Raw genomic sequence first — 115,343 nt, forward strand, 5'->3', positions numbered from 1 at the left:
TATGCTAAAGCTCCTTGGGTCATATCTGTTGCGGCAGGAGAAAAAGATGGTACTTTAGCAGATTTCTCATCTCGCGGCACTAAAGGTGTAGGCGGCACATTTGAAGTTGATGGACAATCATGGACATGGAAGGATGAGCCTACGATCACTGCACCTGGTGTTGACATTATTTCTACACGAGTAATGGCACCTGTTTCTTCATTGGCGGCAGATAAGGATGCAGAGTTAATAGAACCAGCTTATTTGCCATACTATACAACCATGAGTGGAACGTCCATGGCGACTCCTCACGTAGCGGGGGTTGTGGCATTAATGCTAGAAGCAAATCCGGAGTTGTCTCCGTCAGAAGTAAAAAATTATCTGCAACAGACAGCAACAAATATGCCAGGTTATGAATCATGGGAAGTCGGTACAGGGTATGTAAATGCTTTTGCAGCGGTTGATTTTGCTTTCGATGAAACCAAAGAATATGGAAGTACTGTAAATATGAACCAAACATTTAATAGCAATGTGGAATCAACTACTACTCGAAAAGAATTTGAAGTAGACTATAATCCGGTAACTGCTGTTTCTGACAATCAATATTCTTTTGAAGTGGAAGAAGGAGTCGGAAGCTTAGTAGCACAAGTGAACGGTAAGGGTATAATGGAAGAAACAGGAAACCCAATTAATCTGGTCCTCATTGCACCAGACGGTACAGAGTATAGTTCAGGGATCAGTGTATTATTTACCTTATATTGGGATAGAACCGTATCTGTAAATGCTCCTATGTCTGGAACATGGAAGGCTGAGATTCGTGGACTACGTGGTGTTGAAGAGAATTCCTTTGGGACTGCTCTACCCGAAACTGTACAAGGAACGTTAGCCTTCACGGAGGTGAGCGGCTTTTCGGGATTAGATGATATTAATGGGCATCCCGCTGGAGCAGCTATTCAAATGGGGGTTAAAGAGAGGCTGATTGACGGGTATGTCAATGATAAGTTCAAGCCAGATAATGCTTTAACAAGAGGAGAGCTAGCACAATATTTAGTAATGGGTGCTGGAATCCGACAATCCAGTTCTGCAACAGATTTGTCTCCTTTTGTTTCTGCTGTTCTTCAAAAAGGAGCTACATTAAAAGATAAGCAACAGATACAGAATGGTGTAATGTTAGCTACTAACGGTGATTTTCGAGCAAAAAGTAGTGTAAATAGAGCTGACCTTGCTTACTCACTTGTGCAAAGTTTAGGTCTTCAAGAGAAGGCTGAGGAATTCTCGGGAGAAGTGACTGTGCAGTATAAGGATGAACGTGTTGCCGTTGAGGATTCGGAAGATATACCTGATAGATTAAAAGGTTATGTTCAATTGGCTCTGGATTTGAATATCATTAATGCGGAATTCTCAGTTGATCAAGGGCCATATGATATTGAACCAACTGTAACTGCCATTTTCTCACCAAACGAAGATGTATTAAGAGGTGACTTCGCAGTAGCGATGACTCGATATTACAATGCGTTTTTAAAATAATCGGAGATGTATTAAAGTTTTTACTATCTATCTATTATGATAAGTTACTAAGGCCAGCTTTCCTAGAGGAGGCTGGTTTCTTCATGTTAATAGTAACACCTACATGACATCAAATCATGTACACATGACTTTCGTATGATACAACGGATACTTTCCCAACTTATTTATGCCATTTGTATGATGTAAGAAATTCTCATCTGATAGATAATATAATTGAAAGAAAATTCTATTAAAATAGGAGTTGGAGCTTATGAAAAAGGTTATTTATTTAACGTTATTATCATTTTTTCTATTTTCACTACTGATTCTTGGACAGCCTAAAGCAAACGCTACAACGAATTCGGTTGCAATTGATCCTCTTCTGGAAGAGAAGATTGCAGAAGGTATAGGAAGTTTTCAAGTGATTGTTACCTTCGATGGTGATGAAGAACCAACCTTAGCCAATTTGAATCTACTAGAAAGAATAGGAATTACAGATGGGATTTCGCTTAAGTCCCTGCCAATGGTAGCCACGATTGCTACTGCAGATCAAATAGAGGACTTAAGAAATAAAGATGGTGTTCGTTCTGTTTATTTAAATCAAAAACTAGAATATTTGAATGCTGACGCTACAGAATTAACTGGTGTTGATCAAGTTCGTTCTGATGAACAAATGACAGAACAAAATAATGGAATACCTGTTACTGGTGAAGGAGTAGGTGTTGTCGTGAATGATAGTGGGGTTGATGGAACGCACCAGGATTTACTGTTTGGTGAGAATTTAGTACAAAACGTTATGGCGAGTTTAAATTTGAGCAATTTGGTACCAGGGTTATTGCCTGCTACTTATCTAGAAAATGTACCAAATACGGATAGTAACTCAGGCCATGGCACTCACGTAGCTGGAACTGTCGGCGGTACTGGGGAAATGTCTGATGGGAAGCATGAAGGTGTAGCACCAGGTGCCGATTTAATTGGCTATGGATCAGGTGCAGCACTATCTATCTTAGATGCTCTTGGTGGATTCGATTATGCCATGGAACACCAGGAAGAATATGGAGTTCGTGTAATCACAAATTCATGGGGATCAACTGGAGATTTCGATCCTAATGATCCAATTAATATTGCTAGTAAGGAAGCCTATGATAATGGCATAACGGTATTATTTGCAGCTGGAAATGAAGGGCCTGCTGAAGATACACATAATCCGTATGCAAAGGCACCATGGGTCATTTCTGTTGCAGCTGGAACAAAAAGCGGTGAACTCGCAGACTTTTCATCGCGTGGAACAACTGATGGTGGTGGAACTTTTGAGATTGATGGGGAAACATGGACATGGAAAGATCAACCATCAATTACAGCACCAGGAGTAGATATTATTTCCTCAAGAGTTATTGCGCCGGTATCATCATTAGCCTTGGATAAAGATCTGCAATACATTGAGACGCAATATCTTCCATATTATACAACAATGAGTGGAACATCGATGGCTACACCACACGTTGCAGGAATAGTTGCTTTAATGCTTGATGCTAATCCAGAATTGACACCTGAAGAGGTAAAAAATATCATCCAACAAACAGCAACCCCAATGTCAGATTATGAAGCTTGGGAAGTTGGGGCAGGTTATGTGAATGCTTATGATGCAGTTAATTTGGCGTTTAATGAAAACTAATTAGTTGAAAAATTTGTTAGACCAGTTTCTTATGAAGCTGGTCTTTCTTACTGCATAAATAGGTCATAAAGGATTGAATTCCAGAGTATAAGGCGCTTATAAATGTTATATAAGCATAGCTTTTCAAAAGTGATATGTAATTACTATTATTCATGTTGAGTAATAGCAGTTAATATGGAGAGAGGGGAGAGTGAGCATATGTCATTTAACTATGAAAAGATTGATCATGTCCAATTAGCAGCTCCTATTAAAGGAGAAAATCAGGCCCGTGAATTTTATAAGGATAAATTAGGCTTTGTAGAGGTCGAAAAACCAGTACTATTAAAGAAGAATGGTGGCGTTTGGTTTCAGGCTGGAAATATTCATATACATATTGGGGTGGAAGAGCCATTTGTTCCAGCTAAAAAAGCGCATCCAGCTTTCCAGGTGAAAAATATAGAAGCGATGAAGCAATATCTGGCTGAGAAAGATGTTGCATTTAAAGCGGATGACCGGCTTCCAGGAGCAAATCGTTTTTATGTGTCTGATCCATTTGGAAATAGGCTGGAGTTCTTGGAGTGGGAAGAATAGCAATCCAGACCTAAGAAGGCTTCGGGAAGGTATTCCCGAAGCCTATTGCTACGAACAATTACTATTCTTTTAAGTCAATTTTTATTGGGTCCATTTTGATATGGTTATCATTTGCGCTTAGCGTGCCAAATGGAACCATTATTGAGTAGTCTCTTATATTGAATTGACCAGGGTTCTCTATTGTATAAGTTGATTTAAAATGTAATCTTTCTTCGTCTTTTAATTTCGCCGTATTACTTCTAATCCTGTTTTCGAGCATTTTTTCCATCTCCAAATTACCATTTTCATCTCTATAGATATTATTGGACTTAATTAACATAATAAAATTAGCGAAGTTTTGAACAATATCCTTTCTAATGGTATCTGTGTCTACACTTTGAACATTGTAATCCAAGATAAGTTTATTTCCGCTTTGTTCTACTTTATTAACCCTAATGCTATAATCAAACCTTTCACTTTCCACCATAAATGGGGTAGTCAGATCAAGTGATGTCACGGTGTCTTCTTCGTGTTGGACAATTTCAGGTTTAATAGTTAGATATTCTGCTTTACCATTGATTTTGCTATTAAATAATTCTCGTGTCTCCTTCTCAACTAAATCACCATTCTGTTCGGTTTCTAGGACCGCTGCATGTCGTGGTGATAGTTTATTTCCCTCATTATCTATAACCGTTAATATTATATCGTCATTTTTAACAGCTATAGGGAATGTTGTATTATAATTCAGCATTGTTGTTGCTTTCCCTTTTTCAACTGACTCCATTTTAAGCGTATAGTCTTTATGTGTACCTTCAGCCTGAGTATAAATTGTTTCTGAAGGAATTTGCTGAACCGGTACATTAAATGTCCAATTTCCCTTTACTCCTGCTATGGAAGTGAATGTTAATGGCAGATTATAATCTTTAGGTAAATTAGCATCAGGATTTTCAAACTCCATCGCAGCAACGTAACCATCTTCAGTTTCTTCCAGTCCGGTCATAGATGAGGACCATTGTTCCCGTTCGTCGCCACCAAACAAGTGAAAACCATATCCAGTTTCAGGTCCTTTATCTCCACCAACATTATCAAAGGATAATCGATCACCTTGAGCTTTAAATGTAATACCTATAATATTCCCATCATAGTAAGCACTTGTTATCGTAATATCTACATTATTACTTGTTGCATTTTGGTTTAGTTGTGTAACTAAACCACTTTTTGATAATTGCGATCCAATTTGCATGCTGAAGTTCTCATATATAGAGCCTATTAAAGGTACAGATGCTAACACATTTGTGATTGGTGCAAAAACCAAACCGGATGCTAAGAATGTGCTGGCAGCAACTGATGCAATAGTTCCGAGAATTTTAGCCTTTGACATTCTGTTTGGCGTTTTTTCATTTCGTCCCTTTTCTATTCCCTTGTCAATTGCATCGAATATTTCACTCTTTTCAACATTTATTTCATTAATTTCTTTATTGAATTGCTCTTTGAACATTGTTATCCACTCCCCCAATTATCTTTTTTAATTCAATCTTTGCCCGTCGCAGATAAGTCTTAATTGTGTTTTCTGGTTTTTCCATTGTTTCCGAGATTTGATAAACAGTCAGATCATGATAATAAAATAGGATAATTACTGTTTGATATTCCTTATTTAATCTAGTTATTGCGTTTAATGTATCCAGTTTGTCCTCAATGTTTGTACTGGGTTCGTTCGGCATATTATTAATAATATTTTCATCTAGTACAACTTTTTTTCGCTTACTTATAATGTCGTATGCTGTACGAATTAATATTTTAGTTAGCCATGAATGAAAATACTGAGGCTGTTTCACTTGTTTTATAGATACAAAAGCTTTATAAATCGTCTCTTGCAGAACGTCTAATGCATCTTCTTTGTTTCGTACGTAAAGAAAAGCCGTTTTGTACAATTTCTCACTTTCATTTTTTACTAGGGTTTCAAATGCTTGTCCGTCCCCATTTATTGCTTTGTCAACAAGGTCCAAATTTTCCAAGTTGTAACCTCCTTTCACACGTTAGAGCAATTACCGTATAAAAAAGTTTCAAAAAATATATTATTCCTAAGTTACATAGCCCCTCAATTATGGAATTTTCCTACAATATAATTTATAATTTGTGTATCGAGGAGGGTCGCTATGAAAACAGAGAGTCGGTTTATGAATTTTATTGGTGGACGAGATCTCTTTTTTGGATTAATTCTATTGATTCTAATTGGTATCGCAATATTAATTTATACCAAAGTTTCATTCATTTTTAATCCAATACTTGTCGTTTTTTCAACTGTTTTACCGCCAGTTATATTGGCCTTTATAGCTTACTATTTGTTAAATCCAATTGTAAATATTCTGCAGCGTTTACATATTAAGCGAATTTGGGGAATTGTCATCATTATCCTTGGTATTAGTGGTTTGCTTACGGGTGTGATTTTACTTACGGCACCTGCTATTGAAGCCCAGGTTAAAGATTTGGCTACGAACTTTCCAAAATACTTACAGCAAATGGGAGAAGGCATTAAATTATCGATACAAAATTCATTTTTGGCACCTTATTATGATCAGGGATACAATTGGCTTGTATCAAATCTCAGTAATCTGACTAGCAGAATTGGTGAATATCTTGGTGGGGCTCTAGAAAGCGTCCAGAATGTTGCCAGTACGCTTACTAGTGTAATTGTTTCTATTATTACATTTCCATTCATCCTATTCTTTTTGTTGAAAGACGGGAATCGATTTAAGGAATTTTGTATAAAACTCTTGCCACCTAGATACAGAGGTGATGCGAATCAAATCCTTAAAAATATGGATGTTCAGGTCGGTTCGTATATCCAGGGGCAAATTATTGTGGCTTCATGTATAGGAATTCTTTTATTTATCGGTTACTTAATTATTGGTTTGGACTATGCTATAACGCTGGCGATTATCGCAGCTGTAACAAGTGTTGTCCCATATCTTGGACCAATGATTGCTATATCGCCGGCTATCATAATTGCGTTAGTCGCTTCGCCATTCATGTTTTTAAAATTAGCTATTGTTTGGGTTGCTGTCCAATTTCTGGAAGGAAATTTCATATCACCAAATGTTATGGGAAAAACAATGAGTGTTCATCCGCTCACAATTATTATCGTGTTATTAGTTGCGGGAAACCTATTTGGAATCGTTGGTGTGATCCTTGGTATTCCGGGTTATGCTATTTTAAAAGTCATAGTCCAGTATTCATATACTAAATTTAAGCAACGGTATAACCGATATTATGGTGAAGAATATGGTGCCTATGAGCATGAATAAATTACGGGGGAAGTACCTGAATTGACCAGGTACTTCTTTTTTATAGTATATTATGTAACCTTTTTATAAAACATTGCGTTTCACAGACTGAAAGATGGAATATTTGATTGATGCATGTAAATTATATGGCAAGAAAATTGATCACTATAGTTCAACAGTGCGGCCTCAACTCAAGCGAAAAATCGGGAAATCGAGCGACAGCGGCCACAACTCAAGCGAAAAATCGGGAAATCGAGCGACAGCGGCCACAACTCGAGCGACAAAATCTATATACCCACCTTAACCTCACCCCATCTCCTCGACCAATTTTTCTCCACAACTCGATGCTTATAAATTTTAAGAAGTTCAGCAGACTCCGTAAAATATGGTGTCGGGCGAACTACCATGTTGAGCACATCATCAACGCCATGGGGTGCTATTAAAATCAAATCACCATCCAAATTGAGTTTCACTCCCAGGGCGGTTGCTGTTTCTGGGAATTTCCTTATCGCGTCTTCTGTACTGCTGTAAGGGTCCATGTTATTACGCACGTGCATGCGCGCTTCATTCTTTACGGACCAAGGCACCTGAGGCATAATCTCGTGCAATACTTTTTCTAATCGTTTTTCCTCAGCCTCATCAATAGTGCCCTCATCAAAATATACTACATCAATATCAGGAATAACAGTCCGTTCATCGAAGCCATGCAGGACATCCCAAACTTTCGACCGTACAAATCCTGCGCATATCCACCAATCCGGCAGCTGTAATTGTTGCGCTGCTTTTAAGATATTCATCATCCATTCGTCAGCTTCGATAGACTGGATGATATCCTCAATACTATTCATCGAAATACTTCCTTTTAGTTTTTAACTTTCATTATACATCATTATTGACCTTACCTGTTATTTTCCATATAATTCAATAGTGTACAAAAACAGCAGCTGAAGGAGATGAGTTGTATGGGAAAGAATCAGCAGGAAAATGTCCAACAGTTAAATAAGTTTCCGATTGTTGCTGTACTGCTATCAGGTGCTTTTTTGGCGATTTTAAATCAGACGTTATTGGCTACGGCTATTCCGCCGATTATGGCCGACTTTAATTTAACGGAAAGCACTGCACAGTGGTTAACGACTATTTTTATGCTGGTGAATGGGATTATGATTCCTATCACAGCTTTTTTAATAGAGACATTTACGGCTAGAAAATTATTACTTACGGCAATGTCTACTTTCGCAGTTGGAACGCTGATTTGTGGTATTGCACCAACTTTCTTTATCTTAATGATTGGGAGAGTTGTTCAAGCAGCTGGGGCAGGGATAATGCTGCCATTAATGATGACTATATTTCTTCTGATTTTTCCAATTGAAAAACGTGGTTCTGCTATGGGGACTGTTGGATTGGTTATATCGTTTGCCCCGGCAATCGGACCAACGCTTTCCGGATGGGTAGTAGAGAACTACCCATGGCGTGTAATGTTTTTCATTATTTTACCACTGGCGATTATTGATATTATTGTTGCTTATTTTGTTATGAAAAATGTGACCACACAGACATATCCAAAAGTCGATATACTCTCCATCATTTTATCAACGCTTGGATTTGGTGGGTTGTTGTATGGATTCAGCAGTGCTGGAAATTACGGCTGGTCTGACCAGGTCGTGCTTGCATCCCTTGCTATTGGAGCGGTAACGCTGACAGCGTTCATTCTGCGGCAATTCAAACTTACTCAACCTATATTGGAATTCCGTGTGTTGAAATATCCAACATTCACCATTGCAACAGCGATTGGGATGATTGTGTTTATGGCGCTGATTGGTGCGGAAACAATACTTCCAATTTATATGCAAAACATGGCTGGATTTACTCCGCTTGAATCTGGAATGATGATTATGCCTGGAGCATTACTGATGGGTTTTATGTCACCGATTACTGGTAGGATTTTTGACAGAGTGGGTGCCAGGTGGCTGGTGATTATCGGACTATCTATTTTGACTATCACTACCTTCATGTTTACAAATTTATCGACTGAGACGTCATTAACTTATCTCACCGTCGTGTTTGCGATTCGCATGTTTGGTATTTCCATGGTGATGATGCCCGTTACTACTGCAGGTCTTAACCAATTACCAACCCGGTTAATACCTCACGGAACGGCGATGAATAATACGATGCGCCAGGTTGCAGCATCAATTGGTACCGCCATCCTAGTTACAGTGATGACTGCTGCTGCAGTGGATATGAGTGCGGATGCTGACCCAAGTGAAATGATACATGGTGTTAATGTGGCCTTCTACGTTGCGACAGGGTTGTCATTGGCAGGGCTGGTACTTGCATTCTTTATCAAACGGTCGACGCCAGCTGAAGATCGTGCTGCAATGGAACTTGCCGAAGAAAATGAAGAATAAGAAACTGCTATACTATGTGGTGTAGCAGTTAAGACAGTATTAATCCTTTCTTACTGCATAAGTGCAACTAAGGCACTCGCCATTAGGGCTGGCGAATGCCAAGTTTTCTAAATTTACGATCTCCCAATGCTGAAATGACACTATGCAAAATCATTCCGACAATAACAAGTGCCATACCGATAAATGATATAAAGCTTGGTAATGGCGCACTTAACAGGAACAGTTCACCAAATAAAGCGAAGACAACTTCACCTGATTGTGTTGCTTCCACTGCAGCTAACTTATGGTTGTCGTGATTGACCAGTTCAGTTGCATAGAAAAATAATACAGTAGCAATGATCCCGGATGAAACCGCAACAATAAATGTCTGCAGCACTTGGCTTGTGTTTGGTGTGTCATGCACTATAATTCCATAAATGGATAAAACAATCCAAAATGGCATCGATGCAATTGTCATCCCGAGGATTCGTTGGAATGTATTTAAATTTCCGTTTACAAGCTGCATCATTTTACGATTTCCAAGTGGGTACGCAAATGCAGATATGATCAAGGGGATGACACATAGCAAAACACTGGTTAACGAGACAGATGACGCATGTTCGAGTTGCATGACAAACACACCAGAAAGGATAATAAGCGAAATAATTACACTCTGAATAGGAATCCTCTGTTTTGCTTGTCTATTTAAGAATGGAACTAAAAGTGAACCCGCAATAATTGTTATCTGAAATGTTGCTGCGACAAGCCACCCAGGTCCATATATAGTAGCAAATGTAATCGGTGCATAGAATAAGCCAAATCCAATTGTGCTCCAAGCAACCCATGAGAGTGGTTGTTCACTTAAATGCTGGATAACTGGTCTGACGTTCTTTTTGTATCCAACTATGACTAACAGGATCGGGAGCATAAACATAAATCGGAGTGATGCACTCCAAACCCAGCTTCCACCCTCTAGCTCCATCGATCGATTTAAAATAAATGTTACCGAAAAAAATATAGCAGATAAAACTCCAATTAATATAGCTTTCATCATGACACCCCGTAAACAAATGTCTTTAGTTTTAATCATATCAGAAACAGACGAGGTTTAAGACTCTTTTTCTGATTTTAGAATTTAATCATGAATACTATGATACGATACATATATTAATATCGACTGTTATATTTGGAGAGGGGTTAGGTAATGGGAGATGAACTGATAAAGTCACTTGTTGCTTGTTTATCCGGTATTATTTCCTATTGCATTAGAAAACTTGGCTTATTGTCAAGCATTAGTTACAGTTATGCAGTAAGAAAGGATTTGTACTTTCTTAACTGCCAAAAATGGTTTGGAAAAACGTTTCCTTATGGGGGAGGCGTTTTTGATTTAAGAAATATAGTATAAACTGTAAAAATTAAGGGGAGTTGGTTAAAATGGATATACGTATATTGGAGCCAGAAGATGCTGAAGCCTATCGAAAGCTAAGATTGGAAGCGTTGCTTAATAGTCCAGAAGCCTTTATTTCGAGTTACGACGAAGTAAAAAATAATTCGGCGGATGTATATAAGGTTAGGTTTCAATCAGATAACGCATATAATTTTGGTGCGTTTGAGGATAATCAATTGATTGGAGTTGTAACGTTGGTCAGGGAAACGAAGGTTAAAATAGACCATCGTACAACTGTTTATGCCGTATATGTTACACCCTATAAACGAGGCAGGGGTGTCAGCAAACAGTTATTGCAGACAGCAATTAACCATGCAAACTCGATTGATGGGGTTGAGCAGGTGTGCATATCTGTCGTAACCAAGAACGACACAGCTAAAAGCCTTTATTATGCATTGGGATTTGTTCCGTTTGGCACACATAAACGCGCGGTAAAACTGGGAGACACTTACTATGATGAAGAACATATGGTGTTGTTTTTTCAGTAAGAAGTTATAGAATTATAAAGTAGAATTTATTTTTTGGAGGAATGGGATTTTGGATATTCAGGTAAGACATTCATTAATTCACAAAGATTCAATCCTACAAATTATCGATGAACATGATATAGAAGCTCTCCAATGTGATTTTTTAGCACGTGGACTGAATGACACATATCTAATTACGACTGAAAAAGAGACCTATATCTACAGACTTTATCGTACTGGCTGGCGGGATAGGGAAGCTATCTTGTTTGAGCTGGATGCTATTAATCATTTGCAAGGTGATAGGGTTTCTTTTCCGATTAAAAAGAAAGATGGCAACTATTTGACTGAGGTAAAAGCTCCCGAGGGAGTTCGGTATGGGGTGTTATTTTCCTATTCAAAAGGAGAGCGTCCGCAGATTAACGTTGAAAATTCAAAAATTATTGGTGAAACACTTGGTAGGCTACATAACAAATCGGACAAGCTTACTACTCAACATGAGCGAGGTTTTGAGTTGGATACTGAACATTTGCTAGATGAACAGGTAGCTGTCATCTCACCGATATTGAAAAAATGCCTTGGAAATGAGGCAGAGGAAACTCTGCATATAGTTGTTGAAAATATCAAAACTGATCTAACTGAACTTAATTTAGAGACAGGGTTTTGCCATGGTGATTTTCATAATCACAACATGCATATCCATGATGGTGTAATTGAGGTTTTTGACTTTGATTGTTGTGCCATGGGATATCGGGCATATGATGTTGCCGTTTCATGGTGGAATCTGAAAAATAATTATAAAAACATAGAAACTGAGTGCTGGGATGCATTTTTAAAGGGATATTTAGAAGAACGGAAGCTAGCTGACGATGATTTGAAAAGCTTGCCACTGTTCATTACTGCAAGAAGAATATGGCTGTTAGGTACGATGCTTCGAAACGATGATGTATGGGGTACGAACTGGATTAACTCCAGATCACTAGAGCTTTTTATCTGGCAATTGAAGACAGATAGACTTGGGGATGAGGATATATGACAGAAACAAAAATATATTGTGACAGGTGTACAAGACCTATTGAAATTAGAGATGATGTAATTACAGCCAAAATTCTACTAGATGTTAAAGCATATCATGAGGAATGTTATGCCAAAGATTTAAAAGGGATGAAGTCATTCTTCCTGGATAATACGCCAATCAATGGAACTGCCGGTAATATTACCACAGTTCTAACTGCTATACTTGGGATTATCTGGTTGTTTGTAACGGATGGCTCGATGAGGTTCATAGCATTGGCAGCTCTATTTCCAGTAGGTTACCGCCTGTATTCCTATTTGGCTATTGAGCGTTATCTAGCAAAGTGAACTCAAATTATACTTAGTCGTGATATTCTATGTATGTTGCTTATGTTCTGCTTGGTAGAAAACTTGGCACATTCTTATTTTGCTTTCTTAGAACAACAATGTTAATTGGATTTAAGTAAGTTTTTAATTTTCACTTACATATGTTCCACCTATTATATCGTGAATTGCTCTTTTATCTTCCCGAAATATGACCATAAAAATACTTACTACTAAGGATATTCCAAGCGTGACAATACCTATAAGGTGAAAACCTACAAACTCTCTCAAAATAGTATTTGAAAGTTTAACATTGTCACCATCTGTTCGTTTTAATTTGATATTACAGATTCGTTTACCGATAATATATCCAGCCCATAATACAGGGATGACAATTAAGTATAATGTGTAAAATAAATCCCAAATCAATCCTTTGTTCAAAGCAATACTGTATTCACCTGTAAAAATATAAAATAAACCACCAATTAAAATTGAAAAGATGGTAACATCTAAAAACCTTGCTATTAATCTTTTACCAAATCCAGCGTAACTTTCCAAAATAGTTTTCCCCTTTGTCGTATAGTATCTTTCGGTTTAACACAACTATCCTGCCAATTAGTTTAAGTTTTATCGTTCACAATATTTGTGTTTATTTTAACATAAATATTCAGAATACCTAGTAAAATCAAGCGAAAATTAAACAATCTCCAGGGCAAAATGTAGACTTACACTGGCTATTGTTACCCAATAAATTGGGGTGCAAAGTACACTGCAATTTTAATGAATATTAAGCCGAGAATACTATAATATCAACAATAAATGACCATCAATTTAGCATACAAATTGATGGTCATTTTATATTACATTTTTAATGTTTGCCATAGGTAACGGAACCCGTTAGTTTTTTATAACCTCTACTTAATTTTTATTACGATTTTTCCTTTTGCATGGTGTGTCTCACTTAGTTTATGGGCTTCGCGCATTTTTTCTTCGGAAAGTGGGAACGTTTGACCAATATGTGCTTTCATTTCTCCTTTTTCCATCAATTTACCGAGCTTGGCCAGCTGCTTGCCGTCAGGCTCTAGCCAATGAAAGATTGCTTTAACTCCTTTTGATTCAGCGAGCTTTTCGTCTGGAGGTTCTGCAATTGACACTAATTTCCCACCTTCTTTTAAGACGTCATAGCTTTTCTCTTGAATGCCTCCCCCCATCGCATCGAGCACAATGTCATAATCACCTAGCTCTTCTTCAAAATTCTCCAACTGATAATTAATGAATTGATCCACTCCTAATTCTTTGACGAATCCTTCATTTTTACCGCTGGCAGTTGATGCTACATATGCACCGAAGCTCTTTGCAATCTGGATGGCAAAGCTCCCGACACCTCCTGAGCCAGCATGTATTAAGACTTTGTCGTCTGGTTTTATTTCACAAATATCGACTAGACATTGCCATGCAGTAAGTCCTGTAAGTGGAACTGCAGCAGCCTCTTCAAACGATATATCCTCTGGTATTTTTGCTAACAGATCTTTATCAACAGCGGTATATTCAGCATATGTTCCATTTTTTGTTGTAGCGGGTCGTGCAAAAACTCGATCACCAACTGAAAAGTTTGATACACTATGACCAACTTCGCTAACAACTCCCGCAGCATCCCAACCTAAAATAATAGGGAAATCAAATGGGAATTTCTCTTTTAAATAACCCTCCCGCAGCTTCCAATCGATTGGATTTATTGATGTTGCATGAAGTTCCACTAATACTTGGTCTTCGTTTATAATAGGTTTTGGGATATCTTCCTCAACTAGTTGATTAGCGGCTCCATATTCATTTATTACAATTGCCTTCATCTTGATACCTTCTTTCTAAAAATATCTTCATAGGTTAATTGTTCCCCGTTTAGTTTAATCTAAATCATAAGATGATTAGAGTTGATTAAAAAAGGTAATATAAACTGTAAAGGAGAATCCGAATAGTGGCTGAAAAATTAACTTCATTCGCACCAGTGCTGGCAGCAAAACCAAAAGTTCTTATCCTCGGTTCAATGCCAGGAGGGATATCATTGGAAAAAGACGAGTATTACGGGAATCCTCGCAATCATTTTTGGGATATACTTTTTGAACTTTTTGGACAAGAGCCAACTTCAGATTACGAAAAAAAAATCGCATTTGTAAAACGTAACCAGCTTGCTTTATGGGATACGATAGGTCTCTGTTATCGGGAAGGGAGTCTTGATGCTAATATTGTGGATGAGGAGCCTAATAATATTATTGGGTTATTGAATGGATACCCTAGCATTCGCTTGATAGCATGTAATGGAGGAAGGTCATATGAAACATTCAGGAAAAATTTTAATGTAAATGGAGTGGATGTAATAAAATTACCTTCGACCAGCCCAATTCCAGGACGTTATACGAAGAACTTTAAAGGGAAGGTAGAAGAGTGGAAGAAAATTTTGGAATATTTGTAATGACCTACAAAATATAATATGATACTATTTAATTAAGACGAAAGTATGAGTTTGTTTTTGGAAGTTAAGAAAGTACAAATACTTTCCATAACAACTTTTATCCTAGCTGGAAATTTTTTTAGTGCTATTTTAGAAAAAGTGAATAATTTTAATTGGAATGCAATATTATTAAATTGGTTGTTTTTTCGGAGGATTTAGTGAGCCGCAAGCTGCAACTTGCGGCTCTGACAGTTATCCGCAAGGCACGGCGACTCCGTTTAGGGATGAAAAAAGTAATTATCCCAAGTTCACGTAGACGACAGGGTGATTACTTTTTTCCGTGGCTACTATTGACGATCAGTAATACGAGTGTGGCAAACATCAACATTAGCTCAAGAGCACTGTCAACTGGTATCACTCGCTCAACCCCTTTCATTAGGGGATTTGAAGTCGCCAAGTAATAAGAGAAAACTCTTCCACTACTTCATAATTGAAGCCACCCTGCATAACCTGTCCCAAATATTATACTACAATTGGGACCGGAAATGTGGTAATTTTTAGGAAATGGTACAATATTCTCATAACTCTGTAAATTAAAGAATTTAGTTAATTTGTATGTGTTTGCTGCGATCATGCTTGTATTTTCGATAAAAATTAACCATTGGTTCAACAGTGTCCTTTAAGTCAGGACATACAATTCCTGAACCTTTTAAATCCGTTACTGCAGTTGAACAGTCGAAAGATGCATTAATAGAGAAGTAATCTAGCGCTTCTAACTCGACTTGAAGCCACTTCCGGACTGGAGCAGATGACAAAGAGCTTCTCACCCAAGATAAAGGAACTTTACCTTTTGGCGTTTTCCCTAAGTAAGCCTTGGTTAGTATTTTCTGTAAGTCATGCATACTGTAAGGATTTGGATCAGTCAGATGATATGTTTTTCCTTTGCCGACAGGTGCGATTGCCAGATAACTTGTCGCACGTAATACATAATCAGATGGCACAAAGTTTCCTTCTGGTTTACCATCTCCCATATATGGTGTGATTGGAAGAAAACTTATGTGATCAAGTAAATTTAACATAAAATATATACCGTCAAACTTGATGGTCTCCCCAGTCTTTGAGTTACCTTTAACAATACCAGGTCTAATAATAGTTGTCGGAACTGACTGCTTGAGGTCCTCGACTAAAACTTCTGCATGATATTTCGTTTCCTTATAATGATTCTTAAATGTCTGGCCTGCAGCTAATTCATTTTCAAATATCTTTCCTTCACGCATCCCCGCTACGAACGCTGTGCTAAAATAAGTATAACGTTCGAGATTTCCTAACGTTTTTACCCAATTGTTCATATTCTTCGTTCCATCGACATTAACCTTAAATGCAATATTCTTGGGCACAGCCAGGTCGTAAATGGCTGCAAGGTGAAAAACGTGGGTAACTGATTCCTGTATCTCGCGGTTTATATCATGGTCAAGTGCCAGAGTCGGTTCTGTGATGTCACCGGTTACAATGGAAAATATGCCTGGATCATGTCCAGTTTTTTTTGCTAGGCTGTTAATCTCTTGAGTTGCTTTATCTTGGAGGGAAGGTAACACTAGTAAGTAGATTTGCTTGATGTCTTTTTGGTGATCATGGAGAAGTTGCTTAATTAAGCTTGATGCAAGGAAACCAGGGTAGCCTGTGAGAAAATACGTATGCTTCATATAATCGCTCCTTTTTTATAAATTACTATTATTATAGTATAAGATACACTATTAAAGAAGTTATTTCCAAATTAATAGAATTCTGATAGTCTTTTTTACGGGGCAGGTGATAATTGAGTGAGCATTTTTTGGGTACGGTTTGGAATATTTTGTGGACTTTGGACCTTGCTGATCTTTAGGCACAGTGAAAATCAATCTGTAAGTCTGTTGATTGCAGCACTTGCGTTAGGATTATTTTTCTTTCTATCTATTCGGAAAGAATTGCTTTTTCTTTACATTAGTCTGTCTGTAATCATCTTTATTCATGGAATTATGTTGATAGATGAAGTTACATACTCAATTTTATTATTATTTTTTCTAGCAATTATTGCCGTGTATCGCCATAAGCAAAAGCATTTGACAATCTATTTAATTTTTAATTTGGCATTATCCATAATGATGGTTTTTTATTTTAATAATAGTGTTGTTGAATTAATTATTCTATCCAGTTTCTTCTACTTTATGGTAACTGCTGTTAACCGATTGTATTTGGAAAAAAATGAGCAACATGAGCTGTATGAACAGATGTCAGGTGAGTATCGTAAATTAAAAAGGATGAACTTGGTGGCAGAAAGGGATGCCCGTCTTGAAGAGCGTACGAAAATTGCCCGGGATATTCATGATTCGGTAGGATATCGATTAACAGCTTTGATTATGAAACTGGAAATACTGTCTATTCAAAAAAATGCAGCGGAATATAGTGAATTAAAGGAAATGGCACAGGGTAGTCTTGATCAGACAAGGCAAGCTGTAAAAGCTTTGCAAAGTGAGGAACATGAAGGTCTGGCTACGGTTGTTCACTTGATTCGTAAACTTGAAGCAGAGAGTAACATTCAAGTTCAGTTCACCATTAAGCAAGGGGTGCTGTCAGTTCCGTTTAACAATAATAAAAGTGTTGTTTTATATCGGGTCATTCAGGAAGCATTAACCAATGCAATGCGCCATGCACAATCAAAGGAAGTACATATTAATTTGGGGAGGTCAGCGACAGGAGCCATTTCGTTGGAAGTTTTAAATCAGATTTATGATGCAGTCCCGTTCAAATTTGGATTCGGACTATCGAATATGAAAGACCGAGTGGAAGAAGTTAATGGAACACTATACGTTTATCAAACAGAAGAAAAATTTGTTGTGTTGGGGACGATGCCTGTGAATGAGGGGGAAGAGTAATGATTCGTGTGCTGCTAGTTGAAGATCAGGCGATTGTTAGGCAGGGGCTGAAGGTAATATTGGAACAAGACAAAAATATTACAGTAACCCATGAAGCGGATAATGGTCAGCGTGCTTTGGATATTCTGGAAAAACATATGGTCGATTTTATCATGATGGATGTGAGGATGCCTGTGGTCAATGGAGTTGAAGCGACAAGCAAGATAAAGAATCAATGGCCAGAGGTTAAAATTTTGATTTTGACTACGTTTAACGACGACGAATATGCTCTTCAAGCGTTAAAAGAAGGGGCAAATGGATTTTTATTAAAAACATCGGAATCGACTAAATTAATTGCTGCAGTCTACAGTTGTATGAGCGGGGGTTTAACAATTCATGAAGAAGTAGCGGCAAAAGTGATGCCACGTTTATTGGAACGTTCATCGAACAATGCCGCAATTAATGTTGATCTGACCTCAAGGGAATTAACAATAACACGTTTGATTGGCGAAGGAAAAACGAACAAAGAAATCTCAGAAGAGCTATATTTATCGATCGGTACCGTGAAAAACAATATCACACAAATCCTGCAAAAAACAGGTCAGCGCGACCGCACACAGCTGGCTATCTTTGCGGTAAAACATGATATAGGCTAGTAGACTTCCTGCGCAAGTGGGGAGTTTTTTTATGTGGGTGTAGAGGAGGGAAAGCATCAACAGAAGGGTGTGAATATCAATAGGATAGCGGAAACATCGACAGAAGAGCGTGGACATCAACAGAAGGAGGGCGAACATCAATAGAAAAACGATAAAAGTGACTCAGGTCATCCTCTTTTTATAACTATTAGTGACTTGAGGCAGTATGCGACGTTAACAAGACATCGTATAATAAATTAAGAGGAGGAAGAAGTTGATGCTTGAGTTAGTTGATTTATCCAAGAAATTTAAACAATTTTACGCTGTGAAAAATTTGAATATGTTTATCGAGAAAGGTGAAATTGTAGGTTTGCTGGGACCAAATGGTGCTGGGAAATCAACGGCGATTTCCATATTGTCGTCCTTAGTTGAACCGACAACAGGTGATGTGCGGTTTAAGAATTCCAGTATTATTAAAAGCCCCGGGCCAATTCGGAATGTGATTGGCATGGTACCACAGGAGATTGCATTATATGATGATTTGACTGCAGAAGAGAATTTGCAGTTCTTTGGCAGAATTTATCGGCTGTCAGGTGTGGAACTGAAGCAGAAAATTGGAGAGGTGCTAGAGCTGATTGGCTTAACAGATCGGCGCAAAGATGTTGTGAAAAAGTTTTCAGGCGGCATGAAGCGGCGTCTGAATATCGGTGTTGCGCTACTGCACAATCCACAGTTAATCATCATGGATGAACCAACAGTTGGGATTGATCCACAGTCGAGAAACTACATCCTGGAGACGGTGAAACGGCTTAACCGTGAAAAAGAGATGACTGTATTGTATACAAGTCACTATATGGAAGAAGTGGAATTCCTTTGTGACCGTATTTATATTATGGACCAGGGTAACCTTATTGCGTCTGGAACGAATGAAGAAATTAAGCGAATTCTTTCAGCTGAAAAAACGATTGAAATCAAGTCTGACCGGATAAATGAAGTTTTTGTCCAATTGCTTCGGAATGATGCAACGATAAATAGTGTCACAGAAGGTGAGAAAGTTGTGACGATAATTGTGCCAAAAGGAACAAAAGCGTTCGGTACACTTTTGAAGTATGCAGAGGAAGCTGAAATTGAATTGAATTCAGTTGATGTTCAGGAGGCAACATTGGAGGATGTGTTCCTGCATCTTACCGGAAGAGCGTTACGGGACTAGGGGAGGAGAGTATTTTATGATTTGGCAGATTGTGAAAAAAATAGGGTTAACATTGTTTCGCAATCCTCAGCAGCTGCTTCTGCTGCTCGGCCTCCCGATTATTCTAATTGCAATTTTAGGTGCAGCGCTTGGGAATGTTATGAATGGTGAAGAAGTTACGATCGATGCCAAGGTTGCTATTATTGAGCATGGAGATGAAACGGAACAGGTTAACCGATTTATAAATGATATCGAAAACAGTGGAGTGCCTCCTGAAAGAGTGGAAGCGATTCAAGCGGCTACAGGAGAGTTAGCTCCTATTAAACTATTAAAAGAATCCGTTTTTGGAAGTGAGGGTTTAAAGGAGTTAGTACAACTGGAAAGTGCTAAGCCTACTGAACGCGACAAAATTCTAAATGATGATTCGTATACTGCAGTTATTGAGGTTCCAGAAAATTTCACATATCACACACTTCAAAATTTCTTTGGCATGGAGAATGCCGAGACTTCATTAAACGTATCACGTAACGAAGGGAAACAGCTGGGGTCAACGATTATTCTGGAAGTATTACAGCAGTTTCAGGAACAATTAACGCTAACAAGTTTTGTTGGTGAGAAAGGCATTTCGGTGGACGCAATCCAGGTTGATTCAGAAGCGATTTCTGGTGAAATAACGACGATTGACCAAACGCAGCCTGTGACAGCTAAGAATTATTATGCAATTGGTATGGCTGTCATGAATGTTCTCTTTCTCGCATCAACAATAGGTTCCTATGCCTTTCTAGAAAAAAGACTTCACGTTTTTAACCGTATTATTTTGGCCAACGTGTCTAGGTGGATTTATTTTTCAGGTGTATTAATTGCTGGTACTGTATTTGGCTTTCTTCATTTATTAATTGTGTTTGGTGTGTCATGGATCCTCTTTGGGGTAGCGTGGCCGAATATTCTAGCGTTCTTAATTGTTACATTTGGTCTGGCAATAGCGGTTGGGGGTTTGTCCGTTTTGCTTACTGCTATTAGTTATCGGATTAATTCGGAATTAGTAACGAACTTTTTTCAATCAATTGTTATTACGATTATTGCCTTTTTAGGGGGCAGCTTCTTTCCGATAGGAGATTCCTTCAAAACGATTCAATTTATCGGTAATTTAACGCCTAATGGTGCGGGGATGACAGCTTATCTTAGTGTGCTTAGAGGCGAGCCTATTTCTTCAATTTGGGAGCATGTTATTTTCCTTTGCCTATTTTCAGTTACGATCGTTGTGATTGCGGCACTTAGTTTTCCAAAGAGGGGGCAAACGGCATGAAAGGTATTTTCTTAGCAAAAATAAAAATGTTTATGCGAAATCCATGGACATTTCTGATTATGATTGTCATGTCGGTTGGTTTTGCCCTTATTTTAGGAGGATCCGGAAACTTTACAACAATCAGTGTTCCGCTTTATGCAACTGATGAATCTGTCCGTGAGTCGATGGTAGGTGAAATGTTAGATGAATCTGATGCATATTCTTTTAAATGGCTTTCTGAAGAAGAGATGATGGGACAGATCTCAAGCGGAAAAGCTGAGGTTGGTGTAGAACTCCAGGAAAACGATTTTAATGTGATTGTTGGAGTGTCATCGCAAAATACCAAGATGGTTCAGCAAACAATAAAAGAAGCTTACACGAAAAAAGCACAATATAGCCAAATTTTTACCGAGGCGGATGCAACAACATCGAGTGAAAAAGAACAGGTTCAGGATGAATTGGAAGCGGCTTTAGATGAACCGGTATTTGGTATACAGTCAAACAATTTCCGGGGATCAAATGCGGTTATTATTGATAATACATTCCATACGTTATTCGGATTTACATTGTTTTTTGTAATCTATACGATTGCCTATAATGTATTCTATATATTGACTGAAAAGAAGGATGGCATTTGGGATAGAGTTATATTGTCACCAGTTCGGAAGTGGGAAATGTATACAGCAAATTTCGTTTATACGTTTATCACTGGATATTTGCAGGTGGCAATTGTATTTCTGGTATTTCGTTATTGGATTGGTGTTGATTTTCAAGGAAGGTTTATTGAGTCGCTGCTTGTGATTATTCCATATGTTTTTGCAATTGTAGCTCTATCCATTTTGATAACAGGCTTGGTTAAAACTGTGCAGCAATTTAATGCAGTGATTCCAATTGTGGCTGTGAGTATGGCAATGATTGGCGGGGCGTACTGGCCAATTGAAATTGTTCAATCCCAGTTTATGCTATTTTTATCAAAAATTGTTCCTATTACGTACGGAATGGAAGTGTTAAATGGTGTAGCCGTTTATGGTTATCCAGTGGAAGATTTATTATTTCCAATCAGTATATTATTGCTAATGGGTGTCATGATGACTGGAGTTGGCATTCATTTAATGGAAAAAAGGCATGTGTGACCGGCTATTACTTTCAAAAAATTATATCACTGATAGAATAAAAGTATGTGAGGAGTGATGGGATTGGAAATCAATAATCAGGCACGTGAAGAACTTTTAGCAGAAGTAAACGGTATTTCAGATGAGGATTTAAACAGAAAACCTTCAGAAGACAGATGGTCGATAAAACAGGTGCTTGAGCACTTGTATCTAATGGAGGGAGCAATCACAAATAACATCCGAAGTCAGCTGGTTTATGGTGAAGTAGTTAATATAGCTGATAAACCAATCGAGTTGTCTGTTGATCGGAGCAGAAAAGTGGATGCACCAAAATTTGTGGAGCCTAGTGAAGTTTTTGCTACGCTTGAAGAATTAAAACAGAAGCTAGAAGCGACACATAATGGGCTGTCGGAGTTAGCTGGCACATCGGATGAAAGACAACTGGCGGAAAAAGGATCTCCACACCCGGTATTCGGACAAATGAGTTTAAAACAGTGGATACCATTCGTTGGCTACCATGAAAAGCGGCACACGGAACAGATAAAAGAAGTGAAAGAAGAATTAGGGCTGTGAAGGATGAGGAGGCTGGGACATAACTAGCCAAAAATAACTTAAAAATGGTTCCAATCATCGATTTTTGATGATTGGAACCATTTTTCGTTGGGTTATTTTCATGATCTATTGGTTGATTTATCTTCATGGCGGTGTACTTCCTCAAGTTTACCGCCATGAATGCAAATCCTAATTCATTTTCTACTTTCTCTTCGCCTCTCACGGACATACGAGTGAAGCACAAATTAGCCTTTAAAAATCCGAAGACTGGCTCCACATCAATCTTACGATTGCCGTAGATCTCACCAGTTTCCTCTTCCGAAAGCAGTTGCCTAATATATTCTTTTTGGTGTTCCCATTTTTCGTTATAATAAATTTTTCGATTATGTCCTTCCTTCGCTTTGGTGCATTGAGAACGCAATGGGCAATCTGAACAGTCCTCACACTCATAGACTTTAAACGTTCGTGTCAGTCCATATTTGTCTGTTCGATTGGACACATAGCTGAACATCAATTGTTTTCCATTTGGACAGGTAAACGTATCGTCTTCCTCGTTATATTCCCAATTGGCTGTATGAAAAGCATTATTCTTGTGTTTCTTTTTCTTCTCTTTTCGATACTGGTTATATGTAATCAATGGGGTGCGTTTTCGATTCTCCATGACATCTTCGTAGTTTTGTTCACTTCCGTACCCTGCGTCAGCGACAATATGCTTCGGCAACTTAAAGAAATTATCCTCTATGTTATCCAGAAATGGAATGAAGGTGCGTGTGTCTGTCGGGTTCGGAAATACATCATAAGCGAGCACATATTGTCCTTCCGTCGCTGCCTGCACATTATAGCCTGCTTTGAGTTGACCGTTCTTCATGTAATCATCTTTCATTCGCATAAAAGTGGCATCATGGTCCGTCTTCGAGTAACTGTTGCGTTCTCCAAAGATTTCCATGTCGTTTTGGTATTTTTGTTTACGCGCTACAAAATCCTTAAATTGTTTGCAGTAATATTTGGGTGTTTTACGCTCCGATCGAATTTGTTTTCGCTCGCTGCCGACCTCACTAGCTTCTATCTTTTTGTCGTAGGTCTTTACCTCGTCGTCCAGTTGTTTCACTACTTTTGTGAGTTCATCCGTGGAAAGTTCGTCCGAACTTTCGCGTTCAATACCTGGAATAATTTCTTTTTCTAATAATTCATCATACATTTGGTTTGACTTTTCCACCAAATTTGCGCTGTGCCTTTCAGTCGATTTACGCCATACAAACGTAAACTTATTGGCATTTGCTTCAATCTTGGTTCCATCAATAAAGATTGCTTCTTCATCAATCTGTTTTTCTTCCACCAGCTGACAACGAAATTGCACGAAACACTGTCGCAGTATTTCTTTAACCTCTGGATGGACACGGAAACGATTGATGGTTCGATAAGTTGGTTCATATCCTTGCGCTAACCACATCATACGCACACTGTCTTTGAGTAACCCTTCGATTTTTCTTCCTGAGAAAACTGACTGCGTGTAGGCACACAAGATTATTTTCATCATCATTTTGGGGTGGTAGGCTGGACACCCGGTTTCACGGGAAAAGGTAGCGAACGCTTCATCCGGAACCTGTGTTACAACATCATTTACCGCATAGGCAATATCATTTTTATCCAATTTTATTTCTAAATCTAGCGGCAAAACAACTTGATTTATGTTATAATCTTTAAACATAAGAATCCCTCCGATAGTTATTGTGTAGTGACTTTATTCTATCAAAAGGGGTTCTTTTTGTTTAGTAAAAATAAATGATTATATAAAAAAGCGTGGTACGTCACCTACACGGGTGAGTGCCACGCTTATTTTAATTTACTGAGTTTTGTCCCAGCCTCTGTACGGCGTCATTCACGGCATGCGTACGGTATTTAAATAATTGAAATAATATTAAAAAATATCAGAAAAATTATTCTGGTTATTTTTGTTATGGGTTATAATTCCTACATAACGCTAAATTAGGAGGTAGGATTTATGAAGAAATTGATTTACAAGGTACCTGCATTATTATCCTTAGCCGTCGTTTGTTGTCTCGCCTTTGTCAATCCAAATTTATCACCAACTGTAGAAGCATTTACTACAAAGGGATGGGAATTCCCAGGTAACATGTCTTTCAAAACAACATCTAGTTACCCTTATATTAACTCATCATGGGGGTCAGCTGTAAGTGTGTGGAATAATGAACAAGATTACTGGAGGTTATATCGCGCTCCTGGTTCAATGAATGATTTAACAGATGAATATACAACCAGTAGTTCTAGGTATGGAGTTATGACCACCTATTACGATTCTGACAATGATGTAACAAGATTTAAGGGACGACTGAATCGTTCTATGTATGCCATACGAAGCAACTCAAGAGTAAGGCAGAGTTCGGCTGTTCACGAAATTGGACACGCTGCTGGTCTTAGTCATACATCCAACTATGCAATCATGAACACCTCAAGAGATAGAACAGAACTTATAGAACCAACCTTCGATGATCGTAATGGTATTGATGCGATTTATTGATAATAAATATCAAATGGGGTGAAATAATGATAAAAAAATTTTATTTAGTATTTATACTGATAGCTTTATTCACGTTGATAGGATGTAGTCAAGATGAACCTAACGCTACGGTAACTATTGGTGGAGATTACCAAATTGGAGAATCATTAGAAAGTTTGGCTGAAAATAGTGATTTAATTGTATTGGGTGAATATCAGAACCTCGAAGACAAATGGAATATGGCAAGAAATAGACAGGATCCAGAAAAAGAATCAACTGAACGTTATTTGTCATTTGTATAATTTTAAAGTGGAAGAAACAATAGTCGGTGAAAGCGAGAATGATATTCTAGTAAATATCGCTTACCAAGAACAGCATAAATATACTAATGAAGATAATCAACAAACGCTGTTTGATATAAAAGACCCTTATTACGTAAAACCCGAGACAGGAAGTAAATATGTCCTATTTCTTAAAAAAGATGAATTGTTTGGAAATTATTACGGTGCGATCGAGCCATTCCAAATCAAAATTTCTAGTGACAATCAAGTTAAATTAGTGACAAATCAAATAGTTAGTAATGATTTACCAGAAGCCGCAGTGGTTCATGACGATGATATACACTTTAAAACTGTAGGACAAGCTAAAGGTGAAACTGTTGAATTTGTTACAGAGTTATCCATTATAAAGAATTTCCTTGAAGGTTATAACTTAAATCAATTAAAAAATGAAATTACTAATCTAGCAAAGTAAGTAATTGGGGTCGATGTTTATGGGGTAACTATGCAAATCGTTACCCCTAATTATCTAACACATGGTGACTTCGCCTTTTAGTATCTCTCCGTTTTGGTCATCGACATGATCCACACCGCTCTCACAGTTTTCTTCATTTTCCCATTCAATGATATACTTTCCATTTTTGTGGTTGATAGATTTTATTATTACCTTTCCTGTTTCTCCGGAGTGCTTTTCAATTACAATAGATTCAGCACTATCTTGTGAGATTTTAGGTTCTGGATTACCACATGACATCAGCATTATCATCAACAATACAAGAGACAAGTAAAAGATTTTTTTCATTTTAAATTCCTCCCTTTTGTAGCTTGTATTTCTTTTATCATACTATTATTTAAATGAATTAAGAAGCATTAATATTTATATATTAAATTAAACCTTAGCATTAAGCCCCTAATTGGCTTGAGGTGACGAGGCTGGGAAATAGCTAAAAGTCTCTATTTTAAAGACGAGTAATAGCAGGATAGGTTATTTAGAACGTTCATTACCAATGGTTGAATCTAATACGTAATTAAAATAAACTGCGAAGTAATTTAAAAAAAGTTTGAGTGCTATGATGCCGCTCCGGAAATACACTTCGCGCACCTAGGGCGGCTGATGAGCCTCCTTGCTCCCACGTCGCTGCGTAGTCTCATCTAGGCCTCAGTTTCCACAGGAGTCTACGTGAATTCCTCTGGGCTTTGCTTACTAGCACTTAAAAAAACAAGATTTTATACCACTAAACTAGCAGTTGGAATATGCGAGACTCCTGTGGGACAGCGAGCCTAAGAGACCCCACAGGGAGCGTTTTTTGAGAGCGAGGAGGCTCGTGGTGAGCCCACGGAAAGCGAGTATATTCCAACTGCGTGGTTAGGGAGCCTCACGAAATGCTTCCAATAGGACTCCCTTAGTTACTTCGCATTTTATATCTAATCAGCAACATTAGAAAACTAGGCATTCACCAAGCCTTTTGGTGAATGCCATAGTTGCACTTATGCAGTAAGAATGTAGCTATACATTCTTAACTGCAAAAAATCCGAACTGATTCAAGAATTTTGAATCATAGTTCGGATTTTACTTTAACTAAATACTTTTGTCCCAGCCACTTTTCCATTGTAAAGAAGTACCAGACTGTATAGGGCGAAATTGTTATTAATTTTTAGTATAATAGAGTTAGAGTATTATAGAAAGGAGAGCTGTTGTGAAAAAGAAAAAATGGCTAAAAATTTCTGTAGGAATCTTAAGTATTCTACTTATTATAGATATTATTGCAAGCTTTTATTTTTATAATTTAGCAATCGACCGTAATGAAAAGGATTTTTTACAAGGAAATGAAGATTTGGAAGTTTCCGCTGAAGCAATGGATGTATTCCTTGAAGGTGACTGGCGCAAATGGGTTGGTGATCAGGACTTTGATGAATGGACAATGACTTCCTATGACGGATTGAAGCTGCGAGGATATTTTTTAGAGGCAAAACAACCTACGAATAAAATTGTCGTTATGGCACATGGTTACCTGGGCAATGCGATGGACATGGGATTGTACGGTCAATATTATTATGAAAAGCTTGGCTATAACATTTTCATGGCAGACGCCAGAGGCCATGGTGCAAGTGAAGGTGAGTACATTGGATTTGGCTGGCATGATCGAAAAGACTATATTGATTGGGTCAATCGGATTGTAAAAGAATATGGACAAGATACGGAAATTGTCCTTCATGGTGTTTCGATGGGGGCTGCAACAATGTTAATGGCAAGCGGGGAAGAGCTTCCTGATAACGTCAAGGCAATTGTGGCTGATAGTCCCTATACAAGTGTAGAGGATATGTTTTCCTATCAGATGAATCGAATGTATAACATTCCGGCATTCCCTGTATTGCCAAGTACAAGTCTAGTATCTAAAGCGAAAGCGGGTTATTCCTTTACCGAAGCATCTTCATTAGAACAAGTGAAGAAAGCTAACGTGCCAATCCTGTATATCCATGGTAATGCCGACTCGTTTGTTCCAACTAAAATGGCATATAAATTATATGAAAATACGAAAAGTGAAGCGGAGATTATGACGATAGATGATGCAGGTCATGGAGAAGCTTTTGCTACAAAAAAAGAGAAATATATTAATAAATTGAATTCATTTCTGCAACAATATATTGGCGAATGATAGTAAAAAGGTTTTCCTCCTTATTTGGGGGAAAACCTTTTTACTGGGGTTTTATCTACCTGAAATGCAAATGTGGTATATTAATCGAGAACATCACAAATATTTTTCAAACCAGCCTGCTATGTGGTCTAACCTGGCAATTCGCATTTCCGGTTTTCCGCTTCTGCTTAATTCGTGGTTGGCTCCTGGAAAACGGACAAATTCAACTTCTTTACGTAAATGCTTCAATGTTGTGTACATTTGTTCACTTTGCTCGATTGGGCAACGCAAGTCCTGCTCACCATGAACGATAAGCAGTGGTGTTTCCACATTTTCAGCATACTTCAATGGTGAGAAATTCCATAGTTTAGTAGGATCATCCATTAAATTTTTACCGAGTTCCCACTTTGTAAAGAAATAGCCAATATCGCTTACTCCGTAAAAACTTAGCCAATTACTAATGCAGCGCTGGGTAACTGCAGCTTTAAACCGATTTGTATGGCCGACGATCCAGTTTGTCATAAAGCCGCCATAGCTGCCACCAGTTACACCAAGCCGCTGTTCATCGATAAAGTTATATTCTTTTAATGCATAGTCAACTGCATTCATCAGATCGGTGTAGTCTTTTCCACCATAATCTTCTCTGCAGGCATCAACGAACGACTGCCCATACCCGTGACTGCCACGCGGATTAGTATACAAAACGACATAGCCTTTTGCTGCCAGTAATTGTAACTCATGGAAATATGTCTGGCCGTACATTGCGTGTGGACCACCATGAATTTCTAGTACGAATGGGTATTTTTTGCCCACTTCAAAGTCATATGGACGTAATAGCCAGCCTTGTATTTCCCAACCATCTTCGGTGTTGAAAGTTAGTGTTTCTGGTTCGCTTAATGATACGTCGCTCAGAAATACCTGATTCGCGTTGGTTAATCGTGTTAGCTTCCCGTCGTTATTCAATTGATAGAAATTGCACGGGTTTGTTGGAGTGCTAATACCAAGGATGAATGTGCCAGCCTTGTATGAAAAGCCAAAAACATGGTTGTCGTCTTTATACAGCACTTTTAGGTCACCATTCAGGTTCACTTGATATAGTCCAGTTGCGCCAAAATCAGTTCCCAGGAAAAATAATTGCTTTTCTTCTTCGTCCCAAATTGGGCCTGTTGTTGACTGACCAAGTCTGGTATCACCAATCAATGCATCACCCAATTGGATATCCCACTCTTTGCTTAGACATGTCCTTTCACCTGTATCTGTATCAAACACATACAGGTCATTTAGTGTTGCACCCTGGTACGCATATTCATGGCCAAAGCTGGCAATTTTTGCACCACTTGGTGAAAATTGTGCACTGCTGTATACACCATGGCCATTCGTTAATTTTCTTGTTTCTTTTGTTGAAAGATTAAGAAGGTAGAGGTCGTTTGTCAGTTCATAATCTGCATCATTATTCAAGTTGGCAGTGAACAAAACCTGTCTTCCATCAGGTGATATATCCTCAAAGTTATGATTCGCATCTGCTATTGTCAATTGCTCGAATGTTTCGTTTTCGATGTCGAACAAAACAAGCTGTGTTCGCTTATTATCATAAAATCCTTGCGCGTCTGATTTGTAATCCAAGCGGTTGATTACGATTGGTGTCTGGTTTTTTTCTTCCTTTAACTTTTGACGTTCGTCTTTTGATTGCTCACTTTGGACTGTAACGTCATCATCTTTTTCTAGTGATGCACTGAAAATAATATACTTGCCATCCTTAGACCAGGCAGGGTTAGTAGCACCGTTCTTAAATGTTGTAATCTGCCTTGCTTCACCTCCATCTGTATGTATCATCCATAACTGTGGAAGACTACTCCTAGTTGATTGAAAAATGATTTTCTTTCCATCAGGTGAGAAGGCAGGGTTGTTATTTTTTGCTTTGTCAAAGGTCCACTGGATAGGTTTAGTCTCAGTTAATTTTTGAAAAAACAACTGTGATGTATATTCATTGTCGTTGTTGGCTATTGTGGAAACAAATGTATAGGCGTCTCCCATTGGTGTGAACTGGGGGTCACTGTACACATCAATATTAAGTAGATCTTCAGCTGTTAGTGGACGTTTCGTTGTATTCATGAATTGACCTCCTTGTAGATATCTACTATTAAAAAGAAAAGCCTTTTGATTAACAAAAGACTAGACTTTATGTTTGATTAGGTTGGCATCCAGCTCGTACGCTTCCTGAAGTCTTGTTGTAATCTTTCCCGGACGGCCATTGCCTATCGTATCGTTATCTACTTTAACAATCGGCAAGACTTCTGAAGTACTACTGGATAAGAATAATTCATCAGCTGCTGATATATCACTGATAGAAAAAGCCTCTTCTATTAGTGGTATATTATAATCGCGCGTGAACTTTTCTATACGCATGCGTACACAGCCATGTAGAATATTATTTGTGGTTGGGTGAGTATAAACTTTTCCATCTTTTACTAAATAAACATTGGAGGAACTGCATTCAGTTATAACTCCATCTTTATGAAGGATAGCTTCATAGCTGCCATTCTCTTTTGCCTCTTGTTTTGCGATAACATTAGGCAATAGATTTAAACTCTTAATATAACAATTTTCCCAACGAACATCACGCTGCGTAATCGTAGAAACCCCATCGGATAAATTTTTAAGATTACGAGGAAAGTCCTCCATATATGCATAAACGTTTGCTGGAACATCGGCTGGAAAAGTGTGTTCACGTGGTGCAGAACCGCGTGATGCCTGTAAGTATAGCTTTCCATCTGTTGTCATAGAATTTTTTTCTAATAATTTCTGCAGCAAGTTTGTTATTTCCTTTCTGGTGAAAGGTAACTCAATTTTAATTGCTTCCGCAGATCGAAACAGCCTGTTTACATGCTCATTAAGCAGATAATACTTGCCATTATAGATGCGGATTACTTCATATACACCATCACCAAATTGTAATCCACGCTCTTCATATGGATATGTAAGGTCATCACGGTGTACAAAATTTGTTTGTGACATGATCACTGGATAGACAGACATACTATTCCCCTCCTTGAAACTTATGACTATTTTATATCTTCTTTCACTTTATGTAAATGTTTTGTTGAATAGTGACAAGTATCACGGAATTTGTTTTGTTTTCCTTTTATAATGGGTATAGTAAGTTAGTGAAAGGAGGCACGACCATAATTGGAACCAATGTTGGAACGACTCACTAAACATGAATACGGTGTTCTAATGGAAAATTCAAAACAAATAAACGTTAAGAAAGGTGAATTTATTTTTGAAGAGGGAAGTCCTGCTAATCATTTGTATTTTATACAACAGGGTGAGATAAGAATCTTTAAAAACCTTGGTTCAAATAAAGATATTACTATTTTCACACGCAGCAAAAATGATGGATTCGGTGAAATAGGCATTTTTAGTGGAGATAATTATTCCAATTCAGCACAAGCTGTTCAGGATAGTAAGCTGTATTCGATTACACGTCATGAAATTGAAGAGATCTTAGCACAGAATGGAAGAATAGGTCTTCACTTTACGCGCTGGGTAGCTGAAAATCTGGAAGCTAGTAAAGCAAAAATGCGTGATTACATCGCATTTGGCTCAGAAGGTGCTGTTGCATCTGTGTTTGTCCGGTATTCTAACATATGTGGTGTCGATACTCCGGAAGGGATACAGCTAACTAATCCAATTATGATTCAGGATATTAGCAAACATATTGCTGTATCAAGAGAAACAGTCAGCCGTATTGTGAATAAATGGAAAGAACAAGGGATTATAGACAATCAAAATAAACACTTTATACTTAAAGATATGAGCTATTTTAGGAGATTGCTTGTTTGTGACCAATGTGGTGTACAGAATTGTGCAATATAATTTAATCTGTTATTTCTTATAATTACAATCGAACGTGGATGAAGAAAAGTGGCATTATTTATAAAAATGTTCATTCATGTTCGATTGTCGATAAGCTAAGTTTAAAAAATAAAAAAAACTATTGATTCGATTTGATAGAGTTGGTATAATGTGTAGTGTTCCTTAGAAAACTTGGCTTGTCGCCAAGCCCTAATGGCGAAAGCCTTAGTTGCACTTATGCAGTAAGAAAGGATTTATACTTTCTTAACTGCCCGAAAAGGGAGCATCCATCGTACATAATATACGGGTGAAATGCGGGTGTAGTTTAGTGGTAAAACTTCAGCCTTCCAAGCTGATATCGTGGGTTCGATTCCCATCACCCGCTCCATACATAAGTCATAACGCAGTGTTTCGTAACATATCCTACGAAGCATTGCGTTTTTTCATTGTAGAACTTGAACTTATATCAATTTACGTTGTATTCTTAAGATAAATACGATAATTTGAGGGATTTTTATATGAAAAAATTAATGCAAAACTTGAAACATATTGATGGTAAGGGCTATAAAGCATATAAAAGTGTTCAGGGTCACTACACATTTGATGATTTTGATTTATATATAGATTATGTGCAGGGAGATCCATTCGCTACACCATCCAAAATACGTGTTGTCATTCCAGCTCAAAAGCGGCAGGCCAAAAGGGAGTGGCTCGAATCTCAGGCACGCAAAATTGCTGCAGAGGATGTGTTTGCTCGCAAAGTTGGTACAGCCGTGGCAAAGGGTGGACAGTTTATCAAGGGGTCTGGAAAGAGTGGACAGATTCTTTTTGATAAGCCTGGACAGGAAGTTCTAGAGCGGAGCGCTGTTCAAATTGATTCAGCATCAATAACGGTATGTATATCTATTGGCTTACCGGCGAATGGACGAAAAATTAATGGAAGAGAGGCGGAGAAGTTATTTTCAAATGCCATTCCGACGATAATTAAAGATTCCATTCTTACCATAACTGATGAAGAAATTAATAAGGTTATCGAGCTTGCCGATCAGCAGGAAGCTATTCGCAGCGAAATGCATAATAATGATTGGATTTCATTTATTGCAAATGGCTCGATTTTGCCAAGGGAAAGCGGTATTAGTAACCGACCACTAAAAGATGCAGTTCCTTTTAAAAGTCCTGCTGCAGATGAAGTAGAAATTCAGTTGCCGCACCAATCCCAACCAGTTAAAGGAATGGCAATCAAAAAAGGTATCTCACTCATTGTTGGTGGTGGTTATCATGGTAAAAGCACGATTTTACAGGCGATAGAGCGAGGTGTATATTCACATACAAAAGGTGATGGACGTGAGTACGTACTTACTGATTCTGATGCTGTGAAAATTCGTGCAGAAGATGGGCGGCAAGTTACTGGTGTTAACATTTCACCATTTATCAATAATTTACCACACAAACAGGATACACAATTCTTCTCGACTGAAAATGCCAGCGGAAGTACCTCGCAGGCAGCGAATGTAATGGAAGCATTAGAAGCAGGAGCTACTACATTGCTAATCGATGAGGATACCAGCGCAACGAACTTTATGATCCGTGATCATCGAATGCAGCAGCTTGTGAAAAAGGATAAAGAGCCAATCACACCGTTTATTGACAAAATAAAACAATTGCGTGATCAGCTTGATGTATCAACAATTCTCGTTATGGGAGGTTCCGGTGATTACTTTGCTGTAGCGGATTCGATTATTATGATGGAAGCATATGTCCCTTATAATGTAACGAATGATGCAAAGGAAATAATGGAAAAATACCCATTAGACCGCGATACCTTATCGGACGAAGCTTTTGGTGATGTAGCTAAGCGTTACTTTCAGCAGGGTTCCTTGCAGACCAAAAAAGGAAGTCGTCCGAAAACACAGGCAAAAGGCTTAACTAAAATTATTATGGGTCGGACGGATATTTCATTTGATGATACCGAGCAACTAGTGGATTCTTCACAAACACGCATGATTACAGAAGTTATTCAATTCTTGGATCGAACCAACGGGCTTGGTGCTAAATCGTTAAATAAACTACTGGATGATCTGGAAGAACAGATGGATAAAAGCGGATTAGCATCATTTACGACATTTAAAAATCAGCATCCAGGTGATATCGCACGACCACGCCGGTATGAAATCGCTGCTGTGTTGAATAGAATTCGTACAGCAAAAGTTACGCAAAAATAGAAGGGAGGTTTACCGTTGAATACAGACCATTTGAAGCAGGAGATTATTGACTACAGCAAGGATATAGGCATCGATAAAATAGGGTTTGCATCTGCTGATGTGTTTGGTGAATTGAAAGAACGATTACGGCGTCAGCAGTCGCTTGGCTATCAATCAGGCTTCGAAAAAGGGTCTGTAGACGAGAGAACGGAACCAGAGCGGTTATTACCAGAGTCGAAGTCGATTCTTTCAATTGCAATCGCCTACCCTTCACGAATTAAGGATTCACCAAAAAGCACGAAAGATGAACGTCGCGGGATATTTTGCCGTGCCTCATGGGGTGTTGACTACCATGTTGTTTTACGGGAAAAGCTTGAGAAGCTTTCTGCCTTCATTGAGGAAAAATTCCCTGATGCAGTAAATAAGGTGATGGTCGACACAGGTGAATTATCAGATCGTGCGGTGGCAGAACGTGCTGGTATTGGATTCAGCGGGAAAAACACTTCTATTATTACACCTGAATTCGGATCATATGTTTATCTTGGTGAACTGATTACGAATATACCTTTTGTCCCTGATAAGCCGCTTGCAGATGGGTGCGGTTCCTGTACAAAATGCCTGGATGCTTGTCCAACCGGAGCTCTCGTTCAAGGCGGACAGTTAAATGCACAGCGCTGCCTTGCTTTCTTAACTCAGACAAAAGACTTTATGCCAGATGAATTCCGTTCACAAATTGGTAATTTCATTTATGGGTTTGACACGTGTCAGGTTGTTTGTCCGTATAACCAAAAGGTAGACTTTCATAATCATCCAGAGCTTGAACCGGAGCCAGATGTTGCAAAACCAAAATTAAAGCCAATGCTACGGATATCCAACCGAGAATTTAAGGAAACGTTTGGTCATATAGCGGGTTCCTGGCGAGGGAAGAAACCGTTACAGCGAAATGCTCTCATTGCCCTTGGCCACTATAAGGACGTGACGGCTGTTGAGGAAATGATTGCAGTTATGAAAAATGATGTTCGTCCGGTGATACGCGGTACCGCTGCATGGTCACTTGGTAAAATCGGCACCAATGAAGCATTTGAAGCAATTACTGAAGCAATGGAAAAAGAAACAGATGAACAGGTTTTATTTGAAATGAAAAAAGGATTGAACTTTCAACAGGAATTTTCCACTACGTAATACGCTTTGCTGTTCTCTAAAAGGTGTTGCTTATTTTAAGGAATGAATTTTCACAAGTAGTTGATATAAACTTAGATATAGATTAAGGGGTAACCGTTTCGTAGTATTTAGTGGGGCTCACCAGTCGCCCGCGAAAAACGAGGTGTATTTCCGGAGCGGTTTCATAGCACTCAAGTATTTTCCACATTATGTCACTGATAAATAGCAGCAAACTTCCATTAAACTTACTAAAAAATATAAGGAAAGAGGATTTGGATATGGAACTATACTATGATGAAATGGAATCACCAGTTGGTCCGTTGACAATTATTAGTGATGGTGAACACATTGTTCGAATAGAATATGGATCGTTTAATCAAATGGAAGCGAAAATGGGAAAGTGGAGCGAACGTTATTTTGACAATCCGATATTTATCCATAAACCAGGGAAAGTTGATTATGTCAAAATTGAACTTCAAGACTACTTTAACGGAAAACGCAGTGTTTTCTCATTTGACTTTTCTTTCCATGGCACACCTTTTCAGCATAAAGTTTGGCAAGCTTTGTACGACACTATTTCGTATGGTGAAACGAAAACATATAAAGATATTGCGGCTGCAATTGGTAATCCTAAAGCGGTTCGTGCAGTTGGTGGTGCAGTAAATAAGAATCCATTTTCTATTGTTGTCCCATGCCATCGTGTTATTGGCGCAAATGGTAAAATGGTTGGTTATAATGGTGGGCTTGATAAAAAAGAATATTTACTTGCCCATGAAGCTAGATAAAAGCTCTTATAATTGCATTTAATCATATGTCCTCTCCATATACTCAAAGTGGAGGGGATTTTTTATGGAGAAAATTAAGGATATATGGCTAAATTTTTTTCAAGGAAAAGAGGTTGATGAGGGTTGGTGGGAACGAAAGAAAATGGTATGTAATGATAGGGATGCAGAAATTATTCGAATTAGTGGGAAGGGGCAATTTTTTGAAGAACTTCGCTACTCCAATAAAGTAAGCTATCAATATTTATTGCATTTATCTTTTTTAATGAAACAAGAAGATCAATTCATCAGGGAAGAACAGGTTATTCCGTTTCAGTTTCGGATAGAAGAAGGGGAGATTAAAGATCATAAAGTAGTAGAACCAAAAGTTTTAACAATCGATACACCATCAATGGAAACAGATGAAATTCGCAATCTAGCTGATGAACGCTTTACTTATGATCGGCGTGCTGCAGTACAATATGCCGAACACTGGTGGAATAGTTATAATCCCGCTTACCGTAAGTTCGATGTAGATTGCACGAATTATATATCACAATGTTTACGTGCTGGAGGCGCTCCAATGCGTGGCTTTCCTAACCGTGGAAGTGGTTGGTGGTATCAAGCGGATAACTGGAGTTTCAGTTGGGCGGTAGCACACTCCATGCGCTGGTATTTAAGTGGGTCAACAGCAGGGTTAAAAGGAAAAGAAATGGAATCAGCACGGGACCTAATACTTGGTGATGTGATCTGCTATGATTTCCAAGGAAATGGTAAGTGGGATCATAATACAATTGTTGTGGCAAAAGACGCAAACGGGATGCCACTGGTAAACGCGCATACTGATAATAGTCGGAACCGTTATTGGTCGTATGAGGATTCAACAGCATGGACTTCAAATATTCAATATAAGTTTTTTCGAATTGGTGAGTAGTGTATAATGGTGTAGGTATTAATCGAATTAGGAGAATGAACAGTGAGTATAAATATTGTATTATATCAGCCAGAAATACCTGCAAATACGGGAAATATTGCAAGAACATGTTTAGCAACAGATGCAACGCTGCATTTGATCCATCCACTTGGGTTTTCTACCGATGATAAAATGGTGAAGCGCGCTGGGCTTGATTATTGGGAAAACGTCGATATTCGCGAATATGATTCAATCCAAGACTTATATGCTACATATCCAGAAGGAACGTTTTATTATATTGAAAACTTTGGTACAAAGTATTATACGGAATATGATTACAGTAATAGTGATGAAGACCTGTTCTTTGTATTTGGCCGCGAGACGGACGGAATTCCGAAAAGCCTTTTAGAGGGAAAAGAAGACAGGTGCTTGCGAATTCATATGAGTGATAAAGTACGGTCGTTAAATTTGTCCAACACTTCAGCGATTATTATCTATGAAGCATTAAGACAGCGGGACTTTTCAGGGCTGGAATAGATTGGTATTTTAGAAGACTCAGCTTATCTCCGAGCCATTGCACTTATGCAATGAGAAAATACTGCTAAAAAAGCCGTCATGTGTGAACATGGCGGCTTTTATTATTACTGTTCCTTTTTAGGAACTCCTGGTTTTGCATCGTAACCTGAAGTGAAGCAAGATGTTACAAATGTTACAATAACGCCCATTAATAGTGCTAATTTCATGACGTTTCCTCCTTCTATTCTATATGTAAAGTACGCATTAACATATTTATGCCCTTATTATACCGAATAATTAACCTTATGTGAACCAGGAGATATGTCATGTTCATGAAAATATTTGAAATGACTTGATTGTATGTTGTTTCTATTTGCAAAATAGGGTATATTAGTTGATGAAATCATAGTAGAGTTCTATAATGAAACTTGAGTGTAAAAGACCGTTTTGCAACGGGGTAAAGTTAACTTCTAATGGGGGTATAAGACGTGGCACAGAATGAAGAATCTAACGAAAGATTCTGGGGTACTTTTCATGGTCCAAATATGGGGTATATTGAAGAGCAATATGATTTATACAAAGAAAATCATGAAGCTGTTGACCCATCACTGAGAGAAATCTTTGATGAGCATGGGGCTCCTGAATGGCTGAACCAATCAAAAGGTACCATACAAGCAACATCTGAATCAGCGCCGTCTATAGATAATGTTAAAAAGCTAACCTCAGCAATGAAACTTGTTGAGGCTATTCGTCGTTTTGGGCATTTGGAAGCGGACATCTATCCAGTAGGACGTAAAAAGCGTGATACAGAATTAGTTAATCCAAAAACCTATGGATTATCAGAACAAGATTTAAGAAATATGCCTGCATCTTGGTTATGGGAGCAATCTCCTAGCGGTGTAGAAGATGGATTCGACGTCATACAAAACTTAAAAAAGCTCTATTCTGGAACTATTACATTTGAATATGATCATGTCAATAATGATGATGAACGAACATGGCTTTTGGAACGTATTGAGTCTGGAGAGTTTCATTTAAAACTTTCCAATGAGGAACAAAGGCAATTACTTGAACGTCTTGCTCATGTAGAAGGTTTTGAAGGTTTTTTGCAGAAAACTTTTGTGGGGCAGAAGCGCTTCTCGATTGAAGGCTTGGAAGCGATGGTCCCAATGCTTGATCGTATTGTTAAGTATGCGACAGAAGACAAAGTTGAACATATAATGATGGGAATGGCCCATCGTGGACGTTTAAGCGTTTTAGCGCATGTATTAGGAAAACCTTACGATAGAATATTTTCTGAATTTCACCATTCACCAGATAAAGAGTTAATACCCTCAGAAGGATCTACAGGTATTAATTATGGATGGACTGGAGATGTGAAGTATCACTTTGGTGCAACAAAAGAAGTGAAGGATGGCGATGAAATCGAAACGCGAATCACGCTTGCACATAATCCATCACATCTAGAATTTGTAAACCCGGTTGTTGAAGGATTTGCCCGTGCTGCTCAAGATAATCGATCAGAAAGTGGCTATCCAGAACAGGATATTAATAAAGCTGTAGGTGTATTAATCCATGGAGACGCAGCGTTTATTGGTGAAGGTGTTGTTGCAGAAACATTGAACTTAAGTGGATTGCCTGGCTACAAGACAGGTGGAACACTCCATATTATCGCAAATAACCTTGTTGGTTACACAACAAATCAAGAAGATGGACGATCAACTCGTTATGCTAGTGATTTGGCAAAAGGGTTTGAAATACCAATTATTCATGTCAATGCTGATGATCCAATTGCATGCGTTTCTGCAATCAAAATTGCCTATGAATATCGTCAAAAATTTCATAAAGATTTTCTGATTGACCTGGTAGGCTATCGTCGCTATGGACATAATGAAATGGACGAACCGCGTACAACTCAGCCATATTTATATCAGGATATTGATGAGCACTCAACAGCGGCAAAAGTTTTTGCCGATAGGCTGAAGGTTGACGGTGTTGTAGATACGGATGAATTTGAAAAAATTAAAGATCAAGTAGAATCTAGTCTGCGTGGTATTTATGACGGTATGAAAGAAAATAAGACAGGCGAGGCCGAAGCTAAAAATATGCCAAAAGCATTAGCAAATGGTTTGGATCGCTTTGAAACAGCAGTTGCGCTTGAGGATTTGAAAGCTCTTAATGCTGGTATATTGAAACGTCCTGAAGGATTTACCGGGTTTAAGAAACTCGAAAAAATTCTGAAGCGTCGCGAGAATGTTCTAGAAGAAGGAAACAAAGCAGACTGGGGAGCAGGAGAAGCTTTAACATACGCATCTATATTAAATGATGGTATTCCGATCCGACTAACAGGTCAGGATACGGAACGTGGAACATTTGCACATAGACATATGGTGTTACACGATGTTAAAACTGCTGAAACCTATTGTCCAATGCATGGCTTAGATCAAGCTAAAGCATCTTTTGATATTCGTAATAGTCCGCTTTCTGAAGCAGGTGTATTAGGATTTGAATACGGGTACAGTGTACAATCCAAAAACACTCTAGTGATCTGGGAAGCTCAATTCGGTGATTTTGCGAATGCTGGTCAGGTTATCTTTGATCAGTTCATCGCAGCAAGTCGTGCGAAATGGGGCGAAAAGTCCAACATGGTTATGCTGTTGCCACATGGCTATGAAGGTCAGGGTCCAGAACATTCCAGTGCACGTTTAGAGCGGTATTTGCAGATGGCCGCAGAGAAAAACTGGATAGTAGCAAATGTGACATCAGCAGCGCAATTTTTCCATTTAATTCGTCGTCAGGCAGCACTACGTGATAAAGAGGAAGCACGACCATTAGTGTTAATGACTCCAAAAAGCTTATTGCGTAATCAGCGCGTTGCATCCACTGCGGAAGAGTTTACAGAAGGAAAATTTGAACCTTTGAGACAACAACCTAACTTGAAGGTAAGTAAGAAAAATGCAAAGCGTTTATTAATTGGTAGCGGTAAAGTAATGGTGGATGTTGAAGATGCAATTGATAATTCAGAAGAGAATTTTGATTGGCTTCGTGCATTTCGATTAGAACAAATTTATCCGTTTCCGAAAAAAGAACTAGAAAAAGCATTAAAAGAACTTCCTAACCTAGAGGAGATTGTCTGGGTACAAGAAGAACCGAAAAACATGGGCAGCTGGGATTTCGTGGATGATTACTTAAGAGAATTGTTGAACGAGGGTCAATCGCTACGTTATATAGGCCGTCCAGACCGTTCCTCTCCAGCAGTTGGTGAGCCGAACATACACAAAACAGAACAGAACCAAATAGTACGAGAAGCGATTAATCCGTCAAAAGGAGGAGATTCCAGTGAACGAAATTAAAATTCCAGAGCTTGCAGAGTCCATTACAGAAGGTACAATTGCCGAGTGGCTAGTGAAAAAAGGCGACAAGATAGAAAAAGGTGATCCAGTTGTAGAACTGGAAACAGACAAAGTTAATGTCGAAGTTAACTCCGATTTTGCCGGCGTAATTACTGAAATTGTCAGTGAAGAAGGCGAAGACGTTGAAGTTGGAGACGTAATTGCTAAAATAGATGAAAATGGTGAAGCTGGCGGGGATGCTTCAGCTGAAGAGCCAAAAGAAGAAAAGAAAGAGGAAGCACCTAAAAAAGAGGAACCAAAAGAACCAGCGAAAGAAGATGCTTCTAATAATAAGCAAGATGTAATTGCATCACCTGCTGCTCGTAAACGTGCTCGCGAACTGGGAATCGATTTAAGTAGTGTTCAAGCACGTGATCCATTAGGTCGTATCCGTCCTGAAGATGTTGATTCTGCAGCAAAGGGCGGCAGTGATAAGAAAGAATCCAAGCCAGCTAAAAAAGAAGAACCTAAGAAATCCGAGAAAACAGAGTTCGATAAACCTGTTGAACGCGTGAAAATGAGCCGTCGCCGCCAAACGATTGCAAATCGGCTTGTTGAAGTTCAGCAAGAAGCAGCGATGCTGACAACTTTTAACGAAGTGGACATGACAAACGTTATGAAGCTTCGCAGTGAGCGCAAAGAAAACTTTATTAAGAAACACGATGTTAAACTTGGCTTTATGTCATTCTTTACCAAAGCAGTAATCGGTGCATTGAAAGAGTTCCCACTGTTGAATGCAGAAATACAGGGCAACGAGATTGTAATGAAGAAATTCTATGACATCGGAATTGCTGTATCTACTGAGGAAGGTCTTGTAGTACCAGTTGTTCGCGACGCAGATCGTCTTGACTTTGCTGGTGTTGAACGTGAAATTGGTAACTTAGGCAAGAAAGCTATTAATAAAGAATTAGGATTGAACGACTTACAAGGTGGAACATTCACCATCACAAATGGTGGTACTTTTGGATCCATGATGTCAACTCCTATTTTAAACGCACCACAAGTAGGTATTCTTGGTATGCATAACATTCAAAAACGTCCAATGGTAATGCCAGACGATTCCATTGAAGTACGTCCAATGATGTATCTTGCAGTGTCTTATGATCACCGTATTGTTGACGGGAAAGATGCGGTGCAATTCTTAGTTAGAATTAAAGAATTGCTTGAAGACCCATATGATCTATTGTTAGAAGGATAATTAATTAATTAATTAAAAGCTGTATATGAACCTCGCTTTGATGTATGTCGAAGCGGGGTTTTTTGTATGTTGTGATGTCTTCGGTGGGTGCGAATGGGCAGGATGGCTGTGAATCAGCAGAGGAGAGGTTGTGGAGGGTTGCGAATGAGGAGAAGAGGGGTGTGAATCAGCAGAAGGAGGAGCTGAATCAACAGAAGGAGGAGCTGAATCAGCAGAAGGAGGAGCTGAATCGACAGAAGGAGGAGCTGAATCGACAGAAGGAGGAGCTGAATCGACAGAAGAGGGTGCTGAATCGACAGAAGGAGGAGCTGAATCAACAGAAGAGGGTGCTGAATCAGCAGAAGAGGGTGCTGAACTAACAGAACGGGTATCTGGATAAGCTGCACATCCTGTTACATAATCCAAATGACGATTAAGCTCAAAATTTGCGATAGAAATCTTTTTCAGGTATTGCATTCTATCCTAAAAACGAATATTATGTTACTTGTGATTATAATTATTCGGAAGTAAGGTGAAGTCATTGGAAAATCTATTTAAACTAAAACAAAACAATACAACAATCCAAACAGAGTTTGTTGCAGGCATAACTACATTCTTAACAATGGTCTATATTGTTGTGGTAAATCCGGCAATCCTCTCTTCGGCAGGGGTACCATTTGATCAAGTATTTATGGCTACGGTCATTGCTGCAGTTGTTGGAACGGTATTCATGGCATTAGGTGCCAATTATCCAATTGCGATTGCGCCAGGTATGGGACTGAATGCTTATTTTGCCAGTGTTGTTGCATCTCAGGGGTTATCCTATCAGGTAGTATTTGGAACGGTATTTTTGGCAGGTATTCTCTTTGTTTTATTGAGTTTCACAAAGTTACGTGAAACGTTAATATGGGCAATACCACCTTCACTAAAATTTGGCATTACATCTGGAATAGGTTTATTCATAGCCTTTCTGGGTCTTAAGATGTCAGGTATTGTCGTACCAAATGAGGCAAACATGGTTGGTTTTGGTGATCTGCACCAGCCCATGACTCTATTAACTTTAGCTGGATTATTTATAACACTAATTCTAATGGCTCGAAATATTAAAGGCGCATTATTTCTAGGTATGCTGGCTACGGGTATCATCGCTTATTTTACCGGTCAGCTGGAATTCACAGAAGGTTTTACATCGCTTCCACCAATGCCAGTTTTCTTTGATATCGATATCGGTGGAGTGTTTGCCAACGGACTTTATACAGTTGTTTTCGCATTTTTACTGGTAACGATTTTTGATACAACTGGAACTATGATTGGGGTGGCAGAACAAGCAGGATTTATTAAAGATGGAAAAATGCCACGAGCAAAATCAGCACTATTAGCTGATGCTACGGCAACAACAGTAGGTTCAATGTTTGGGACAAGTCCTGCTTCAGCATATGTCGAATCTTCTTCTGGTGTTGCGGCGGGTGGTCGTACAGGCTTAACGGCATTGGTCATCGCTGGATTATTTACAATTTCCATTTTCTTCACACCGGTAGTAGGTGCGATAGCTGGACTACCTGCAATTACAGCTCCTGTATTAATTATTGTGGGATGTTTTATGATGGAAGGGCTGGCACGAATTGACTGGAAAACATTCGATGAAGCATTTCCAGCGTTTGCAATTATTTTAACAATGCCACTGACTTCCAGCATTGCAACAGGGATATCGATTGGATTTATAACGTATCCATTATTAAAATTAGTTACCGGGAAAGGAAAAGATGTCCACTGGATTTTATATTTCTTTGGAATAGTGTTCGTCTTGCAAATGATCTTTTTCCCTGCACATTAATTAAATAAATTTACATGGGGCTCTAGCGAATCATAGCTAGGGTCCTTTTAACTTTTGATGGATCTTGGCATCCGCTTGGGGAGTCAGCAGAAGTACAGGATGGGAATATGCTGCTTATATTTTTCTTATAAGTGTGCCGTGAGCAGTCAAATTAAAGTAGTTAAAAAGTTTCAATGTAGGGTACTACTAAAACAGTGCACAAATTGGAAAAAATTTAACTTGCATGACGTCTGACAACCTGCTAGAATCATTTATGGAAAACGTTATTGTAAGCAGTTACAACAACAGTTAATTAACTATAAGGGAGGCTGCATCCGTGGATATACTTCTCGGGTTTCTAGCAATCATCATCGTCCTCGGACTAGCATTTTTGATGTCCAACGATAAGAAAAACATTAATTATAAAGGCATCATCGTTATGTTAGGGTCGCAATTTTTAATAACGTGGTTTATGTTCGCTACAGAAATTGGACAGACAATTATAAACGGTATTTCGGCTGGATTTAATAAATTAATTGAATTTGGCATGGAAGGTATTAACTTTATACTTGGTGGGGTTGCACGTACAGAAGGTGGAAGCATTTTCTTCTTTGATGTCCTACTTCTAATTATCTTTTTCTCAACCATTCTGTCAGTGCTAACGTATTTAAGAATCTTGCCGCCGATTATTAAATATTTTGGCGGGTTCTTATCAAAAATCACCGGGTTGCCAAAGGTGGAATCGTTTAATGCTGTGAACAGTATTTTCTTTGGACAATCTGAAGCATTACTAGCGATTAAATCTCAGTTTCATCACTTGGACAAGAATCGTTTATATATTGTAAGTGCGTCGGCAATGGGTTCAGTTTCAGCATCGATTGTTGGAGCATATATTCAGATTCTTCCTCCAGAATATGTACTCGTTGCATTACCGCTTAACATGTTTAGTGCATTGATGATTTCATCCGTTATTTCGCCTGTTAATGTGGCAGCGGAAGATGATCATGTTGATGTGAAAGATGTATCAAATGATAAAAGTATTTTTGAAGCAATGGGTAATGGTGCGCTTGATGGTGGTAAAATTGCTTTAATCGTTGCAGCAATGCTTGTTGCGTTTATCGCTTCACTAGAATTAGTAAATTGGATCATTCAATCAGTGTTTGCTGGAGTTACCTTACAGCAAATTCTAGGATATATTATAGCTCCGATCGGTATTTTAATGGGTATTGCGCCTGGTGAGGTTATAGAAGCTGGTGGAATAATGGGTACTAAGATTGTTACGAACGAATTTGTGGCTATGCTAGAGTTCGAAAAAATGCTAGGTAGCATGTCCGAGAAAACAATCGGAATCGTATCCGTATTTCTAACAAGCTTTGCCAACTTCTCATCCATTGGTATTATTGCGGGAACAGTACAGGCTATTGACAGCGAAAAAGCAGTCAAGGTTTCTGGCTTTGGAATGAAGCTATTAGTTGGTGCAACACTTGCGTCAATCTTATCTGCTACCGTAGCAGGAATATTCTTATAGGAATTATTTAGAAAAGCCACCAAGTTTGGGTGGCTTTCTTCTTTTATGGAGGCACTTTTCGTAAGTTTTATTGCTTTTTAATCATCCAGTTGAAAAAAGAAACCTACCAGTAAACTAGCAGGTTTCACCACTTCGTACATATTTTTTTTGTAAATAAAGCAGGCGCCATAGTAATGTAATCGCCCCAACACTTAATCCAATAATAATACCAACCCAATAACCAAACGGTTCTAATGCTGTATAATTCGCCAAAAGCCAGCCACTAGGTAATCCAATGACCCAATATGATACGAATGCCATAATGAGTGTCATATTAACATCTTTATAGCCACGTAATGCGCCTTGAATTGGCGCGCCGAATGCGTCTGCCAGCTGGAAGAAGATTGCATAATAGATAAATTGCTTCGTTAATTTAATTACTTCAGGGTTCGAGTTATAAAGTGCTGCAACCATGTCGTTGAATACATATAACACAAGTCCTGCAAATGCGGCGATAAAAATACCGCCACTAATTCCTATATAGCCATATGTTCGGGCATGGTCATAACGTTTGGCTCCGACTTCAAAACCAATCGCGATGGTCAGGGCAATGCCAACACTTAGTGGAATCATATATAGCATCGTGGCGAAGTTAATTGCAGCCTGATGAGCGGCAATTGTATATGTGCTGTAGAAACTCATCAAAAGTGTGACAGCTGAAAAGATACTTGTCTCAAAAAAGATCGCAAAACCAATTGGGATTCCGATTGTAAGCTGCTCCCACCACGCTTTCAGGGATGGAGAAACCCAATTTAATAAAATCCTGTAGCTGCGAAAAGGCTGAATTTTATGGATGATTCCTATTGCAATAACACAAACTAACCAATAAGTAATCGCGGTTGCAATACCAGAACCGATGCCACCAAAGGCAGGCACTCCAAGCTTGCCGAAAATAAAAATATAATTAAAGAATATATTTAATGGTAGTGAAATCAAAATGATAATCATGGAGACTCGAGTTTGACCAAGAGCATCAATAAAACAGCGTAATGTGTTGAAAATAAATAAGGGGACAATACCTGTACTTAAGGCAATAAGATAATATTTAGCTGTGTGTCGCACTTGAGATTCCAGGTCCATTGAATTCAGGATAGGGTTAAGTACAAATGCGCCCAGGACCACAATGATAAGTGCCAATGCAATAGACAAGTAAATACCCTGTTGAATTTTTTTGGATATTTCGCCCTCCGACTTTGCTCCGGTTAATTGCGCTATAATAGGAGTAATTGCGAGCAGGATTCCATTCACACCGGTGAAAATAGGTACCCAAAGACTGGATCCAATAGCAACACCAGCTAAATCAGCAGCACCAGCTTGCCCGGACATCACCGTATCAAAAAAATTCATTAAATACATACTTATTTGGGTAATAAGGATGGGTATTAATATGATATTAAATAGTTTTAATTTTTCTTTTAGTGTCGCTGTCTCATACATAATACTCTTCCTTTTTATATGTTTTTCGATTAGGATAGAGAAAGTGATTTTTATAATTATAAAAGCAATTATACAAGTTAAGTTAGCTTTATGAAAGAAAGGAGTTAATTCTGTGAGTACGAATCGAATTCTTTTTACAGGTGGAGGCTCAGCTGGTCATGTGATCGTTAATCTTGCACTCATACCCATATTCCAAAAAGAAGGCTGGGAAATTGATTATATCGGTTCCAAAAGAGGAATTGAACGAAATCTGATTGAACAGCTTAAGGGTGTTACATATTATCCGATTTCAACAGGAAAATTACGTCGTTATATGTCTAAGGAAAATTTTAAAGATCCATTTAAAGTAATGAAAGGTACGATGCAGGCCTGGCGGATTATTGGTAAGCGAAACCCGTCCATTATTTTCTCGAAAGGCGGTTTTGTTTCTGTGCCAGTAATTATGGCAGCAAAGATGCGTGGCGTACCAGCTGTTATTCATGAATCAGACTTCACACCAGGACTCGCAAACAAGCTCGCTATTCCTTTTGCTAACAAAGTCTTGGCAACATTTCCTGAAACAATGAAATATCTTCCAGAGAAGAAGGCTGAATATGTGGGTGCCATTATTCGGGATGAGTTATTTCAGGGAAATAAGGATAAGGGCTTGGAGTTGTGCGGATTCTCTAAAGCAAAACCAGTTTTACTCATCATGGGTGGCAGTGGTGGCTCTGAAAAAATCAACAATACAGTACAAGCTAGCCTTGATGAGCTATTACCAGTATTTCAAATAGCACATATATGCGGGCAAGGTAAAACAGACACATCGATAAATCGTGATGGATATAAGCAATTTGAATATGTGAATGAAGTATTGAAGGATCTTTTTGCTGCAACTGATTTTGTCCTTTCACGAGCAGGGTCAAATGCTATTTTTGAGTTTTTGGCATTGCGAAAACCAATGCTGCTTATCCCGTTATCAAAAGAAGCGAGCAGAGGAGACCAAATCATAAATGCGAAATCGTTTGTTGAAAAAAGATATGCTCGTGTAATGGAAGAAGAAGAACTAACAGAAGATTCGCTGGTGCATGAACTCTCTCAATTAAAAGAGCATGCCCCAATTATGATGGATAACATGAAAAATTATCAGAGCGAGAAAGCGCGAGACCGAGTGATTGAAATTATTAAAAACTCAGGTAAAAAGTGAACTATCCCAATAAGCAATGAGAAAATGTCCCCAAGCGCATCAGCTTTTCGGGGACATTTCACATTTAATTCATTAAACGGAAACCAGTTATAACGTGTTAGAAATTTAAATGTTATCGAATACTGTAGTATTTTCGACAATTAAGCAAATATATATAGCTAGAAGCCACTGACTTCCAATAATCATTGTTAATTGGGGATAAACGCTTTAAATACAGTTTGATAAAAAAAATGCAATTCCCTATCATAAAGAGTGTTGTCATTAACTTTCATCTTCACATCTCTTCTATATATGTATCCTTCAGCTGTTACATCATATACACATATTTTAATCACGTCCGTGTGACGTACTTTTACTTATTTTCGACAATACAAAAATAAAGGGGTAATTATTTTGAAGAAACTATTATTATTGTTTTCTGCTATTATTTTAGTAGGGATTCTCTCTGCTTGCGGAGGTTCCGATTCTAGTTCGGATTCAGAAGAAAAAATTGATAAGCTCGTGTTTGCAGATGCTGGCTGGAACAGTATCAAAGTGCATAATAGTATCGCACAAAAGATCATCGAGGAAGGCTATGGTATTGATACAGAAGTTACTGCTGGATCGACTGCAGCGACTTTGCAAGGCTTCATTGAAGGTGACATTGATGTTTATATGGAGATTTGGACAGATAATACTAAAGAAGTATATGAAGAGGCGATTGAAGCTGGTGATATCGTAAAAACTTCTGTAAACTTTGACGATAATGTTCAAGGGTTATATGTACCAACATACGTAATAGAGGGTGATGAAGAACGCGGTATTGAACCAATGGCACCAGAGTTAAAAACCGTTGAAGATTTGAAAAATTATCCTGAATTATTTGCAGACCCAGCAGAACCTGATAAAGGTCGTTTGATAAATGCTCCAAGTGGTTGGGCTGTTGAAAAAACGATCACTCAAAAAATGGAAACATATGGATTGAACGATACATTTGTAAACTTCAAGCCAGGCTCTGACGCAGCTATAGTAGCATCTTTAACTGACGCATATAATGCTGGAGAGCCTTGGGTAGGATATTATTGGTCACCAACTGCTGTGACTGCTAAATATGATTTAACATTATTGCAAGAACCAGAATTTGATCAGGAAACATGGGATGAAACAAAAGGTACAGAGTTTCCTCCAAATGATGTTGTAACTGCAGTTCACAAAGATGTTCCTGGTCCGGCACCTGAGGTTGTAGAATTTCTTAAAAATTATGAAACTAGCAGTCCGTTAACTGAAGAAGCTTTAAGTTATATGGAATCTAAAGAAGATATTTCACCTGAAGCAGCAGCAATATGGTGGATGAACGAAAATGAAGATATTTGGACAAGTTGGGTCCCTGAAGACGTGGCCAAGAAAGTCAAAGATTCAATGGAGTAAAAATCTCAAGCAGCTGGCGCCGGATTAAGGTCGGCTGCTTTTTCTAATTTAAAAGAAAGAGGTGGTACCTATGGGTGCTTTTCCTGGTATAACTACTAATCTTGGAGATTATGTTGCAGACTTAGTTAGATTTCTAGATGAATCATTAGAAGGCTTTTTCGATTTTATCTATCTATTTTCATCACAGATTATCAATGCAATTGAAGGCTTTTTACTGTGGATGCCTTGGTGGGTGTTTATTCTATTAATAGTAATACTTGGCTGGTATTTCAAGTCAATGGTATCTGGGGTTCTCTATGGTGCATTTGTATTCTTGATTGGTACATTCGGTTTATGGGAAGATTTGATGACTACTATAGCGATTGTTATGACAGCTGTTATCATTTCCTTGGCTGTAGGTATCCCATCAGGGGTATGGATGGCATTTAGTAAAGGATTTTCGACCGTAATGCGTCCTATTTTAGATGCGATGCAGACGATGCCGAGTTTCGTGTATTTAATCCCAGCAATATTTTTCTTTGGACTAGGGAATATATCGGCAATCTTTGCTACCTTAATTTATGCAGTTCCACCAGTAATCAGGCTTACAGAACTAGCAATTAGAAGTGTCGACAGAGAAGTTATTGAATCAGCACAATCTTTCGGATCTTCAAATTGGCAAATGCTTTTCAAAATTCAACTTCCACAAGCTCTGCCAACAATTATGGCTGGGGTAAACCAGACCACAATGATGGCATTGGCAATGGTTGTAATAGCATCAATGGTTGGTGCACAAGGTCTTGGTGAGCAAGTTCTAGTATCTATTAACCAAATCGATATTGCATTAGGTTTTGAAGCGGGTATTAGCATTGTATTTTTAGCGATTATAATTGACCGTATTACTGGTGGGGTAGCTGACAAGCTCCAGAAGCATAGGAGGGTAAGTTAATGTCTACTAAAATTAAACTTGAGCATGTATCAAAGATCTTTGGTTCGAAACCAAAGTCAATAATCCCTAAAATAAAAGCAGGTATGGAAAAAGATCAAATTCTTGCTGAAACGGGTCATACTGTAGGTGTTTACGACGCATCTATGGATATAAAAGAAGGCGAAATTTTTGTTATCATGGGGCTTTCAGGTAGTGGTAAATCAACATTAATTCGCTGCTTTAATTTATTAAATAAACCAACAGACGGATCAATCTTTATCGATGGGGAAGATATCGTTAAATTCAATGGTTCACAACTGAAGCATATTCGTCAGGAAAAGGTTGCAATGGTTTTCCAGCATTTTGGTCTTTTCAACCATCGGACCATTATGGCAAATGTTGAATACGGTCTGGAGATACGTAATATTTCTAAAGAGGAACGGCGAGAAATTGCACAGAAAAATATTGATATTGTCGGATTGAAAGGATATGAAGAAAAATATCCTGATGAGCTATCTGGTGGTATGCAACAGCGTGTAGGTTTGGCTCGAGCGCTTGCAAATGATCCTGATATTCTATTAATGGATGAACCATTCAGTGCACTTGACCCATTAATTCGCCGTGAAATGCAACTTGAATTGCTTGATATCCAAGACCGTTTGCAAAAGACAATCATTTTTATTACACATGACGTTAATGAGGCATTTAAATTGGGTGATCGTGTGGCGGTCATGAAAGATGGTAAGGTCAATCAAATAGGTACACCAGAGGAAATAATTGAAAAGCCTGCAAATGACTATATATCTGATTTTATAAAGGATATTGACCGTTCAAAAGTTTTCCAGGCTGAACATGTCATGATTAAACCGAATGCGCTAGTTTCCATGAAAGATGGCTTAAATGTTGCCAGAAAAGAAATGGAAGAGAACGGTATCTCCAGTGTATTTGTTGTGGATCGCAAACGTCATTTGAAAGGAATTGTGACAATTGATGATGCGATTTCAGGTTTAAAGGAGAAGAAATCGCTTGAAGATGTTCTGCGTCACGATGTTGCGGTAGTACCAAAAGATGAATATGTAAATGATATTATTCCAAAAGCATTGGAATCAAGTTTTCCACTTGCAGTTATAAATGAGGAAGAAAAGCTCGTCGGATTTATTTTACGTGTACACGTGTTGTCCGGCTTAGTATCTAATGATGTGAAAGAGAGTGAAGAATATCATGGATGATTTGAAACCGACCCTTTTTGTGAGGTCGGTTTCTTTTTAAAATCTACTATGGAGTTGTACCATGTCCTTTAAGGGTAAAGTCTATTTTAAAATCTACATTTATATCGGGAAACTTTTCACGCCATTCCTTATCTGTAAGTTTACCACCGTGTTTATTGATCCGATAGATAGTACCATACCCAAAAGGATCTGAATTTAACTCCTGTGAATTCTTGAAAAGCTGTTCATACTGTTTCTTAAAAATCTTTTTCACTTCTTCTTCAAAAATTTCTTTAGCCTTAGGTTTTTTCAGGTCTATTTCTTCTGATAACTCCAACATCGTTACATTAAAAGTAATTTCTGTCTGAAATTGCATATTCTGTTGATTTGTTATCTTTGATTTACTGTTACCTCTTAATACCTTCATTAGTGCATGTGCTGTATCTTCATCATTTTCATCCAACCTTTCACTTTTTAAATATTTTTTGAATGGCTGCATTGGAAGTTGTACTTCTAGAGTAGCATTTTCGATTGATTTGTTGAAAACATTGATTAATAAAGCATCACTTAATGGAACTTGTCCAACATATTTATCATCTTGAAATAAGGCAATAGCTGATAATGTGGGTGATTTTGTCGCAGTTGACAAAACAGGCAAGTATGGGTCATGCCCATTGTCGTAATAGGTTTGCAGAAAATCATGCAAGGTAACGCGCGGAATAATATTATCTTTTACATTTTGTTCGATTAATTCATATAAATATTTCCCCACGTGAACAGATGATCCTTCTTGCGTCTGTATAATTACATCTTTTGCGGTTGTCTCACTTAGTGCCAAATACATGGTATCCGACACCCTGGCATCACGTATTTGTGTATCTATATAACTTAATAGTCCCTTTTTAGCAGTTTCTTTTCCAAACATTTCAAGCCGTATTTGTCCGGGTGTTAATTTGAAGCTTGTTTTGTAATTTGCATTCTTACGGGCACCTTTAATGGTTCTACCCTCCCCAGAAACAATTGATGAAAGTTCTTGGTTTTGGGAGTCAAATTTATAAATTACTAAAGTCGTTTCTATTTTGTTATCTTCTATTATGTCGACACCACGGGTATTAATAATTGCAAGGTCTTCAATAGATTTGGTTTGCACACAGCCAGTAAGAGAAGTAATTAATAACAATGACAAAACAACTAATTTTAAAATATTCCTCATCCAGATTCACTTTCCTTTTTCCTCTGCCATCGTTTTTTCAGTAATACAATTGGTAAGAGTATAAATGGATAGACATAAACAATCCAGAATCCAATTTTGGAAACCAACTCGGTTAGCTTAATGACTATATTATGACTGGACATTAAGGCAATAAGAATTAAGTAAATAAATGATGTTATAATTAATGTCTTTTTTTGTGGAACCTTGTACATACGTTTAATTCCATAAGTTATAGCCCACATTAGTAAAATCATATTTGGCAAAGCAACCATCATCCATTCGGCAACAACGATATAATCAAAACGCTCAACAAAAGGAAGAGAAACTATCTTAAATAAGGATAATACAGCCCATTCCAGCTCTTTCAATTGTTTCGCACTAAAGTAACCAATTGAAATGACGGTACCAATGAGTAGGAGTCCAAAAGACCAAAACGCACCAAAATAGGTAGGGAATTTAGCTCTTTCTTTGTTCTGAATAAATGGATAAATCAGTAACAGAATTTCAAAACCTGCAAAACTGTATGATGTAGCCCTTGCTCCTTTTAATAAATCGGGAAAAGATGCTTGGAAAAATGGCTGAAAGTGATCCAGTTCCATTCTTATAGCTGGCTCGTATAAAAGAAATAGAAGCCAGTGTGCAGAAAAAAAGAAAATAAACACGACACCAACAATTACTCGCAATCCCCCATAAATACAGTAAATTATTAGGGAAATAAGTAAAACACCGATGATAAGTGAACTTATTTCCGGAAAAATGAAGACTTGAACAACATCGATATACGTCAGAATTACGGATAACAATGCAGCAGCGAAATAAATTATATAAAATGTCCCCAATATTTTTCCCAGCCAATTACCAAAGATATCCACTTGTATTCCAAGAATATCTGCATTTTCATATTGATCTAATATGCGAAACATAACGAATAGTACAAGTAATAAATAACCGAACGCGATAATAATGGATATCCATGAATCCTGTTGTGCTTCAGTAAAAATATACATTGGAGCTCCCATTATCCCGACGCCTATTTGGATGGATGTGATAATGAAAAACAAGTAGAATGCTTGGATACGAAGGTTCTCTTTAATTTTAACGTTTATTTCCATAGAACTACCTACTCATCTATATCATGTTTTTTTATCGCCTCAGACTTTTTAAAACGAAATAAATCCTTTGGTCTCAATGACAGAAATCGTTTATATTGATAAGCATATGGTGGTCTAAACAACACTTTATTTAAGTCATCCCAACGGAATGGGTAAATGGGAGACAGGTATGGTTCGCCTAATGATTTAAGTTTTAATACATGTATTACTAAAAAACAGAGTCCGTACATAATGCCGATTAGACCGAACATTCCTGCAAGTATAATCATTGGGAAACGAATAACTCTTACTGTAGTTCCCATTTCATAACTTGGAGCAGTGAAAGATGCAAGTGCACTGAAGGCAATCACGATAATAAGAATGCTGCTGGTTAATCCTGCTTGTACCACAGCTTGCCCAATTATTACACCGCCCACAATACCAATTGTCTGACCGACTTTAGATGGCAGTCTCGCTCCTGCTTCCCGTAATAGTTCGATTAAAAATTCTAAAAATAATGCCTCAATTATCGGTGGAAATGGTACGATGGCTCTTGATTGCCCAATAGTTATAAGCTCCCGAGGTGGAATAAGTTCATAGTGATAGGTTACTGCTGCAACGTAAAGTGGTGTTAGAATAATTGAGATAAACATAGCAATGAAACGCAGAATTCGTAGAAAGGATCCGGCGTTCCAGCGCATATACATATCCTCTGTTGATTCCAAAAAACTAAATATAGTAGAGGGTGCCAAAATTGCTTGTGGATTATTATCAACTAACACACCTATTCGACCTTGTGAAACAGTGTAACTAAATCGATCTACAAGCTCGGTTAAGTAGTATTGTGGAAAAATAGTGGAGGAAGAGTCCTCAATAAGTTGAGCAAGTACATGGGTGTCATCAACTTTATCAAGGTCTAGATCCTGTAATCTTTGGCGCATTGTATTTATATGTTTATCGTTTACTATGGATTTCATATAAATTATTCGAACTTCTGTTTTAGCTCTCTTACCTATCATCAACTTTTCCAGTACAAGATCTGTAGACCTAATACTCCAGCGAATAACATTTAAATTTGTAATCAGTGATTCGCTGAAAGCTATCTGGGGGCCTAATACAACAGATTCATTTTCAGCCTTTGAAAGATCCCTTGATTCCTTTCTAACTAATAAATAGAAAACAGCTTTATCTTCGCCTTCTACATATACAAAAACGTTACCTATCAATAAATCCTCAAGTATTTCTTCAAGTGTATCTGTTGTAGATCCACCGCCTATAGGGATTTCGTTGAGTACGTTTGGGGTGTTCAACTCGCTAATATTCAATAATGGTTTTAATAAAAAGTTATCAAGTCTATCTGTTTTAACTTGATAGGATAAATAAAATACGCAAACTTTTTTCCCACCAATATCAAAAGTAGAAAAAATCAAATCTGGATTATTCTCAAATTTATCTTTTAGAAGCTTCTCAAATTTATCAATTTTTATAGGGAATATAGATTTAGTTTGTGTGTTTCGATGACGGCGACTTTTTCTCATATGTACCTCCTGATGAATCAATTGCTGAATGTTAGTATGTGAAAAAACCGAATAGAATATTATAGCCATTGAAATATTTGAAAAGAGATGTGGCTGATTGTTGTCTTATCAATAGTAATTAACTTATGCCTCTTAATGTATACAGGACTTTTAGCAGGCAATAAGACTATAGTCTTATTTTTTAAAAAATTCAAAAATTTTATTGTTTGATCGTGTCGATTAGTGTAGAATGACCTTATTAGTCATAAGGGGTGAGTAAATGGGAGAATTTATTCGAAACTGCCGATTATGTAGAAAGCAAATGGAATCAGGCCCGTTTATGATGTGTACGACATGTTTGGTCGAAAGTGATCGAATAAGAAGTTTTATAACAAAAAATCCATATGTTTCAGTCGAAGAGATTTCGTTGGCCACAAATGTTTCAGTGGAAAAGGTAGAACGAATGGTCGACCTTGGCGTTAATAAAAATAATTATAAAAGAAAAAGTAAACTTTATAACTTGTAGTAATTAGAAATTAAATTTTGAGAACTTTCCACTTTAAAGACGATTAATAACAGGATAGGATGTTTAGAACGTTTATTTTCAATGGTTGGATCTAATACGTAGTTGATATAAACTGCGACACAGTGAAAATTTTCTTTTGCACCACTCCGGTACCAATGCAACATCTGCTCAAGCTAGCACTTTCGCAGTCTTACTAGCCATGGGCTCTCTCATCATGGTTATGAGAACCCGGACGCTATTCAAATAGCGTGAAACGTATCTTTATCGGGGTTATGAGAACGCGAACACTGTTAAAATAGTGAGAAACGGTCACTTATATCGAAGTTATGATTCCCGGTTGAGTATTTTTCCATGTTACTTAACAGTTTATATCTAATCAGCAACATTAGAAAACTAGACATTCACCAATCCTTTTGGTGAATGTCTAGTTGCACTTATGCAGTAAGAAAGTAGTTATACTTTCTTAACTGCAAAATAAATCCGAACTTATTCGAATTCTATTTAAGAATTTTGAATCATAGTTCGGATTTTACTTTGACTAAACACTTTTGTCCCGGCTTTTTTTGAGTTTACGAGGTTGAAGCTTCTTTTATTCCTTCAACCCCAGATGCTAGTCGCTCATCAACAACTTTTGCATCTTCAACATGCTGAGTAATAACTTGTTTAATCGTATCAAACGAATCGTTTGTTTCCTCAATGTACCTTACCATTTTTTCTGTAAGTTCATTTTGATTATTTATATTTTGCAATACATCCTGTGTGTTTGATTTAACGGTCTTCACGATTGACGCCATTTGTTCTAGCATGTCGACTGTTTTGTTACTAATCTCTGTTGATGACCGCAATGTTTTCTGATTCTCATATGTGTCCTGTTCTGCTTCTTGGATTTTACGCTGAATCGTCGTTGTCACCTCATCAATGTGATGGGTGCTTTCTGCTGTGTTTTCTGCAAGTTTTCTAACCTCTGAGGCCACAACTGCAAAACCCTTACCATGTTCACCGGCACGTGCAGCTTCAATAGATGCATTTAAGGCTAAAAGGTTTGTCTGATTTGCTATTTCACTTATTACTTGAACGACCTCCTTAATCGTATTAGAATGTTCTCCTAACTCTTGCATACTTCCGGCAGTCTTTGTCATCTGTGACTCTAAACGTGCCATAAGTTTTTGGTTTTGTTCCATAATTTCTTGATACTCCTCTGATTGCTTAGAGAGAGTGTCAGAGGATTCGACAAGTCCATTTCCCTTTTCAACTAAACGTTTGGAGTGTTCACTTGATTGTTGCCCACGTGTTTGAACTTCATCAAAGCGCTGTTTTATTCGAACTACTAAATCTTCCAAGTCATGGTGCTGGCCATTCACATGTTCGTGTTGGTTGATTGTATGTATTAAATCTTCTTCAAATTGGTTTAAAAAAAGTGAGCTATCCTTCTTAATTTGTGCTTTTTCCTGCTCCAATTTTTGTATCTTTTGATTTGCTGTGTTCAATTGTTCTTCGAGATTATTGCGCTTTTTTGTTTTACCTAACAAAGCTATTCCCCCTGCTGTTTATATTGGCTGTTTTCTAAAAGATTGTTGCTTTTTCCAATTAATGATCACCTTAATTAGAATAAACTGCGACGTAATGTGGTGAAATATAGTATAGTCCTATGACATCGCTACGGAAATACAGGGCGGCTGGAAAGCCTCCTCGTGCTGCACTGCGGGGTCTCGCCGATGCCTTTTCTCCCACAGGAGTCTCCGTGTATTTCCTGCGCTGGATTTTGCTCACTATATCCTAATAGTTAACAAAATATATATTATGACAGATAAACACAAGATTTTAACCATTTAACCAGCAGTTGGAATATGCGAGACTTTTCTGTGGGAAAGAAATCCTAGAGACCACACAGAGAGTGTTCTTTGCGAGCGAGGCAGACTAAGTACGCCACGTCTGCACTAGCACGTCCTATGCGTCGAAGGCACGTGGTGAACCCACGGCCAACAAGACAATGTGAAAGTTTCAGCTTGAGCGGTGAAAGCGAGTATATTCCAGCTGTGTGGTTAGAGAGCCATACTAAATACTAAGAATTGTTATGAAATTCCAACAACCTTTTAGAAAACAGCCTATGTTTTTATATCGACGTCTCGATGTTTTGTCTGAAGAAAAAATAAAAAATATTTAAAAAAGTAATTGACTTTAAATTTTCTTAATACTATAATTATTGAGTATCTTAAAAAGAGAGGAGGTCATATCAATGGAAAATACAATGGATCTTTTAAAACAAAATTTTATATTTGGTGTGACCTTCTGGGCGGTAAAAAATAACTAGCTATAATATTTTTTTATAGTTATGAGGTCACGCATGTCTGTGGCCTTTTTGTATTATATGAGGGGTATGATTTATACCTTGAAAGCACATGCCACAGGCGTGTGTTTTTTTATTTGCTCAGAAGGCTGCTGTTAGAGAGAGAAGTAGGTGATTAATATGTTTCAGGTTTTTAAGAAGTTGGATTGGTTTTTCAAACATTATTGGAGAAGGTATACGTTTGCAATTATTGCTTTAGTTATTTCGAGTGCAATCGGATTGATTCCGCCGAAGCTGATTGGGTACGTTATCGATAGAATACAATTTGAAACGTTAACCATGCAATTATTAGTAATGATTGTTGCAGGCTATTTAATTTTAACAATCGTTCATTACGGAATTTCATTTTTATGGGATTATACGTTGTTTGGTGGAGCAGTCATTTTGGAGAGATGGACGCGTAGTAAGATGATGGATCATTTCCTGAAAATGACTCCAACGTTTTATGGGAAATACCGCACGGGTGACCTGATGGCACGTAGCACAAATGATCTTAAGACGATTAACCTTACGGCAGGATTTGGTGTTCTGACACTTGTAGATTCGAGCATATTTATGTTGATGATAGTTGGAATGATGGGGTTTACGATCAGTTGGAATTTAACCCTTGCTGCTCTGATTCCATTACCGATCATGGCGATTGTTATGAATAAATATGGTGCTGCCATCCATGCCCGTTTCACGAAGGCACAGGAAGCATTTAGCGAAATGAATAATGAAGTGCTTGAATCAATTCGTGGTGTTCGGGTGATTCGTGCATTTGTACAGGAAGAACAGGATGAGAAGCGGTTCTACTCCAGGACAAATGACGTTTATGAAAAGAACATAGAGGTAGCAAAAATTGATGCTTTATTTGAGCCGACAATGAAAATTCTCGTTGGCTTATCCTATACGATTGGGTTAGGATATGGAGCATTACTCGTATTTGAAAACAGGATTACGTTAGGTGATTTGGTAACGTTTAATGTTTATCTTGGTATGTTAATTTGGCCAATGTTTGCTGTGGGAGAACTAATAAACATATTACAGCGAGGAAATGCGTCGCTGGACAGAGTTAACAATACGTTGGATTATCAGGCCGATATTACAAATCCAGATTACCCTCAAACTGTTCGGGAAGTAAATACGATTGATTTTGATGCTGTATCTTTTTCCTACCCATCAACCAATAGTAATCAGTTAACCGATATTTCATTAAATGTGAAAAAAGGGCAGACGATTGGAGTTGTTGGTAAAACTGGAGCAGGTAAAACAACCCTATTTAAACTAATGCTCAGACAGTATCCAGGTTTAGTTGGGGCTATAAAAATGTCAGGAATTGATATAGATTCAATAGAGTTGGATGAGATTCGGTCATGGATTGGTTATGTACCACAAGATCAGATGATGTTTTCTAAGTCCATTCGTGAAAACATCCAATTTGGTAAAGAAGATGCAACAGATAAGGAAATATACCGTGTGATGGAGCTTGCGCATTTTCTGGAAGATATCAAGCAGCTTCCAAATGGGTTAAATACGCAAGTCGGTGAAAGCGGAGTCACTTTATCAGGTGGTCAAAAGCAAAGAGTTGCATTAGCACGTGCTTTTATTAAAGACCCGGAAATTTTAATATTGGATGACTCAATGTCTGCTGTTGATGGAAAAACAGAGGCAAAAATAATCGAGCATTTACGTGATGAACGTAAAAATAAAACAACATTTATTGCAGCACATCGTATGTCAGCTGTAACACATGCAGATCATATTATTGTGCTCGAGGATGGAAAAATTGCAGAAGAGGGAACACATGAGGAATTGATGAAGTTGAATGGCTGGTACAAGGAACAATACCAGCAGCAACAATTAGCAGACGACGGGGAGGTGCGTTCCTAATGAAATCAAAATCATCAACTGAAAAGCGACTATTTCAATATGCATTACATTTTAAGAAGGGTATTTTGATCGGTTTAGCTTGTCTGATCGTTGCTGTCGCACTTGAACTTGCTGGCCCTTTAATTGCAAAAACAGTAATTGATGAACATATCCTAGGGGTAGAAGGTAAATGGCAGAAGGTAGAAAACAATGATGATAAATATACGGTTGCTTATAATGATGAATTGTACAAACGAGCAGACCGGGTAGATAATACAGATCAGCAGATAGGAAGCGCTACCGTCTTTCAAGTGGGCCACGATTACTATTTTATAAATGAAGCTGTTTCATTACAAGGTAAACGTAGTGTAGAGAATGAAACAATTACTATTACTACTGCTGATGATACCATGACATATAAAGGTGAAAAACTTTCATTGTCTGAAATTTATCCATTTTTCAAGCCCGAACAAAGGCCAATTATATTTCTGTTGGTTTTATATATGGTATTGCTTGTTATTGCGGGGTTCTTTCAGTTTTACCAGACATTCTTATTGCAGAAATCATCCAATCAAATTGTACAAAAAATGCGTAATGATATATTTGCGCATACACAACGAATTCCAATTAACTACTATGTGGAGCAATCTGCTGGGAAGATTGTGGCACGGGTTACGAATGATACGGAAGCAATACGTGATTTGTACGAAAGAGTCTTATCAATTGTTGTAACAAGTATTATATACATGACAGGAATATTCGTCGCGTTATTTATTCTTGATGTAAAGTTAGCTGCAATGTGTTTAGTGCTTGTTCCCTTAATTATTGGATGGATGAAACTATATAAACACTATGGCACGAAATATAACAGGGTTGTTCGTGCGACGATTAGTGAGATTAATGGGAACATCAATGAGGCAATTCAGGGAATGCCAATTATTCAAGCGTTCAGCAGGGAGAAAAAAACGAAGGACGATTTCGACGTATTGAATGAACGGCACTTTACTTATCAACGTAAACTGGTTAAGTTAAGTGCATTAACGTCATATAATCTTGTAACAGTTTTTCGTAACTTGGCATTTGTCGGCTTTATTTGGTATTTCGGTTCCTTTTCATTAGAACCAGGAAGTATTATTTCAATCGGGGTGCTTTATGCATTTGTTGATTATTTAACTAGGTTGTTTGAGCCGATGGAGGATATTGTCAATCAGCTTCCATTAATTGAACAGGCACGTGTTGCTGGAAACAGGGTATTTGAATTACTGGACCATGACGGTGAGAAGGTTATCAATGATAGTCTAGATCGATATCAAGGTAATATTTATTTTGATCACGTGTCGTTTGCATATAATGATGTTGATTATGTTTTAAACGATATTTCTTTTGAAATTAAATCAGGGGAAACAGCAGCATTTGTAGGACATACGGGATCTGGGAAGAGTTCGATTATGAATTTGCTTTTCCGTTTTTATGACCCGCAAAAAGGAACAATTAAAATTGATGGGCATTGTACACAGGAATGGTCCCGACAACAAGTTAGAGGGCACATGGGTATTGTGCTCCAAGATCCATTTTTGTTTTCCGGAACAATCCTTTCAAATGTCACAATGAATGATCCTGGAATTACTCGAGCAAGCGCAATTGGGGCTTTAAAAGCCGTTGGAGCAGACCGTTTCATAGAAAAGCTACCAGATGGATATGATGAGAAGGTGACTGAAGGAGGTACGACTTATTCACTTGGTGAGCGTCAATTAATTTCCTTCGCTCGAGCACTCGCTTTCGATCCGGCGATTCTTATTTTGGATGAAGCAACAGCTAATATAGATACCGAGACAGAGACAATTATCCAAAATGCTTTGGAAGTTTTAAAACAGGGGAGAACTACACTTGTTATTGCACACCGTTTATCGACAATTCAGCAAGCAGATTCTATTTTTGTACTAGAAAATGGTACAATAAAAGAACAAGGTAATCATCATCAGCTTATTGGTGAAAGGGGCTTATATTATCATATGTACCGAATGCAACAAGGAAAGTCGAAACGAGCAGTCTAGTTATTCAGCTGTGTGAGGTGTGTTATGACAAAAGAAAGAAATGATCATGATGTGATTGATGAAGATCTATATGAAGAGTTTGACGAAGAAGAATTAAAGGAACTTGTGGAAATCGAGCGCCAAAAAGCATTAACAAAAGCACAGCAGGAAAAAGACCCAAAACCAAAGCGTCCATTTCCAAAGTGGGCGTTTTGGTTAATTGCACTTGTAATGCTATTTAATGTGGTGGCACTCCTTCCTAAAACGTTTTCGGTTCCTGCTGTTAAATTTTTAATAACATCAGCTAAATTGTCGACTCAGGATAATATCCAAACTTATAAAGAAGCAGTTGTTACGATCGAGACAGGTGATAGTAAAGGGACTGGTTTTGCAATCACAGCTGACGGGACAATCTTAACCAATCACCATGTAGTTGAAGGGAAAGATTCTGTTACGGTTGCTTTTCCCGAAGCTGGATTATTTTCAGCCGTTATTGTAGATACATTTCCATCAGTCGATTTAGCAGTTCTGGATATAGCTGGCGAGAACCTGCCACATTTAAAATTAGCTGACAAGACAAATTTCCAGCCGAATGATCCGATTTATTTTATAGGTAATCCACTGAGTTTTAATGGAATAGCTAATAAAGGAACAATAATAGATTATACGTCATTAGGTAGTTGGGAAGAGCCGGTTTTAATGATAGATGCCCCAGTATACCGTGGGAATAGCGGAAGTCCGGTTATTAACCAGGATGGCGAAGTTATTGGAGTTGTTTTTGCAACATTGTTTCATGATACGCATGGGCGTGTAGGGCTTTTTGTGCCTATTGATTATTATTATGAACAAAACGATCAATGATTTTCGTTTAAATTACAAAAATTGGTGCCTTACAGAGGCATCATTTTTTATTTAGCAGTCATTTACTACAAGATTATGCTAATAAGCCGTTATAATAGATAAGTAATGAATACTTAAACAAACTGTAATTATTTTGAGATAGCAACAGAGTAGCTAGTACGATAAGCTTAATCTAGGTAATTTTTATGCAAAAATATATAAAACAAAGATGGTGATTTCATCATGATAAATAATATATTGACTAAAAATGAAATGATATATAATAAATCCTTATTAACTACACCCAAAAAGCGCAATAATAAAACGAAATCTGTAATGACTGGGGGTGCTTCAGTCTAATGATGAGTCAGCCTGTAGAAGAAATGCCCCTTGATGAAATGATTGCCTCAGTCCAGCGAGGGGATCAAACGTTACAGAACTATCTTTTAAAGTCATATCAGCCGTTTATTGCCAAATGTGTTTCAGAAGTTTGCAAACGTTATATTGACCCACAAAAAGATGATGAATTCAGTATTGGTCTAGCTGCATTTAATGAAGCAATTTTATCCTATTCTCCTGATAAAGGCAGTTCTTTCCTCTCCTTTTCAAAGCTAGTTGTGAAGAGAAAAGTGATTGATTATATCCGGTATGTTCAAAGGACACCTGCTGCGATATCACTAGACGAAAGCTTTGATGAAGAGCAGATGGAAAATCCTACCGAGATTGTTGCTGTGAAAGAAATTTATCAGCAGGAACAAGAAGCGTGGCATCGCAGGGAAGAAATTATGGATTTTAAAGAGAAGCTGCGTGTCTATAAATTGTCATTGGTTGAGCTGACAGAGGCTTCACCAAAGCATAAGGATGCACGTGAGTCAGCTGTTGCAGTAGCCAGAAAGCTTTATAATGATACTGACCTTCGGGAGTATGTGTACCAAAAGAAGAAACTGCCGATTAAGGATCTAGTAAAAATAGTGGATGTAAGTAAGAAAACGTTAGAAAGAAACAGGAAATTTATTTTGGCTATCTTTGTTGTTTTAGATGAAGATTATATGTATCTTAAGGAGTATCTTAAGGGGGTGGGTTAGTGAAAAAAGGAATCGTAATGGAAAAGCATCGCCACTATACAATTGTTATGCAAAAAGATGGTGCATTCCAGAAAGCTCTGCCAATTAAAGATGCTGATATTGGTGCTGAAGTTTTTTTTCAGCCAAAGGAAACAAAAATGAGTTCATTATTTTATCTATTTTCGAGCAAAAACAAAATAGTTCCTGTTCGCTTAATTGCAATGACTTGTATGTTATTTGTACTAATAATGCCTTTCTACTTTATCATGAATTCAAATGAAACATATGCATATGTTAACATTGATATCAATCCGAGTGTTGAACTAGAAGTTAATGAACAGCTAAAAGTACAATCAATTAATCCATTGAATGGTGACGCTGAAATTCTCATTAATAAGCTTTCCGAATATAAAGGTAAAGAATTAGAACATGTCATCGATAACATAATGAATACAAGTGAAAAGGCGGGCTTATTAAAAAATGGCAAAAATATGCTTGTCGGGGTCAGCTACATATTGGATTCACATAAAATATCGGTTGTTGATACAGTTGACAAGTACTTCTCAGACCATAATACGGACTGGAAAATAGCTACATTTAAAGTACCTAAAGAAATACGTATGCAGGCTAAGGAAAATAAACAGACAATGAATGAACTAATGGCGACATCACTTACTGAATCAAGTGAAACTCATGATGTTTCCAAGAAAGATAATATGGATCAAACAGAACCTGTGAATGATGAGGAAGAAGCAATGATTAATTCTTTTTATAATAAAAATCAAAATCATTCAGAATCCATTAAATCAAATAAGAGCAATAGTGATGAAACACAATCGTTAAATAAGAATGATCATGAAAAAAAAGGTAATAAACATCCAAGCGAGTTAAAAGAAAAAAATGGCGAAATTAATGCAAATAAGAAAAATGAAGGAAAAAATGCCCAAAAAGGTAAACTGAAAAAGGATACTGCTAAAGATAACAATCGTAAGGCTCGCGGGTATCAAAAAGATAAACATAAGAATCATGGCAATGGAAACCATTGGAGTAATGGTAATGATAAAGATAAAGGCAATAATAGACATAAAGGAAATAACGGCAATAATAGGAATAATAATGGAAGTAATGGAAATAAAGCAAATAATCATTAATTATAAGAATTAAATTGAAAATGCACCAGTATCTGGTGCATTTTCTTTATACTTCCATTACTGCTGCGGGAGTGTACTTCATAGCGTGGTCAATATAATATAGAAGGGTATCGTGTGATTCGACTACTTTTGTTTGATCAAGTGAGTAATGATAAGCGTGCAGGAAGATTTGGATTTTTTTGGATAACATGTCATCATTTGTGCGGACCATTAATACAAGCAGATCATCCCATTGTCCCCACAATGTATAATACAAGGCTTTATCATAATCAGGTATTTCCATTGTTGCCCTCCTTTGATTGTAAAGGGTTATTTGTAGTTTCCCCGAATTACTTTTTTATTGTCTGCAACAAAAATGGTGTGCTTGCCAATTTGTGTTAAGAGAATAAATTCACCTTACTGTTACATACTAAGAGCAAAATAGTTAAGGAGGAAAAATAAAATGAAATGGAAACTTTTTAGCCTTTTAGTAGTAATATCGATAGCACTTGTAGCATGTCAGGGGAACAATGGAAATGAAGAAGGACAGAATGGCGATGGAAATAATGTGGAACAAACTCGTTATAATTCCACAGATAATATGAACAATGATCAAAATAAAGGAAATAACAACGGTAATGCTCAACAAAATGGTAATGATGAGTATGAGCTAGCAGAAAAAGCTGCAGATAAAATTTCCGATCAAGTTGAGGGAATTGACAACGCTTATGTACTAAAAACAGAGAATAACGCATATGTTGCTGCAGAATTAGATAATGGTAACGCTAATGGAAATAACACTGGCAATACTAATGAAATGAACAACGGTAATGGAGATAACATTAATAACACAAATGGCGAAAATAACGGACTCACGAATAATGGGAGTGCTAGAGAAAATGGAAACAACAATGGAGATCAGCTAACTGACGAGGTGAAGCAAGAAATCTCAAAAATAGTTAAGTCAGTCGATAATGATATTGACAATGTGTATGTTTCGACAAATCCTGATTTCTTTGATTTAGCCAATAACTATGCAGATGATGCAGGTAATGGTGATCCTGTTGAAGGTATATTTGATCAAATGGGTAATATGATTGAACGTATTTTCCCGCAAAACCAGGATTAACAATTTATAACTAACTTTTATATGACGAGTGCACACATATAGGTGTGCACTCGTCTTTATTTAGTCAACATGTGCTATGAATTGATATATATTCAATTGGAATAAATGGTTGGTCTCATATGATAAAAGTGTAGCAAGTGTGACTCACAATATAAGGCAGTATTTGCAAACTATGATATAATTTTGAATGTAGTAAGTAAATGTTTTTATGGTAATGTTCTGGTACTTGGAGTTGGGACAGGTGAGTTATCAGCAATTCGCAGTGCTTCTACCTTCAAAGGGGAAAATTGTTTTGCGGATACGATGTTTAATTTAAAAGAGTACAAGGAAATTATTGATAAAGAAGGCCTATGAACAGGGCTTTACAATCTTGGCGAAGATCTGCAACAATAAGCCAAAATTAAAAAGGGAGCGATTTATTATGGCACAAAAAATGAATGTAGAAAGCTTCAACCTTGATCATACAAAAGTAAAAGCACCATATGTACGTTTGGTTGGTGTTACATCAGGTTCAAGTGGTGACAAGGTATATAAATATGATATCCGGTTTAAACAACCGAATAAAGAACACATGGATATGCCAGGACTGCATTCTATTGAGCATTTAATGGCTGAGAATATTCGAAATCATATGGACAATGTTCTAGATATTGGACCGATGGGATGTCAAACTGGTTTTTATCTTGCAATTTTAAATAATGATAATTATGACGAGATACTTGATACATTAGAAAAAACACTGCAAGATGTCTTGGCAGCAGAGGAAGTTACTGCTTGTAATGAGGTACAATGTGGCTGGGCGGCTAATCATAGCCTGGAAGGCGCAAAAGATATTGCCAAAGATATGTTAGCGGAAAAAAATGAATGGCACCAGGTTTTTGCAGAGTAAGAGGTAACTATTGCAATGCGAATTAAATAGGAACTTTGTAAAGGACAGTCCAAGAGGCTGTCTTTTGTTCGCAGTAAGAAAGCAAATTACGCTTACATAAGAACCTATGGCAAGTTATCTAATGTGGCTATTCGCTGGCCAGAAAGTGTGTGAGTGGACTGAGAGATTGAGGCTGGAATTAGAAAGAATAAGGAGAGCAAATATGAGCAGAATACATCCATATCTTCTTAAAACTGCTTGAAGAGTTAAAATTGATGAGTTTCTAGACAGTTAAATCGTTTTACAATTAAATCGTATGTTAAAATAAGTTAAAAGAACTGGAGGAATCTTACTATGTGCGAGCAAGCATTGAAGTATTTAACAGAAAATCGCGATAACACATTAAAAAAATTAAATGACTTTCTATCAATTCCAAGCGTGAGCACTGATAGTGTACATAAAAAAGACATTAATGAAGCGGCAAACTTTCTGGAAACATATCTAAATGATATTGGATTTGACAAAGTAGAACAGCAGGATACTGGTGGACATCCACTCGTTTATGCTGAATACAATCAAGCTGGACCTGATGCTCCAACGGTTTTATTTTATGGTCATTACGATGTTCAGCCTGTTGACCCTATCGATCAATGGAAAAGTGACCCGTTTAAGCCGGAAGTGCGTGATGGACGATTATATGCACGTGGATCAAGTGATGATAAAGGGCAAGTTTTTATGCATCTTGCTGTTTTTGAAGCATATATGAAAACAGAAGGGAAATTACCTTTAAATGTGAAAGTTTGTATTGAAGGGGAGGAAGAGATTGGCAGTGAGAATCTTTACCGTATCCTTCATGACAAACAGGATCAGTTTAACGCGGATTTTGCCGTTATTTCAGATTCAGGAATGATTGCTGAAAATCAGCCTACCATCTTATATGGCTTAAAAGGGTTTACTGGGATTGAAATAAACGTAACAGGACCTGATCATGACATGCATTCAGGAATGTATGGCGGGGCAATTCGAAACCCAATTATGGCGCTGAACCATATACTAACATCGATGAAAAATGAGGATGAAGTTGTTACAGTCGATGGATTTTATGATGGAGTTGAACCATTAACCGATAAGGAACGAGAATTAATTAAACAAGTCCAGGGTGAAGATTATCGTTCAACAGCTGGGGTTAATGAAACAGCTTCAGAAAAAGGGTACACTGCAAAAGAACATACAATGGCTCGTCCAACTTTCGAAATTAATGGGATGTATGGTGGCTATCAGGGAGAAGGAACCAAGACAATAATTCCCTCATCAGCTACAGCAAAAATTACCTGCCGTCTGGTTCCCGGGCAAGATCCTGATCAAGTTCAGCAATTGCTGGAGAAACATGTCTATGATGTTGCTCCATCCGGTGTAGAAGTAGAAGTTGTAAAGGAAAAGCTTTCTGCAAAAGCATATAAAGTAGAGCCAAACAATCCGCTTATTGAAAAGGCAGCAAAGAGTTATACAAAAGCATTTGGTAAAGAGACGGTATTTGTCCGCATGGGAGGATCTATCCCGGTTGTTGAATGGATCGAGGATATTTATAAAATGCCAATCGTTCTATTAGGATTCGGGACGCCAGGTGATCGTTTACATTCACCGAATGAAAGTTTCCCTCTCGATAGCTTGGATAAAGGAATGGAAACATTAGTTCATTATTGGTCAGAAATAAATACAAAATAAAAATTTTAAAAGGAGGGTTATTGATGAGGTTTGCAGTAGTTACCGGAGTATCAAAAGGGTTAGGCGAATCAATTGCTAAAATAATGATGGAATCTGGAGTAAATGTTGTTGGTATCTCCCGAAGTAAAAATGATTCACTGCAAACGTATGCATCCCAGAACAATGTAACCTATCAGCACTTTGTCTGTGATTTAGGAAATCTGGATAGTATAGAGCATACATTTGATCAAATGAGTAAGGAAATATTTGAGCCAGAACCGGCAATTGTTTACTTAATAAATAATGCAGGAGTTCTTGAACCAATTGATAAATCCATGAATATAGAAAGTTCTGATTTAGCATATCATGTACAGGTAAATACAGTCGCTCCAATGGTGTTAATGAATTTATTTTTGAAAAAAGCCACTGATATGGAAGTACAGTTTATTGGTACTACAATATCTTCGGGTGCAGCTGAAAGACCAGTATATGGATGGAGTGCGTATTGTAGTACAAAGGCAAGCATTAACATGTATACAAAAACAGTTGCATTAGAGCAAGATGAACTAAAAACTCAAAATAAAGTTATTGCGTTTAGTCCTGGAGTAATGGATACTCAAATGCAAGCGAAAATTCGAGAAAGTAATAAAGATGAGTTTATTGAAGTTGATACCTTTAGAAGTTATAAGAATAATAACTTGTTAAGAGAAACCGATGCAGTTGGTGGAGTACTCGTTAATATTTTAACTGATGAATCAAGTGTTGAGAATGGAAAAATATATAGTGTAAAAGATTATCTCTAGAGTGACTAATACAAGCAGTCGCCCTTCCCAAACCTATTTCAAGTGCATAAATTATAGTAATCTTGAAAATGAGGAGGGAATTTAATGAGTAGAGGTGGCTACGGCTCAGGCTTTGCGCTATTAGTCGTTTTGTTTATATTGTTAATCATTATCGGTACTGCTTATGTAGATGGTGGCGGTTACGGATATGGTGGCGGCTTTGGCGGCTATTAACTAAGGTAAAGTGCAGAGGGCTAATTTGCTCCTCTGCATTTTCTGCGTTATAGTCAATTTGGAGCGCTTATTCTCATAAAATGCTATTTATATGATACAATTTGTGGTGGTAGAAATAACCGTTATGTTTAAAAATGCTACATCATATATATTTTATTACTAACGTCGAAGGGAAGAAGAAATATGATTACACGAAAAAGCAAACGGGAAATCGAAAAAATGCAGCAAGCAGGTGATTTGCTCGTTAAATGTCATAAAGAAGTTGCTAAAATGATAAGACCAGGTATTACAACTTTAGAAATTGATACATTTGTTGAAAAATTTCTAGCTAAGCACGGTGCGACTCCGGAACAAAAAGGATATAGTGGCTATCCATATGCGATTTGTGCCTCAGTTAACGATGAAATCTGTCATGGGTTCCCACGGGAGCAAAAGCTTGTTGATGGTGATATTGTAACGGTTGATATGGTTGTTAACCTAAATGGTGGGCTTGCTGATTCCGCATGGACATACCCAGTTGGAAATATCGACGAAGCAGGTCAAAAGCTATTAAACGTATCAAAGACTTCTTTATACAAAGGTATCGAACAGGCACAAGTTGGAAGTCGAATTGGTGATATTGGTCATGCAATTCAAACCTATGCAGAAGGAGAAGGGTTTTCAGTTGTAAGAGATTTTACTGGTCATGGGATTGGGCCAACAATACACGAAGAACCTCATATTCCGCATTTTGGCCTGCCAAACAAAGGTTTACGTTTAAAAGAAGGAATGGTAATTACAATTGAACCAATGATAAATGAAGGCAGCTGGCACAGTAAAATGGACTCAAATAATTGGACAGCCCGTACAATTGACGAAGGTCGGTCTGCTCAATACGAACATACCGTTGTAGTCACAAAGGATGGACCATTACTTACTACTGATCAGGACAGATAATGTTATCAGTTAAATAAGGGGGAGATGATGATTCGAGTCGTATCCATTTGTCCGAGTAATACGGAAATCGTAGAATACCTTGGAAAAATTGATGAATTAGTTGGTATTGATAATTTTTCTGACTGGCCAGCTGAAGTGCTTGATTTACCTAAAGTTGGTCCAGACCTTTCTATTGATATGGATAAAGTAGAAGCATTAAATCCTGATATAGTCCTTGCCTCATTAAGTGTTCCGGGAATGGAAAAAAATATAGAAGCACTTGATGAGAAGGGTTTGTTATATATTATTTTAAATCCTAATTCATTAGATGAGATTGCAGATGATATTGAAAAAGTCGGCAAAGCACTAGGTGAGGATCAGCTTGGTTTAGATAAAGCGAAAGAGTTCCGTGATGAAATAGCTGCTTACCGTAGACAAGCAGCATACAGAGCAAATAAGCCCACATTATACTGGGAGTGGTGGCCAAAACCAGTATTCACCCCTGGAAGTGTAAATTGGCTTACAGAGATCAGCAACTTAGCTGGAGCAAGAAATATTTTTGATACAGAAGATGTAGCCAGTGTTCAGACAGATTGGAAGGACGTTTATCAACGTGACCCAGACCATATCTGCATGGTTTGGGTAGGTGTGAAAGAATCAAAGATGAAGCCTGAACTTGTTATGAAACGCCCCAAATGGGATGGAATGAAAGCAATTCAACAAGGTAAGATTCATGTGTTAGAAGAATCACTTTATTGCAGACCTTCGCCGAGACTGCTTGAGGGCTTACGTAAATTGGTATCTATACTAGAAAACTCCCCTTAATTTGGGGAGTTATTTTTAGCAGATATAACTACAAATGGATCCTCATTCCGCTAAATGTCAAAAAAGCTATCTCTTGGGAGCTTAAGTGGATCCTGGTTCCGTTAAATGCCCAAAAACAGTGAATTGTAAGGCTGAAAAGGACAAATAGTGGAACCAGGAACCGAAACCAAGCGCAAACTGAGGAGTTTGGAACGATTAGCGGAATGAGGATTCATATTAATCAGAATCGCATACTCATTCCGTTAAATCGCAGAAAAGCTATCCACCATTTTGCTAAGGATCCCACCATTGCTTTTTTACCTCAATGCTTTCCCGCCAAAGAGAATTGTTATAACTGGACTTATTAAGCAGAAGAACGCAAATGGTAAGTAGGTTAGAACTGGAACACCAAGAACGTCAGCAATAAAGACACCACAGACACTCCATGGTACAAGCGGGTTAATGACAGTACCAGCATCTTCAAGTGTCCTGGAAAGGGCCTTATTTGATAAATCAGCGTCTTGATAAACACCTTTATATGTCTCACCAGTGAGCATTATGGAAAGGTATTGTTCCCCAATCAGCACGTTTACGCCAATTGCTGTAGCTGCAGTTGAAATTATGATTGTTCTTACCTTTTTTAATTTTTTCTGAAACGATTGAAGTATTGATGGAACAATGCCCGTGACAAACAATAATCCACCAAATCCAAGTGCCAGAATAACAAGTGATATGGTGAACAGCATACTGTTAATACCACCCTTGGTTAATAAACTATTAACAGGTTCAAAATCAGTATTCGCTGTATAGCCATTAAACCAGATTGACCATATATCCGACCAAACAAGTCCACTTGTCATACTTGCGAGTATTGTTGCTACTACACTGCTTACACCAATGGAAATAAATGCTGGCATTTTAAAAATAGTAGCCAAAACCAGTACGGCCAAAGGAATCCATGATGTCCAGTGAATTAATCCAGTTGCATCAAGACTTGATTTGTAGGCTTCGAGATTTTCTACGGTTATAGCTTCATTGGGTGATAAAAACACAAATAAAATAAATGAAATTATAAATGCTGGTATTGTTGTTAAACTCATGTGTCTTATATGTTCAAATAAATCCACTTGAACGATTGTTGAAGCTAAGTTGGTCGTATCTGACAATGGTGACATTTTATCACCGAAAAATGCCCCGGAAACAATTGCTCCTGCTGTTATTGCCATTGAAGCATCCATCGCACTTCCCATTCCTATAAACGCTACACCGATTGTGGCAGTGGTTGTTAAAGAACTTCCAAGTGAAACACCAACAATTGCTGTAATTGCAAATACAATAGCATAAAACCACGTTCCGCCAATTAGTGAAAAACCGGTACTTATCAAGACTGGGATAGTACCACTTATCATCCAACTGCTAATTAAAATGCCAATCAATAAAAACAGGAAAATTGCTCCCATACCGGACTTAGCGCCAGCAGTCATGCCTTCTTCTAAATCTTTAAACGCAATATGTTTTAATAACCCATATAAAACCAGTATAAAGATAGCAATCATGATAGGGATATGTGGTTTTGTTCCAAGACCAATAAGAAAATAACTGATTAGACCGATTGTAAAGATAAAAAATAAAATTGACTCGCCAAGTGAGGGGTTGTGCTTTGGGTTTATTGGAAACATAGTAATCCTCCTTTTTTATTAGAAAAAAACTTGGCTTATCGTCAAGCCTTAATATAGATAAGCCCTAGTTTCACTTATGCAGTAAGAAAGGACTTATCTGCTAAAATAAAAAAAGCCTCATCCCTTAATAGGGACGAAGCTTTTATCTCCGCGTTACCACCCTGATTGATGAGTGCAATTATATGCAATCTCATCCTCTCATGAAAAATCCGCTAAACCGAATGTGTAATTCGAATTATTTCCTGCCAGAGCTTTCACCTGATGCCCTGTCTCTTGTTGCTGCCTGGAAAATTCTACTTCGCATTCCCGGATAAGTTATTCAGCTTAAAATATTAATCTGACTATACATGCTTAAATCATTAATTGTCAACACTTTATATTCCGATTTAAATTCTTTGTAAAATTAAGAATATGAGTTATAATAGTTTCAATTTTCAAGTTGAGGGTGGAAGTGCTATGACTACTAAAGCTATACATAAAAGTAACACATCATCGGCGGCACATATGATCAAAAGAGGTATATCAGTGGGGTTTCCAATCATGCTGGGATACTTGCCAATTGCATTAACATATGGCGTATTAGCGAGGCAGGCTGGAATGTCACTGACAGAATTAACATTAATGAGTGTCATGGTTTTCGCGGGTGCAAGCCAGTTTATGGGTGCCAATATGATTGCTGTTGGTGCGGGGGCTGTTGAGATTATTGTGGCTACATTTGTCCTCAATTTCCGTCATTTCGTCATGAGTTTATCATTTATGAATCGATTGCGAGGAATTGGACGGAATTGGAAAGTTCCTTTATCATTGGGTTTGACGGATGAAACGTTTGCAGTGTCATCCCTACATACGAAAGAAGCTAAAATGGAAAAAGGTGTTCTTTTCTATACAGCACTCATTTTAACTGCATACTTTTCATGGGTATTGGGGTCGCTTTTAGGAGGAGTCCTTGGTGAAGTTATTCCAGAGCAACTAAGCCAAAGTATGGGGATTGCATTATATGCCATGTTCATAGGTCTTTTGATTCCATCGGTTAAAAAGGAAATACGAATTGGGATTATAGCTATTATTGCGATGCTTATAAATACAATTTTCAACCAGTTCATGAGTGAAGGCTGGGCAATTGTGTTTGGTACGGTTCTTGGTGGATTAAGTGGCGTATTTTTGCTGAAGGAGGACCAATCATGATATTTGCTGTTATAATTGGCATGGCACTCGTAACAATGATTCCAAGAGCTATACCCGCATTTATTGTGGATAAATTGCAGTTTAAAGAATGGGTGAATCGCTGGCTTAATGCAATACCTTTTGCAGCATTAGGGGCTCTTATTTTTCCAGGTATATTAAACGTTAAACCAGATCAGCCACACATTGGATTAGTTGGCGGGGCAGTAGCTGTTGTACTGGCTTATTTAGGCCTGAATGTCATTGTAGCAGTATTAGGAGCTATTGTGACGGTCTTTCTATTAACCATGTAAAAACAGATAAATTAGGAAGAATGTTTTTGACGATAACAGGGGGTTATCACATGTTTACAATTCGTAAGGCTGTTTACGACGATGCTGCAGCGATTGCAGATATTCATGTAAGCAGCTGGAAAAGTACGTATGACGATTTACTTGATGAGCAGGATATATCCAATATTACATATGAAAATCGTAAAGCATTATGGGAAACTATTTTACGTATCCAAAAAGAAGAGCAATGCACACTTGTCATTTACAACGACGACAAGATTGTTGGTTTTGTTTCTGGCGGACCGGAGCGAACAAAGCGGTTTGACTATGATAGTGAAATCTACACGATTTATCTATTGGATGAATTTCAACGAAAGGGTTTGGGTGGCAAACTTCTAAAGGCTTTCAGCGAAGAAATGCAGGCAATGGGGCATAAATCTCTCCTCGTCTGGATTCTTAAACAGAACCCTTCCAGTCGCTTTTATGAACGATTCCTAGCTGAACCTGTCGGGGAAGAAGAAACAACCATTGGTGAAGGAACCTATCAGGAAACAGCATATGGCTGGGAAGATATTGACAAACTGCTGAACAGACTGTCTGAAACTAATCTCTAATGAAGACTCGTTCGTAAGTTTTGTTGCATTTTAATCTTTGCAGTTGATATAAACTATTAAACAGACTAAAAGTAACCGGAAACGTAGTATGTAGTGAGATTCTCTAACCACGCAGCTGGAATATACTCGCACACCTAGGGCTCACCACGAGCCTTCGACGCATAGGATGTGCTAGTACGGACGTTGCCACAGGACGTGGCGTACTTAGTCTGCCTCGCTCGCGAAAAACGCTCACTGTGGGGTCTCTTTGGCTCGCTGTCCCACAGGAGTCTCGCATATTCCAGCTGCTGGGTAAAATGATTTCACCGCAATATACATTACATTGTTTATTTCCGGAGTGGTGTCATAGCACTCATCTTATAAAGGATGGAAGGAATTAACTATAAAGTTGTATCGCATAAATCTCTTTTCCTTATAACTAAAACCTTTAAGAAAACCGTCTTAATGGAATACTTCTATCAATAAAAAAAGTGCCTATCCGCTCAAATTATGAGCAGATAGGCACTTTATTATTGATATGGCTCTATATGAATGTGAGCGTATGGGATATTATGCTCTTGATCCAGTAGTGTTTCGATTTCCTCTGTAATAGCATGGCTTTCTTTTACATTTAATTGAGGATCTACAAGGATGGTAATATCTATAAAAGATTGATTGCCATGTACTCTTCCTTTAATATCTATTACCTCTTTTACTTCAGGAACTTCTGCAATGCTGGATTTTATTTTCATAATCTGCTTTTCATCAAATCCATCCGTTAACGTATGTGTCGAATCTTTAAAAATATCCCAAGCAGTTTTACATATGATAATACCAACAACTAATCCGGCTAACGGATCAAGCCAAAAAAGTCCGAGTTGTGCACCGATAATTCCCACAAAAGCTCCAACACTTACAAAGGCATCTGAACGGTTGTCCTGTGCAGCGGCATACAGTGAACTGCTTTCTACCTTTTTGGATAAGGAAAGATTATATCGGTAAACCATGAACATAATGATAGCAGCGCTTAATGCTGTCCAAGCTGTTAGCATATTAGGCTGAGTTGTTTCGCTCGTAAATAATTTACTAAATGTATCGATTATTACTTGTATCCCAACAGTCATCATAATAAAAGCCGCGAACAGGGAAGCAATAGTTTCTGCACGATAATGCCCATAATGATGGTCTTCGTCAGGGGGCTTCCTTGATATTTTCAATCCAATTAATACTGCAATCGAGGCTATTACATCAGTGGTGTTGTTAAATCCATCTGCACGCAATGCCTCTGAACTGCCGATATAGGCGATTATTAACTTAGAGATAGAAAGTATGATGTAAGCAATAATGCTTATCCATGCACCCTTTTCACCTTTTTTTAGATTATCTGCATGCCCCATGAAATGGCCTCCATTTTATTCACTGCATAAGCACAACTAAGGCTCTAGCCATTAAGTATGGCACCTCAAAGTATAAACGGTTCCTAGAAGCAAATTACGCTTTCATAAGAATTACTTTAACGAATGCCAAGTTTTCTAACATTTTATTCTAACGATTGTGTCAGCTATAACAGTCTATCAAAGCATTGTGCGATAAGTCTAGAGAAAAAGTAAAGGATACGGTTATATGTTTTGTGAGTTATAAAATAAGTTTCGTTTGGTGAAAAATGACAAGCACCTAAACGAGAATAATTATCTTGCTTAGGTGAATAGTAATTTTAGTGATTATTTTACAAAAGAAGGACTGTGAATGTAATATGGCGAAACAGAATGACGCTCATGATAAGCGCTGGGCAGTTATATCATTAGCGTCTATTCCACTAATTATGACTTTGGGAAATTCCATGCTTATTCCAATATTACCTTTAATGGAAAAAGAACTTGATATTTCCAAACTGCAATCAAGTTATATTATTACGATGTATTCAATTGTAGCTATTTTTTTCATCCCATTAGCAGGCTTCTTATCAGACCGGTATGGCAGGAAGAAGGTAATTATTCCTTCATTAATTATTACTGGATTGGGGGGATTAATTGCGGGATGGGCTTCCAATAGTATGAGTGATCCGTATCTCATGATTATAGTTGGTAGAATTCTACAGGGAATAGGCGCATCAGGTGCTGCCCCGATTGTACTTCCGCTTGTAGGCGATATGTTTCGAGATGATAAAGAAGCGAGCACAACGCTTGGCATTATAGAAACATCCAACACAATTGGCAAGGTGTTAAGTCCGATATTAGGTGCTGTCCTGGCAGCATTTATTTGGTTTTTACCGTTTTATTCAATTCCAGTATTTTGTGCTGTATCCGTTTTGATGGTGGGATTTCTTGTGAAAAACAAAGGGGGAGAGGAAGAGCATACAAGTTTTAAGAAATACTGGGGATTGGCTAAAGAAACGTTGAAGGAACATGGAAAGTGGCTAATTGCCGTATTTCTTATTGGAGCTATATTAATGTTTATTTTGTTTGGATTCTTGTTTTATCTTTCAAGTATTTTAGAAGATAAGTATGATTATAAAGGTATTTGGAAAGGGGTACTTCTTGCCATTCCTTTACTGGCCTTATCGATTGCCTCATTTATAGCCGGAAGGAAAATAAATGATAACTTAAAAGTAATGAAATGGATAACCTTTATTGGCATTATACTCACTGGGGCATCAGTTGCGGTGATCCCGTTCATGGATCATCCAGTATACCTTTTATCTATTTTCCTTATATGTGGAAGCGGAATAGGGATGTCACTGCCTTGTATGGATGCATTAATCACTGAGAGCTTGGAAAAGGATGTGCGAGGTGTAATTACATCCATTTACAGTGCCATGCGTTTTATTGGGGTTGCAGCAGGACCGCCAGTAATTGCAATTATGATGAAGGGAAATATTATCTGGATGGTTAGCCTTTTAACGATTTTTGCGCTAGGAGCAGGTTTACTTGCATATCGAAACATTAACCCGTGAAAAAATATTGCAGCACATTAATATTATTGTTGCAATTATTCGCAAATTTTAGGATAATAGAAAAAAGGAACAAAGGGGCGTGTTCCATGAAAAAGCAGAAATTAGTTTATCGATATGTAAGATATGATGGAAAAGCACTTGACGCCAAAAGGGAAGTTTCATATGAATTAAAGCTTTCATCACGGATGTTACTGGATGAGTTATGCTTTAATTGGAATAAGGAGAGACTGGAAACTGCGATAAACAGCTCTATTGACACGGGAAATAAAAAGAAGTTCTTTCAGTTAAGTAAGGAATACAGACATTATATTTGGGAGTAATCCCAATTTGCATCAAGATTGCCTTACCTTTGTTTGGTGAGGCTTTTTTGATGGGATATAAATAGTTCTTTTTACATAGAAGCTAGTCATATTGGGGGAGAATGAATGGAAGATAATAATCACTCTATTGTACATAAACAAAACCGTATACTTTTTTATATTTTGTTATTTTCGTTGTTTTTGGGTGTAGGAGCAGAGCTTGTTGTCGGAGCACCAACAGAAAATCTTATTGCACTTGGTATTGGTGGAGGATTTAGTGTAGCAATAATTGGTATATTTCATTATAAACAGATATTTACCAAGACAGTTCCTTATTTAGCAATTATAAGTTTATCTGGAGTCGCGTTCATTATTATTTTAAGTTCTGATTATGTAACGAATATGCTATTTACCTTTTATGTTCTGGCTGTAGCAGCGATATCTCTTTCGTTAACAGTTTTAGTTACAGGAGGTTTCTTTGGGCTGTCATTACTAACCTTTTTTGTTATCTCAAAAGGAGAAATAATCGGATTCGACGCGAGGGCTACTGCTATTACAATTGTATTTTTTGCCCTGGTATTTGCTGTTTTAGTAATTCAGGTGAGGGTAGCAAGGAAACTGCTTACAGATGCCAAGAGTGCTTTAACTGACAGCGAAAACCATTCCGAAAATCAAAGGAAACAGGCTGAAGTCGTAGAAGCAAGTGCAACAAATGTTAGGTCACAAATGACTATTATTGAGCAGGATAGCAACTTAAACTCACAATCAATGCAGGAGATGCGCCTGGCATTTCAGGAAATCACAAAAGCCAGTCAGACACAGGCAGAATCTGCAACTACCATTTCAACTACAATCGAACAAACGGGGGAAAAATTGTCCAAAATGATCCATTCTTTCTCTCAGAGTACTGCAGATGGAGAAGAATTAAAAGAATTATCGATGGAAGGCCAACAATCCATGGAAAACCTCTCCGCCACAATGGAAGGGTTTCAGCAATCCTTTGAACAGCTCGGTACAAACATGAATAATCTTGTTCATAAAATGCAAGAAAATAATACGTTTACAGAAAAAATCCAGGACATAGCAGCACAGACTAACTTGTTAGCGTTGAATGCAAGTATTGAGGCAGCCAGAGCTGGAGAGTCAGGAAAAGGTTTTGCTGTTGTAGCCGGAGAAGTTCGTAAGTTGGCTGAAGTTTCCCAACACACTGCACAGCAAATTAGTCAGAACCTGCAAATTATTGAAGACCATGCAAGACAAGCCCAGCAGGAAGTAGACAATAACAAGGAGCAATTGCAGAAGAGTGCCATAAGTGTACAAGAAACAAAAGTCAATTTTGAAAAAATCACTGGTCAGCTTATCAACTTTATTAAGTATTTAGGTTATTTAGCAAAACAGGCTAATGATATACAAGCATCATCTGAAACAATAGATGGGTCAGTTGATCAATTGGCTTCCTTAATTGAAGAAACTACGGCAACCATCCAGGAATTGGAGGCAATGCTTGAAGAGCAGGTTGACCGCATGACTAATTTGGCTTCTGCTATTGAAGAAACAAATGAAGTAGCAGCAACGTTGGAAAAAGCAAAATAATCCAGAATTTATTATACGAGGAAGTGCATATTTTATATGACATTTCCTCGTTATTTATTTATTATTTTTTCTAATATTTAAATTTATTTGATATGCTTAAGACATAAGGGGGGAATGTACATGAAGAAAAAGACTGTCTTTAGTTGGATGTTATATGATTTTGGTAATTCGGCATTTGCAACTACCATAATGGCAGCAGTTCTTCCTGTTTTCTACTATGATGTAGCAGCAGTTGGTGTAGACCAATCGCTTGCTGATAGTTACTGGGGATATTCACAGTCAATTGCTGCATTAATTGTCGCTGTGATGGCACCCTTTTTGGGGGCAATCAGTGATTTTTCAGCAGCTAAAAAGAAATTTTTACGGTTTTTCGCTTTTATGGGGATTGTTGCAAGTATTTTACTAGCCTTTGTTGGTGAAGGAGATTACATATTTGCTTCTCTTTTATTAATAATTGGAACAGTGGGTTTTTCAAGCGCCAATATTTTTTATGATGCCTTTTTACCTGAAATAGCTGATGAGGACGATATAGATAAAATTTCATCCTACGGCTTTGCATTCGGTTATATTGGTGGTGGTGTTTTATTAGCCATAAATATTTTAATGATACTTAAGTACTCTTGGTTCGGTATGCCCAATGCAGCAGTTGCAAGCCAAGTATCATTCGTTACGGTAGGTATATGGTGGTTTATATTCTCACTGCCGTTGCTAAAAAATATTAAGGAAGAAAAGAAAGTAAAAACAAAGCGTGACCGGTCTTATGTAGCGATAGGATTTTCAAGAGTAACCAATACATTTAAGGAAATTAAGCAGTACAAGCACTTATTAATATTTTTACTAGCTTTCTGGATGTACAATGACGGAATATCAACCATTATAAAGATGGCAACTATCTATGGACGTGATATTGGTATAGATTCCAATTCATTAATTGCTGCTTTGCTAATCACACAATTTGTCGGCATTCCATGTACTTTTTTCTTTGGTTGGCTGGCTAGTAAAATTACTGCCAAAAAGGCACTGTATATAACGTTATACGCTTACCTTGGTATCGTGATTTTAGGGTATTTTATGTCTTCCGCACTACATTTTTATTTACTGGCATTCTGTGTTGGCTTAGTACAGGGTGGGGCACAATCGCTCAGCAGATCTATATATGGAAGGATGGTACCGGCTAATAAACATGCAGAGTTCTTTGGATTTTATGGAATTTCGGCAAAATTTGCAGCCATCTTTGGACCATTCTTATTTGCGATAGTTGGACAGCTAACAGGCTCAAGCAGACTTGGTATCATTTCGCTTGTCATTTTCTTTATAGTCGGAATTGTTTTATTGAGATTTGTTAATATTGACCAAGGAGTAATGGAAGCTAAACGGCAAACGAATCAATCTGAGAAAATTGATATAAAACCACAATAAGAGGTGAAAAACTATGCGCATCAACAATATACGCAAAGCATTATATGGAATTGCTAAAATTTTAGGTGATGTAAATGCTGTTAAAAAAGGTAAAGTAGGTAAAAGGGTTGGGCGAAGAGTAGCAGGAAAAGGAACCGGAAAATTATTAGGTAAGTTGTTTAAATAAAAGATTTTTTTAGTAAGATTTGTTGCTTTTATTCTTTTATTCTTCGCGGTATACTTAAGCAACACCACAGATTAAAGGTCCGATTTGTGTGGCTCTTTGCATGCAGCCGCGACTTTTAAGACATAACGGATAGACTACTCGTAGCAGAATGAATACAGCAGTTATGTCACATTTTTTATCTGATACGACTTTGATTATGTAATATAAAGCGCTCAGGCTTGGCGATAAGCTAATTTTTCTAATTAACAGGCAAACTTTAAGAGAACAGCCCAATAAAAAACAGGAACACGAATCTCCACTCGTGTTCCTGTTTTTTTACACAATTGGTTCACTATATTTATTTTCCAGGTTTAGCTCAAGTGGCTTCCCGGTATCATATGATATGTTGCCAATTAATCCCCTCAGTTTATCCCAGGCAGAATTATCCCGTGATTGCCAATAGGAAAGCACTTCTGTCATAATTTCAATACCTTCCGTGCGTCCCTGTTCATATAGATCAATAAAGCTTTTAGAAGAAGGGGCATTTGTTGCTGGGTGGTACCATGTTGTATGTTGCAAATTCAAATAATCCACGTTACTTTTAATTGGCTGATGGGAATAAGATGAAATCAATGGTCTTAGTAGTACAATTTTCCATCCATGTGGATCAGCTAACAATTTTAGTGCCAATTTCATATCCCGGTAAGCTTTTTGGATGTAAGAAGTGGAATTACGATTGACCTCTGGATAATGGTTTTTAATAGTTGTATGCAGTAAATTAGTTATATTTTCATTAAATGAGTACCCAATATCGATTTCTTTATAAACTGGTGCTTTCCACGTTTTTAAATTATGATATTTTTCCATCATCAATGTATCAATGAGTACTTCGAGCTTTTGATGATCACTTCCATCATAGCCAGCACGGTAATGAATATATGGATGTGCATTACGGTCAAGGACATGATGTGTGACAAATCCAAATACATACGCTTGAACACGTCCGTCCATATCCTTTGCCTGATCAATTAAATCAATTAAAAATGCTCCGCAATTTTCCTTATGCAATATCATTCCGATGTCATGAACAGGTTCCTCTTTTATCCAAGGCCAGAAATTATAATAGAAAAAGGGATCTGGCCCTTGAGCACCTAATTTCATATATGACTCATATTGTGAAAATGGGTATGGATTTTTGATTGTATCCACAACATCTTCACAAAATAGCATATGTGTCCAAATATTTGGCATAGTGAAATCCTCCTTACATTAAGACGCATATAGAAGACTTCTGCTTATTAATGTATAGTAATTGCCGATTCTATAGAGTCTTTCAACATTAGAAAACTTGGCTTATCGCCTAGCCTTAGTTGCGCTTATGCAGTAAGAAAGGATTTATACTTTCTTAACTGCTAAATTAGTCTTTTATAGTATTATAAATGAAAACCAGCTGAATTTGTTAGTAAAATACGTACTATTTTGTGACTTCTACTTATTGTTAAGCTAACAATATTTCCATTAATTTTGTTACAATGGTAAAAGATATGATTATGATTACAAGGAGGCAACAGACATGGAATACCGTGTAGAAAAAGATACGCTAGGAGAAATAAATGTACCTGCTGAAAAGTATTGGGGTGCTCAAACACAACGAAGCAAACAAAACTTTCCAATAGGTGATGAAAAAATGCCTGCTGAAGTTATCAAAGCATTTGCTATTTTAAAGAAAAGTGCAGCGAAAGCTAATAGTGATTTAGGTCTGATGGACAAGAAGAAATCAGATGCTATTAGCTATGCAGCCGATCAAGTTATCGAAGGTAAGTTAGATGACCATTTCCCATTGGTTGTTTGGCAAACTGGAAGCGGTACACAATCAAATATGAATGTGAACGAAGTAATTGCTTATGCAGGTAATAAATGGCTTGAGGATGAGGGAAGCGATCTAAGACTTCACCCGAATGATGATGTGAATAAATCGCAAAGTTCTAATGATACATATCCGACAGCAATGCATATTGCCTCTGTTTTGAAGCTAGAGGATAAGGTTATTCCTGCACTGCAAACTTTAAAGGATACATTTAAAGTTAAAATGGATGCTTTTCAGGATATTGTGAAAATAGGTCGTACACATTTGCAGGATGCTACACCACTAACTTTAGGTCAGGAAATAAGTGGCTGGCACCGCATGCTGGAAAAGTCGGAAGTTATGATTTCTGAAAGCGTTCATCATGTAAAGGAACTAGCTATTGGTGGTACTGCTGTTGGGACAGGTCTAAATGCACATCCGGATTTCTCTGAGGCTGTTTGTGAAGCAATTAATGAAGTTACAGGAAAGGACTTTATTTCCGCACCTAATAAATTCCATGCTCTAACAAGTCATGATGAAACAGTGCATGCACATGGCGCGTTAAAAGGTTTAGCAGCTGATCTAATGAAGATTGCAAATGATGTACGCTGGTTAGCAAGCGGCCCACGTTGTGGAATAGGTGAAATTACCATTCCAGCAAATGAGCCAGGAAGTTCGATTATGCCTGGAAAAGTTAATCCAACCCAAAGTGAGGCAGTAACGATGGTCGCAGCCCAAGTAATGGGGAATGATGCCACGATAGGATTTGCAGCAAGTCAAGGGAATTTTGAGTTAAATGTATTTAAGCCTGTAATTGCTTATAATTTTCTTCAGTCCTGCGAAATTCTTTCAGATAGCATATTATCATTTGATGAACGCTGTGCCAAAGGTATCGAACCGAATCATGAACAAATTGAAAAATATTTAAATGATTCTTTAATGCTTGTTACCGCACTAAATCCACATATCGGCTATGAAAATGCAGCGAAAATTGCTAAAAAAGCCTTTGAGAATAATTCAACTTTAAAGGAAACTGCAGTAGAATCAGGGTTGCTGACTGAAGAAGAGTTTGAACAATATGTAAATCCAAAAGAGATGACATATCCAAAATAATTATTATTAAAAGAGCTTATTACTATGTAATAAGCTCTTTTAATTGTCCAGCGAAAAAGCTCGACCACACTTAATTGGGAGTTTAAGCAACAATTACCAACTGTATTCCGTCATAAGTTTTATAAATTTGCTAAAACTATGCTTACAGGAGGTGATAACATGGCTAATAACAACTCAAACAATTTAGTAGTACCTGGCGTACAACAAGCACTTGATCAGATGAAGTATGAAATCGCACAAGAGTTTGGTGTTCAATTAGGTCCAGATTCTACTTCACGTTCAAATGGCTCTGTTGGTGGTGAAATTACTAAACGCTTAGTGCAATCAGCACAACAGCAGTTTAGTGGACAACAACCTAAATAACCTATGGCTTAAAAGGGATAATCCCTTTAAAGAAATGATAGTTAAGAGGGAAGTCATAATGACTTCCCTCTTAAATTTAGCCTTAGTTGGTATTATTTTCAATATCATTTTAAATATACATCTAAATAAATTTAACGAACTCGCTGCTCTGTTTCAGTATCAAAGAAGTGTACTTTATTCATATCGAATGCTAGGTCGACTTCTTCACCGCCGTTAATGTCAGATCGAGAGTCAACACGTGCAACAAAGTCCTGCTCATTTACTTTTGAATATAGGTAAGACTCTGCACCCATTAATTCAGCTACTTCAATTGATGCTTTTATTTTAGTATCTGGGGTCGAATCAATGAATAGCGGCTCATCATGAATATCTTCAGGACGAATACCGAGTGTAACGTCTTTATCCAAATAACCTTGTTCACGTAAAACTTTCATTTTACCTTCTGGGACTTTTACTTTTGTATCCTCCATTACGAAATAGCCATCTTCCAATTTTCCGCTTAAGAAGTTCATGGAAGGAGATCCGATAAATCCTCCGACAAAGATATTTTCTGGTTTGTCATAGACATCTTTTGGTGCTCCTACTTGTTGGATATACCCGTCTTTCATAACAACTAGGCGTGTAGCCATCGTCATTGCTTCAGTTTGGTCGTGCGTTACATAAATAGTTGTTGTCTGAAGACGTTGATGCAATTTTTGAATTTCTGCACGCATTTGTACCCGTAATTTTGCATCAAGGTTTGATAAGGGTTCATCCATTAAAAATACCTTCGCATCCCGCACGATTGCACGTCCTAATGCTACACGCTGTCGTTGTCCGCCAGACAATGCTTTTGGTTTACGATCTAGGTATGCTTCCAATCCTAAAATATTGGCAGCATTATTAACACGTTGTTCTATTTCATCTTTTTTAAATTTACGCAGTTTTAACCCGAAAGCCATGTTGTCATATACATTCATATGGGGGTATAATGCGTAGTTTTGGAATACCATTGCTATATCACGGTCTTTGGGTGCTACATCATTCATTTTCTTATCATTAATATAAAGTTCCCCATCAGTAATCTCTTCTAGGCCAGCGATCATTCTTAGTGTTGTTGATTTCCCGCAACCAGAAGGTCCGACGAATACAATAAATTCTTTATCTTTAATTTCTAAGTCAAAGTCATCTACCGCGATAGCTTTTTTGTCATATGACTTCTTAATGTGTTGTAGTCGTAATTCAGCCATTATTACTCCTCCAATTATGTAAACGTTTTTATAATATAATTGTAGCTAATACTTGGCCCACCCGTAAATGGAAAAAGTGCACAAAGATTTTGAATTCTTTTGTGCACTTTTTTAAATATAAACTGCGCCACTGGAGCATGTTTATTTCCACTTCAGGCAGTTGTACTCCGCGGGCACGGCTTGAAAACCGCAGTTGCGCAGAGAAACATATTCGAAAAATGGCTTATTTATTGAGCTGCTTATTTATAGATATTGCAAGTAGTACAGTCATTGCCTGGTGAAATTGCCTAATATCGATACCGGTTTTTTCGGTAAATTTATCAAGCCGGTATTGTAAACTATTTCGGTGCATGTACAATTCTTTTGCTGTAACTGACACATTTAAGTTACAAGCAATAAACGTTTCAACTGTTTTTAACAGGTCCTGGTCGTGTATCGTTTCACCTAATACCGAATCAATTATATCAGCACGAGTATCACTTGCTATTTGATCAATAAGTATAAATGGAACAGCGTCAATGTATGTGGATACGGTCTTATCAGAATAAGAGAAAATTTTATTAGCCCCGTTAACTAATATCTGATGATTCCTGTTAGCTTTTGATAATGTATAAAGATAAGGTCCAACTACGAATTTAATTTTTACGTACAAGTCACTCATTAGTACATCGATTATTTGCTCATACGATATGTCTTCACTTGGATTTGTTTCTACAATGATTCCTTCATGATCGTTTTCAAAAAGTATTGGAACTTGTCTTGCATAAAATTCATTTATTGCCTCTTTAAAAGATTCAGGTTCAATTTGGAATGGCTGATACGAAAAATAGATAAAACGATATGTTAATGATCTAGTGTTATCTGAGATTTCGGTACTTATATATGTTTTCCATTGTTTTTCTTCTGCTGTCATTTCAGGAATGGAAATATTATATGGATATAAGAACATATGCAAAAGAGTTGAATCTTTTTCAGTAAGCTCTTTTCTATCAATGCCGATAACCTGTCCACCGTCTGTCATAAACCATTTAAATTTATCTCTAGTCTTATCGGATATTTCATTAAATAATACTAATGACGAAAAAATTTTGCGAAGTTGTTTTATCATTAAAATGCCTCTTCCTATAGGGCTTTTTTCCATTATAGCAGTATAAACGGATTTGAAAAAACAATTTTGCATTTTTAGCTATATTTCAAAATGGTATACATGCGTCAAAACGTTTGTTATAGTTATTTTAGTTAGAAAATGAAGGAGGATATAACGTGCCTAATATTTATGATAGTGCGTACGATTTAGAAAAATCAATTCGTGAAAGTGATGAATTCCAAAGTTTAAAAGAAGCATATGATGCAGTAATGAGTGACGAATCTGCCAAGCAAATGTTTGATAATTTCAGAAATACTCAAATGGAATTACAAGAAAAGCAAATGCAAGGTCAGGAAATCTCAGAAGAGGAAGTTGAACAAGCACGTAAAGTTGTAGAAACAGTTCAACAGCATGAAGATATTTCAAAATTGATGGAGCAGGAGCAGCGCTTAAATCTTGTGATCAATGAAGTGAGCCAAATCATTACGAAGCCATTAGAAGAACTTTATGGTACTTCTGAAGAGGAATCAAACGAATAATTAAGTAAAAGTCCGCACCTTAAATGTTGCGGGCTTTTGTTATTTTTATAAGGCTTTTCAGGAATTTTGTTGCTCTTTAACCCATGCAATTTATACCTGTTGTATCAATAACAACGATCTTTAAAAAAACAGTATTTAATAAAGGATTTTGTCTATGGATGGCGAATATTATATTATGATAGAAATTTTTAAATAAAGGGGATACCGTGATGAGTACTGTTTTATTCGAGAGCAAGAATAATATATCTTATATTACGTTAAATCGGACTGATCGATACAATGCTTTGAATAAAGATATGCTTATGGAATTACATGATGTGCTGGAGCAGATTGAAAAAAATGACGATAAAATTGTTATTCTGAGTGGAAAAGGAAAAGCATTTTGTGCAGGTGGAGACATTGGTATGATGACTGAATTTGCTGACAAGAACTATTATGAACATATAATGAAGACCATTGAAGCAATTGCTCTAAAGCTGTACATGATGCCTAAGATTGTTATATCGGCTGTTCAGGGATCAGCTGTTGGCTTAGGGTTGAGCCTTGCACTAACCGCAGATTATGTTGTGGCTCAAAATGAATCCAAGCTTGGGATGCTATTTATAGGAATTGGATTAGCACCTGATGGAGGTGGACACTTCCTGTTACGCGAACGTATAGGTACACATAAGGCAAAACAATTTATATGGGAGAAGCAGCAATTAACAGGAACAGATGCAAAGGAAATTGGTCTTGTAGATGTGCTTGCGGATAAGCAAGCTATCGATCACGCAACTGAGATGGCCAATCAGATGTTAGTTGCACCAATTGTGGCAATGCTGAAAACAAAAATAATGTATCATCAAAGTAATGAGAAAGAATTAACCTACTATATGGAAGCTGAGCGAAAGTCACAATGGGAACTTCGAAATACGGAAGATCACCAGGAAGGTGTAAGCTCGTTTTTAAACAAACGTAAACCCTCATTCAAAGGACAATAACCTATTCTTATTATTAAAATCGTTTCTGAATGCAAAAAGGTGGCACTGAAAAAATAAAATTTTTTAATGCCACCTTTTTACGCTGAGATTCGATTGTAGGAGAGAAGATCGGTTTATCTATGAAACAATACTAACTTTGCATCAGGAGATACACAACGGTGTGTATGTTCACTGTAACCTTCTTCATCTAATCTTGCCGCACCAATTTTTTTGGCTTCATCATTACTGGGAGCTTCGAAAGATTCATCAAGTAGCTTTTCCCCTGATTTGTCAAAAACAGTTAACACGTAAGTTCGCATTTCTTGTTCCTCCTTGAAGTATATATATCTACCTTATAATTTCTTCAGCCGTTGGGATTTTCCTGCTAAAATGAAAAAATTATGAAACCATCTGCTAATGTAAACGTACCATAAAACAGGGAAGGAGAGAAGAAATTTGACATTAAAAATTAAAGAAGTAACGAAACGATTTGGAAGTACCACTGCAGTTGATCATCTTTCCATTGAAATTCCTGAAAAAGAAATGTTCGGTTTCTTAGGTGGAAATGGTGCGGGTAAAACAACAACTTTTCGAATGATTCTTGGATTATTGGATATTACGGATGGTGATATTTCATGGAATGGCGAATCCATCGGCTATGATAAAAGTCATTTAATTGGGTATTTACCTGAAGAACGAGGGCTATATCCCAAGCTGAAGGTTCGTGACCAGTTAATTTACCTTGGAAAACTTCGTGGTATGAGTAAAAGCGAGGTGGTTACAGAGCTTGAAGGCTGGCTTGATCGCTTTAAAGTACCAGAATACATAGATAAAAAAGTAGAAGAACTATCAAAAGGTAATCAGCAAAAGATCCAGTTTATCTCTGCTGTTATCCATAAACCAAAACTGCTTATTCTTGATGAGCCATTTTCTGGCCTGGACCCAATCAATGTTGAAATGTTAAAAGAAGCTGTTGTAAACCTTAAGGAACAAGGGACATCCATTGTCTTTTCATCACATCAGATGGATCATGTAGAGGAACTTTGTGAACATTTATGTATCTTACATAAAGGAAAACCGGTTGTTCAAGGGTCACTCAGGGAAATTAAAAAGTCGTTTGGGAAAAAGAATTTAATTGTCCATGCAGATTTCCCAGTAGACTTTTTGAAGGATTTTGCTGGAGTTCTGCACTATAAATCTGTGACAGAAGGCTGTGAGCTTCAGATTGAGAGCGAGACAGTCGCACAGAGACTATTTGAAGCACTTCATGGAAAAGGCTTCGTGCGCAAGTTTGAACTTGAGGAGCCAACTTTAAGTGATATATTCATTGAGAAGGTAGGTGCTTCCTATGAATAAGTTTTGGATTATTTTATCCCATACATATATGACGAAATTTAAAACAAAATCATTTTTAATCAGTACGATTATTTCGTTAGTGTTTATTTTTGCCATCGCAAACATCCAGACTATAACGGAAACATTTTCGGGAGACACAGACAAAATTGCTGTAATCGATGAATCGGGAGAGTTATTTACACCGCTGGAAGAAAGTGTTGAAGGGTCAACAGATGAGATGGACCTGATAGCGTTTGAAGGGGCAGAAGAGGATGGCAAAAACGCTGTACAGGATGAAGAATATGCCGCGTTGATTACATTATCGTTAAACGCTGAAGGATTGCCAGAAGCAACCTACTTTGCCAATAATATTGCTGAAGCAGGGGAACAGTCAGTTATTCAGCAGCAACTGCAACAATTAAAGGTTGCAGCGGCGACACAACAAGCTGGTGTTGACCAGGAAACTATCACCGAAATATATTCACCTGTGACCTTTAGTAAGATTGCTTTAGATGATAGTGCAAAAACCGCAGAAGAATTGAATCAGGCAAGAGGAATTGTTTATGTTATGCTCTTCCTGTTGTATATATCCGTGATCACATATGGAACGATGATCGCCAATGATGTTGCTACCGAGAAGTCCTCACGGGTTATGGAAATTTTAATTTCAAGTGCATCACCGGTTACACATATGTTTGCGAAGATCGTCGGTATTGCTTTATTGGGCCTTACGCAGGTTGGAATTATTATCGGTGTAGGTTACTCCCTTATTATGTCTAAACAGGAGGAACTGACTGGAGGCGTTTTTGATTACTTCGGAATTCAGAATACATCTGCTTCCGTGTATATATATGCAATTGTATTTTTCCTGCTTGGATACTTACTGTACGCAACACTAGCTGCAATGTTAGGTTCGCTTGTAAGCAGAACAGAAGATGTCCAGCAAATGATAATGCCAATGATATTACTGGTTATGATTGCATTTTTTATTGCTATGTTTGGACTTGAAGCGCCGGATTCATCATTTGTGAAGATAACTTCCTATATTCCATTTTTCGCACCGATGCTCATGTTCCTACGTGTTGGGATGCTTGATATTCCATTTTGGGAAGTCGCATTATCAATTGGGATCCTAATTGCAACTATATTACTCTTTGCCGCAATTGGCGCACGGGTTTATAAAGGTGGAGTCTTAATGTATGGCCGTTCAAGCTCACTAAAAGATGTAAAAAAGGCAATAGCCTTATCCAAAAAAGAATAGTATAAAAAGGTCACTTTCACGTGACCTTTTTAAATGACTTTATACGAACGTGCATTCGTACATGGTTTTTGGTAAAATGGAAATATATATTCTATTTAAAAAGAGGGTGATCATATCGCAGAACAAATTTCATTTATTCATGCAGCGGACTTGCACCTGGATAGCCCGTTCAAGGGGCTTGCACATATTACCGAGCATATTTTTAAGAAAGTAAGAAACAGTACATTTAGTGCATTAGATCGTTTAGTTAAAACAGCAATTGATAATAAAGTTGATTTTGTGCTGATTGTTGGTGACTTATTTGATAATGAAAAACAGAGTCTAAAAGCACAGGTCCATTTACGAAAGGCATTTGAACAATTGCAGCACCATGATATAAATGTTTATTTATCCTATGGCAATCATGATTTTATTAATGGGAATATCCATCCTGTTACATATCCGGATAATGTTTTTATATTCCCTAATGAAAAAGTGACTCATTTTACGTTTAAAAAAGATAATGAAATCTGTGCGGCTATTTACGGATTCAGTTATGAAAATCGATCCGTGTTGTCAAAAAAGGCACAAGAATATCAACTACTTCCAGGGAAAATTCCATTCCATATCGGGATGCTTCATGGAAGCCTGCACAGTAATACCGATCACGATGTATATGCACCATTTTATTTATCGGATTTAACTGAAAAGAACTTTGATTATTGGGCGCTTGGCCATATTCATCAGCGAGAAGTATTAAAAGAGCATCCCTCTATTGTTTACCCTGGGAACATTCAAGGGCGGAACCGCAAAGAGACTGGGGATAAGGGGTGCTACCATGTAGTATTATCGAAAACAGATACAGCAATGACATTTATACCACTGCAGTCCCTTCAATATAATTCTTTAACTATAGATGTTTCTGATTGTGATGAACTTCATCAGTTAGAAACTAAAATACAGAGTGAAGTTAGCGAATATACAAAGGATTCAGGGCCACAGTTACTTCAGCTATTGTTTAAAAGCAATCAAGATAATCTGCAAAAGTGGAACGATGAACAAATGTTGGATGAAGTAATTGAGCTCGTTAATGAAACTATTCTCCATCAGGCAAATTGGAAATATATTTTTCGTTATCAGGTTGAACGTCTGTATTCTATAGACAATGAACTGGCACAGGGAGAGCACTTTGTAGGGGAATTAATTCGCCACTTTGACGAGGTATCCATCCAATCATATTTAAAGGAATTATATCAGCATAAACAGGCGAGGAAATACATGGAGCCGATCACTGGTGAAGATGAACTGCGTATTAAACACCAAGCAAAGCATATGCTGGTCCATGAGCTTTTAAAGAATGGAGGTGATTAACTTGCAAATAAGGCATGCAGCCATTTATGGTTTTGGGAAATGGGTTGATGACACAATTGACTTTTCAACTAGGCCATTTGTATGTGTGTATGGAGAGAATGAATCGGGAAAATCTACTTTACAGCATTATATATTATTTATGCTATTTGGATTACCTCCAAAAAAACGGGCATATTTTCAACCCAAAACAAGCGGGAAAATGGGTGGAAGACTAACGATATTCGACACTGATTATGGTGAATTTACGATTGAACGGATTGATGGAACACAGAACGGGTCAGCTACTTGTTACACGGCAGATGGTCAATCCCATGGAGAGGATTGGCTGCAGGAACGGTTGAACGGTATGACACAAGCAACATACCAATCCATTTTTTCCTTTTCTGCTGCTGATTTAATGAATATAAGAAATATGAAGGAAGATGAACTTGGGGAAGTATTGCTTGGAGTAGGGTTGACTGGCTCTAAAAATATTTATGCAATCGAAAAGCAACTGGACAATAGAATCGGTGAACTGTTTAAACCTTTCGGAAAGAAACCTGAAATTAATCAGCAGTTGGAAACGTTGGATGACTTGTTCACCTCATTACAAAGTTACCAAGAGACAGAATCAACTTATCGGGATAAAAAATCAAGCGTATTATCTATTACTGACGCTATCGAAAGAAATCAAGATCAACTGGAAAAGGCGAAAAAGGATCTCATTCGTACTGAAAAGAAACAGCAGGCCCTTCCAATTATTAAAGCGTACCAACGTGAGAAGGAACAACTCGCTGCTTTTCCTGCTGATATGATATTCCCTGAAAATGGAGTTGAACGATTTAATACACTAAAGGAAAAATTACTGCCTTTAAAAAGTGAATTATCCGTACTGCAGGATAATCAGGCTAAATATACAGAAAAAAAGGATACGCTCCATTCTAGCTTGCATGATGAAGCCGTATATAAAAATGCAGAAGCAATTATCCAGCAAAAACAGCATTACTTAGAGAATAAAAGGGAACAAGACAAGCAAGATAAGTCAATAAAGAAAATAGATATACAAATTGAGACAGAATTAGACCATTTAAATATTGGGATTACACGTGAGGATTTAACTGGAATTATCCTCCCATTTCATATTGAAAAATCGTGGAATCAGCTTAAGAATGATTTGGATCAGCTAATGCTAACAGAGGAACATATACAACAGGAGTACAGGCAATTAAAGAAAAATCGTGATTATATAATCAGCCAGCAGTCTGAGCTCACTGACTCACTTCTCCAGGAAAACTATGTTAGTAAGTTATCGAAACGAATCAATGATTATCAACATCAGGAATATCTAAAGAAAGCTAGAGAGGAAAATATTGAACAACAAAAAAACTGGAAGAAAGTAAAGGAGAAAAAAGAACGTCACACAAAACTATGGTTGATTGGAAGTGCTGTTGCTGCATTCCTCTTAAGTATTTTTGCGTTAATTCAGGGTCAGCCAGCATTATTTGGTGCGTCAGCTTTAATTCTTGCTGGTGGGATTATACAACAGGTAGTCAGAAGGAAATCCATGCTTGATATGGAAAGTATGTTGCAGAATAAGAAAGTAATCTCCGATCAGGTAACTGCTGAAGAAAGTTCTGAGGCAGAACAACTACTTGAAGCAAATGAACAAAAGAAAAACGAACTAGCTTCCATAAAGGATCGGTTGCGGTCAATTGATATTGAGTTGTTACAGTGGGAAGAAAAGAATAATGCCCTACAACAAAAGAAAGATCGTTTAAATAAGATGGTAATCTCTCAGCATGAGCAATATCCGTTTCTTAAGCAAATTGAGACAATGTATTGGCCTGAGTTTTTTCATACATTGAAACAGTTAATCAACTTTGATCGTGAAAGAAATCAATTAAAAAGGCAATTTGACACACTAGAGAAAGAAATGAATGATTTTCATGAGCAGCTTACTGCGTTTTACCAGGAAAGGAATTGGGAAACGAATAACACAGTTGAAGAAAAACTAGAAAAAATAGAGGAGCTATTGACTGAATATCAAAACGTAATTGGATTACTAGAACAATATGAAACGTGGATTACTGATAATGTCGATCAACAACGAGTGACGAAACAAAAAATGGACGTATATGAACAGGAAATAGCAGATTTAATTTCTTTTGCCAACACAGAAACAGAAGATGACTTTTTAAAACAAGCGAAACAATTTGAACAAAAGCAGAACCATGATAGTGAACTGAAACAGCTTAAAGCACAAATTGAACGAATTCTGCAAAATAAAGAAGATTTTAAAACGTTGCTGGAACAGGAAGGTATTCAGGAAAGTGAACTGGTAGTATACCAGGAACAAGTTACAGCGCAGATAGACAGACTCGAAAAAGAAATAGATAAGATGCGACAGGAACGCGCAGATATAGATGCAGACCTTTCAAATATGGAGTCCTCTGAGACGCACTCAGAAGTTTTACATCGATTTAATATGGAGCAGGAGCAACTGGAAAAATTAGCAGAAGAATGGTCTGTTTATAAAACTGCTAAAGAAATGTTAGTTGAAACAAAGCGTAATTACCGCGACAAATATATGGGGGTAGTAATTGAAAAGACAACAGCGTATTTTAGAGCACTGACAGCAAATAAATATAAACACATCTATGCTCCAAAAACCAACACTCCATTTCAGGTAGAATCTACTGATGGAATACGCTATCAAGCTCAAGAATTATCACAGGGAACAGTTGATCAACTTTATGTTTCTTTACGATTGGGAATAAGTGAAGTTATGAGTGAAAAACATCGCTTACCATTCATAATTGATGATGCTTTTGTCCACTTTGACTTGGAACGTACGAAACGGATAATAAAAATGCTGTCTGAATTTGCCAGGAACCAGCAAATTATTCTGTTTACATGTAAGAAAGATGTCGCGGATTTTGCAGGCTATACAAGCGTGATTAATCTGAGAAATTCTGTTAGCATAAATTAATCATTAATGATAAACTGTTTTCATATAACTGAGTCGGAATTTGACATTACTTAAGGACGAATATTGCAATTGGAGGGAAATCCATTGCCTAATGAGAACACCTCAAAAGACATAGAAAAATATGAAGAAACAATTGAAAAGTTTATTCAGGTAATAGCTAGAAACATGAATTTATATGGAATTACTTCCTCTGTAGGACGACTATATGGTGTTTTATATTTTTCAAATCAGCCAATGACATTGGATGATATGCGCGATGCATTAGAAATGAGTAAAACCAGTATGTCCACTGGAGTCCGTGCTTTATCTGATATGAAAATGGTTGAATCTACATTTAAAAAAGGAATACGAAAAGATTTATACCAATCTGAAGAAGACTGGTACAAGTCGTTTACGTCGTTATTCGGAAACCGTTGGCGTCAGCATACGGAAACAAATATTGAAGAGGCGGACGAGGCGATTGCAGAGTTAAATGAGATTTTACAAGAAACTGGTGATAACGATCTAAAGCGTAAGATTCATCAGGATATTGACCGGCTTCGATATGCACAAAATTATTATGAGTGGTTAATGCAAGTTATTCAGTTAATCGAATCAGGAAAGATTTTTGAATATATTCCAAAAAATGATAAATGAAGGCAGTTTTCTAAAAGATTGTTGCTATTAATATAAACTGCGATACAACTATGGGAATCCGATAGTTAACAATTAGTGAGGCTCTCTATCTACGCAGTTTTGGAATATACTCGCTTTCACCGCTCCGGGTACCAAGGCGACATCTGCTCAAGCTGAAGCTTTCACAGTATCTTCTTAGCCCTGGGCACACCACGAGCCTTCTTGCTCGCAAAAACATTCACGTCTTGTGAGCAACAAATTTTACCAAAAGAGCCTAAATTAAAAACACCGAAAAGAGATGGACATAAAAGTGGCGTAACACCTGTAATGCCTTTGTCGGTCTCTTTTGGTCTACGGGGAGGATTATGATGAAGAACGGAATAGGGAATTATAGTATTGGTGATGCTTTTGAAGATTTTATCTTAATAAAGGAAGCCTCTCGTGGAGTTACAAGTAACGGAAAACCGTTTCTTACTTTAATTTTACGTGATGCAACTGGTGAGATAGAAGCCAAGCTTTGGGATACCAATAAAGAAGATGAGGAAATTTTTGTACCAGAACAGATTGTGAAACTTACTGGAGAAATCAATCAGTTTCGAGGGAAAGCACAATTAAAAATTACTTCTATTCGGCCGGCGCAATCAACTGATGGTGTACAGGTATCTGACTTTGTGGCGAAGGCTCCAGTTGCAAAAGAAGTTTTAATGGAAAAATTAACAGAAACTATTTTTGAAATGAAAAATCCATATATGCAGCGAATCGTTCGTGCTTTTATTAAAAAGTATCAGGAGGCACTCTTAACATATCCGGCTGCAAGCAAGAATCATCATGAATATGTATCAGGCTTAGCACATCATATTGTAAGTATGCTTGCGCTGGCAAAAGAGCTGCATAAATTATACCCGGAGTTAAATAAAGACTTATTATACGCTGGCATTATATTACACGATCTTGGTAAACTTAAAGAATTATCTGGTGTTGTTACAACATCATATACAATTGAAGGAAAATTACTGGGGCATATACCAATGATGGTGGAGGAAATAGGACATATAGCTAAGGAACTGCAAATTGAAGGTGAAGAAGTCCTGATATTACAGCACCTGGTATTATCACATCACGGGAAAGCAGAGTGGGGGAGTCCTAAACCTCCATTAGTTCGGGAAGCAGAGCTATTACATCTAATCGATTTGATAGATGCAAAAATGAATATGCTAAATCGTTCGCTGGATAAAGTTAAACCAGGGGAATTCACAGAGCGAATGTTTGCAATGGATAATAGAGCATTCTATAAACCACTTTTCGAAGAGAACTAAGGAGTAGGTCATTTTTTTGCTGCTTTGTTCATATACATCTGATAGATTGATGGACAAGGAGGGCTAAATCGTGATAGTTGGAGTACCTTGGTGGGTTTTTATGCTTATTATTTTTATTTTTCTTAGTGGTTATATGGCTTTTAGAGCAATGCGTGCTGAAAAGCAACTGGAACACCAATTTATTGAACGTGAAGGCAAAATCTATATGGATCGCTTGGAAGAGGAACGCAAACATAAACAAGATAGGGAGCAGCATGTATCCCAATAAAAGACGGCTAGTCCATCATTGGTATGGACTAGCCGTTTTTGTTTAGGAAACTTTAAAATTTAAGTGCAGTGGATAACTGGACTGCAGAATCAGTCGCGTCCAGCTCCGACGTACAGGACGTACTAGCGCCTAGTGGACTTCCCTCCCCGTGTCTACGATAAGAAATAAAGGATGTTCGACTAAAACCACCACATCCTGCGGCAACGTCGACCTACCCGCAGCGCTGAGCACAGTCCATACGGCACTGAACAGGCGCTTGCGCCTTTGTTTTATCCCTGAGGATTACTTGGTTGAGAATTAAGGATATCTTCTAATCCTTCTACTTTAATATCAACTTCAGCATCCTCAATTAATTTATTAATTTTCTCTCTTGCTTTTTGTGGATCCATACGCTGGTTTAAGATACTGCGACGAATGTCCTGTTTATTATCTTCAAATGATCCGATATCTTCTTCTTTTTCACGCTTGTCCGTCACTTTAATAATATGGAAACCATGCTCTGTTTTGACTGGTTCGCTAACTTCGCCGACCTCCATATTGTAGGCGGCATCTTCAAATGCAGGTACCATTTTACCACTTGAGAAGTATCCAAGTTTTCCACCATCTTCTGCATTGGAAGTATCTGTTGAATATTCCTTAGCCAACTTGGCAAAATCTCTTCCATTAGTTAACTTCTGTTTCACTTCATTTGCCGTTTTTTCATCTTCTACTAAAATATGCTGTGCCTGTACTTCTGTTTTCATACGTTCATATTGTTTTTTAAGATCTTCTTCTGTAATCTCGATATCTTCTGCTACAGCTGCTTCCTGTAGGAGACTAATACGTAGCATCTTCCGGAACGCCTCTTCATCTTTGAAACCTTGTTGCTGTATTGCTTGTTGAAACTGATCACCTAATTGGTCCTTTACACTTTTTAGCTCTTTATCTACTTCTTCTTCGGACACATCATATTTATCATTTAATACTTCGACAGTTACAAGTTGCTGCAGTACACTAGCACCATTACTATCCTTTAATTCCTGATAAAATTCTTCTTTTGTAACGTTTCCAGCATTTGTTTCTGCAACAACTTCTGAATTGCCGCTTTCATCAGAATTACATGCCGTCATGCCTAAAATAGTAGCTGAAAGTGTGACAGCGATTGCTAATTTTTTCATGTGTGAACACTCCTAATCATTTTGTTTCAATAAATTTTAAAACTATTGCATTAATATAACACTTTTACTGCAAAAAAAATAGGTAGTAATTATTTATACTCAGGTTATTACAGTCAACACTTTTACGTAAGAAGTTATTAGCAATATGAGAACCATGATATTAATGACTCGGAACACTGTAGATTGCTTTTTTTCTTTCATCTCCATTTTCATGCAAAATTGATGTGTTAGAGAATTAAAAACTAATAATATAAACACTGCATAAACAGGAAAAAGAATACTCATATAAAAAACCCCCTTAAGAAGCATACAACATAATTCATACTTAACTGTATCAAAATATGAACTTGATGAACAGTATTAAATCGTTTATTTCTAAGAACAAAAGCGTAAGCGCCTGTTCAGCGCTGTATGGACTGTGCTCAGCGCTGCGGGTAGGTCGACGTTGCCGCGCAAAGCGGCGGTCTTAGTCGATCTTCCTATTCCCCGAGATTAGATGAACTTGACTTATCGCCAATGATGGCGAAAGTCAAGATGAATCTTATGCTTGGAAAGCGACGCAAACAAGATGTGGTGGTTTTAGTCGAACATCCTTTAGTTCTTATCGTAGACACGGGGAGGGAAGTCCACTAGGCACTAGGCGCTGGCCGGTGAGAACGCTACGTCCTGTGGCGTCACCGGCATTAGCACGTCCTGTACGTCGGAGCTGGACGTGGCTGATTCGGAAGTCCAGTTATCCACAGCACTTAAATTTTATAGTACGCTAGATAATTAAAAAGGACCTGACACTTTATGTCAGATCCTCTACAAATTAATTTTGTGTTTTCACTAAAATTGCAAATTCATCATTACTATTCTCGACATAGGATAGTTTAGGTGCTTTTGAAATATTGATTAAATATAAAAAGTCCGTAAAAGTCATTGCTATATGGATCGATGTTAATAATAGAAAGTATACATAATAATCGACGAACATATAGGTTGCCATTCCAGCTGGTATCGTAATGAACAATGTTGGTGCAATTGCGACTAGTAAAGAAACTTTTTTAGTTAATGGTTTTTTTGTATAATAATTAATAATAGGAAAGAATAAGTTTTTTCGCTTATAGGTTAGTTTTACTCGTTTATACATCATAATTAATGGTAAGATATGCATAAACGAATGAACAGTTGGCAAAAAGAGTAATGCTATAATTAATGGAATTATCCCAAATTCGTTTAAATTTACTGCACCGTGTATAATTGAAAATGGCACATATAGAAATACAAATGATACCAGGCCAATCAAAAATGATAGAAGATATAACCTATTTATTCCATAGTCTTTATTAAAATTAATGGTTTTCCAACAATTCATTTTTGATCCCTCCAGTAAAATAACTCGCTAAAAGTATGACTAATCCTTCAAGCATAATAGTACGTTTCACCATAAAAATCAATAGTTTTTCGTAAAAAAAAATAACCTTTTTTTAAAACCCTTTTCGTGACTTCTATGCCAACGGGTGAAAGAGTTAAAATAAATCATTTGGGAGGTCATTTTTATTGGAAAATATAGATCAAAATAAAACAACGGCCTTTCATCTTTGTTTATTGGCAAAAGTTATTAATATTGATCAGTTTCCTTTAATTAAGTTACTTATCGAAAAAGATATATCACAAATGGAATTTGAAGAGCTAATGAAGCGTTTGAAAATGTTAGATAGTCAATTCGAAGAACAGAAAGAAGAAGGTTTTTTGGATTTTTCTGGTTTACTGGTTCACTTTGCTGGCATGCTTAGTGAAAAGCTGTATCCAAATGAAACTATTTATGCTTTAAAAAAAGAAGGATACTATCCTTCTTTAATGAACGAATTTATACGGGTTTTAGAAGAAAATGAAAAATAAAGTTTAAATATTAACCTTGGCCCATGTTTTGAAATGATGATTCTACCTGTTTGTGAAAGTTTATTATCTTTAGTAGCTTTTCATATGTATCGGGTTCATGTTCCGTTTCGTGTTGCTTAAGTTTTTTAATTATCTCTTCTAGCGAATCTTTCTGATGGTTAACTGCATCGAACCATTTATTTACGTAAAAACTCATGAAATTTTTAAAAAGCTCAGTATTGGCTTCATATAAATCCTTACGTACTCCTTTCTTCCATACAAGGGTAACAAGGTTTAAATCAGACAAACTTCGGATACTAGTACTCATAGAGGTTTTACTTTTACCTAATCCGTTACTCATTTCATCTAGTGTCATTGGTTTTTCTACTAGGTACATATAAGCAAATAGTCTTGATTCCAATGGAGTTAAACCAAACATTTCGATTGTTTTGGCGAATTCTATTAATATTTTATTTGTTAAGTTTTCTGTCGATGGTTCAAACATAAAATCCTCCTTGCACACTGCTACATAAAGATTACACTAAAGTTAATTTTATTTAAAATTAGTGATAGGACAGTAAATAGGAGGAAATGGGAGAAATATTAAGAATGAGCACGCAAAACTTTATACAGAATAAACTGTACGAAAAATATATACAAAATTAATGGTACTTAATGTTTGAAATATAGCTGTAATATATATATAGTATTACAAGTGAGTGATGCTGTTCGGATCTAATTATTTTAGAAATCAGTTTCATAAAATACATGTGTGTAGAGAAACTAAGAAAAAAGTAGTAATACAAATTTCCTGGTTGATAACGGGAAGGTATCATTTGAAAGAGAGAGGTGAATGTTGTGCCTGTAATTGATGTTAAAGGCTTATCAAAAGTGTTTGGCAGAAACCCTAAACAAGCTTTAAAGCTTTTGGATGAAGGGGTGTCAAAAGACGAGATTTTGAAGAAAACCGGTAATACAGTCGGGGTTAATCGCGCTACTTTTTCTGTAGAAGAGGGCGAAATATTTGTTATTATGGGTTTATCTGGTAGTGGAAAGTCAACCTTAGTAAGATTAGTTAACCGGTTAATTGAACCTACTGAAGGTAGTGTTCTAATCGATGGTGATGATCTAGCAACAATGGATATGAAGTCACTGCGCAAAATTCGAAGAGAAAAGTTAAGTATGGTTTTCCAACGTTTTGCATTGTTTCCCCATAAATCTATTTTGGAGAACGCAGAATTTGGGTTGGAAATTCAAAATGTTCCTGCCGAGGAAAGAAAGAAAAAGGCACAGGATGCATTAGAAATGGTCGGACTAGGTGGGTATATCCATCAATCTCCAGGACAATTATCTGGTGGTATGCAACAACGTGTCGGATTGGCACGTGCTCTTGCTAACGATCCTGAGGTTCTACTAATGGATGAAGCTTTCTCAGCTTTAGATCCACTTATTCGTAAAGAAATGCAGGATGAACTTATTGACCTGCAGGAAAGTATGCAAAAAACAATTTTATTTATCACACATGACTTAGATGAAGCATTAAGATTAGGTGACCGTATTGCATTAATGAAAGATGGTTCCATCGTTCAAATTGGGACACCAGAGGAAATCTTGGTTAATCCAGCAAATGATTATGTAGAAAAGTTTGTTGAAGATGTGGACCGTTCAAAAGTATTAACCGCACAAAATATTATGAAACGTCCTGAAACTATAAACATAGAAAAGCATGGTCCGCGTGTTGCTTTAGAGCGTATGCGTGAGGAAGGCCTCTCAAGTATCTTAGTGGTTGATGGCAAACGTAATCTTAAAGGTTATGTAACAGCTGATGATGCGTCTGAAGCGAGAAAGAATGAAGTACGTGATATTAAAGAAATATTGCGCACTGATATTGAAAAAGTGGATAAAGAAACTTCTATGAATGAGATATTTAATGTTATTCATGACTCACCAGTTCCGGTTGCAGTCGTTGAAAACGATAAACTTGTTGGAATTGTTGTCCGTGGAGCTGTTATAGCTGCACTTGCTGGAGATGGCGAGGTGAATATAGGAGATGCTTAATAACATATTAGAATTCGTACCGAAGATAAAAATAGCACAAGCAACAGAATGGTTTACTGATCTGATTACAGATACATTTGCATTTCTGTTTGATCCAATTAAAGAGCATTTTGGTGAATTTATGGAGTGGTCTGCAGATACTTTAATCCTTATTCCACCTGTAATTATTATTTTAGTTGTAGCCATAATCGCATTCTTTATATCAGGTAAAAAACTCGGTTTGGCAGCATTCAGTGTTGTAGGGTTATGGCTGATTTATAATCAGGGATTCTGGGAGCATCTGATGAATACATTTACATTGGTTTTAATATCAAGTATTTTATCAGTAATTATTGGTGTTCCTTTTGGTATATTAATGTCTAAGAGTAAAGCTGCGGAAGCGATTATCACACCAGTACTCGATTTCATGCAAACAATGCCAGCATTTGTTTACTTGATACCTGCAGTTGCGTTTTTCGGTATAGGAATGGTGCCAGGTATATTTGCATCATTAATATTTGCAACACCACCGACAGTGCGTTTCACGAACTTAGGTATTCGTCAGGTTTCCAAAGAACTGGTGGAGGCGTCTGATGCATTCGGTAGTACCGGGGCACAGAAGTTATTTAAAGTAGAATTACCAATGGCTAAGGCAACTATTATGGCTGGTATTAACCAGACAGTTATGTTAGCTTTATCAATGGTAGTAATTGCATCTATGATTGGTGCACCTGGACTTGGAAGAGAAGTTCTATCGGCACTGCAACGTGCACAAGTTGGAACAGGATTCGTAGCAGGTATTGGTATAGTAATACTTGCAATTATTATTGATCGATTCACACAAACAGTGAATTCGAAGAGTGATTAAGTTGGTACCTTTTCTTACGAAGAGTTTCCATATATAAATAATAGTAAAAGGGGAGTTTTATAGTTATGTTAAAATTTAACTGGAAACGTCTAGGCATTGCTGCCGGACTTTCATTATCATTAGTAGCTGCAGGTTGTGGCTCTGATGGCGAAACAACAGACGACGGAGGATCCGATGATAGTTCAGCTAAAGTCGGTGAAGGTAAAGAAATTGAATTAGCTTATGTAGAATGGGACACTGAAGTTGCATCTACAAATGTTGTTGGAAAGGTGTTAGAAGACCTTGGATATGATGTTGAATTAACACCACTTGATAACTCAGTAATGTGGGAAGCTGTTGCAAACGGAGAAGCAGACGCTATGGTTGCAGCATGGTTACCAGGAACACACGCTACACAGTATGAAGAGTATTCAGACCAATTGGAAGAGCTAGGTGTTAACTTAGAAGGCGCGAAAATTGGTGCAGTTGTACCAGAATACATGGATGTTAACTCTTTGGCTGATCTTGATTCACAGGCTGATAAAACGATCACTGGTATCGAGCCTGGAGCTGGTGTTGTAGCAGCTACAGAAGACGCTGTAGAGACATATGACAATCTAGATGGATGGGAAGTTCAAACATCCTCAAGTGGTGCAATGGCAACTGCTCTAGGTGAAGCAATCGAAAACGAAGAAGAAATTATTGTTACAGGTTGGTCTCCACACTGGAAATTCCAAAAATATGACTTAAAATATTTAGAAGATCCAGAAGGTGTATATGGTGATGCTGAAACAATCGAAACAATGGCTCGTAAAGGACTTAAAGAAGATCTACCAAACGCATACAAAGTACTAGATGCCTTTAAATGGGATTCTGCTGACATTGAAAGTGTAATGCTATCAGTTCAGAATGGTACTCCTGTTGAAGAAGCAACCGCAACATGGGTTGAAGAAAACCAGGATAAAGTAGATGAATGGACTTCTGAAGTAGAATAAAACAAAACTAAAGGCTGATACTAAAATGTATCAGCCTTTAGTTTTAGTAGCAGGGTATGGCAGTACTCTATCTGTATAAATAGTACAACTATTTTAGTTTCCACTAATATTGGCATTTCCAAGTTTTCTAAGCAAAATTGATAAGAAGGAGAGGATTAGAGGCATGATCAAAAACAATCGTAGATGGACAAAATTAACATTTATTTTGGGGCTTTTAGCAATACTTATTGCGGCTGGATGTGGATCTGGCGGTGACAACGAGGGTAATGCAGGCAATAATGAAGAGAATACAGGCACTGAGGGCGAAATTAATTATGGTGAAGCAGTAGAACATACAATTACCGGTATAGAGCCGGGAGCAGGGATATCAGTAACAACAGAGAAAGCAATTGAAGAGTATGATTCGTTGAGTGGATGGGAAGTAAACTTATCTTCCACTGCTGCAATGGCGTCAGAACTGGATAAAGCAATTAAAGACGAAGAGCCAATCATTATTACTGGCTGGAACCCACATTGGACATTTGCCAAATACCCAGATATGAAGTATTTGGATGACCCTAAAGGTATATACGGTACGGAAGAAGTAATTAAGACGATTGCCAGACAAGGCCTAAAAGAGGAAAAGCCAAACGCTTACAAATTAGTTGACCAATTTAAGTGGGATGTAAAAGATATGGAGAGCATTATGTATGAATCACAAGAAACTGGCGACGACATTGAAGCAGTTGCCAAGCGCTGGGTAGAAAATAATCAGGATAAGATTAGTGAATGGACGAAGGGAGTCGAAGAAGTTGATGGAGAGTCATTTGAACTTGTATCAACACCTTGGGATTCCGAACGTTCTTCAGCGTTTGTGATGAAAGCTGTAATGGAGAAATTAGGTTATGATGTCACGGTTACACCAGTAGATGTTGCAGTTGTATTTGAATCAATTGCAAATGGTGATGGTGATGCAACACTTGCTGCTTGGATGCCAGTAACGCATAAAGATTTTTATGATAAGTACTCCGATCAATTTGAAGATCTTGGTGCAAATCTTGAAGGCGCAAAAATCGGTCTAGTTGTTCCGTCTTATATGGATATAGAGTCAATAGAAGATCTGGAACCTGCAGAATAGAAAAACAGGCTATCAACCTTGATAGCCTGTTTTTTCATTCTTTTTTAAGTTTAGTTTCTAAATCTTTCAAGCTTGATTCAATTTGTTCTAAATATTCATGGATATTTTCTCGATGGGGTTCAACAGTACCTTTCCACTCCTCAACAGATCTTTTCATTTCCTGAGTTAGTTCTTTGATTAGGGCAGCACCTTCTTTTGAAGTTTCTGAAATTTGCTTTTTCAAACGCAGTCCATCAAGTTTAATATTTTCAAGCATACTTTTCCATTCCATACTTTGTTCTTTTGCACGATAGCGAAAGTCTCTTCCTGATGAAGGTGTACTCAGTAAAGTTGCTGTGGCACTGACAGCTCCCCCAACCATAATCCCGAGAATTAGTGATTTTCCGTTTGCCATAGAGAATACGCTCCTTTCAACTCTTGGTATATCTTTTCCTTTTTTGAGGTTACTATGAAACATGTTTTTTAAGCAGTTAGGAAAGTATAAAAATTTTCTTACTGCATAAATCCTCTGACAATCTGTGCCAGAGGATCAATATAGCATTAATTAACACAATAATATTATATCAAATAGTAGGCGAAATAAAAAGTACTAATTTTCAGATATATCAATTAACCGTTTAGACTTCTAAACCAATCTCTTTTGCAATTTGCTGCAGGTCCTCTGGCGTGTAGTCCTTTTCATGTGTTACCCATTTTGATGAAAATCCGTCACTGTCACCGTAGCGCGGTATGATATGAATATGTAAATGGAATACCGATTGATCTGCAGGTTTTTCATTGTTATTTAAAAGATTCATCCCGATTGGCTGATAGGCTTTTTTGATTGCGTTTGCGATTGTTGGAATTCTTGCAAATAGCGAACTTGCAACCTCTGGTGGAGTTTCATAAATGTTCTTTGTGTGTATCTTTGGTATCACTAGCGTATGCCCTTTTGTTACCTGGCTAATATCAAGGAATGCATAGACATATTCATCTTCATAAACTTTTGCTGATGGGATCTCTCCATTTAAGATTTTGCAAAAAATACAATCTTCATGCGGCATGCAAATCACTCCTAATCATTTTACTTTATTGTATATAGGAATAGGGTATAATGTAAAGCTATTGCAATTAAATAAACAGGTCAGGCCCACGCTAATGGACCTGCCTGCTTTAAGAAGTATGAGGATGCTATACACTCTAACGTTGGGGACTTTGTAATTAATGTTAAATCGCATGCTGCTACTTAACGTGATTACAAAAAACCTTTTTGTCAGCATCTCAAAGTAATTGAGACGCCCTGGCAAAAGGGTTTATTTCATTAGATTGTCAATCACAGAATTATCGATCACAAACACCTCATTTGTGTGCAATACGAAATTTTATGATAGTGTTAGATCCTCATGACTTCATTTGTTAGTGTGAACGGATTAAGAAATTTTATACACAATTTCTGTCGAAAACTGGTGAATAGTTTGTTTTGGCTTTGCTCGGTAAACATGGTAAAATTTTAGCTAAGTGAATACTAGGAGGAAATCTCGTGGAACCTTTGTTACATATTGATAATCTGTATGGTGGTTATACACATAAAAACGTTCTGCAAGGCATTTCATTTAATGTCTTTCCAGGCGAAATTGTAGGGCTTATTGGCTTGAATGGTGCCGGAAAAAGTACCACAATCAAACATGTTATTGGCTTAATGCATGCAAAAAAGGGCAAGGTTGCTGTAAATGGCAAAACTTTTCAGGAAAACAGGACAACTTATCGGAATCAAATGGCCTATATACCTGAGATGCCGATTTTATATGATGAGTTAACATTATATGAACATCTTCAGTTGACTGCAATGGCTTATAATATACCTGAAGATGTATTTGAAAAAAGACTGCCTCCATTATTGAATGAATTTCGAATGGAAAAAAAATTAAAATGGTTTCCTGTTCATTTCTCAAAAGGGATGCGCCAAAAAGTAATGATTATGTGTGCTTTTCTAATTGAACCGCCATTATATATTGTTGATGAGCCGTTTGTTGGGCTGGATCCGCTTGGGATTAAGTCTTATTTACAACTAATGGATAAGATGAAGGCCAATGGTTCAGGTGTGCTGATGTCAACACATATTCTTGCAACTGCAGAGCGTTATTGTGACCGGTTTGTAATTTTGCATGATGGCGAAATTCGGGCAATTGGCACGTTGGATGAGCTGCGGCAGAATTTCAACATGCCTGCGTCAACACTTGATGACTTGTATGTGCAATTAACAAAGGAAGATAGCCATGTTTAATGCACATGAATTTTTCAAGAAACGGTTTGCTGCGCATATTAAGGAGACAAGCCGCTATTTACGTTATATATTCAATGGGCATATTGCTTTTGCAATGCTATTTTTTGTTTCAGCTCTTGCCTATTATTATCAGCAGTGGTTAACAGCACTTCCGGAAAATTTTCCTACAGCAATTATTATCGGTGCTGTATTTGGGCTTCTAGTTAGTTATAGTCCGGTCAGGACATTATTAAAAGAACCAGATTTAGTATTCTTAATAACTGCTGAAAATAAAATGGGGCCCTACTTTCGGAATGGAATTGTCTACAGCTTCGTTATTCAGCTATATTTAATCTTACTCTTAGGAGCTATGTTTGGTCCGTTATATTCTGCTACATATCCTGATCGTGCTGGCAAGGTCTATTTATTAACGTTGCTTGTTGTTCTAGTTTTCAAAGGCTGGAACCTAATGGCGAATTGGTGGATGCTGAAAATACGCGAACCGGGAATTCGTCAGGTTGATTTGCTCGTACGAACCCTATTAAATATTGCTGTATTTTATTTTATCATTCAAGGCGAAATGCTGTTAGCGGGGGTTACGACATTATTATTTACACTTGTGTTTCTATATGATTTAAATATTTCAAGAAAACAGGCAGGTATTTTGTGGGATTTATTGGTTGAAAAAGACCGTAATCGCATGCATTCTTTTTACCGGCTGGCAAATATGTTTACCGATGTCCCGCATTTGAGAAATCAAGTTAAAACCAGACATTGGCTCGTATCACTTATTAATAAGGTGCCTTTTGCAAACAAGCATACATTTGATTATTTATATCGAATTACCTTTATCCGCAGTGGTGATTATCTGGGTATGTATTTTCGTTTGATTTTTATTGGCGGATTATTTATTTACTATGTACCAAATATATGGATGAAGTTAATTTTCGCCCTGTTATTCTTGTATATGAGCAGTTTTCAAATGATGACACTTTATCATCACCATCGGACGATTATGTGGTTAGACATGTACCCTGTCGACTTGGAGATTCGTCAAAGATCAATGGTGAAATTGCTTTTTCAATTAACAGTTATTCAAACTGTGATTTTCGCTCTATTATTTTTAGGGATGGGTGAGTTAATTGGGGTGCTGGCTGTTCTGGTTGTGGGGATAGTATTTAATTATCTATTTATAAACGGTTATGTGAAAAAGAAGATGAAATAATAAATACCCTTCAATTGTTGAAGGGTATTTATTATTACTTTTGATAATCAAAATAGGCTTGAATTAATGTCTTGGCTGCCACTGGTAATGCGCGTTCTTCAATATCAAATTTTGGATGATGATGCGGGAATTCATTACCTTCCTTTTGAGCCCCTGTGAAAAAGTAAGCACCAGGCTTTTTCATTGTATAATACGCAAAGTCTTCGCCACCCATGACAGGCAGTACTTCCTCAGCAGTATGAATTTCCTCGATTTTTTCACCAGCCTTCAGGACAAGTTCAGCTTCCTCAGCATGGTTAACTAGTGGTGGATAGCCTTTTACATAATCGAATGAAAAGGAAGCGTCAATCGAAACACATACTCCTTTGATTACTTTTTCCATTTCTTCTATGACTTGCTCTTGGACAGCTGTATTTAAAAATCGTACCGTGCCGACTATCTTTGCTTTATCTGCAATAACATTAAATGTCGTACCTGCTTCAAATACACCAATTGTAAGCACTGCCGTTTCCAGTGGGTCTAATCGTCTGCTTACAATTTGCTGAAGCTGTGTTATCAGCTGTGAACCGATTACAATAGCATCCTTTGTTTCATGAGGATATGCACCGTGCCCACCTTGACCATGAATCGTTATTGTGAAGCGGTCTGTCCCAGCCATAAATACATCTTTGGTCGTTTGCAGCACACCGAATGGGGTAGTGGCCCAAAGATGTGTTCCAAATACTGCATCAACATGATCAATTGCACCAGATTCAATAATTGGTTTAGCCCCACCTGGTGCATACTCTTCAGCATGTTGATGCAGGAAGACGATTGTTCCAGGCAAATCCTCTTGGAAGGACATCATTGTTTTTGCGAGCATGAGCAATGTAGCAGTGTGTCCATCATGTCCACACGCATGCATCACGCCATCTACTTTTGACTTATATGGAACATCTTTCTCATCCTGGATTGGCAGGGCATCAAAGTCTGCTCTTAATGCAACAGTTTTGCCAGGCTTACCACCTTTTAATGTAGCAATAACACCGTTTCCGCCAACGTTCGTCTGGTACGGGATTCCTAGTTTTTCATAGAAGTCTGCGATATATTGTGCTGTTTTTGTTTCATGAAAAGAAAGTTCTGGATACTGATGCAGGAAACGTCGGATTTCAACCATTTCCGGGTAAAGCGCATCGAGTTGTTTATGTATTTCATTTAGCAAAATAAAAACTCCCTTATATTTTCTAATTATTATAACATTTTTAGGAGCAGGTTGAATAGTTTTGTTGAGAATGAGATGAAGTGAGCGGTGTATCAACAGAAGGAGAGGGTGTATCAACAGAAGGAGAGGGTGTATCAACAGAAGGAGAGGGTGTATCAACAGAAGGAGAGGGTGTATCAACAGAAGGAGAGGGTGTATCAACAGAAGGAGCGGGTGTATCAACAGAAGGAGAGGGTGTATCAACAGAAGGAGAGGGTGTATCAACAGAAGGAGCGGGAACATCAACAGAAGAGCGCGAACATCAACAGAAGAGCGCGATCATCAACTGGTTACATGTGCAATTAAAAAAGGTTGCCTCTAATTTGAGACAACCTTACTGGATTATGATGAAAATCTTGGGTCTTTTAATAACCGTTCAACTTCTTCTTTATGATGTGTTTCATCAGCTATCATGTCTTCGAGTTTAACAACTAACTCGGTATAGCCTAATTCGTCTGCTTGTTTTTTACGTTGTTCATAGCGTTCGATGGTGTCTTTTTCTGAGTTAAGTGTTGCCTCCAATAGGTCTTTTACTTCAGTAGGCTGCGGAATATCTGCTGACTTCGTTGTTGGTGTACCGCCGAGTGTACTGATTTTTTCTGATAAGTATAGTGCATGCCCCATTTCATCGTTGATTTCCGCCTCGAAAAATGGTTTCAATGCAGAACGATATAACCCGTACACAACTGAAGCACTATACGTATATTGGATTGCTGCTCCATATTCATTTGCAAGGTCTTCATTTAGACCATCAATTAAATTTTGTAAATCTTTATTCATAGCATATCGCAACCTTTCATATGATTTTTATCTATATAATTACATTTCCCTATTCCATTTTTTTAAAACGTTAAGTAAGGTATTATGGGATAAGGAGGTTATTTACGTGTGGAATAAACGGAATTATATTATTATTTTTTTATTTTCGATTGTCATTATAACCTTAGGTACTTGGGTGACGCGGATTCTTACTGGACAAACCTTGTATGTTGATCGGCTGACACGTGGAGTTGTTGAAAAATTTGATGACTCCAGTGTTTATACGTTTTTCCGCTGGACGACAGAACTGGGATCTGAAGAGTTTTTAGTGCCGTTCACAATCATTATTACCCTTATGTTATGGTGGATTTTTCGTGACTGGCTGCCGGCATTGGTTTTTGGAATAGGAACGCTTACTAGCCATGGCTTGAACATATTGATAAAAAAACTTGTTGAGCGGGAGCGCCCAAGTATTCTCGTTGCCGCCAATGCTGAAGGGTATAGTTTTCCATCCGGGCATGCGATGATATCGATGGTTTGTTATGGTTTGCTGGCGTATTTTATTACGAAGAATCTTACATCTGCAAAAGCCACTTTTGTGGTTCAATTCCTGTTTGCGCTACTAATTTTTCTGATTGGAATAAGCAGGTATATGATTAATGTGCATTATTTAACAGATGTACTCGCTGGTTTTATATTTGGATTTATTTTTTTAGTAGGTTTAATTTATTTATACGAACTAATACGTAATCGCAGGTTTAAGATTCAGTCTTAAGACGGAGACAAAAACAATCCAGAGACTATTATCTTTCGAGATACCACTTAGTAAAATAGAAGTAAGTTAAATCAGAGGGAGTTTTCGAAATGGAGGCTGTATCGCACAATCAAGTTACACAGGAATTTAAAAATCGTAATTTTTTATATTCATTTATTGCAGCTATGTTTTTATCAATAGGTTATTTTGTTTATGTGATTGGTGTTGACAGCTTAAAAAATAAAACAATTCTAAGCTATCGAAAGAGAGAAAGAGGTGTGCAAAATGAGGAATAGTTTTTTGCGGTCTTTTGTAGCAATTATGCTTATTTTAGTAGGGGCAGCATTAGTTTTATCTAATATAGGAATTATTGATTTTAATATGAATAATGCCTGGATTTATATTTATCCAGTTCTATTTATTATTTTTGGTCTAAAGTGGATGCTTGATAAAATAAGGTATCAAGGAGGAAGCTGGATTTTTGGATCATTTTTCTTTATTTTTGGTTCACTCTTACTGTTTGACCGTTTTGAACTAATTGAATTTACCTTTAATGATGTGTATAAATTGTGGCCGCTGCTAATTGTTTATATTGGATTTTCTTTTATAGGTAATTCTCAAAAGCGAAGCAAGTGGAATATCAAATGGGATAAAAAATGGTCTAAAAGGAATAAAGTAAAAGGCAATTATGACAGCAGTTTCTTCTCAATTGGCGAACATGAGTTTAATCAGCCTAACTGGAAAGTAGAGCCGATGAACCTTAAAAGTATGGCTGGGGATTTTTATCTCGATTTTTCAAAAGCATTTATTCCAGAAAAAGAAATTCCAATTACCATTAACTCGTTGGCCGGTGATGTTCATATTCTAATTCCTGAGAATATTGAGTTTCGTGTTGATGCTTCTGTTAAGGCAGGAGAAATTGATATAGCCGGGAGAAAGGCGGAAGGAATCAATAGACATCTAATGCACGAAACTGTTGATTACGAAACAGCAATAAAAAAACTGGATATTCTACTTGATTTGAAGGCAGGTTCCATTCGAGTTGTTACGGTTTGAAAGGGGAACGAATAAATGATGAAAAAATTTAGCAGTATCCGTTACATGTATATTCGTTCTCATTTATATGCGGTTTTTCTAACAACGGTTATTCTTTTATCTGTATTATTGTCGATACATGTCCTGGTAAGTCCAGACTGGCTTTCTGCAATGAGCATATTTGTATTTATTTTGCTGTATGTTTTATTAGGTCTTATAATTTCTGTTTATGCCGGTTTTAAATCAAGTGGCGAAATAAAAGAACGGTTGGATTATTTATCTGTATTGATTACCCAATTTGCGAATGGAAACTATCAATCACGTGTCTATTTTAATGAAAGTGACGAGGTTACGAGAATTAGTAATGAGATGAATGAACTTGGCGAAAAATTGCAAAACCAGGTGAAGTCATTACAACGAATGGCTGATGAAAAAGCCGATTTTGCCAAGTCGTCACATAAGGCTGCAGTCATTGAAGAAAGACAGCGATTAGCTCGTGATCTGCATGATGCGGTCAGTCAGCAGTTATTCGCGATAACCATGATGTCTGAAGCGGCTTTGAAGCAGTTGGATATTGATTCTGAGGTAGCTAAGACACAACTAAGAGATGTCGCTGATAGCGCGTTGAAGGCACAGACTGAGATGCGTGCACTATTATTGCATTTACGACCTGTTCATTTATCCGGGGAGCCTTTGCCAATTGGGGTAAAGAAGCTAATTGATGAACTGAAACAAAAAACGAATATGAATTTTACGGTATCGATTGATGAAGATATTGAATTGTCCGAAACCACGGAAGAGCATGTTTTTCGTATAATTCAGGAATCATTATCAAATACACTCCGTCATGCCGCTGCATCAGAAGCTAAAATAAAAATTTTTATAAGAGCAAATGAGTTATTTTTGCATATCAGTGATAATGGAGAAGGGTTTAATGTGGATGAAGATACGAACCGTAAAACTTCATATGGATTGAAAACGATGAGGGAGCGAAGCGAGGAACTAGGTGGAACGTTCACGATCCGTTCAATTCAAGGTGAAGGAACATATTTGGATATCCGCATTCCTTGTTAAATTAGGAGGAGAAAAATGATAATTCGTGTAGTAGTAGTAGATGATCATGAAATTGTGCGTAAAGGGATAGTAGCCTATTTGCAGACAGAGTGTGACATTGAAGTTGTTGGTGAAGCTTCTAGTGGCAATGACGGTGCCGATTTGATTTTACAAACAAAACCAGATGTTGTTCTAATGGATCTGATGATGGAAAATGGCTCAGGAATTGAAGCAACGGCAAAGGTAATGAGAGAGTTTCCAGCATGCAAAATTATTATTCTAACAAGCTACTATGATGATAAACAGGTGTTCCCTGCAATTGAAGCGGGGGCGTTCAGTTATATTTTAAAAACTTCTTCAGCATCCGAAATTGCAGATGCAGTTAAAAAAGCTGGAGCTGGCGAAAATGTAATTGAGCCAAAGGTTGCTGGGAAAATGATGACCAGTTTTCGGACAGAACAAAGGAAGGCACACGATGAACTAACGGAACGTGAGCTTGAGGTACTTTTGTGTATCGGTGATGGCCTTACCAATCAGGAAATTGGCGATAAACTTTATATTGGGATTAAAACAGTAAAAACACATGTTAGTAATATACTGTCAAAACTGGACGTTCATGACCGTACGCAAGCAGCTGTATATGTTCACAAAAATGACATAGTTAAACAAGAGGATTAGAATTATGTAATCCTCTTTTTTGATTTTTTATTATAGAGTCTTGTATAATTCTTATGTATGATAAATAAAGGAGTACGCGAACATGGACAATACAAAATCAAATGAAACATTATTAATGCTTGTTTGGGCTCAGGCACTTCTTGCGCTATTGGGTAGCTTGTTCTTTTCTGAAGTAATGGGGTATGTCCCATGCGAATTATGCTGGATACAGCGAATATTAATGTACCCGTTAGT

General features: G+C 37.4%; 109 protein-coding genes, 1 tRNA gene and 2 pseudogenes (2 of these 112 cut by a window edge). 81 read left to right on the forward strand and 31 right to left on the reverse strand.

Going from position 1 to position 115,343, the window contains the following annotated elements; genetic code table 11:
• The 3 genes from BMY13_RS09945 to BMY13_RS09955 all read left to right on the forward strand — a co-directional run.
• Positions 1-1,506: the 3' portion of a S8 family peptidase gene (locus BMY13_RS09945; RefSeq protein ID WP_245736081.1), read on the forward strand. Its footprint begins 936 nt before the window's first position; 1,506 of the gene's 2,442 nt are visible here — the last part of the coding sequence; its start codon lies off the left edge, out of view; its stop codon occupies positions 1,504-1,506.
• Between the two features lie 250 nt (positions 1,507-1,756).
• On the forward strand, positions 1,757-3,160 hold the full coding sequence (locus tag BMY13_RS09950; RefSeq protein WP_092504310.1) for a S8 family serine peptidase: 1,404 nt from the start codon (positions 1,757-1,759) through the stop codon (positions 3,158-3,160).
• Between the two features lie 198 nt (positions 3,161-3,358).
• Positions 3,359-3,730: a VOC family protein gene (locus BMY13_RS09955; protein WP_092493519.1), complete on the forward strand. Its 372-nt coding sequence runs from the start codon at positions 3,359-3,361 to the stop codon at positions 3,728-3,730.
• A 61-nt stretch (positions 3,731-3,791) separates the two neighbouring features.
• On the opposite strand, the gene BMY13_RS09960 is transcribed toward BMY13_RS09955, so the two are convergent.
• Positions 3,792-5,207: a DUF4179 domain-containing protein gene (locus BMY13_RS09960; protein WP_092504312.1), complete on the reverse strand. Its 1,416-nt coding sequence runs from the start codon at positions 5,205-5,207 to the stop codon at positions 3,792-3,794.
• Complete coding sequence (locus BMY13_RS09965) at positions 5,185-5,724, reverse strand: sigma-70 family RNA polymerase sigma factor (protein ID WP_092504314.1); 540 nt, start codon at positions 5,722-5,724, stop codon at positions 5,185-5,187. Before BMY13_RS09965 ends, BMY13_RS09960 begins: the two co-directional genes overlap by 23 nt.
• Positions 5,725-5,865: 141 nt before the next feature.
• Here BMY13_RS09965 and BMY13_RS09970 point away from each other — a divergent pair, with 141 nt between their 5' ends.
• Positions 5,866-7,014, forward strand: coding sequence for an AI-2E family transporter (locus tag BMY13_RS09970; RefSeq protein ID WP_092504316.1), 1,149 nt, complete (start codon positions 5,866-5,868; stop codon positions 7,012-7,014).
• A 266-nt stretch (positions 7,015-7,280) separates the two neighbouring features.
• Here BMY13_RS09970 and BMY13_RS09975 read toward each other — a convergent pair whose 3' ends face one another.
• The gene (locus BMY13_RS09975) at positions 7,281-7,847 is read right to left on the reverse strand and encodes a nucleotidyltransferase family protein (RefSeq protein ID WP_425445155.1); all 567 of its coding nucleotides are present in this window, start codon (positions 7,845-7,847) and stop codon (positions 7,281-7,283) included.
• A gap of 108 nt (positions 7,848-7,955) precedes the next feature.
• Here BMY13_RS09975 and BMY13_RS09980 point away from each other — a divergent pair, with 108 nt between their 5' ends.
• Positions 7,956-9,401 (forward strand): MDR family MFS transporter, encoded by a 1,446-nt coding sequence (locus BMY13_RS09980; protein WP_092504320.1) that lies wholly within the window; start codon positions 7,956-7,958, stop codon positions 9,399-9,401.
• Positions 9,402-9,483: 82 nt separating this feature from the next.
• Here BMY13_RS09980 and BMY13_RS09985 read toward each other — a convergent pair whose 3' ends face one another.
• The gene (locus BMY13_RS09985) at positions 9,484-10,431 is read right to left on the reverse strand and encodes a DMT family transporter (protein WP_092504322.1); all 948 of its coding nucleotides are present in this window, start codon (positions 10,429-10,431) and stop codon (positions 9,484-9,486) included.
• A gap of 383 nt (positions 10,432-10,814) precedes the next feature.
• Between BMY13_RS09985 and BMY13_RS09995 the strand changes: the two genes are divergently transcribed.
• Genes BMY13_RS09995 through BMY13_RS10005 form a run of 3 tightly spaced genes read left to right on the forward strand, consistent with a single transcriptional unit; the run spans position 10,815 to position 12,653 of the window.
• On the forward strand, positions 10,815-11,315 hold the full coding sequence (locus BMY13_RS09995; RefSeq protein WP_092493527.1) for a GNAT family N-acetyltransferase: 501 nt from the start codon (positions 10,815-10,817) through the stop codon (positions 11,313-11,315).
• A 49-nt stretch (positions 11,316-11,364) separates the two neighbouring features.
• Entirely contained in the window at positions 11,365-12,327 is a 963-nt protein-coding gene (locus BMY13_RS10000) for a phosphotransferase enzyme family protein (RefSeq protein ID WP_175476768.1), read from the forward strand.
• The gene (locus BMY13_RS10005; protein WP_092493529.1) at positions 12,324-12,653 is read left to right on the forward strand and encodes a hypothetical protein; all 330 of its coding nucleotides are present in this window, start codon (positions 12,324-12,326) and stop codon (positions 12,651-12,653) included. The genes BMY13_RS10000 and BMY13_RS10005 overlap by 4 nt, the downstream gene beginning before the upstream one ends.
• Before the next feature lie 123 nt (positions 12,654-12,776).
• Here the strand turns inward: BMY13_RS10005 and BMY13_RS10010 are convergent, their stop codons facing one another.
• Positions 12,777-13,187, reverse strand: a complete 411-nt coding sequence (locus BMY13_RS10010; protein ID WP_245736082.1) for an RDD family protein — start codon at positions 13,185-13,187, stop codon at positions 12,777-12,779.
• 356 nt (positions 13,188-13,543) lie between these two features.
• Positions 13,544-14,479, reverse strand: coding sequence for an NADP-dependent oxidoreductase (locus BMY13_RS10015; protein ID WP_092504328.1), 936 nt, complete (start codon positions 14,477-14,479; stop codon positions 13,544-13,546).
• 125 nt (positions 14,480-14,604) lie between these two features.
• On the opposite strand from BMY13_RS10015, the gene BMY13_RS10020 reads away from it, so the two are divergent.
• Positions 14,605-15,099, forward strand: coding sequence for a DNA-deoxyinosine glycosylase (locus BMY13_RS10020; protein ID WP_092504331.1), 495 nt, complete (start codon positions 14,605-14,607; stop codon positions 15,097-15,099).
• A 581-nt stretch (positions 15,100-15,680) separates the two neighbouring features.
• On the opposite strand, the gene BMY13_RS10025 is transcribed toward BMY13_RS10020, so the two are convergent.
• A complete protein-coding gene (locus tag BMY13_RS10025) occupies positions 15,681-16,781 on the reverse strand; it encodes an SDR family oxidoreductase (protein ID WP_092504333.1) in 1,101 nt (366 codons plus the stop codon).
• 117 nt (positions 16,782-16,898) lie between these two features.
• Here BMY13_RS10025 and BMY13_RS10030 point away from each other — a divergent pair, with 117 nt between their 5' ends.
• The 6 genes from BMY13_RS10030 (at position 16,899) to BMY13_RS10055 (ending at position 22,763) form a co-directional block, all read left to right on the forward strand.
• Positions 16,899-17,990: a sensor histidine kinase gene (locus BMY13_RS10030; protein WP_092504335.1), complete on the forward strand. Its 1,092-nt coding sequence runs from the start codon at positions 16,899-16,901 to the stop codon at positions 17,988-17,990.
• A complete protein-coding gene (locus BMY13_RS10035; protein ID WP_092504337.1) occupies positions 17,990-18,625 on the forward strand; it encodes a response regulator transcription factor in 636 nt (211 codons plus the stop codon). Before BMY13_RS10030 ends, BMY13_RS10035 begins: the two co-directional genes overlap by 1 nt.
• Before the next feature lie 256 nt (positions 18,626-18,881).
• Complete coding sequence (locus BMY13_RS10040; RefSeq protein WP_092504339.1) at positions 18,882-19,814, forward strand: ABC transporter ATP-binding protein; 933 nt, start codon at positions 18,882-18,884, stop codon at positions 19,812-19,814.
• A 16-nt stretch (positions 19,815-19,830) separates the two neighbouring features.
• Complete coding sequence (locus tag BMY13_RS10045) at positions 19,831-21,099, forward strand: ABC transporter permease (RefSeq protein WP_175476769.1); 1,269 nt, start codon at positions 19,831-19,833, stop codon at positions 21,097-21,099.
• On the forward strand, positions 21,096-22,211 hold the full coding sequence (locus BMY13_RS10050) for an ABC transporter permease (protein ID WP_092504343.1): 1,116 nt from the start codon (positions 21,096-21,098) through the stop codon (positions 22,209-22,211). Before BMY13_RS10045 ends, BMY13_RS10050 begins: the two co-directional genes overlap by 4 nt.
• A gap of 57 nt (positions 22,212-22,268) precedes the next feature.
• Positions 22,269-22,763 carry a DinB family protein gene (locus tag BMY13_RS10055; RefSeq protein WP_245736083.1) on the forward strand — a complete coding sequence of 165 codons (495 nt, stop codon included), beginning with the start codon at positions 22,269-22,271 and terminating at the stop codon, positions 22,761-22,763.
• Here the strand turns inward: BMY13_RS10055 and BMY13_RS10060 are convergent.
• Positions 22,752-24,450, reverse strand: a pseudogene (locus BMY13_RS10060) (IS1182 family transposase). The gene BMY13_RS10055 and the pseudogene BMY13_RS10060 overlap by 12 nt on opposite strands.
• A 294-nt stretch (positions 24,451-24,744) precedes the next feature.
• On the opposite strand from BMY13_RS10060, the gene BMY13_RS10065 reads away from it, so the two are divergent.
• Genes BMY13_RS10065 through BMY13_RS10075 form a run of 3 tightly spaced genes read left to right on the forward strand, consistent with a single transcriptional unit; the run spans position 24,745 to position 26,013 of the window.
• Positions 24,745-25,281: a matrixin family metalloprotease gene (locus tag BMY13_RS10065; protein WP_092504345.1), complete on the forward strand. Its 537-nt coding sequence runs from the start codon at positions 24,745-24,747 to the stop codon at positions 25,279-25,281.
• 26 nt (positions 25,282-25,307) lie between these two features.
• Positions 25,308-25,562, forward strand: coding sequence for a hypothetical protein (locus tag BMY13_RS10070; protein ID WP_092504347.1), 255 nt, complete (start codon positions 25,308-25,310; stop codon positions 25,560-25,562).
• 7 nt (positions 25,563-25,569) lie between these two features.
• Complete coding sequence (locus BMY13_RS10075) at positions 25,570-26,013, forward strand: hypothetical protein (RefSeq protein ID WP_139184815.1); 444 nt, start codon at positions 25,570-25,572, stop codon at positions 26,011-26,013.
• 54 nt (positions 26,014-26,067) lie between these two features.
• Here BMY13_RS10075 and BMY13_RS10080 read toward each other — a convergent pair whose 3' ends face one another.
• A complete protein-coding gene (locus BMY13_RS10080) occupies positions 26,068-26,340 on the reverse strand; it encodes a hypothetical protein (protein ID WP_092504351.1) in 273 nt (90 codons plus the stop codon).
• Positions 26,341-27,235: 895 nt separating this feature from the next.
• On the opposite strand from BMY13_RS10080, the gene BMY13_RS10085 reads away from it, so the two are divergent.
• A complete protein-coding gene (locus BMY13_RS10085; protein WP_092504353.1) occupies positions 27,236-28,195 on the forward strand; it encodes an alpha/beta hydrolase in 960 nt (319 codons plus the stop codon).
• Positions 28,196-28,288: 93 nt separating this feature from the next.
• On the opposite strand, the gene BMY13_RS10090 is transcribed toward BMY13_RS10085, so the two are convergent.
• Positions 28,289-30,286 (reverse strand): S9 family peptidase, encoded by a 1,998-nt coding sequence (locus BMY13_RS10090; RefSeq protein ID WP_092504356.1) that lies wholly within the window; start codon positions 30,284-30,286, stop codon positions 28,289-28,291.
• 60 nt (positions 30,287-30,346) lie between these two features.
• The gene (dat, locus tag BMY13_RS10095; RefSeq protein WP_092493537.1) at positions 30,347-31,210 is read right to left on the reverse strand and encodes a D-amino-acid transaminase; all 864 of its coding nucleotides are present in this window, start codon (positions 31,208-31,210) and stop codon (positions 30,347-30,349) included.
• A 159-nt stretch (positions 31,211-31,369) separates the two neighbouring features.
• Here dat and BMY13_RS10100 point away from each other — a divergent pair, with 159 nt between their 5' ends.
• The 12 genes from BMY13_RS10100 to BMY13_RS10155 all read left to right on the forward strand — a co-directional run bounded on the left by BMY13_RS10100 (position 31,370) and on the right by BMY13_RS10155 (position 45,491).
• Positions 31,370-32,050, forward strand: a complete 681-nt coding sequence (locus BMY13_RS10100) for a Crp/Fnr family transcriptional regulator (RefSeq protein ID WP_245736093.1) — start codon at positions 31,370-31,372, stop codon at positions 32,048-32,050.
• Between the two features lie 293 nt (positions 32,051-32,343).
• Positions 32,344-32,417, forward strand: a tRNA-Gly gene (locus BMY13_RS10105).
• Positions 32,418-32,547: 130 nt separating this feature from the next.
• On the forward strand, positions 32,548-34,251 hold the full coding sequence (locus tag BMY13_RS10110; RefSeq protein ID WP_092504361.1) for an ABC-ATPase domain-containing protein: 1,704 nt from the start codon (positions 32,548-32,550) through the stop codon (positions 34,249-34,251).
• A 15-nt stretch (positions 34,252-34,266) separates the two neighbouring features.
• Positions 34,267-35,412: a tRNA epoxyqueuosine(34) reductase QueG gene (gene queG / locus BMY13_RS10115; RefSeq protein WP_092504364.1), complete on the forward strand. Its 1,146-nt coding sequence runs from the start codon at positions 34,267-34,269 to the stop codon at positions 35,410-35,412.
• A gap of 257 nt (positions 35,413-35,669) precedes the next feature.
• On the forward strand, positions 35,670-36,176 hold the full coding sequence (locus BMY13_RS10120) for a methylated-DNA--[protein]-cysteine S-methyltransferase (RefSeq protein WP_092504366.1): 507 nt from the start codon (positions 35,670-35,672) through the stop codon (positions 36,174-36,176).
• A gap of 64 nt (positions 36,177-36,240) precedes the next feature.
• Entirely contained in the window at positions 36,241-37,086 is an 846-nt protein-coding gene (locus BMY13_RS10125; RefSeq protein WP_092493542.1) for an amidase domain-containing protein, read from the forward strand.
• A gap of 42 nt (positions 37,087-37,128) precedes the next feature.
• Positions 37,129-37,602, forward strand: coding sequence for a tRNA (uridine(34)/cytosine(34)/5-carboxymethylaminomethyluridine(34)-2'-O)-methyltransferase TrmL (trmL, locus tag BMY13_RS10130; RefSeq protein WP_092504369.1), 474 nt, complete (start codon positions 37,129-37,131; stop codon positions 37,600-37,602).
• A 467-nt stretch (positions 37,603-38,069) separates the two neighbouring features.
• Complete coding sequence (locus BMY13_RS10135) at positions 38,070-40,934, forward strand: 2-oxoglutarate dehydrogenase E1 component (protein ID WP_092493544.1); 2,865 nt, start codon at positions 38,070-38,072, stop codon at positions 40,932-40,934.
• On the forward strand, positions 40,921-42,171 hold the full coding sequence (gene odhB / locus BMY13_RS10140) for a 2-oxoglutarate dehydrogenase complex dihydrolipoyllysine-residue succinyltransferase (protein WP_092493545.1): 1,251 nt from the start codon (positions 40,921-40,923) through the stop codon (positions 42,169-42,171). The genes BMY13_RS10135 and odhB overlap by 14 nt, the downstream gene beginning before the upstream one ends.
• A gap of 83 nt (positions 42,172-42,254) precedes the next feature.
• Complete coding sequence (locus tag BMY13_RS10145; RefSeq protein ID WP_139184816.1) at positions 42,255-42,530, forward strand: hypothetical protein; 276 nt, start codon at positions 42,255-42,257, stop codon at positions 42,528-42,530.
• A gap of 161 nt (positions 42,531-42,691) precedes the next feature.
• The gene (locus BMY13_RS10150) at positions 42,692-43,984 is read left to right on the forward strand and encodes an NCS2 family permease (RefSeq protein ID WP_092504373.1); all 1,293 of its coding nucleotides are present in this window, start codon (positions 42,692-42,694) and stop codon (positions 43,982-43,984) included.
• A 316-nt stretch (positions 43,985-44,300) separates the two neighbouring features.
• On the forward strand, positions 44,301-45,491 hold the full coding sequence (locus BMY13_RS10155; protein ID WP_092493547.1) for a NupC/NupG family nucleoside CNT transporter: 1,191 nt from the start codon (positions 44,301-44,303) through the stop codon (positions 45,489-45,491).
• Between the two features lie 114 nt (positions 45,492-45,605).
• Here the strand turns inward: BMY13_RS10155 and BMY13_RS10160 are convergent, their stop codons facing one another.
• Positions 45,606-46,967, reverse strand: a complete 1,362-nt coding sequence (locus BMY13_RS10160; RefSeq protein WP_092504375.1) for an MATE family efflux transporter — start codon at positions 46,965-46,967, stop codon at positions 45,606-45,608.
• Between the two features lie 112 nt (positions 46,968-47,079).
• On the opposite strand from BMY13_RS10160, the gene BMY13_RS10165 reads away from it, so the two are divergent.
• The 4 genes from BMY13_RS10165 to BMY13_RS10180 all read left to right on the forward strand — a co-directional run bounded on the left by BMY13_RS10165 (position 47,080) and on the right by BMY13_RS10180 (position 51,696).
• Positions 47,080-48,153 carry an undecaprenyldiphospho-muramoylpentapeptide beta-N-acetylglucosaminyltransferase gene (locus tag BMY13_RS10165; protein ID WP_092504377.1) on the forward strand — a complete coding sequence of 358 codons (1,074 nt, stop codon included), beginning with the start codon at positions 47,080-47,082 and terminating at the stop codon, positions 48,151-48,153.
• A 393-nt stretch (positions 48,154-48,546) separates the two neighbouring features.
• Complete coding sequence (locus BMY13_RS10170; protein ID WP_342728843.1) at positions 48,547-49,560, forward strand: ABC transporter substrate-binding protein; 1,014 nt, start codon at positions 48,547-48,549, stop codon at positions 49,558-49,560.
• Between the two features lie 70 nt (positions 49,561-49,630).
• A complete protein-coding gene (locus tag BMY13_RS10175; RefSeq protein ID WP_092493551.1) occupies positions 49,631-50,488 on the forward strand; it encodes an ABC transporter permease in 858 nt (285 codons plus the stop codon).
• Positions 50,488-51,696, forward strand: coding sequence for a quaternary amine ABC transporter ATP-binding protein (locus BMY13_RS10180; protein WP_092504382.1), 1,209 nt, complete (start codon positions 50,488-50,490; stop codon positions 51,694-51,696). The genes BMY13_RS10175 and BMY13_RS10180 overlap by 1 nt, the downstream gene beginning before the upstream one ends.
• A gap of 46 nt (positions 51,697-51,742) precedes the next feature.
• On the opposite strand, the gene BMY13_RS10185 is transcribed toward BMY13_RS10180, so the two are convergent.
• From BMY13_RS10185 to BMY13_RS10195, 3 genes are read right to left on the reverse strand one after another with little or no spacing between them, the layout of a single operon-like run.
• Entirely contained in the window at positions 51,743-52,888 is a 1,146-nt protein-coding gene (locus BMY13_RS10185; protein ID WP_092504384.1) for a Ger(x)C family spore germination protein, read from the reverse strand.
• Positions 52,885-54,000 (reverse strand): GerAB/ArcD/ProY family transporter, encoded by a 1,116-nt coding sequence (locus tag BMY13_RS10190; RefSeq protein WP_092504387.1) that lies wholly within the window; start codon positions 53,998-54,000, stop codon positions 52,885-52,887. The genes BMY13_RS10185 and BMY13_RS10190 overlap by 4 nt, the downstream gene beginning before the upstream one ends.
• 8 nt (positions 54,001-54,008) lie before the next feature.
• On the reverse strand, positions 54,009-55,517 hold the full coding sequence (locus tag BMY13_RS10195; protein WP_092504389.1) for a spore germination protein: 1,509 nt from the start codon (positions 55,515-55,517) through the stop codon (positions 54,009-54,011).
• A 259-nt stretch (positions 55,518-55,776) separates the two neighbouring features.
• Between BMY13_RS10195 and BMY13_RS10200 the strand changes: the two genes are divergently transcribed.
• Positions 55,777-56,022 (forward strand): hypothetical protein, encoded by a 246-nt coding sequence (locus BMY13_RS10200; protein ID WP_092504391.1) that lies wholly within the window; start codon positions 55,777-55,779, stop codon positions 56,020-56,022.
• A 569-nt stretch (positions 56,023-56,591) separates the two neighbouring features.
• Here the strand turns inward: BMY13_RS10200 and BMY13_RS19930 are convergent.
• Complete coding sequence (locus BMY13_RS19930) at positions 56,592-57,551, reverse strand: methyl-accepting chemotaxis protein (protein WP_092504393.1); 960 nt, start codon at positions 57,549-57,551, stop codon at positions 56,592-56,594.
• A gap of 938 nt (positions 57,552-58,489) precedes the next feature.
• Here BMY13_RS19930 and BMY13_RS10210 point away from each other — a divergent pair.
• The 5 genes from BMY13_RS10210 (at position 58,490) to BMY13_RS10230 (ending at position 65,308) form a co-directional block, all read left to right on the forward strand.
• The gene (locus tag BMY13_RS10210; RefSeq protein WP_092504395.1) at positions 58,490-60,241 is read left to right on the forward strand and encodes an ABC transporter ATP-binding protein; all 1,752 of its coding nucleotides are present in this window, start codon (positions 58,490-58,492) and stop codon (positions 60,239-60,241) included.
• The gene (locus tag BMY13_RS10215; RefSeq protein ID WP_092504398.1) at positions 60,241-62,274 is read left to right on the forward strand and encodes an ABC transporter ATP-binding protein; all 2,034 of its coding nucleotides are present in this window, start codon (positions 60,241-60,243) and stop codon (positions 62,272-62,274) included. The genes BMY13_RS10210 and BMY13_RS10215 overlap by 1 nt, the downstream gene beginning before the upstream one ends.
• 24 nt (positions 62,275-62,298) lie before the next feature.
• Positions 62,299-63,114 (forward strand): S1C family serine protease, encoded by an 816-nt coding sequence (locus BMY13_RS10220; RefSeq protein WP_092504400.1) that lies wholly within the window; start codon positions 62,299-62,301, stop codon positions 63,112-63,114.
• Between the two features lie 338 nt (positions 63,115-63,452).
• Positions 63,453-64,178, forward strand: a complete 726-nt coding sequence (gene sigI, locus BMY13_RS10225) for an RNA polymerase sigma factor SigI (protein ID WP_092504402.1) — start codon at positions 63,453-63,455, stop codon at positions 64,176-64,178.
• On the forward strand, positions 64,178-65,308 hold the full coding sequence (locus BMY13_RS10230; RefSeq protein WP_092504404.1) for an anti-sigma-I factor RsgI family protein: 1,131 nt from the start codon (positions 64,178-64,180) through the stop codon (positions 65,306-65,308). The genes sigI and BMY13_RS10230 overlap by 1 nt, the downstream gene beginning before the upstream one ends.
• A gap of 46 nt (positions 65,309-65,354) precedes the next feature.
• Here the strand turns inward: BMY13_RS10230 and BMY13_RS10235 are convergent, their stop codons facing one another.
• On the reverse strand, positions 65,355-65,591 hold the full coding sequence (locus BMY13_RS10235; protein ID WP_092493563.1) for a YhdB family protein: 237 nt from the start codon (positions 65,589-65,591) through the stop codon (positions 65,355-65,357).
• 159 nt (positions 65,592-65,750) lie between these two features.
• Here BMY13_RS10235 and BMY13_RS10240 point away from each other — a divergent pair, with 159 nt between their 5' ends.
• The 7 genes and pseudogenes from BMY13_RS10240 (at position 65,751) to BMY13_RS10270 (ending at position 71,744) form a co-directional block, all read left to right on the forward strand.
• Positions 65,751-66,416: a YhcN/YlaJ family sporulation lipoprotein gene (locus BMY13_RS10240; protein ID WP_092504406.1), complete on the forward strand. Its 666-nt coding sequence runs from the start codon at positions 65,751-65,753 to the stop codon at positions 66,414-66,416.
• Positions 66,417-66,837: 421 nt separating this feature from the next.
• Positions 66,838-67,305, forward strand: coding sequence for an S-ribosylhomocysteine lyase (locus BMY13_RS10245; RefSeq protein WP_092504408.1), 468 nt, complete (start codon positions 66,838-66,840; stop codon positions 67,303-67,305).
• Positions 67,306-67,638: 333 nt separating this feature from the next.
• The gene (locus BMY13_RS10250; RefSeq protein WP_092504410.1) at positions 67,639-69,009 is read left to right on the forward strand and encodes a dipeptidase; all 1,371 of its coding nucleotides are present in this window, start codon (positions 67,639-67,641) and stop codon (positions 69,007-69,009) included.
• A 23-nt stretch (positions 69,010-69,032) separates the two neighbouring features.
• Positions 69,033-69,791, forward strand: a complete 759-nt coding sequence (locus BMY13_RS10255) for a (S)-benzoin forming benzil reductase (protein WP_092504412.1) — start codon at positions 69,033-69,035, stop codon at positions 69,789-69,791.
• Between the two features lie 84 nt (positions 69,792-69,875).
• Positions 69,876-69,959 (forward strand): annotated as a pseudogene (locus tag BMY13_RS10260) (YjcZ family sporulation protein); the annotation flags it as partial.
• Between the two features lie 228 nt (positions 69,960-70,187).
• Positions 70,188-70,940 (forward strand): type I methionyl aminopeptidase, encoded by a 753-nt coding sequence (map, locus tag BMY13_RS10265; protein WP_092493569.1) that lies wholly within the window; start codon positions 70,188-70,190, stop codon positions 70,938-70,940.
• A gap of 30 nt (positions 70,941-70,970) precedes the next feature.
• A complete protein-coding gene (locus BMY13_RS10270; protein WP_092504853.1) occupies positions 70,971-71,744 on the forward strand; it encodes a cobalamin-binding protein in 774 nt (257 codons plus the stop codon).
• A gap of 296 nt (positions 71,745-72,040) precedes the next feature.
• On the opposite strand, the gene nhaC is transcribed toward BMY13_RS10270, so the two are convergent.
• A complete protein-coding gene (nhaC, locus tag BMY13_RS10275; RefSeq protein ID WP_092504414.1) occupies positions 72,041-73,402 on the reverse strand; it encodes a Na+/H+ antiporter NhaC in 1,362 nt (453 codons plus the stop codon).
• Between the two features lie 456 nt (positions 73,403-73,858).
• Here nhaC and BMY13_RS10280 point away from each other — a divergent pair, with 456 nt between their 5' ends.
• From BMY13_RS10280 to BMY13_RS10290, 3 genes are read left to right on the forward strand one after another with little or no spacing between them, the layout of a single operon-like run.
• Positions 73,859-74,587 (forward strand): AzlC family ABC transporter permease, encoded by a 729-nt coding sequence (locus BMY13_RS10280; RefSeq protein ID WP_092504416.1) that lies wholly within the window; start codon positions 73,859-73,861, stop codon positions 74,585-74,587.
• On the forward strand, positions 74,584-74,877 hold the full coding sequence (locus tag BMY13_RS10285; RefSeq protein WP_092504418.1) for an AzlD domain-containing protein: 294 nt from the start codon (positions 74,584-74,586) through the stop codon (positions 74,875-74,877). The genes BMY13_RS10280 and BMY13_RS10285 overlap by 4 nt, the downstream gene beginning before the upstream one ends.
• A gap of 50 nt (positions 74,878-74,927) precedes the next feature.
• Complete coding sequence (locus BMY13_RS10290; RefSeq protein WP_092504420.1) at positions 74,928-75,470, forward strand: GNAT family N-acetyltransferase; 543 nt, start codon at positions 74,928-74,930, stop codon at positions 75,468-75,470.
• 509 nt (positions 75,471-75,979) lie between these two features.
• On the opposite strand, the gene BMY13_RS10295 is transcribed toward BMY13_RS10290, so the two are convergent.
• Positions 75,980-76,846 (reverse strand): cation diffusion facilitator family transporter, encoded by an 867-nt coding sequence (locus BMY13_RS10295; protein ID WP_092504422.1) that lies wholly within the window; start codon positions 76,844-76,846, stop codon positions 75,980-75,982.
• Between the two features lie 356 nt (positions 76,847-77,202).
• Between BMY13_RS10295 and BMY13_RS10300 the strand changes: the two genes are divergently transcribed.
• From BMY13_RS10300 to BMY13_RS19490, 5 genes are all read left to right on the forward strand, one after another.
• On the forward strand, positions 77,203-78,402 hold the full coding sequence (locus tag BMY13_RS10300; protein ID WP_092504424.1) for an MFS transporter: 1,200 nt from the start codon (positions 77,203-77,205) through the stop codon (positions 78,400-78,402).
• An 86-nt stretch (positions 78,403-78,488) separates the two neighbouring features.
• A complete protein-coding gene (locus tag BMY13_RS10305) occupies positions 78,489-78,722 on the forward strand; it encodes an IDEAL domain-containing protein (protein ID WP_092493576.1) in 234 nt (77 codons plus the stop codon).
• 105 nt (positions 78,723-78,827) lie between these two features.
• Complete coding sequence (locus BMY13_RS10310; protein WP_092504426.1) at positions 78,828-80,294, forward strand: methyl-accepting chemotaxis protein; 1,467 nt, start codon at positions 78,828-78,830, stop codon at positions 80,292-80,294.
• Positions 80,295-80,414: 120 nt separating this feature from the next.
• Positions 80,415-81,713, forward strand: a complete 1,299-nt coding sequence (locus BMY13_RS10315; RefSeq protein ID WP_092493578.1) for an MFS transporter — start codon at positions 80,415-80,417, stop codon at positions 81,711-81,713.
• 13 nt (positions 81,714-81,726) lie between these two features.
• Positions 81,727-81,879 carry a hypothetical protein gene (locus BMY13_RS19490; protein WP_175476770.1) on the forward strand — a complete coding sequence of 51 codons (153 nt, stop codon included), beginning with the start codon at positions 81,727-81,729 and terminating at the stop codon, positions 81,877-81,879.
• A 315-nt stretch (positions 81,880-82,194) separates the two neighbouring features.
• Here the strand turns inward: BMY13_RS19490 and BMY13_RS10320 are convergent, their stop codons facing one another.
• A complete protein-coding gene (locus BMY13_RS10320) occupies positions 82,195-83,109 on the reverse strand; it encodes a zinc dependent phospholipase C family protein (protein ID WP_092504428.1) in 915 nt (304 codons plus the stop codon).
• A gap of 322 nt (positions 83,110-83,431) precedes the next feature.
• On the opposite strand from BMY13_RS10320, the gene fumC reads away from it, so the two are divergent.
• Entirely contained in the window at positions 83,432-84,817 is a 1,386-nt protein-coding gene (gene fumC / locus BMY13_RS10325) for a class II fumarate hydratase (RefSeq protein ID WP_092504430.1), read from the forward strand.
• A gap of 159 nt (positions 84,818-84,976) precedes the next feature.
• Positions 84,977-85,180 carry an alpha/beta-type small acid-soluble spore protein gene (locus BMY13_RS10330; protein WP_092493581.1) on the forward strand — a complete coding sequence of 68 codons (204 nt, stop codon included), beginning with the start codon at positions 84,977-84,979 and terminating at the stop codon, positions 85,178-85,180.
• Positions 85,181-85,311: 131 nt separating this feature from the next.
• Here BMY13_RS10330 and BMY13_RS10335 read toward each other — a convergent pair whose 3' ends face one another.
• Both BMY13_RS10335 and BMY13_RS10340 read right to left on the reverse strand, forming a co-directional pair.
• Positions 85,312-86,409: an ABC transporter ATP-binding protein gene (locus tag BMY13_RS10335; protein ID WP_092504432.1), complete on the reverse strand. Its 1,098-nt coding sequence runs from the start codon at positions 86,407-86,409 to the stop codon at positions 85,312-85,314.
• A 223-nt stretch (positions 86,410-86,632) separates the two neighbouring features.
• Entirely contained in the window at positions 86,633-87,517 is an 885-nt protein-coding gene (locus tag BMY13_RS10340; RefSeq protein WP_175476771.1) for a PucR family transcriptional regulator, read from the reverse strand.
• 155 nt (positions 87,518-87,672) lie between these two features.
• Between BMY13_RS10340 and BMY13_RS10345 the strand changes: the two genes are divergently transcribed.
• Positions 87,673-88,035 carry a YlbF/YmcA family competence regulator gene (locus BMY13_RS10345; protein ID WP_092493584.1) on the forward strand — a complete coding sequence of 121 codons (363 nt, stop codon included), beginning with the start codon at positions 87,673-87,675 and terminating at the stop codon, positions 88,033-88,035.
• A 209-nt stretch (positions 88,036-88,244) separates the two neighbouring features.
• Complete coding sequence (locus BMY13_RS10350; protein WP_092504436.1) at positions 88,245-89,015, forward strand: enoyl-CoA hydratase; 771 nt, start codon at positions 88,245-88,247, stop codon at positions 89,013-89,015.
• A gap of 113 nt (positions 89,016-89,128) precedes the next feature.
• On the opposite strand, the gene BMY13_RS10355 is transcribed toward BMY13_RS10350, so the two are convergent.
• Complete coding sequence (locus tag BMY13_RS10355) at positions 89,129-89,314, reverse strand: YhzD family protein (protein WP_092493586.1); 186 nt, start codon at positions 89,312-89,314, stop codon at positions 89,129-89,131.
• 136 nt (positions 89,315-89,450) lie between these two features.
• Between BMY13_RS10355 and BMY13_RS10360 the strand changes: the two genes are divergently transcribed.
• From BMY13_RS10360 to BMY13_RS10390, 7 genes are all read left to right on the forward strand, one after another.
• Complete coding sequence (locus BMY13_RS10360; protein WP_092504438.1) at positions 89,451-90,350, forward strand: ABC transporter ATP-binding protein; 900 nt, start codon at positions 89,451-89,453, stop codon at positions 90,348-90,350.
• Positions 90,343-91,590 carry an ABC transporter permease gene (locus BMY13_RS10365; RefSeq protein ID WP_092504440.1) on the forward strand — a complete coding sequence of 416 codons (1,248 nt, stop codon included), beginning with the start codon at positions 90,343-90,345 and terminating at the stop codon, positions 91,588-91,590. The genes BMY13_RS10360 and BMY13_RS10365 overlap by 8 nt, the downstream gene beginning before the upstream one ends.
• 135 nt (positions 91,591-91,725) lie before the next feature.
• Complete coding sequence (locus BMY13_RS10370; RefSeq protein ID WP_281243703.1) at positions 91,726-92,940, forward strand: metallophosphoesterase family protein; 1,215 nt, start codon at positions 91,726-91,728, stop codon at positions 92,938-92,940.
• Between the two features lies 1 nt (position 92,941).
• The gene (locus BMY13_RS10375) at positions 92,942-95,908 is read left to right on the forward strand and encodes an ATP-binding protein (protein ID WP_175476772.1); all 2,967 of its coding nucleotides are present in this window, start codon (positions 92,942-92,944) and stop codon (positions 95,906-95,908) included.
• 84 nt (positions 95,909-95,992) lie between these two features.
• Positions 95,993-96,544: a GbsR/MarR family transcriptional regulator gene (locus BMY13_RS10380; protein WP_092493591.1), complete on the forward strand. Its 552-nt coding sequence runs from the start codon at positions 95,993-95,995 to the stop codon at positions 96,542-96,544.
• Positions 96,545-96,891: 347 nt separating this feature from the next.
• On the forward strand, positions 96,892-97,839 hold the full coding sequence (gene yhaM, locus BMY13_RS10385; protein WP_092493592.1) for a 3'-5' exoribonuclease YhaM: 948 nt from the start codon (positions 96,892-96,894) through the stop codon (positions 97,837-97,839).
• 70 nt (positions 97,840-97,909) lie between these two features.
• Entirely contained in the window at positions 97,910-98,107 is a 198-nt protein-coding gene (locus BMY13_RS10390) for a sporulation YhaL family protein (RefSeq protein ID WP_092493593.1), read from the forward strand.
• A 269-nt stretch (positions 98,108-98,376) separates the two neighbouring features.
• Here the strand turns inward: BMY13_RS10390 and BMY13_RS10395 are convergent, their stop codons facing one another.
• From BMY13_RS10395 to BMY13_RS10405, 3 genes are all read right to left on the reverse strand, one after another.
• On the reverse strand, positions 98,377-99,264 hold the full coding sequence (locus BMY13_RS10395) for a peptidylprolyl isomerase (protein WP_092504446.1): 888 nt from the start codon (positions 99,262-99,264) through the stop codon (positions 98,377-98,379).
• A gap of 99 nt (positions 99,265-99,363) precedes the next feature.
• Entirely contained in the window at positions 99,364-99,549 is a 186-nt protein-coding gene (locus BMY13_RS10400; RefSeq protein WP_092493595.1) for a hypothetical protein, read from the reverse strand.
• Positions 99,550-100,075: 526 nt separating this feature from the next.
• A complete protein-coding gene (locus BMY13_RS10405; protein WP_092504448.1) occupies positions 100,076-100,621 on the reverse strand; it encodes a DUF3267 domain-containing protein in 546 nt (181 codons plus the stop codon).
• Positions 100,622-100,806: 185 nt separating this feature from the next.
• Here BMY13_RS10405 and BMY13_RS10410 point away from each other — a divergent pair, with 185 nt between their 5' ends.
• The gene (locus tag BMY13_RS10410) at positions 100,807-101,148 is read left to right on the forward strand and encodes a DUF1878 family protein (protein ID WP_092504450.1); all 342 of its coding nucleotides are present in this window, start codon (positions 100,807-100,809) and stop codon (positions 101,146-101,148) included.
• A 10-nt stretch (positions 101,149-101,158) separates the two neighbouring features.
• On the opposite strand, the gene BMY13_RS10415 is transcribed toward BMY13_RS10410, so the two are convergent.
• Positions 101,159-101,632 carry a GbsR/MarR family transcriptional regulator gene (locus tag BMY13_RS10415; protein ID WP_092504452.1) on the reverse strand — a complete coding sequence of 158 codons (474 nt, stop codon included), beginning with the start codon at positions 101,630-101,632 and terminating at the stop codon, positions 101,159-101,161.
• Positions 101,633-101,985: 353 nt separating this feature from the next.
• On the opposite strand from BMY13_RS10415, the gene BMY13_RS10420 reads away from it, so the two are divergent.
• The 4 genes from BMY13_RS10420 (at position 101,986) to BMY13_RS10435 (ending at position 106,123) form a co-directional block, all read left to right on the forward strand.
• Positions 101,986-103,185: a quaternary amine ABC transporter ATP-binding protein gene (locus BMY13_RS10420; protein WP_092493599.1), complete on the forward strand. Its 1,200-nt coding sequence runs from the start codon at positions 101,986-101,988 to the stop codon at positions 103,183-103,185.
• Positions 103,178-104,032 carry an ABC transporter permease gene (locus BMY13_RS10425; RefSeq protein WP_092493600.1) on the forward strand — a complete coding sequence of 285 codons (855 nt, stop codon included), beginning with the start codon at positions 103,178-103,180 and terminating at the stop codon, positions 104,030-104,032. Before BMY13_RS10420 ends, BMY13_RS10425 begins: the two co-directional genes overlap by 8 nt.
• Positions 104,033-104,097: 65 nt before the next feature.
• Positions 104,098-105,006: a glycine betaine ABC transporter substrate-binding protein gene (locus tag BMY13_RS10430; RefSeq protein WP_092493601.1), complete on the forward strand. Its 909-nt coding sequence runs from the start codon at positions 104,098-104,100 to the stop codon at positions 105,004-105,006.
• Positions 105,007-105,169: 163 nt separating this feature from the next.
• Positions 105,170-106,123 (forward strand): glycine betaine ABC transporter substrate-binding protein, encoded by a 954-nt coding sequence (locus BMY13_RS10435; protein ID WP_092504454.1) that lies wholly within the window; start codon positions 105,170-105,172, stop codon positions 106,121-106,123.
• A gap of 34 nt (positions 106,124-106,157) precedes the next feature.
• On the opposite strand, the gene BMY13_RS10440 is transcribed toward BMY13_RS10435, so the two are convergent.
• Entirely contained in the window at positions 106,158-106,517 is a 360-nt protein-coding gene (locus BMY13_RS10440) for a YtxH domain-containing protein (RefSeq protein ID WP_092493603.1), read from the reverse strand.
• 223 nt (positions 106,518-106,740) lie between these two features.
• Entirely contained in the window at positions 106,741-107,166 is a 426-nt protein-coding gene (locus BMY13_RS10445; protein WP_092504456.1) for an HIT family protein, read from the reverse strand.
• A gap of 476 nt (positions 107,167-107,642) precedes the next feature.
• On the opposite strand from BMY13_RS10445, the gene BMY13_RS10450 reads away from it, so the two are divergent.
• Positions 107,643-108,386, forward strand: coding sequence for an ABC transporter ATP-binding protein (locus BMY13_RS10450; RefSeq protein WP_092504458.1), 744 nt, complete (start codon positions 107,643-107,645; stop codon positions 108,384-108,386).
• Positions 108,379-109,590 carry an ABC transporter permease gene (locus BMY13_RS10455; protein ID WP_092504460.1) on the forward strand — a complete coding sequence of 404 codons (1,212 nt, stop codon included), beginning with the start codon at positions 108,379-108,381 and terminating at the stop codon, positions 109,588-109,590. Before BMY13_RS10450 ends, BMY13_RS10455 begins: the two co-directional genes overlap by 8 nt.
• A gap of 34 nt (positions 109,591-109,624) precedes the next feature.
• Here the strand turns inward: BMY13_RS10455 and BMY13_RS10460 are convergent, their stop codons facing one another.
• A complete protein-coding gene (locus BMY13_RS10460) occupies positions 109,625-110,791 on the reverse strand; it encodes an amidohydrolase (protein ID WP_281243691.1) in 1,167 nt (388 codons plus the stop codon).
• A gap of 80 nt (positions 110,792-110,871) precedes the next feature.
• Between BMY13_RS10460 and BMY13_RS10465 the strand changes: the two genes are divergently transcribed.
• Entirely contained in the window at positions 110,872-111,258 is a 387-nt protein-coding gene (locus BMY13_RS10465; RefSeq protein ID WP_092504462.1) for a hypothetical protein, read from the forward strand.
• Here the strand turns inward: BMY13_RS10465 and BMY13_RS10470 are convergent.
• Positions 111,173-111,610: a ferritin-like domain-containing protein gene (locus BMY13_RS10470; RefSeq protein ID WP_092493608.1), complete on the reverse strand. Its 438-nt coding sequence runs from the start codon at positions 111,608-111,610 to the stop codon at positions 111,173-111,175. The two genes, BMY13_RS10465 and BMY13_RS10470, sit on opposite strands and share 86 nt — an antisense overlap.
• A 106-nt stretch (positions 111,611-111,716) precedes the next feature.
• Between BMY13_RS10470 and BMY13_RS10475 the strand changes: the two genes are divergently transcribed.
• From BMY13_RS10475 to BMY13_RS10500, 6 genes are all read left to right on the forward strand, one after another.
• Positions 111,717-112,364 carry a phosphatase PAP2 family protein gene (locus BMY13_RS10475; RefSeq protein WP_092493609.1) on the forward strand — a complete coding sequence of 216 codons (648 nt, stop codon included), beginning with the start codon at positions 111,717-111,719 and terminating at the stop codon, positions 112,362-112,364.
• Positions 112,365-112,453: 89 nt separating this feature from the next.
• On the forward strand, positions 112,454-112,639 hold the full coding sequence (locus BMY13_RS10480; protein ID WP_092493610.1) for a hypothetical protein: 186 nt from the start codon (positions 112,454-112,456) through the stop codon (positions 112,637-112,639).
• Positions 112,629-113,399 (forward strand): cell wall-active antibiotics response protein LiaF, encoded by a 771-nt coding sequence (liaF, locus tag BMY13_RS10485; protein WP_092493611.1) that lies wholly within the window; start codon positions 112,629-112,631, stop codon positions 113,397-113,399. Before BMY13_RS10480 ends, liaF begins: the two co-directional genes overlap by 11 nt.
• A 15-nt stretch (positions 113,400-113,414) precedes the next feature.
• Positions 113,415-114,452 (forward strand): sensor histidine kinase, encoded by a 1,038-nt coding sequence (locus BMY13_RS10490; RefSeq protein WP_092504464.1) that lies wholly within the window; start codon positions 113,415-113,417, stop codon positions 114,450-114,452.
• Between the two features lie 18 nt (positions 114,453-114,470).
• Positions 114,471-115,109 (forward strand): response regulator transcription factor, encoded by a 639-nt coding sequence (locus BMY13_RS10495; protein WP_092504857.1) that lies wholly within the window; start codon positions 114,471-114,473, stop codon positions 115,107-115,109.
• An 82-nt stretch (positions 115,110-115,191) separates the two neighbouring features.
• On the forward strand, positions 115,192-115,343 hold the 5' end (the start) of the coding sequence (locus BMY13_RS10500) for a disulfide oxidoreductase (RefSeq protein ID WP_092493613.1). 277 nt of this gene lie beyond the right edge of the window; the window shows 152 of its 429 coding nt (coding positions 1-152); it begins with the start codon at positions 115,192-115,194; the stop codon falls past the right edge of the window.

It is taken from the genome of Virgibacillus subterraneus (genome assembly GCF_900110695.1).
Classification (GTDB): domain Bacteria; phylum Bacillota; class Bacilli; order Bacillales; family Amphibacillaceae; genus Lentibacillus; species Lentibacillus subterraneus.

What these genes read in the sequence shown, in the direction of transcription:
- BMY13_RS09950 (WP_092504310.1), top strand. Translation starts at nt 1,757, where the DNA reads ATGAAAAAGGTTATTTATTTAACGTTATTATCATTTTTTCTATTTTCA.
- BMY13_RS09955 (WP_092493519.1), top strand. Translation starts at nt 3,359, where the DNA reads ATGTCATTTAACTATGAAAAGATTGATCATGTCCAATTAGCAGCTCCT.
- BMY13_RS09960 (WP_092504312.1), bottom strand. Translation starts at nt 5,207, where the DNA reads ATGTTCAAAGAGCAATTCAATAAAGAAATTAATGAAATAAATGTTGAA.
- BMY13_RS09970 (WP_092504316.1), top strand. Translation starts at nt 5,866, where the DNA reads ATGAAAACAGAGAGTCGGTTTATGAATTTTATTGGTGGACGAGATCTC.
- BMY13_RS09980 (WP_092504320.1), top strand. Translation starts at nt 7,956, where the DNA reads ATGGGAAAGAATCAGCAGGAAAATGTCCAACAGTTAAATAAGTTTCCG.
- BMY13_RS09985 (WP_092504322.1), bottom strand. Translation starts at nt 10,431, where the DNA reads ATGAAAGCTATATTAATTGGAGTTTTATCTGCTATATTTTTTTCGGTA.
- BMY13_RS09995 (WP_092493527.1), top strand. Translation starts at nt 10,815, where the DNA reads ATGGATATACGTATATTGGAGCCAGAAGATGCTGAAGCCTATCGAAAG.
- BMY13_RS10005 (WP_092493529.1), top strand. Translation starts at nt 12,324, where the DNA reads ATGACAGAAACAAAAATATATTGTGACAGGTGTACAAGACCTATTGAA.
- BMY13_RS10015 (WP_092504328.1), bottom strand. Translation starts at nt 14,479, where the DNA reads ATGAAGGCAATTGTAATAAATGAATATGGAGCCGCTAATCAACTAGTT.
- BMY13_RS10025 (WP_092504333.1), bottom strand. Translation starts at nt 16,781, where the DNA reads ATGAAGCATACGTATTTTCTCACAGGCTACCCTGGTTTCCTTGCATCA.
- BMY13_RS10035 (WP_092504337.1), top strand. Translation starts at nt 17,990, where the DNA reads ATGATTCGTGTGCTGCTAGTTGAAGATCAGGCGATTGTTAGGCAGGGG.
- BMY13_RS10040 (WP_092504339.1), top strand. Translation starts at nt 18,882, where the DNA reads ATGCTTGAGTTAGTTGATTTATCCAAGAAATTTAAACAATTTTACGCT.
- BMY13_RS10045 (WP_175476769.1), top strand. Translation starts at nt 19,831, where the DNA reads ATGATTTGGCAGATTGTGAAAAAAATAGGGTTAACATTGTTTCGCAAT.
- BMY13_RS10050 (WP_092504343.1), top strand. Translation starts at nt 21,096, where the DNA reads ATGAAAGGTATTTTCTTAGCAAAAATAAAAATGTTTATGCGAAATCCA.
- BMY13_RS10055 (WP_245736083.1), top strand. Translation starts at nt 22,269, where the DNA reads ATGGGATTGGAAATCAATAATCAGGCACGTGAAGAACTTTTAGCAGAA.
- BMY13_RS10065 (WP_092504345.1), top strand. Translation starts at nt 24,745, where the DNA reads ATGAAGAAATTGATTTACAAGGTACCTGCATTATTATCCTTAGCCGTC.
- BMY13_RS10070 (WP_092504347.1), top strand. Translation starts at nt 25,308, where the DNA reads ATGATAAAAAAATTTTATTTAGTATTTATACTGATAGCTTTATTCACG.
- BMY13_RS10080 (WP_092504351.1), bottom strand. Translation starts at nt 26,340, where the DNA reads ATGAAAAAAATCTTTTACTTGTCTCTTGTATTGTTGATGATAATGCTG.
- BMY13_RS10090 (WP_092504356.1), bottom strand. Translation starts at nt 30,286, where the DNA reads ATGAATACAACGAAACGTCCACTAACAGCTGAAGATCTACTTAATATT.
- dat (WP_092493537.1), bottom strand. Translation starts at nt 31,210, where the DNA reads ATGTCTGTCTATCCAGTGATCATGTCACAAACAAATTTTGTACACCGT.
- BMY13_RS10100 (WP_245736093.1), top strand. Translation starts at nt 31,370, where the DNA reads ATGTTGGAACGACTCACTAAACATGAATACGGTGTTCTAATGGAAAAT.
- BMY13_RS10110 (WP_092504361.1), top strand. Translation starts at nt 32,548, where the DNA reads ATGAAAAAATTAATGCAAAACTTGAAACATATTGATGGTAAGGGCTAT.
- BMY13_RS10120 (WP_092504366.1), top strand. Translation starts at nt 35,670, where the DNA reads ATGGAACTATACTATGATGAAATGGAATCACCAGTTGGTCCGTTGACA.
- BMY13_RS10125 (WP_092493542.1), top strand. Translation starts at nt 36,241, where the DNA reads ATGGAGAAAATTAAGGATATATGGCTAAATTTTTTTCAAGGAAAAGAG.
- BMY13_RS10160 (WP_092504375.1), bottom strand. Translation starts at nt 46,967, where the DNA reads ATGTATGAGACAGCGACACTAAAAGAAAAATTAAAACTATTTAATATC.
- BMY13_RS10175 (WP_092493551.1), top strand. Translation starts at nt 49,631, where the DNA reads ATGGGTGCTTTTCCTGGTATAACTACTAATCTTGGAGATTATGTTGCA.
- BMY13_RS10180 (WP_092504382.1), top strand. Translation starts at nt 50,488, where the DNA reads ATGTCTACTAAAATTAAACTTGAGCATGTATCAAAGATCTTTGGTTCG.
- BMY13_RS10185 (WP_092504384.1), bottom strand. Translation starts at nt 52,888, where the DNA reads ATGAGGAATATTTTAAAATTAGTTGTTTTGTCATTGTTATTAATTACT.
- BMY13_RS10190 (WP_092504387.1), bottom strand. Translation starts at nt 54,000, where the DNA reads ATGGAAATAAACGTTAAAATTAAAGAGAACCTTCGTATCCAAGCATTC.
- BMY13_RS10195 (WP_092504389.1), bottom strand. Translation starts at nt 55,517, where the DNA reads ATGAGAAAAAGTCGCCGTCATCGAAACACACAAACTAAATCTATATTC.
- BMY13_RS10200 (WP_092504391.1), top strand. Translation starts at nt 55,777, where the DNA reads ATGGGAGAATTTATTCGAAACTGCCGATTATGTAGAAAGCAAATGGAA.
- BMY13_RS10210 (WP_092504395.1), top strand. Translation starts at nt 58,490, where the DNA reads ATGTTTCAGGTTTTTAAGAAGTTGGATTGGTTTTTCAAACATTATTGG.
- BMY13_RS10215 (WP_092504398.1), top strand. Translation starts at nt 60,241, where the DNA reads ATGAAATCAAAATCATCAACTGAAAAGCGACTATTTCAATATGCATTA.
- BMY13_RS10220 (WP_092504400.1), top strand. Translation starts at nt 62,299, where the DNA reads ATGACAAAAGAAAGAAATGATCATGATGTGATTGATGAAGATCTATAT.
- sigI (WP_092504402.1), top strand. Translation starts at nt 63,453, where the DNA reads ATGATGAGTCAGCCTGTAGAAGAAATGCCCCTTGATGAAATGATTGCC.
- BMY13_RS10235 (WP_092493563.1), bottom strand. Translation starts at nt 65,591, where the DNA reads ATGGAAATACCTGATTATGATAAAGCCTTGTATTATACATTGTGGGGA.
- BMY13_RS10240 (WP_092504406.1), top strand. Translation starts at nt 65,751, where the DNA reads ATGAAATGGAAACTTTTTAGCCTTTTAGTAGTAATATCGATAGCACTT.
- BMY13_RS10245 (WP_092504408.1), top strand. Translation starts at nt 66,838, where the DNA reads ATGGCACAAAAAATGAATGTAGAAAGCTTCAACCTTGATCATACAAAA.
- BMY13_RS10250 (WP_092504410.1), top strand. Translation starts at nt 67,639, where the DNA reads ATGTGCGAGCAAGCATTGAAGTATTTAACAGAAAATCGCGATAACACA.
- BMY13_RS10255 (WP_092504412.1), top strand. Translation starts at nt 69,033, where the DNA reads ATGAGGTTTGCAGTAGTTACCGGAGTATCAAAAGGGTTAGGCGAATCA.
- map (WP_092493569.1), top strand. Translation starts at nt 70,188, where the DNA reads ATGATTACACGAAAAAGCAAACGGGAAATCGAAAAAATGCAGCAAGCA.
- nhaC (WP_092504414.1), bottom strand. Translation starts at nt 73,402, where the DNA reads ATGTTTCCAATAAACCCAAAGCACAACCCCTCACTTGGCGAGTCAATT.
- BMY13_RS10280 (WP_092504416.1), top strand. Translation starts at nt 73,859, where the DNA reads ATGACTACTAAAGCTATACATAAAAGTAACACATCATCGGCGGCACAT.
- BMY13_RS10285 (WP_092504418.1), top strand. Translation starts at nt 74,584, where the DNA reads ATGATATTTGCTGTTATAATTGGCATGGCACTCGTAACAATGATTCCA.
- BMY13_RS10290 (WP_092504420.1), top strand. Translation starts at nt 74,928, where the DNA reads ATGTTTACAATTCGTAAGGCTGTTTACGACGATGCTGCAGCGATTGCA.
- BMY13_RS10295 (WP_092504422.1), bottom strand. Translation starts at nt 76,846, where the DNA reads ATGGGGCATGCAGATAATCTAAAAAAAGGTGAAAAGGGTGCATGGATA.
- BMY13_RS10300 (WP_092504424.1), top strand. Translation starts at nt 77,203, where the DNA reads ATGGCGAAACAGAATGACGCTCATGATAAGCGCTGGGCAGTTATATCA.
- BMY13_RS10305 (WP_092493576.1), top strand. Translation starts at nt 78,489, where the DNA reads ATGAAAAAGCAGAAATTAGTTTATCGATATGTAAGATATGATGGAAAA.
- BMY13_RS10310 (WP_092504426.1), top strand. Translation starts at nt 78,828, where the DNA reads ATGGAAGATAATAATCACTCTATTGTACATAAACAAAACCGTATACTT.
- BMY13_RS10315 (WP_092493578.1), top strand. Translation starts at nt 80,415, where the DNA reads ATGAAGAAAAAGACTGTCTTTAGTTGGATGTTATATGATTTTGGTAAT.
- BMY13_RS19490 (WP_175476770.1), top strand. Translation starts at nt 81,727, where the DNA reads ATGCGCATCAACAATATACGCAAAGCATTATATGGAATTGCTAAAATT.
- BMY13_RS10320 (WP_092504428.1), bottom strand. Translation starts at nt 83,109, where the DNA reads ATGCCAAATATTTGGACACATATGCTATTTTGTGAAGATGTTGTGGAT.
- fumC (WP_092504430.1), top strand. Translation starts at nt 83,432, where the DNA reads ATGGAATACCGTGTAGAAAAAGATACGCTAGGAGAAATAAATGTACCT.
- BMY13_RS10330 (WP_092493581.1), top strand. Translation starts at nt 84,977, where the DNA reads ATGGCTAATAACAACTCAAACAATTTAGTAGTACCTGGCGTACAACAA.
- BMY13_RS10335 (WP_092504432.1), bottom strand. Translation starts at nt 86,409, where the DNA reads ATGGCTGAATTACGACTACAACACATTAAGAAGTCATATGACAAAAAA.
- BMY13_RS10340 (WP_175476771.1), bottom strand. Translation starts at nt 87,517, where the DNA reads ATGATAAAACAACTTCGCAAAATTTTTTCGTCATTAGTATTATTTAAT.
- BMY13_RS10350 (WP_092504436.1), top strand. Translation starts at nt 88,245, where the DNA reads ATGAGTACTGTTTTATTCGAGAGCAAGAATAATATATCTTATATTACG.
- BMY13_RS10355 (WP_092493586.1), bottom strand. Translation starts at nt 89,314, where the DNA reads ATGCGAACTTACGTGTTAACTGTTTTTGACAAATCAGGGGAAAAGCTA.
- BMY13_RS10365 (WP_092504440.1), top strand. Translation starts at nt 90,343, where the DNA reads ATGAATAAGTTTTGGATTATTTTATCCCATACATATATGACGAAATTT.
- yhaM (WP_092493592.1), top strand. Translation starts at nt 96,892, where the DNA reads ATGAAGAACGGAATAGGGAATTATAGTATTGGTGATGCTTTTGAAGAT.
- BMY13_RS10395 (WP_092504446.1), bottom strand. Translation starts at nt 99,264, where the DNA reads ATGAAAAAATTAGCAATCGCTGTCACACTTTCAGCTACTATTTTAGGC.
- BMY13_RS10400 (WP_092493595.1), bottom strand. Translation starts at nt 99,549, where the DNA reads ATGAGTATTCTTTTTCCTGTTTATGCAGTGTTTATATTATTAGTTTTT.
- BMY13_RS10405 (WP_092504448.1), bottom strand. Translation starts at nt 100,621, where the DNA reads ATGAATTGTTGGAAAACCATTAATTTTAATAAAGACTATGGAATAAAT.
- BMY13_RS10415 (WP_092504452.1), bottom strand. Translation starts at nt 101,632, where the DNA reads ATGTTTGAACCATCGACAGAAAACTTAACAAATAAAATATTAATAGAA.
- BMY13_RS10425 (WP_092493600.1), top strand. Translation starts at nt 103,178, where the DNA reads ATGCTTAATAACATATTAGAATTCGTACCGAAGATAAAAATAGCACAA.
- BMY13_RS10430 (WP_092493601.1), top strand. Translation starts at nt 104,098, where the DNA reads ATGTTAAAATTTAACTGGAAACGTCTAGGCATTGCTGCCGGACTTTCA.
- BMY13_RS10435 (WP_092504454.1), top strand. Translation starts at nt 105,170, where the DNA reads ATGATCAAAAACAATCGTAGATGGACAAAATTAACATTTATTTTGGGG.
- BMY13_RS10440 (WP_092493603.1), bottom strand. Translation starts at nt 106,517, where the DNA reads ATGGCAAACGGAAAATCACTAATTCTCGGGATTATGGTTGGGGGAGCT.
- BMY13_RS10445 (WP_092504456.1), bottom strand. Translation starts at nt 107,166, where the DNA reads ATGCCGCATGAAGATTGTATTTTTTGCAAAATCTTAAATGGAGAGATC.
- BMY13_RS10455 (WP_092504460.1), top strand. Translation starts at nt 108,379, where the DNA reads ATGTTTAATGCACATGAATTTTTCAAGAAACGGTTTGCTGCGCATATT.
- BMY13_RS10470 (WP_092493608.1), bottom strand. Translation starts at nt 111,610, where the DNA reads ATGAATAAAGATTTACAAAATTTAATTGATGGTCTAAATGAAGACCTT.
- BMY13_RS10480 (WP_092493610.1), top strand. Translation starts at nt 112,454, where the DNA reads ATGGAGGCTGTATCGCACAATCAAGTTACACAGGAATTTAAAAATCGT.
- liaF (WP_092493611.1), top strand. Translation starts at nt 112,629, where the DNA reads ATGAGGAATAGTTTTTTGCGGTCTTTTGTAGCAATTATGCTTATTTTA.
- BMY13_RS10490 (WP_092504464.1), top strand. Translation starts at nt 113,415, where the DNA reads ATGATGAAAAAATTTAGCAGTATCCGTTACATGTATATTCGTTCTCAT.